Below are 113,543 nucleotides of genomic sequence, written 5' to 3'. Positions count from 1 at the left end.
TGTCGCGCGCAGTCATCATGCCGGCGACCAGATTGGACAGCGAGTCTCCCGTGCGAACGCGCGTTGCGCGTGGTCGCATTGCGGATTTCAGTTTCTCGAACATTCGTTAGTTCCAAGCGCTCCAGTCGGCTGTGTTCGCGAGCATGTCATTTGTCGCATCGATCATCGGATCGATCTGGTCGTCGTGCGCGTGCGTGTCGTCCGCTGTGAACGCGTTCAGTTCGTTCGTGAAGTCGAGTACCCATGGCGCATCGGCGGGGATCAAAGCGAGCCCCGCCGCCCAGTAGGACACGACATCCATCACGCGCCGCAGCTTGTCGGTGTCGCGCGGCATCGGGCACACGGGGATGCTCCCGTGCTTTTTGATGTCCTGTATCAGGCCCGTACCGCTCGCCTTGTCTTCGATCACCATCTCGCGCAGCGCGCCGCTCACGCGGTGGTCGTAGGGCTTGTGCTTCGCCCAGAAGTCGAGCGCGACCTGCCGCAGGTCCGGCGCTTCCCATTTGCCGCGGATCTGGTCAAGCAGATAGATGCGGCCGTCGTCGCCGGCTCCCCAGCACTGGAACACCGAGTAGTCGTTCCGTTCGGCCGTTTTCTGCGCCGTGTCAACAAAGAACTTCCGGTACAGGATGCGCGGCAACACCGTGTACCGCGGGAACCACGCGCTCTTGATGATTCCGCCGCCGAGCGGCGACGGACGCTGCATGTACTGTCCGGAGTGCACATACGGGGCGACGCGCTCCATATCGAGCTGGTCGGCCAATGGCTCCTTGTAAGGCCAGTAGCTGAACCGGCCGTCCTCGTCCTTTTCAGACGGCGCGATCAGCTTGCGGATGCGCTCCGGCAGCGCAGCTGCGTACTCGTCGGTGATCAGCGCGGGGATCTCGACGAATTCCCATTCGCCGGGCAGGTTGCCCTCGCGAATGAACCCGGTCGGGTCCTCCTCGGCCAGGCGCTGCATGATGACTATGATTGGCGTGTCAGGGTTCGCCTTCCGGCTCTTCACCGTCGAGAGCAGCTTCCGGTTTGCCTTGTCGCGGAACGTCTTGCTGTACGCGTCCTCGACCTTCAGCGGGTCGTCGATGATGATTGCGCCCTGCCACCCTTCGGCCATGTGGCCAGCACGAAAGCCGGTGATCTGCCCGCCAAGCGATACCGCGTAGACCCCGCCCGCCTTCTTCCCGTTGACGACGACGTTCCAGCGCTTCTTTGACTTCGCATCGTCAGCAATCGCAAGTGGCCACTTCTCCTGATACTCGTCGGACAGCACCACCTCGCGCGCCGTCTCGCTGTTCAACAGCGCCAGATCGTCCGAGTAGGAGATGTGCAGGAATCGCGCACGCGGGTTCAACGCGAGCCCGCGCGAGATCAGGTTGATCGTCGCCATCTCGGTCTTCGACGAGCCCGGCGGCACATTGATGACTACGTTCTTCGTCGCGCCATCGATCACGCGCTGGATCACGTCCGCGATCAGCACGTGGTGCCAATTGACGATGAACTTGATGCTCTGCCGATGCTTGAAGAAGTACCGCGTGAAGAACAGGTGGTCCGTCTCACACAGCTGCTTCGCGACCTCGCGCTCGACGGATGGATCGACGTGCTCAGTACTCTCGCTGGAGCTTGTCGAGCGCCGCTTTGACTTTCCGTTCATCCACGATTTGCGTCCTTTGTTCGACCGGGCCGCCATCGGGACCGGACAGCTCGACCGACTGCGGGGTTTCCTTCCACCCGCCGCGGGTCTTCAACCAGAAAATGATGCTCGCCACGTTGCCGGCTTTCGCCTTCTTGAACAGGGCTTGCGCAACCGCTGTATTGGCCTTGACCAATCCCTCGGTCAGCTCTTGGCGGAAGTGCTTCCGTAGCGTCGGCACCGAGATCGGCTTCCCGTTCGCGTCGAGGACAAGCATGACCATGTCCTCCTGCGGGATGCCGAACGCCGCAAGCTGCTCGACGAGCGTTCGCTGTGCAGTTGTGGCTTTGAAACTCTGTCGTGGCATTGCTCTAATCCAACCGCCGCGCTGCAGCGATCTCCTCGAATGATGTGCCGATCGTCTCGTGTGTGGCCGACAGCCCGGTGTATGCCTGCCAGCGCGCGACGATCACATCGCAGTAGACCGGGTCGAGCTCAAGCAGCCGCGCGCGCCGTCCGCACTTCTCGCACGCAATGAGCGTCGTTCCGGATCCGCCGAACGTGTCGAGCACAAGATCGCCGTCCCGACTGCTGTTCTGGATCGGGTACTCGACGACGGCCACCGGCTTCATCGTCGGGTGCAGATCGTTGCGTGCCGGTCGGTCGAACGACCAGACGGTTGACTGGCTGCGATCGGCATACCAGCGGTGCTTCCCGGTCGGCTTCCAGCCGTACAGCACAGGCTCGTGCTGCCAGTGGTAGTCCTGACGCCCGAGCACCAGCGACTGCTTGACCCACACGCAGCACTGCGCCAGCTTGAATCCCGCATCGAGCAGCGCACCGCGAAAAGCCAGGCCTTCGGTATCCGCGTGGAACACATAGATGCCAGCTCCGCCCTTTGCTGCCGCGAACATCGTCTGATGCGCAGTCAGCAGGAACCGACTGAACTCGCCGGCCTGCATTGCATCGTTCTGGATCGTCATGCGCTTGTCGGTCTTGCCGACGTACGCGACGTTGTACGGCGGATCGGTGATGATCAGATCGGCGAGATATCCGCCCATCAACGCCGAGACGTTCTCGGCCCGCAAACTGTCTCCGCACATCACGCGATGGCTGCCACAGATCCAAACATCACCAGCGACAGACACTGGCTCTTCCGGCGGTTCCGGTGCATCGTCCTCGTCCGTCAGGCCGACGCCGGGGTGGTCGAGCAGGTGGGCCAGATCGACCGGTTTGAACCCCAGCAGGTCCACGTCGAAGCCGTCGTCTCGCAACTCGGTCACTTCGAGCCGCAGCAGTTCCTCGTTCCACCCGGCCAGCAGCGCGAGCTGGTTGTCGGCGATGACGAACGCGCGGAATTGCGACTCGGTCCACCCGGACGCGTCGAGCACGGGCGCCTCGCCGTTAGGAAACGGCTCGGCGCCGCGCGAGCGCCCGGGCGGCGGATACAGACGCTTGCCGGCACCATAAAGAATGCGGATCGCCGCGAGCGTCCCATGACCCTTCGCGATCACGCCGTCGCGCACGACAATTGCGCCGACCATGCCGAATTCCTCGATGCTGGCGGCTATCTGCGCTATCTGGCTTTCCGAATGGGTGCGCGCGTTGCGCGCGTACGGAATGAGGCCGTCGATCGAGCGACTGGAAATTTGCACGGCGAGCCCTTTTTTATAGTCGAAAAAAACGGCCACAACAGCAAACTGCGAGGATCTTGACGCCAACGAAACGGCCCGCGCTGGCAAGGAAGCCAGACGCGGGCAAAGGACGTGAAAATGAAGACGCCCAGCGGCGAAAACCGGCTGGGCGTTGTTGGAAAACCGCGGTACCGCGGCGATAAATCAAACGGTGAAAGCCTGCGGCCCCTGTCCGCCGGCAAGCAAAACCGAGTCAACGGTGAACGGCGCGCGCTCGATTTTGGTCCGCCACTGCAGATCGAACCAGCAACACTCGAGCATGGGACCGCTTTGTGTTTCGATCACCGCGTCGACCGTCATCAGCGGGCCGCCAGTCTTTAGCCGCACGGTCTTTTGCAGGAACCGCTTCCGCAGTGCTTCAGTCGGCATCTTTACTCTCCGGCTTTCCCGCGCTGCGCCCGGCCATGATGCCGGCGGCCAACCTTGCTGCGATCAGCTCACTATTCTCGATCGGCTCTGGATGCGACCACTTTTTAATTTCCTCGTCCAATATGCCCCATACGAACAGGGCTTCGTTGGCCAACGCCTTTAGTTCTCTACGAGCTTTGGTTAGCTCTTCGCGGTCCTTGGTTTTCACTTCGCCTCCTTGACTGTTATCGGAATGCCAGTCTAAGGGAGGTTCAAAAACAGCCGTCGCAAAAAAGCCCGCTCGGTAGCGGGCTTTGGTTGGGCGCAACTGTGGCGCTGCAATACTGGCTATTTTCGTTGCCAAAACACGAAAGGTCAAGCAGCTTGCACTTCGCCTACGATTCCCGCGGCGCGCAGCAGCTCGTCGGCGCGTACGAGTGCCCGGTCCATTTCGCCGATGTGCGCGCGAGTCCCAACGAGCGCAGTCCGTATGACGCCGGCATGCTTGGCGACGGTCTGCGCGTGGACGCCGTACTGCTTGCCGAGTGCGGCATACTCGGACCGCTCGCCCGTCAGCGTCTCTCGAACGAGCTGTCTGTGCAGCCGCACGTTGCGCACACAGCCCGGCAGCAGCGCCGCGACGTGGTGCTCGGCGATCCAGTCGACGACCGCCTGCCATGCCTTGTTCGGGCGCTGCCGCGAACAGCAATCCGCGCCGCACGAACATGGGAAGCTGGTCGGCGCATACCGCACGAACAGAACGGCCTGCTGCACGAGCGGGATCTTCTCGATCTCCGCCAGCACGAAGCCAGCCTGCCCTGCACCGTCGATGCCACTCAGCCCACGGCCAGAACCCGGCGGCCCGTACATGCGCGCCATCAGCGACTTGCCGTACTGCTGCGAGTTGAACGAATACGCGTAGCGCAGCGCATGCACTGCATCGTTAAAGACCGCTTCCATGTTGAGCACTCCCGAAAATCCTCACCGCTGCCGCGCCAGCAGCTCGCGCACCGCTGCTATCGCGGAACCGTCCCGCACCATCTTTCCCGTCACGCGCACAACACTCCAGCCTGCGAGGGTCGCGGCGAGGTATTTGCGCGCGTCGGCCTCGAACCCGGCGCCGCGCGTGTGGCGGCCGCCGGAGTGAATCCCGCCCTCGACCTCGACCGCAAGGCGCCGATCGGTCCAGGCGAAGTCGAAGCGCCACTTACGCGCCGGGTCGAACTGGTACTCGCGCGCCGGCGCCGGCAGTTTGTCGGCCCGCACGTGCAGCGCGAACAGTTCCTCGATCGCGCTCGGCGCTGTCGTTACCTTCGCGCGCGGCGCGGAGACCATCGTCGAGAGTGCCGCGTCGAGCGGCGCAGGGGCGCGCGTGCGCAAGGCACTAGCGATTTCGTCGGCCACTCGTGACTTCATTTTCGGAGTCATCTGATATCTGCACCGGTGCGTGCTGCATACGATGGCCCCGTTGTACGCCGCTTCCCCGCAGCGTTGAGCCTCGCCCAGTGCGAGGCTTTTTTTTGCGCTTTGATATCCCTCTGATGGCTCGCTCTCACCGTCAAACCTCCAATCGTTAAAATTCATTATCAATCGCTATCCGCCGCCGCAGGCTCGGTGTCCCACCACGCGCCTTCAACCGGCGCCCGTCTCGGTACCGGCACAGGGCGTGCCTGCCGCGGGGTTGCTGATGCCACTGGCGCCACCTCGTGCCTCCCTTCCGGAAACTCCAACCCCAGCGCCTGATACGCGACGCGGTAGACGTTCGTCGGCTTCGTCGGCCGTTCGCCTACGTATTCGGCGACGAGCTTGCGTGCCCACTCCTTCGATCCGGGATTCCTCATGGCCGCACTCAAAACGGAGCTCGGTCGAAGTACTCGACGCGCTGCATTGCGAGCGCGCAGTACGACACCTCGGCGCCGAGCACGACAAACTCATGCCCTGGATTGGCCTGCGCGAGCCGCTCGGCTTCTACCGCGGCACTGCCGAAGCTCGGATGCCGATAGCTCGGCGGCTTTGCGCCTGTCGGCGACCACACGAGCCAGAACTTGTCCTCCTGCGTTTTCATGGCGCATTCCCTCCCCGTTGCTCGGTCCGTTTCGCTTCGATCCGCGCGATGCACTGATCGCGAAGCAGTCCGTGCGTGCTCACGCCCAATCGCTTTCCTTCCGCCTCGAGCTGCGCGTCGGTCATCCCGCGCAACGGCGGCTTCACGGCGCGCGGTGGCGCGAGCGCCTTGGCGACGAACGCATCGAGAAAGCCCGCATTGACCGCGGTCACATCGCGATCACTTTGGCGCTGCACGACCGCAGCCGTGTATGCGGCGCGCAGCTGCTCGGACGTAATGCCGCACCTGGTCCAGATCACGATCTGCTTCCCGTCGGGCGCGAACCGCGGGTTCTTGCCGCGCTCACACTCCCACTGCGTGAGCAACGCCGCAATTTCATCGGCAGACAGCGACGACGACGCTGCGGAGTTATCCACACCGCTACCACGTATCAAGTTCCCTACGTCGTCGTTAGAACCTTTGGGTTTACTCCCTTCCTTTTCCTCTTCCTTTTCCGTCAAGGAGTCCTCAGTGAGTGCTCCGTGAGCAGGCATTGAATTGCCAGATTCATCCGGTGGTGCATTCAGTGAACCGTCGCTGGGTAAGTTCGGAGCAGCATGTGAATTGGGGTCGTGCGCCCTAGCGGCTTGCTGCTCAGCGTCAGGCGGCGCAGGAGCGCCGCCGTCGCCCGTGAGCCACGGTGGTAACGGGATAGCCGATTTCGATTTGCGGTTGATCACCTGGTGTTTGGCGAAACAACGAATGTGCAAAAAGACTTCACCGCTCACGGAGTACTCCATGAGCATTCCGTGAGCGATCAATGATTGAACGAGCGGCTCGCAGTCGATCGCGTCGGCCGGGAAGATTTTCATCTTCAGGCTCTTGGCGGACCTGCGCAGATTGCCGTTGTCATCGGCGTGGTTCCACGTGCCGATGAAGAACAGGCGCGTCGCGAAATCCAGTTCGACGAGTTTGTCGTCGGTCCAAAAATCGGGTTTGATGGTGCGGATCCGGGCCATGCTAGCTCCCGATCCGCAGCGAGATGCGCGCGCCGAATGGCCGCCCCGAATTTACTGTCTGCGCTTCGCGAGCGCGATCAAAGCCTCTGCGACCTGCTCCGCACAGTCGAGCGGAAATACGACTTCGCCTCGGACGATCTTCTCCGAGTTCTCGTCCATACTGTTGACGATGATCTCGACCTTGCCGTCGTTCGTAGGTGCCACCATGATCTCTGGCCGCGCTTCGATGAGCAGTTCGAGTGGCGGCTGATTCGTGTTTTCGGTCATACCTGCATTCCTCTCCTGCCCGGTTGAAGTGTCGGGCAAGCGCGGCATGGCAGGCAAACGCCGCGCACCGGTGGCCACCGGCCGCCCGACTAGAAACGCGATCATAAGCGACGGCGATGTGCGGATCACAATCCAGTGGCGTCAGGAGTGTTGGTAGTTCTGTCATTCACATAGCCCGTATGCAGACGCGCAGGCCGTTGCCGGCTCCGCGTCAGCGAGTAAGTCGTATTGCCGGCCGCCGCGCGTAGTCTTGCTCCACTCGACAACCGCGTGGATAGTCGAGCCAGCGCCGGTATGCCCTTGCGTGCCCAGGTGAAAGAACGAAACCAACTCCTCCCACTTCGCAATGCGCTCGATGTGCTGAGGGAAACGCCGTGCGATCTCTCGGATCTCGACTTTGGCGGCATTGATGCAGGGCATGCAGCCGACCCGCGACATGCCCTGTCTATACAGCGGGTTCGGGCGAATGCCGGCGACCGCATGAGCGTCGAACACGTCCTCGACACGCCAGCGCAAAATCGGCCGATAGATGAACAGACCGCCGCCGGCCACCTCGAATGACCGCACACACGCGCCAGTGCCTTGCAGGCGATCGCGGCGCGAATCGCTTTCGTCAATGCGAACGCCCTGCCATGACCACGCAGCGGAATGCCCCTCCTCGAGGCGCGCAAGCGCGTATTCGGTCAATGGCCTGGTCTTCAGATATTCGGTGCAGTACTGGCGCTTGCGCGAGGGGAAGCCACCGCGCACGAGACAGAGGTCGAGAAACGGGACGCCAGTCGGGCGCAGCAGTTCGAGCGCGCGCGCCGCCGCCTCGGGCGTCCACGCATACATGAACTCGCGTGAGCCATAGACGGCTGATTCAGGCTCGCCCGCGGCGATCCGCGCGAGGTTCGCCCGCTTTGTCGCAAACTCGTCGGCGAAGTCAGCGCGCACTACGTCAACCGTAATGCCCAAGGCGCCCGGCAGATAGTCAAGCGCGTATTCGTACGTCACCTCGTGCTCGTTGCCGGTATCCGCGAACACGGCGCGCACGTTCTCGCGCCCGTGGAGCTCTAGCGCGACCAGCAGCGTCGCCGTGCTGTCTTTGCCGCCGGACAGCGACACGACGTGCAGGATCGGGCGCGCGTTCATACGACCGCCTTCATCGGGGTCGCAAAGATTTGCCTCGTCCCCTTAAAGTTATTGCCACTGGGCACCGATATACAGTTCGGGCTCACTTCACAGGGTTTCACCATGCGCATCATTTGCGCTCTTGCCGCTATCGCCACAGTTGGGGTCGCATTCTCGTGGCATGTGCACGAAAAAGCCGCAGCGGTAAAAGCCGTCAAGCACGACATGGACACCGGAGACGTAGCCTGCTCGGCGAACGACAGTAATAGGTGCGAGCGCGCCGCCCTGCAGTTCGCCCGGGATTTCATGAAACTCGAATAACGCATCACGCCACCTCCAGTGAAAAAGCTGTCTGGATCGGTGCATGCTCGCGCTGCCAGAAGATCGGCGATTGCTGCGATTCGATGCGCTCACGCAATACCTGCGCACGCGTGTCCTTGCTCGCCGGCGTGTACGGTCCGCGCCACTTCGAGTCGATGCCGACGTTGCGGCCGATATTCGTGCTGTCACCGCTCGCGAACGGGAAGCACCCAGAGATTCGCGGGTCAAGCATCCGCAGGCCGTGCAACTTGCAGACCGGCCGCCCCTCGCGGTCGCATATAACCTCCATCCCCTCCGCCATGCGCGTCCACCATTGCGGTGTGCCGATCGTCGCGAATTCGCCCGAACTGCCCAGGCATACACGCGGGAATTCGGCCGCAAGGCGCTCGAGGCGTTCGAGCGATTCGTGCAAATGCCACACTGGCGCACCAACCCATGGCGCGCGCTCGCGCCATGGCCACTCGGCGATCAGTGCGTCATTCGCCGCTTCGTCGCCGTCGATCACGTCGGGGATCACAGCGAAGTCGAATGGCGGATAGCGATGCAATTCCGCTACCCACTCGTAGTAGCGGGACCAATCAGTGATCGGCCGACCCGCGCACCAGGCGCTGAAAGTGCCGTTGTCCGTGGCAAAGGACTGCACTACCTCGAGCGCAAGGCCCAACTGCTCGGGGTACTCAAACGATACGAACGCGTGGCCGCCGGCCACCGCGCGCAGTGCGGCGCTGTTAGGTGTAATCGGGAGGCCGTGATAGTGGATCATGGCACACCGCCCATTTGCCGCCCCGAATCGGCCTCGTCTGAGGTCCCAACTTGTCCCAAAACGGGAAGCATCTTTCGCGCGTGCAGATGGCCGAACGCGCCGGCCCTCGTGCAGTAGCTCAGGTGATCGGGCAAGGAAACGCCCTGCGTGCGCGCCTGGGCATCAATTTCCTCCGCTTCTTCGTCCGTTAGCGTCACGGGTAGCTCGACGAAACCGTTTTTCATGCGCACTCCCGCGTCCCAGGTTGGGCCGAAATGGCACTGACACCGGCGAGCGCTGGCCGTACATTCCCAACCACGCCGAACAACGCCATGCGCATCAGACGAGCGGCGGCCGCCGAGTCGCTGTCGATGTAGTTGAGTTGCTTGAAGATCTGGACCGCGTCGTAGAGATCGTCTTCGACGCGGGTCTTTATCTCGTTACGGTGTTCGGCGCGTCGAGTCACAGCGCCTCCTGCTCGGTAGCCGTCGATGGGGACGTTGTGTGGTTGGGTACCGGCGGCGAGCCGGGGGCGCCGACGAGTTCGGGCCAGAGCTTGTGCCAGTTGTGCGGCTTCAAGTCCCATCGCGCCACTGCTCCCGCCGTTGCTTGCTCGATGAGAAAGCAACGCTCTTGTGAAATCGGCGATAGACCGCTAGCCATCTGTGAAAGGAAGGACTGCGACACCCCGATGGATGACGCGAGTTTCTTGGCCGTGCCGCGCTCACTGCTGCCGAAGTATGTTTTCAGGTCCATGCGGGGAGTTTAGTTGTAACTAAACCAATGGTCAAGTGAACGCTAATTTAGAAATGACTAAACTTGCAAAATGAACATCCAAGACATTCGGCGCGACAATCTACGGAAGTGGACGGAGAGCCACTCTGTACCACCCAAGGAAAAAAGCTATTTTTCCCAGTTACTTGGGGGGGCATCGTTCGGTGAGCGTGCGGCCCGACGCTTGGAGCGAGACTACGGCATGGGCGATGGTTACCTTGACCAAGCACCAGATAACGAATCGATCGACGCCGTCGCAGGGTTTGAGTTTGGCCCCGGAGTATCGAGATTGCTCCGTGTCGTAGAAGGGCGTGACGACCGGGAAATCATGCGCATTGCAACCGCGCTTGAGGTTCTTCTGAGTGCCTCCGCCCTATCTGGTGCTGTTGCGCCTGATGACGCCGAGGTAGTCATCCCTCCGCCGACGCCGCGCCGTCGGCGCAATAAAGCAGCTTGAAAAATCACAAACTTCGGATCAGTCTCATTTACAAAATCATTACATTTCTCATCATTGCTGAGCAGACTCGTCTGCCTAACAATCATGGAGAAAATGAGACATGTATAGATATAAGATGATTCAGGCTCCACCAACCATTGCTGTAACCAAAGAGAGCAATTCTTCTAGCGTCGCCGCCGATTATCTTGAAAGCGTTGTCAACAAGAATGCAACGGACGGGTGGGAATTCTATCGAGTAGATTTAATTGGTGTCAGCGAGGAGCCTGGATGTCTTGCCGGACTTGGCGGCCAGAAAGCCACGAATCAGCAATACTTTGTGGTCACATTTAGAAAGCCTCGCGATGCTCACATGGCTCAGTAGGGTCACCATACGAATCTATCAGGCAGTCGCTCCCACTCGTGTTCGTGCGTCATGCCGATTCACTCCGTCTTGCTCGGAATATGCTCTGCAAGCCATAGAGACTTACGGCGTCTGGCATGGGTGGACTCGGACAATTCACCGATTGCGGCGTTGTCGCCCACCCAATGGGGGGCATAATCCTGTATAAGGGGCCGTCCTCAAAATCTGTCGAGCCACGGAAGCATGGGTCTGGGGGCGGGCGCTACCGGACAATACCGGTTTGTCCTTCGCGCCGCCCCACCCTAGATCAGCAACTCGACCGACCGCATCATCCGCCGGGTTTCGGGACGATCTGAATTGCTGACGTCTCGGATCGTATCGATCAGGTATCCGATAAAGCATGTAGATGCCACGCTTTGCGGACGCCCCGCGAGCGTGACAATACCAATCGTCTGCTCCTCTATTTCTTCTTGGACTGGGATCACGCACAAGTTCTGGCGGCGCGAGCAGAGCTCAATGAGCGGCCATGGGAATATGCTCAATCTGTCGGAGTGCTGCAGCAGATAGATGACTGCCGCGAGGGAGTGCACATAATGCAATGCGCGAGGCGAAGGCAGGCCGTGCCGCGTAAAGATATTGGCCGGTAAATGGGCCTCGCGTCCCGGATCCCGCGACAACAGCCAGCCGTAATCGAGAAGATCGGCCAGCGAATGCTTGCCGGCGGCAGGGTGCCCCTGCCTGGCCACGACTCCGTTGCCGGCAACCAGGAGTGGCCGGAAGTTGAACTCGGCTCCCAAGTCCTCCGGAGTCGGTCGACCAATAAGAAAGTCGATGCTGCCATCGCGCAAGCGTGGCAGGCCAAGCACCAGGTAGCCGTCGAATGTCTCCAACGCAACGCCGGGAAGCGTCTGTTCGAAGCGCTTCATCGTATCCGGCAGGAAGGCCATCACCATCCAAGGGGGCAGCCCGAACGATAGTCGACCCCGCGGTTGCCCACGCAACGTGTCGATATCATCGAGCGCGCGAGATGTCTGTCCGACGATCAGACGCGCGTGCTGCAGCAGCATTCGACCGCCATCCGTCAGGACAATCCCGGCCGGCGTGTGCAGCACAAGCGGCATCCGAAGAGATTCCTGCAGCTGACGCAGGTTCTTCGCCACCGCCTGCGCGGTTACACCAAGGATTGCAGCGGCACTGCGGACGCTCCCGGTATCAGCGATAGCGACCAGCGCTACTAGTTGATGCAGCTTGATGCTTTCGCGCATCTGCATACTTTGTGCCATCCGCGTTTCAACTACCGGTTGTTGCGACAACCATTGCTTGATCGCCAAGGCATCTAAATAAGGATACGTTACACCTTCGTGCACTAGACAGACGCTCCATGAGCGAGAGCGTTCGAAGCCGAACAAAGGGGTTGTCGGTATGCTGGCTGGATCAAACCGGGCGATGGTCAACGCGATGACAGACGAGGTCCGCCCGGTTGCGGCCGTGTTGCCCTGCATGCCCACGGTGTAGATTTCCGGTGGGCGACTTATATTATTTCCCCGGATGCGAACCCCAGAAGCGGGCCAGCAGGCGGGCTGTCGCCAAATCTGCATCCGGTCGACCGAGTTCAGCTCACACGCTGGAGCCCGCGCCGGCCGCATCAGTCCCCTCCGACATCAGAAAGAAAATTTGCGGCGAAGTCGTCATCAAGGTCGCAGAAGATGGCCGCCTGTACTGTGACCGCAAGGGTCTCTGCAGGACGAACGATGCCGTGACTCGCTACGCGCTGGACCAGATTCTCTCCCACTTCATCAAACGAGATCCCGGGTTGCCGTGGTAAAGCATCCGCTCAACCTACGTTTAGTTTTTACTTGACTTCAGGTTTAGTATTAACTAACCTTGCCTCCATCGCCACCCACCCGATGGAGGACCGATGCTCCACTTTCCACCCCCTGCGCCGCTGGCGCGCGTCACCGCTTTTGGTGACTACTTCGAAGACGTCGAGCTCGAAGATTCGACGAATGAAACCCGCGACGTGCAATCGCGCGCCGATCTCGTCGCGAGCATCGCGGCCGACAAGCTGAAGGACAAGCTGCAATGGCTGACGGACATCGATCTGATCGGCGGTATTCAGTCCGCAGAACTGGCACAGGCAGCCGATGTGCGCCGCGCGTATCTGATCGGTGACGCTGCGCTCGGCGCGCTGGTGCGCAAGCTGATCGTTTCGTCGATGACCGCGGACGCGGACACCGAGGCCGAGGAAGTGGTCCGGCTAATCGAGCGCGACGCGTGCGAGGACCGCGAACTGCGCGAGGATCGCGCCCCGTCGCATCCCACGTTCCGCATTACCGGGGGCCTGTAATGTCAGCCCTCGCTTTCAGTCTGAAAACTTTGCAGGCACTGCCGGCGCCGCATGGCGCGCTGACTGATCACCTGCTGCACGCGATCGCTGCGCTGATCATTGCTGAAGGCGTCGTCGCTGCGCGGGGTGCCGCGTGAGCGCGCGTCTTCTTCTCGGCCGCGCGCCGGCCGATAACGCTCTGTTGGGCGCATGCCTGCGCGCGCGCCGTCGCCTTCGTGCCCTCGCGACCATGCTTGCTTTTGGCATCGTCTCCGGCGTGTTTCTGTGGCTTGTCGTCGCGTTGCGCGCAGGCGGTGCAGCATGAATTCGACACTCGGCTTCTTCGCTGGCTGGACGTTTGTCTCGCTTACGTGCGGCGCGCTCTGGATTTTCATGCGCAGTGACAGCGCCGTGCGTCGCCTCGATGCACTGAGCCGTCGTCATCCCTTCATCGTCTGGACCGTGATGCTGACGCTGCTTGTCGCCTCGGCCGTCGCCCTCGTTTTTCTCAACACTGAAGCGGCTCCGGCCGCACTGAGAGGAACCACCGCATGAATGCTCGAGAACAATGGCTCGCCGATCGACAAGCTGGTATCGGAGGATCGGATGTCGCCGCCGCGCTCGGCCTGAGCCGCTACAAGACCGCCTTTCAGCTGTGGGCGGAAAAGACTGGCCGCCTTGAGCCGGAAAACCTCGACGACGTCGAGCGCATCCGTTTCGGCAATCTGATGGAAGAAATCATTGCGCGGGAGTACGCCCGACGCAACGACGTGAAAGTTCAGCGTCGGAATTCCATCATCGCCCACCCGAAATACCCGTTCATGCGTGCGAACGTGGACCGAGTCGTCGTCGGCGCGCGCCGCGGACTCGAATGCAAGAACGTCGATGGCATGGCGTTCCGCTTTGGCGAGTGGGGCGAGCCCGGTACCGATCAGGTGCCCGACGAATATTTGCTGCAGTGCCATCACTACATGGTTGTCCTCGACTATCCCGAGTGGCATCTGGCCGCGTGCGTGGGCGGCAACAGTCTGCGGACCTACATCATCGAGCGCGACGCTGAAACCGAGGAAATGCTGATCGAGCAGGAGCACGCGTTCTGGCAGCACGTCGAGCGCGACGAGGCGCCGTCGCTCGACTACGAGCACGCCACGGCGGAGGCGATGCTCAAGCGCATGCATCCCGAAACGGACGGAGACGAGATTGCGCTGCCGCCTTCTATTGCGTGGTGGCACGCCGTCAAGCTCGACGCCGACGAACACATCAAACGATACGAGGCCATTAGCGACGGCGCGAAGAACCACATCCTCGAAGCGCTCGGCAATGCCGCGGCCGGCACGCTGCCCGACGGCGGAAAGTACACCCGCAAGCTGGTCAAGAAGAAGGAATTCACAGTTGAGGCCAGTTCCTACATCAAGCTCGGCTATACGAAGCCCAAGGCCGCAAAAGAATCCAACGAAGCCACGGAGGCAGTATGAACAGCAACGTCATGCCGCTCGGCGCCGAGCGCGGGCCGCTCGCGCCGTCACAGACCAGCGGCAACTCGCTCGACATGGTGCTCGACGTCGCCACGATTCAGGCGATCAACACCATCGCCGAAACGATGGCCGGCGGCAAAGTCGCGATCCCGGTCCATCTGCGCGGCAACAAGGCCGACTGCTTCGCCGTTGCAATGCAGGCGTTTCAGTGGCGCATGAATCCCTTCGCGGTTGCGCAGAAAACGCACATCAGCCAAGGTGGCCAGCTCGGCTACGAGGCGCAGCTCGTGAATGCCGTTGTCTCGAACCTCGCGCCAATCACGGGGCGCCCCGATTATCAGTTCCTGGGCGACTGGAACAAGGTTCTCGGGAAAGTTGAGGAGCGCAAGTCGGACAAGGGCGGCAAGTACTACGTCGCGACGTACACGAAGGGCGACGAGCAAGGGCTCGGCGTAATCGTGCGCGCGACGCTGCGCGGCGAGTCCGAACCGCGCGAAGTGACCGTGATGATGTCGCAAGCCTATCCGCGTTTCTCGACGCAATGGGCGACCGATCCGCAGCAGCAAATCTGCTATCTCGCAATCCGGAAGTGGGCGCGGCGCTTCACGCCTGACGTCCTGCTTGGCGTCTATACGCCCGACGAACTCAGCGCCGAACGGCCCGAGACGATCGACATGGGCCGTGCCGACGAGGTTCGCGCCGCCGCAACCACGCAAGCCCCCAGCAAGACCGACTCGTTGCGCTCGCGCATGGCGAGCAAGCGCACGGGCGCTACCGCGGCCGACACTCCAAACGCCGATGCCATGATCCGTGCGATCGAGAACGCGACCACCGGCCACGAACTGAAAGTCGCTATCGCCCGGATCGATGAAATCACGAATGACGTCGACCGCGAGCGCGTGCGGACCGCGTATCAGGAAAAGGTACGCACGGAAAAGGAACGGGGCCAACGCGAGACGGCCGCGCAGGCAGATCAGGCCCAGCAGCAGGACAACGGCGCACCGCCGCTCGCACCGTACGAGACCATGCTGTCTCGCATTCAGCAGTGCAATGACGTCGAGGTGCTGGCCGTCCTGGCCGACGAAGCGCGCGCCTATCCGGAAACGGAGCGCATCAAGCTCGATCAGGCCTATCAGGACCGCCGCGAAATTCTGCTCGGAGCCTGACGTGCGCCACCTCTCCACCACCGAAATGATTCAGCGGCTGGCCGGCCTGCTGGGCACGAACGACCTGACCGAATGGGAGCAGGGATTCGTGCGCCAGCTCGACGAGATCCGAAGCGCCGGCCGTGTCACGAGTCTGAGCGACAAGCAGGTCGACCGGCTCGACGAGTTGCACGCGAAACATTTCAACTGATCCCCGCGGCGCGCCGGTATGCCGCAGAGACATTGAAGCCTCGAAAGCCGGCACACGTCCTTTGAAATTTGCGGGCGGCTTACATAGCGCCCGGCTTTTTTAAGAGAGCTAAATGCATCCCTACAAAAAAACCCGCATACCGCGCAATCGGCTTGAACGGCGCGCCGCGGATCGGATACATAAAAAGGCGCTTCAGCGCGGGGGGAAAAGCCAGGCACAAGCAGCCGCCGCGGTGTCGCGGCTTCACGCCGACGGCTACGCCCTGATGTGGTACGCATGCTCGTGCGGCCACCGCGAGCGCATCTGGAACAGCCGCGACGGCGTGACGCCCTACGTCGTGCCTTGCCCTTCCTGCGGCGCCTCGTCGCTCACGCATGTGGACTGGCACGATGACCAGACCCGGCCGACCTACACGCCGCACGACGGTCAACGCGTGTTCGTCGATATGACGCGAGCGCAGGCCTCACAAATCGTCGCGCGCGCCTTCCAGCGCCTCGGTCTGGATCAGGCGCATCCGCGCTTCGAGCCGTCCGTCGACGAACTGCTCGGGCATACATCAGGAGGCTCGCCGCTCGTCGCCGTGGCCGGCGATGTCGCGTGGTATGCGCCGCATGTGGAGGTGACGACGTGAGCGACAACACCAAAATCGAATGGACTGACGCAACCTGGAATATCGTCACCGGCTGCGACGTCACCAGCCCCGGCTGCAAAAACTGTTATGCGATGAAGCTCGCCGGCACGCGCCTGCGCAACCATCCGAGCCGCGCCGGACTGACGCGGCCTACGGCGGCCGGTCCGGTCTGGACGGGCGAGGTTCGTTTCAACGACCAGTGGCTCGATCAGCCGTTTCGCTGGACTCAGCCGCGAATGATCTTCGTTTGCGCGCATGGTGACCTGTTCCACGAGTCGGTGCGCGACGAGTGGATCGACAAGGTGTTTGCGGTGATGGCCCGCGCCCGGCAGCACACGTATCAGGTTCTGACGAAGCGCGCCGACCGGATGCGCGAGTATTTGTCGCATCCGGTCCGACACGGCCGCATGCTCGCCGCGTCGCATGAAATCGGCTGGGCGGGAATGGAGTGGTGCCAGTGGCCGCTGCCAAACGTCTGGCTGGGGGTCAGCGTCGAGGATCAGAAGCGTGCCGACGAGCGCATACCGGCGTTGCTGAAATGTCCGGCCGCGGTCCGCTGGATTAGCGCCGAGCCGCTGCTAGGCCCGATCGATCTCACCTGCATCGAAATCGACGAGATGCTCACGCCGACTACGCGGGGCCGGATTAGTGCGCTCTCGACAGACGACGAAAATCGGTATTTTCAGGCTCCGCACGCTCTCGACTGGGTAGTCGTCGGCGGCGAAAGCGGATCGCGTGCAAGGCCGATGCATCCCGATTGGGCACGATCGCTGCGCGACCAGTGCGCCGAGGCTTGCGTCCCGTTCCTGTTCAAGCAATGGGGAGAGTGGGCGCCGGGTTCAAATTGGCCGGATGACATCGCAATACCCAGCGGTGAACTTTGCAACTTCGATAATCCATTGCTAGACGATGCCGGATCAGTTTGGCGCGTCGGCAAGAAAGCCGCCGGCCGCCTGCTCGACGGCCGCACGCACGACGAATTCCCGGAGATGGGGTGATGTCAGAGATCAGGAAAACCATCATTGATCGCCGTGCGAGCGCGCACTTCAGCGTCCCCCAGCGCATCCTGAAGCTCGTCGAACCACGCGCCGACTTCGAGCTGGTATTGGAGAAAATTCCTGTACACAGGCTTGCCGTCCAGCCTCGTAATTACGGCTCGGGCCGAAAAGCGGCCATTCGGATCCGCAGCGCCCGCAAGATACTCCCGGTCAGCGTTGATAACGATGTAATACGGATCGGCTTCAATTTCGCGATGTCGGTCGGACATATCCAGCTCCAGTATCTCGCCTCAGGAATCCTAGCATGAAGGCGCTTTCCATCCGTCAGCCGTGGGCGTGGCTGATCTTGCGCCCAGACCTCGCGGGCTCCGGTCGCGCCGCGGCGATCGCTGCAGGCATGCTGAAGGACATCGAGAACCGCAGCTGGCCGACGAAGGTCCGCGGGCGTGTGCTGATTCACGCGTCCACGAGCATGACGCGCGCCGAATACGAAGCCGCACAGGATCCGTTGTGGTCGGTCGGTGGTCCGACGATCGAACTGCCGCCCTTCGACCAATTGCAGCGCGGTGGAATCGTCGGCGTCGCGACGATCGACGAATGCGTCCACCCTGTCGATCGCGCATCGCGCTGGCATATGGACGGCGCTTTCGGCTTCCATCTGGTCGACGCAAAGCCGCTGCCGTTCGTTGCCTGCAAGGGTGCGCTCAACTTCTTTGACGTGCCGCCCGACGTCGCCGCGCAGTTGCGGCAGATGCACGAATTGGGGGCGATCTGATGCCCTGCACGCCTTTCAAGCTGCCCGGCGGGGGTTCCGGCTTCATCTGCACCCGCGGCCGGCGCACGCGCTGCGCCGCGGGGCCGTGCGCATCTTCAAGCAGCTACCAGTGCGACTACCCGGTGGGCCCGCGCAAGACTTGCGACCGGCACCTGTGCGCGAAGCACGCGCACGAGATCGCGCCCGACGTCCACTATTGCCCCGAGCATTGCTCGCTGTGGAAGCGCGCCGGCGCGCCGATGCAGTCGAGCTTCGATTTTGACCAGGAGAACCAAGAATCATGACGCTCCAAGCCGACCGGCCGCAATCGGTCAAGCTCCACCGGATCAAAAACGCCGCCCTGTTGTTGGGCGTGTCGAAGCCCACCATCTACAGGTTGGTTCGCGCTGGCGAACTGACGTTGGTGAAACTGGGACGGCGCGCCTCGGCGATAACAGACGACAGTCTGTGCGCCTTCATCGCCTCGCACACGCAGATTGTCGGCGAGGGTAGCTCGACTGGTAGCTGAAATCGCGTCTGCGGCAGAAATCGGCCGGAAAACCTTACTGGGCATAGCTCACTATAGATATGCGCCTTAACAGACCCTTAAGCATTCCCGCCGAACCTTCAACGCAGTTCCAGCCACATCGGCTGATGATCGGACGAGCGGCTGTGCGGATCGACCTCGCACGATGCAATGCGTGTGCCCAGGTCTTGGGTGACGAAAACGAAATCGCACGCGAACGGTCCGTCGGGCCATTGCTCGTGATCATACAGGCCGACCGTCGCGGCACGCGGCTCGCCGGGGTGCGCGCGGGCCCACGCATCGACGAACGTCGGTGCGTCGGCGATCGGTTCCAGCATCCGGCAAAACGCGGTGTCTTCGAATGCGCTGTTGAAGTCACCGCACACAACCGCGCTGAGCGGGCGCGCCGTATCGGCAAACGGGCTGTCCGGCTTTTCACCCCGCGCGGGAGAGCGCGCGTGATCGCACGCTTCCTGATGCAGCTCACGCAGTCTTGCCACTTGCGCGAGCCGCTGTTTCTCCGAATAAAACTCGAGGTGAGTGCTAATGACACGAAGCGGACCGACGTCGGTTTCGAGCACCGCTTCGAGCGCGACGCGCAGCATCGACGGCTTGGCGGGATCGGCGGGCCACGGCAGTGAATGGCGCAGCACCTGACGAACCGGTAAGCGGGTCACGATGGCATTGCCGAACTGCCGCCGATGACGGCTCGCGCCCAGCGAGGGAAGATCGGAGCCGATCGCATCGAGTACGGTCATTTCCGGCAGCAGAGCGGCAAGTTCGGCGAACTGATCGGACGATGGCGCGCCTTTCAGTCCGCCTGCCGCCGGTTCTTCGTTGAAGCCGCGCGTGACTTCCTGCAGACACAGCACGTCGAAGTCGCATAACGCGCGGGCTTCACGCACGATCCGGCCGAGGTCGACGCGGCCGTCGACGCCGCAGCCCCACTGAATATTCCAGTCGACCAGTCTCATGATGGCCTCCTTGAAAGATCCGACTATAGGTTATCGCTGCGCCTGGCGCTGGCACGGGAACAACTTACGATCCGGAAGCACTTTTCAACCACAAATTTCCCGTTGTGACGAACCGCCACCGAGTCACCGAAAGTTAGCGATGAAATTGCCCAGTAAAAATTGTCAGTGAAAGTAAGCGCCAAAAAATGCCGTGCACGCGATGAATTATGCTGACCCTCATCCGCGACCGGCTCATTTTCTTTAGAAAATAATGAATAGCTTCGATTTGTCCATCGAAACATATCTGTCCCACATACACTTCAGTCATTTCGCGACGCTAGCCATACAAGCCATCGACAACCTGTACACCTTCAAAGGTCTCGTACTCGTTCCGGTGCTGTGGTGGATGTGGTTTCAGCAAGACGAGTGCCGCGAATGGCGGCGAGAAATGGTTCTCGCGACGGTTGTCAGCGGCCTCGCGGCGCTCTTCGTCGGAAGACTGCTGACTCACTGGTTGCCGTTCAGGGTGCGGCCCGTCTATAACCCCGAACTGCATCTGAGCTTTGCCAGCGGCGATATCAAGGACGCAGTGCTGACCAACTGGAGTTCCTTCCCGAGCGATCACGCGATGCTATGGATGGCGGTCGCCACCGGCATTTTCCTCGTATGGCGGGGCATCGGTGTGCTGGCGCTTCTCTATACCGCGCTGTTCATTTGCCTTCCGCGCGCCTATCTCGGCTTTCACTATCCGACCGATTTGCTGGTGGGCGCCGCGGTGGGAATCACGATCACCTTGATCATGACGCGCGATGCGATCCGCACGCGCTACGCGACGCCGGTGCTGCAATGGATCGACCGCCACCCGGGGCCCGCGGCGGCGCTGGCCTTTATTCTGTGCCTCCAACTCGTCACGCAGTTCGACGAACTGCGCAGGCTGGCGAGCGGCGTATTGAAACATCTATGATGGAACGTAGCGCGCTTCGTTCAGGTCCGAGAGCAGCGTCGGACCTGTCGGTCGCCAGCCCAAACGCGCCTGCGTCTGCGCACTCGATGCCGGCATATCGAGCGCGGCGAACATCGCCATCCATCCGAAGTACGCCTGCGCTTCGTCGCGAGCGATCGAGACGACCGGCAACTTCAGGCCGCGCCCCAGCGCCTCGGCGATCTCTCGTGCACTAACACCTTCTTCGCCCACCGCGTGATAGCGCGCACCGCGTTCGCCCTTCTCGATCGCAAGCCGGTACAGCCGCACGACATCCGACAGATGTCCCGCCGGCCAGCGGTTACGTCCCTCTTCCACGTACGCGCACACGCCTTTGTCCCGAGCGATCTGGATGAGCGGCGTGATGAGGCCTTGCCTGTACGGGTTGTGCACTTGCGGCAAGCGCATCACCGATACGTTGACGCCGTCCTTCAGCAGCGCATTGCCGGCCAGCTCGGAGCCGATGCGCGGGTTCGGGTGGCTGGTGTTGAACACGTCCTCGGTCGCCGGCTGTCCGTTATCTCGGCTGCCGACGCCGGTGCCTGACGTGATCAGAAGCGGCCGATCCGTGCCCACCAGCGCCGAGCCGAGTGCAGCGATAGCACGCTTGTCCTTCTCGCAGTTCTCCACGAAGTGCGAGAAATCGTGGTCGAAAGCAAGGTGTATGACGGCGTCGGCCTTCGCGGCGCCGCGGCGCAAGCTGTCGGTGTCTTCGAGCGTACCGCGATATACCTCCGCACCCGCTGCGCTGAGGGCCTGCGCGCCCTGATCGGACCGGGTCATGCCGATCACCTGATGCCCGGCTTCGATAAGTTCGGGCACCAACGCCGAGCCGATAAACCCGGTTGCGCCCGTCAGAAAGATTCGCATGGTCAAGTCTCCAGGATAGCCACTGACGCACTATGCGATCATTCACTATGCTATTGAAGTAGTGAGCTTATCCCGGTAAAGCGACTAACAGGTTAATCATCCAGTGAACACCGCCCAATCCCTCGGAGACTTTCTGCGCAGTCGCCGCACGCGGCTCGATCCGGCCAGTTTCGGCTTCTCGGGCCGCAGGCGTACGCCAGGATTGCGCCGGGAAGAAGTGGCCCAGCGCGCGAATATCAGTTCGACGTGGTACACATGGCTCGAGCAGGGTCGCGGCGGCGCGCCGTCCGCCGCGGTGCTGGAGCGCATCTGCGCGGCGCTGATGCTGACGAATGCCGAGCGCGAACATCTGTTCATGCTGGCCTTGGGGCGCCCCCCGGAAGTGCGCTACCGGTCCACCGACGCAGTGGACCCGCGCTTGCAGCGCGTGCTCGATTCGCTCGATGCCAGCCCGTCGATCATCAAGACCGCGACGTGGGACGTCGTCGCGTGGAATCGCGCGGCAGCCGTCGTGTTGACCGACTACAGCGCGCTGCCGCCGGGCCAGCGCAACATCCTGCGCTTCCTGTTCGGCGATCCCGACGTCCGTGCAAAACAGCACGACTGGGAGAGCGTCGCGCGCTTCGTCGTGGGGACGTTCCGTGCGGACGTCGCACGCGCGGGGATCGCTTCGGAGGTCGGCGATCTGGTTGACGATCTGTGTCGCGCGAGCCCCGACTTCGAACGCATGTGGCGCGAAAATCAGGTGTTCGGCCACAGCGAAGGCCAGCACGTTAAGCGCCTGCTGCATCCTGCGTTCGGGACCATCGAAATGGAATATTCGCTGTTCGCCGTCGATGGCCGGCCAGACCTGAGCATGCTCGTCTACACCCCGCTCGACGCGCGAATCGCCACGCGCATCCGTAGCGCCGTGTCATCGATGGACCGCCGCCGCGCTGGCGGCGAGACGACGAAACGTCGCTTTGCTCCGTCCCTTGCTCATCTTTCATGACGAGTCAGGCGATCGAACTGGGCTTTCTGCCGCGCCTGCGGGTCGTCGAAACGTCCAGAGAGCAGCGCGGACAGGTCTATTCGCCCGCCGTCAACCTGATCCTGTTCGTGGCCGTACTGTTTCTCGTACTAGCCTTTCGAAGCTCGTCGAAGCTGACTTCGGCGTATGGCATCGCAGTCGCACTGACGATGCTGATCACCACGATCCAGATGATCAGCGTGTCGCGCAACGTCTGGCATTGGCCCCTCTATGGCGCGGCGCTCGTGAGCGCGCCGTTGCTCGTCGTCGACGTGACGCTGGTGTCCGCGAACGTGCCGAAAATCGCTTCAGGCGGCTAGTTTCCCGTCGCGTCGGGCTGATACTTTTCGTGCTGATGTCGACATGGAATCGCGGACGGGAGATTGCCGCGACCCATGCGAACCAAGCCGATGCGCTCGACGCATCCCTGCGCGACGCGCTAGCCGGTCCCGAACGTCCGGCGCGCGTGCCAGGCACGGCGGTTTTTCCGGGCAACGCATCGGGCAAGACACCGGCGACATTCAGGAGCAACATCCGCCACAACCGCGTGCTGCACGAGACGACGATTTTCTTCGCCAACATATCGGAGTCCGCGCCGCGTATCGATGACGAAACGCGCATCGACGTGCGAGACCTCGGCCACGGATGCTTCGAGATCATTGCGCATCACGGGTTCGTCGAGCGCCCCAACCTGCCGCGGCTGCTCGAATCGCTGGCGGGCCGGTTCGATGGCTGGCACTACGATCCCACGCACACCACGTTTTTCCTGCCATGCGATGAAGTCATCAAGGGGCGTTCGCACGGCAGCATGATGCGCTGGCGCGAGGCGCTGTTCGGACAGATGGCGTTTCATTCCACGCCCAGCGCGGAATACTATGGGCTGCGAGCGGAGGACGTGGTTGAACTGGGCATTCAGGTGGCGCTTTGAAGCAGCGAGTCACCTACCGTTCACGAGGGAGAGTCGACGATCACGATGACCGCCTCGCTGGCGGCAAGCAGATTGGCGCCCTGGACGAAGGCGTCACCGATGCGCGTGGTCACCGTCGATAGCAACACCATGCCGGCGTGCGACTGCACGGTGGCAGCGTCGGCGCCCATGTTCAGTGCGATGAAAAGGCATTGATTGCCATCGCGCCGCTCATAGGTCAGCACGTCGCCCTCGGCAACGACATTCTCGATCGTGCCCCGCACGAGCGCGGCGCTGCCGCGGCGCAGACTCAGCAGACGCCGATACAGCGACAACATGCTCGCCATGTCGCCGTCCTGTTCGCGCACGCTCGTCGCCGTCGCAATCGGCAACCAAGGTTTGCCGTCCGTAAAGCCCGCATTCGGCAGCGAGCCATCCCATTGCATAGGCGTGCGCTCGGGATCGCGTCCCTGGCAAATGCCCGGTTGCCGGAGCTCCGCCGGGTCCTGAATCTCATCGGACGCGATATAGCCGTCCGTCATGCCGATTTCATCGCCGTAGTAAAGCGTCGGCGTGCCTCGTAGCGTCAACAGCAGCACAGCGGCCACACGTGCCTGTGCCGCGCCGACGCGCGACGCGACGCGCGGATTGTCGTGGTTTCCCAGCACCCAGTTCGGCCACGCGTATTCGGGCAACGCAACGTCGTAATCGCGGATCATGCGAGCGATGCTCTCCGCATTCCATCTCGCGCTGAGCAACTGAAAATTGAACGGCATATGCGCTCCTTCGCCGTTCACGCCGTAATACTTCACCAGTTGCGGGACAGTCAGATAGATTTCGCCGATCAGCACGCGCTCGCCGTATTCGTCCAGCGTGGCTCGCATCGAGCGGACGAGTTCATGCACTTCCGGCTGATCCTCGGTGTAAGTTTGCAACAGCCGATGATGCTCCGGCTCGCCGGGCAGATAGCCGGGATTGGGCGGATTGTCGCGAAACTGCGCGTCCTTGATCAACAGCCACAGCACGTCCACGCGGAAGCCGTCCACGCCGAGATCGAGCCAGAAACGCAGCACCTGGTCCATCGCACGGCGCACTTGCGGGTTCCGCCAGTTCAGGTCGGGTTGCTCGCGCAGAAACGCGTGATAGTAGTACTGCCCCGTCACGTCGTCCCACTCCCACGCCGAGCCGCCCATGCGGCTCAACCAGTTGTTCGGCGGCCCGCCATCGGGCGAGGGATCGCGCCACAGATACCAGTCCCGTTTCGGATTGTCTCGCGACGAGCGGCTTTCCTCGAACCACCGATGCCGGTTCGACGAGTGATTCGGCACGAAATCGAGCAACACCTTGAGCCCGAGCCGATGTGCGTGGCCCATCAATTGCTTGAACCCGTCCAGAGTGCCGAACCTCGGATCGATGTTGCAGTAGTCCGCGACGTCATAGCCGAAGTCGGCCATGGGCGACGGGTAGATGGGCGAGATCCACACCGCATCGACGCCTAGCGCCGCGACATATTCGAGGCGCGCGCTGATGCCGGACAGATCGCCGATGCCATCGCCGTTACTGTCCTGAAACGAGCGCGGATAGATCTGATAGATCACACCGCGTTGCCACCAAGCCAGCTCCGACATTGCAATTCCTCTTCACGATCGATTGTTTGGGCGCTACGCGCGGACCCTATGCTAAATGACCTCTGGTACAAGAACACGATCATTTATTGCCTTTCGGTAGGCACCTTCATGGATGCGAACGGCGACGGCGTCGGCGACTTCCAGGGCCTGATGCGCAGGCTCGATTACCTGCAAGGGCTCGGCATGACGACGATCTGGCTGATGCCTTTCCACCCGTCGCCAGGACGCGATAACGGCTACGACGTTTGCGACTATTACAACGTCGATCCGAAGTACGGCACGCTCGGCGATTTCGCCGAGTTCACGCATGCGTGCGCCCAGCGGGGCTTACGCGTGATCATCGACCTCGTGGTCAATCACACGTCCGACCAGCATCCATGGTTCCTGGAAGCACGCAGCGATCCCGCTTCGAAATATCGCGACTGGTATGTCTGGTCGGACGACAAACCGCCCGACGCGCAACGCGGCGTGGCGTTTCCCGGCGTGCAGAAGTCGACCTGGAGTTTCGACAAGCGGGCAAGACGCTGGTACTTCCATCGTTTCTATGATTTTCAACCGGATCTGAATACCTCCAATCCGCATGTGCAGGCGGAGTTGCTGAAGATCATGGGCTTCTGGATCCAGCTCGGAGTGTCCGGATTCCGCATGGACGCGGTGCCCTTCGTCATCGCGACGAAGGGCCCGATGGTGCGCCGCCACGCCGAGCAATACGACATGTTGCGGACGTTTCGCGAGTTTCTGCAGTGGCGCGAAGGCGACGCGATCATTCTGGCCGAAGCCAACGTGCTGCCCAAATCGGATCTCCAGTACTTCGGAGACGAGGGCGAGCGCATGCCGATGATGTTCAACTTCCGCGTCAATCAAAACACGTTCTACACGCTCGCGACGGGCAACACGAAGCCATTGAAGGACGCGCTGCTTGCGACAAAGCCACGGCCGCCGACTGCGCAATGGGGTGTGTTTCTGCGCAATCACGACGAACTCGATCTGGGCCGGCTGACGCCCGCTCAGCGCGCGTCTGTGTTCGCCGCGTTCGCCCCGGACCCCGACATGCAACTGTATGGGCGCGGCATCCGCCGCAGACTCGCGCCGATGCTGTCGGGCGACAGACGCCGTCTTGAACTTGCCTACAGCCTGATGCTGAGTTTGCCGGGCACGCCCGTGTTCCGGTACGGCGATGAAATCGGCATGGGCGACGATCTGCGCCGGCCCGAGCGCCAGTGTGCGCGCACGCCGATGCAATGGTCGGGCGAGCCGCAAGGCGGTTTCACCAGCCATTCAAATCCGCCCGTCCCGGCGATCGCCGGCGGGGCGTATGGCTTCGAGCGGGTCAACGTGGCGAAGCAGCGACGCGATCCCGATTCGTTTCTCAACTGGACCGAGCGGATGGTCCGCATGCGCCGCGAAGTGCCGGAAATCAGCTGGGGGGACTTCGAAGTGCTGCCCACCTCGCGAAACGATGTGCTCGCCCTCTGTTATCACTGGCGTAACAACTCCGTGCTGTTTCTGCATAACTTCCGCGCCGAAGCGTGTACCGTCGAATTCCGCCTGAGCTCCAACGAACCAGGCCGGGATTCGCTGATCAATCTTCTGTCCGACGACCACAGCGACGCTGACGATGACGGCTGTCACACGGTGGTGCTCGAGCCGTTCGGATACCGATGGTATCGGGTAGGCGGCCTCGACTATCTGCTCAGGCGGACCGAGGTCTAGCGACGACGAGCCACGGTTAAACTGATACGATCGCAGGCTCCTGGTCGTTCGCGGATTCACGCGACTTGCCGACTTACGCGAATGCTCGGCCTGCTCGACTCATCGGATACGCAATCGGAAAAAGGGATGTCATGGCAAAGGATCAAATAGTCTGGGGTATTTTGGGCGCCGCAAAGATCAACGACAAGGTGGTCGTGCCCATGCACAACGCGCCGAAGTGTCGGGTGAAAGGCATCGCCTCACGCTCTCTGGAGAAGGCGCGGGAGGCCGCGGACAGATATGGTCTCGCTGTCGCATACGACGGTTACGAGGCGCTCCTCGCGGACCCGGAAATCGACGCGGTCTATATCCCTTTGCCGAATCATCTCCACGTCGAATGGACGATCAAGGCGGTCGAGGCGGGCAAGCACGTGCTGTGTGAGAAGCCGATCAGCCTGGACGCACAGCAGGTCGAACGACTGATCGCCGCGCGCGACAAGAGCGGCCGATACATCCAGGAAGCCTTCATGGTTCGCACGCATCCGCAATGGTTGAAGGTGCGGACCTTGATCAACGAAGGCGCGATCGGCGAATTGCGGGCAGTGACCGGCGGTTTCACCTATCACAACACGAACGAAGACAATATCCGCAACAAGAGCGAGCTAGGCGGCGGCGGCCTGCTCGATATCGGTTGCTATCCGATCACGACGTCGCGCTTCACTATCGGGCGTGAGCCGCGGCGCGTAGTTGCGCTGGTGGAGCAGGACCCTGCCTTCAAGGTGGACCGGCTCGGCTCGGTGCTGATGGACTTCGATGGCGTGCAGGCGAGTTTCTTTTACTCGACTCAAACCTATCCGTACCAGCGGATGCAATTCCACGGTACCAAAGGGCGAATCGAAGTCGAAATTCCATTCAATGCGCCAAACGATCGGCCGACGCGCCTGCTGATCAGTCAGCACAATGGCGACGGTGTCGCGACTGATCGTTGGCTGGAAGTTCCGGTGTGCGATCAATACGGCGTAGCCGCCACCGCGTTCGCAGAGGCGATCCTGAGTGGGGGCCCGCAGGCTATTCCGCTGGAAGATGCGCGCGCGAATATGCGGGTGATCGACGCCGTGTTCCGCTCGGCTCGGTCGGGCGCGTGGGAAAGCATCGCCCAACATTGAAGTGCAACGCGGCGCGACCTGCGCTGTTCAACGCGCGGGAAGCGCCCAGTTGTGTGATTCGCGACCCCGCAATGGTAAAGGCCGCTTTGGCGAAGCCATAGGCGATGGCGAGCGAAGGTGGCCTCTACTTGGCCGGCGCGGTGACATCGCAGTCGCCGCCATGCATGCCGCTGCCAGTGTTTTTCAGCGTAAGCACGAGTCTGCTGCCCCGGTTTGCCGTCATGATCTGACCATAGCTAACCGTCGGAATGAACTGGATATCCGGCGCAACCGCCACCGGCGGATTTCTCGCCCCGTCGACGGTGAGGTCTAGCTCCACGGTAATCGAGTCGATTGCGGCGCCCAGATCCTGCTTCCGCCCAGCCTGATCTTTGCGGAAATTGCACAGGCCCTGGAGAACCTGCTCGAGGGCAGTCGGGATATCGACCGGCTTGCCCGGTGCGATCGGAGGCGTGTTACAGCCGACGATCATGAACGGCAAGGTGCAAAGCGCTACGTATCGCCAGGCTCGCATCGGCTGCCCCGCTTGATCTGGTGGACGTGGTGTCTGCCTTCCCGTGCCGCCGCTGGTTCAGTACCGAGCAGGCGCACGCGGACGCAAACGCTCAATACTTGATATTCCTGGCCGCCTGACGGCCGCCCTGCTTGGTTTGCCGCTTGTCCTGCCGGCATTGCGAATTGCTCTTCTGATCCGCGGCTCTGCACTCCTGCTTCGTATGGCGGGCGCCTTGGCGTGTCTCCTGGCGAACGTCCCGTCCGGCGCGACGTTGCTGTGCCTGTTCGGTTGCCCAGGCGCTTCCCGCGCAAGCCATCGCTGACATAGCCATCACCGCTAGCGCGAACTGCCGGCTCCATGAAAACATGGCGGCCCCCCTGACAAGTTGACTGTGACTATTCCGGCTTTGTACAAGGGTGCCACGCGTGGATGCCGCGTCAATCGGACCAAGGTCCTAGGGCCGTCGCGATGGCTTTGTCAGGTGGGCGGAGCTCAGACGGGTGCGCAGATCGAGAGTTTCAGCGACGGCGAAATCCGCATTACAGGACAACGCTCACTCGTCCGCCAAAAAATTCGGATGACTCGTGCGAATCTGATCGATCTGACTCAGCGTCCCGGACAGATGCTTGCGTAGCGCCGCCTGCGCGGCATCGACGTCGCCTTTCTCGATCGCATCGACGATCTCCGCATGATCGCGCACGACCGCCATCGTCTTGCCCTCCACCGGCAGATTCAGGCGCCGCAGCCGGTCGATATGGCCGCTCAGCCTACGCACCAGATCCCACAGCTGCGGCACGCCCGCCGCCTCGTACATCTGCCGATGAAACGCCTGATCGAGCAGCGAGAACTCCTCGTAGTTCTTCAGGTCGAGCAATTCCGTTTGCCGCGCGATCGTGACGCGCAGTTCCGCGATCAGCGTGGCGTTGTGTTGCTCCGCGAGCGTGCGCACGACTTCGAGTTCGATCGAGCGGCGCAGAAAATGCGCCTGCAGCGCGGAGGTCACTTTGATCTGACTGACGACAGTCGCGTGCTGCGGATAAATGTCGACGAGACCTTCCTCGCCGAGCTTCATCAGCGCGTCGCGCACCGGCGTCTGGCTGAGCCCGTAGCGGTTCGCGAGCTCGGTGCGCGACAGCACCGTGCCCGGCGTCAATTCGAGCGAAAGGATCATTTCGCGCAGTCGTTCGAAGACTTGCGGCGCGGCGTGGCGGGAGCGGTCGAGCCGGGTGACCGTCGACGAGTGAGCGTGGTTTTTCATGTCAGAAATTGAAGCTTGGACGCAGGCCGACCGACGGGGCGGTCCGCTGAGGCACTAGTACTATAGCCGACGCCTGCCGCTTCCAGCGGGCTTGCAGGCGGAATTCGCCACAAAGTGGACATGAGAGTTTACCCCACTAACGCACTAATATATTAGTGCTTTACTATCCGTCCCATCAAACTCCACTTATGCCGATTGCCAACATGACTCGCGACATCACCATCACGCAGGTGCGCATCACCCCGATCGCCTTCCGCGACGGCCCGCTGCTCAACGCCGCCGGAATCCACGAACCTTGGGCGCTGCGCGCCATCGTCGAACTGGAGACGAGCGACGGCCGCGTCGGCATCTCCGAGACCTATGGCGACGAACCGATGCTGCGTGTGCTCGAACAGGCGAAGTCGCTGGTGATCGGCCTGTCGCCGTTCGACCTCAATCGCATGGAAGAACGCGTGCGGGGCACGATCAAGGCGACCCCCGGTGCGGTCGAATTCGAACTCGCGCCCGGCTCGCACGCGGCGAAGAACGCGCCGAAAGTCATCAGCACGCTCGAAGTCGCGATGCTCGACCTGCAAGGGCAAATCGTCGGCGCGCCGATCGTCGATCTGCTTGGCGGCAAGGTGCGCGACGCGGTGCCCTACAGCGCCTATCTATTCTTCAAGTACGCCGAGCACATCGACAAGCCCTATGCGCCCGATGCCTGGGGCGAAGGCCTGAGCCCCGAGCAGATCGTCGCGCAGGCGCGTCGGATGATCGAGCTGTATGGCTTCCAGAGCATCAAGCTGAAGGGCGGCGTGTTCGAGCCGGCACACGAAATCGCGTGCATGCGCGCGCTTCATCAGGCGTTCCCCGGCGTGCCGCTGCGCCTCGACCCGAACGCGAACTGGACGCTCGAAACGAGCATCGCCGCCGCCCCTGAACTCGACGAACTGCTCGAGTACTACGAGGACCCGTGCCCGAGTCTCGAAGGCATGGCCGAACTGGCGAAGCATACGCGCCTGCCGCTCGCGACCAACATGGTCATCACGACGATGGAAGACTTCCGCCGCGGCGCCGAGATGGGTTCGGTCAAGGTCCTGCTGTCGGATCACCACTACTGGGGCGGTCTGCGCGCGACCCAGACGCTCGCGCGCATGTGCAAGCTGTGGGATCTGGGCATGTCGATGCACTCGAATTCGCACCTCGGCATCAGCCTGATGGCGATGACGCACGTCGCGGCAAGCATCCCCAACCTGACCTACGCGTGCGACACGCACTACCCGTGGCAGGAGGAAGAAGTCATCAAGGTCGGCCGCGTGACGTTCGACAACGGCTCGGTGCGCGTGCCCACCACGCCGGGCCTCGGCGTCGAGCTCGACCGTGAGCGCCTCGCCGAACTGCATGCGCAGTATCTGTCGTGCGGCGTGCGCAATCGCGATGACCTCTCGCAGATGCGCAAGTACGAACCGGGCTTCACCGGCAAGAATCCGCGCTTTTAATTCTCGCTTCCCATCCGCGCCTACGAGGCCCGCGACGCGCAACGCGCGTCGCCATCGAAGGAGACAACCCCATGAGTAGCCCGATTGCCGACACGGCGCGGCCCGCGCTCGCCGGCGCGCTGGCGAGCGCGGTGCGCAAGATAAAATGGCGCGTGCTGCCGCTGTTTGTAGTGATGTTCATCGTCAACTACATCGACCGGGTGAACATCGGCTTCGTGCGCCAGCATCTGAGCGCCGATCTGGGCATCGGCGCGGCGGCCTATGGGCTCGGCGCGGGGCTCTTCTTCATCAGCTACGCGATCTTCGAAGTGCCATCGAACATCCTGTTGCAGCGCTACGGCGCGAAGCTGTGGCTCGCGCGTATCATGCTCACGTGGGGCCTGGCCGCGGCCGGCATGGCATTCGTGCGCGGCGAGACGTCGTTCTACGCGATGCGGCTGCTGCTCGGTGCAGCCGAAGCGGGCTTCTTTCCCGGCGTCATCTATTACTTCACGCAATGGCTGCCGAGCAACGAGCGCGGCAAGGCGATGGCGATCTTCCTGAGCGGCTCGGCGCTCGCGTCGGTGTTGTCCGGGCCGATCTCCGGCGGGTTGATGCTGATCGAAGGCGCGGGGCTGCGCGGCTGGCAGTGGATGTTCATCATCGAAGGCATGTTCTCGGTCGTGCTCGCCGGCTTCATCCTGCTGTGGCTCGACTCGAAGCCGCGCGACGCCGCGTGGCTCACCCGCGCCGAACAGGACGCGGTGCTGGATGCGGTCGACGAAGAGCAACGCCAGCGCGCCGCCGCGCACCCGGTCAAGCCGTCGCTCGGAACGCTGCTGCGCGATCCGCAAATTCTGATCTTTTGCCTGATCTACTTCGCGGTGTCGCTGACCATCTACGGCGCGACTTTCTGGCTGCCCAGCATCATCCACAAGATGGGCCATTTCAACGACTTCCAGGTCGGCCTGTTCAACTCGATTCCGTGGCTGATCTCGATCGCGGCGATGTATCTGTTCGCGATGCTCGCGGCGCGCTTCAAGTTCCAGCAGGCGTGGGTCGCGTGCGTGCTGCTGATCGCCGCGCTCGGCATGTATGCGGCCGGCCAGGGCGGCCCGATGTTCTCGTTCGTCGCGATCTGCTTTGCTGCGATCGGCTTCAAGGCGGCCTCGTCGCTGTTCTGGGTCATCCCGCAGGGCTATCTCGACGCGCGAATTTCCGCCGCGGTGCTCGCGCTGATCAACTCGATCGGCAACCTCGGCGGCTTCGTCGCGCCGGCGACCTTCGGCTTCCTCGAACAGAAGACCGGCTCGATCGAGGGCGGCCTCACTGGACTCGCGGTGATGTCGGTGATTGCCGCCGGGGTCGTGTTCTTCTCGCGCATGAGCCCGCGCGAAGGATTGCCCGCCTCAGCGCATTGACCTATCGAACAACCGTATAGACAACTTTTTCAGAAACCTTCAGGAGACACGATGAAAACATTAGAAGCTACGACGGCTGCCGCACGGACGGCCGTCGGACGATACCGATGGACCATCTGCGCGATGATCTTCGCGGCAACGACGATCAACTACATGGATCGTCAGATGCTCGGACTGCTCGCGCCGATGCTGCAAAAGGATATCGGCTGGAGCCAGGTGCAGTACGCGCAGACCGTGATGGTATTTACCGTCGCCTATGCGGTCGGTCTCGCGATCTTCGGCCGCATCGCGGACCGCGTCAGCACGAAGAAGGTTTACGGCGGCGCGATGGCGCTGTGGAGTCTGGCGGCGATGCTGCACGCGGTGGCATCGACCGTGCCGGGCTTCGCGGCCGTGCGCGGTCTGCTTGGCTTCGGCGAAGCGGCCAATTTCCCGGTTGCAATCCGCACTACCGCCACGTGGTTTCCGAAGAAGGAACGCGCGCTGGCGACGGGCTTCTGGAACATGGGCGCGACGATCGGCGGCATCGTGGCACCGGCCTTCGTGCCGATCGCCGCGGTGATGTGGGGTTGGCGCGCGACGTTCATCGCGGGCGGCGCGACCGGTTTCATCTGGCTGGCGGTGTGGTGGCTGGTTTATCGGCAGCCTTCGGAGCATCCGTCGGTGTCGAAGGAAGAACTCGACTACATCAATGCGGATCGCGAGGAAGTCGTCGAGCAGAAAGTCAGCTGGTTGTCGGTGCTCAAGTACCGCGAAACGTGGGCGTTTGTCTTCGGCAAGCTGCTGACCGATCCGGTGTGGTGGTTCTATCTGTTCTGGCTGCCGAAGTGGCTCAATGAGTCGCGCCATATCGACATCGGACACATGGGTCTGCCGCTGATCGCGATCTATACGATGTCATCGGTCGGCAGCGTGGCGGGTGGCTGGCTGTCGTCGCGCTTGATGGCGCGCACCAACAGGCCGAATTTCGCACGCAAGCTCACGATGCTCATCTGTGCATTGTGCGTTGTGCCGATCGCAACGTTGTCGGCATTCCAGAACCTGTGGTGGGCGGTGCTCGCCGTTGGTCTCGCGGCAGCGGCGCACCAGGGCTGGTCGGCGAATCTCGTCACGACTGTCGGCGACGTGTTCCCGAAGCGGATCGTCGGCACGGTGATCGGTATCGGCGGTGTGGCGGGGATGGTCGGTTCGTTCTTCTTTTCAGGCGTGATCGGCGAGACCTTGCAGCGTACCGGAAATTATTGGGTTCTGTTTACGGTCGGCGCATCGGCGTATCTGGTTGCGCTGGGCATCATTCATCTGTTGATGCCGCGAATGACGGCGGTGAAGTTGCGCGATTGATGTAACGTTTGTCGGTGACACATCGGAAAGGCGGGGGACGCATGATTGGCGTCCCCCGCCTTTTTTGTCAGGACGGGGATGCAGCGGAGTTGATCCAGTGAGTGATTAGCACTCGCGCTTACTGATTAATTGGCTTTGTCAGTTCATCACGCTCGGCGTTAAATGATGTGCCGGATGGCCCATTCTGCTGTGTCAGCGGCGGTTGAAGCGTCTTACGACGCAATAAAAGATCCACGGATGGATCTTGAGCATGGTCATAGTGATGGAAAGCTTCAAATGCCGATCGGCAAACAGGCCAAGCAGGTGCTTCACGCGCAGCTTCTCCGATACGCTTTGCAGAATAGGGCTCGCGAGGCGGTAGGTCGGCGCGGTGATGGCGGTCTGAAACGCGATCGCGCGGAATGCCCAGCTGTATTTGAGCCGGAAGAAGAGGCGCTTGTAGTCGGTAATCGGGAGGGACGCGGTATTTTTTTCCACGCGGTCCATAATGGCAAAAAGGTCGACGACCTGCGGGTTGAAGCGTCTCGAAATTCCCGATTCACGGATCATGTATGAATAGAGGTTGTCCGGAATGAGGCGCACCACTTTCGAGTTGGCGAGCGTTTGCACCGACACGCAAACGTCTTCGAAGATGAGACCGCACGGATGGTCGGCTGCGACGAAGATGGAGCGGCGCACAAGCTTGTTCCAGCAAAAGGCTTGCAGCTTGAGTTCGAGAATTTTCTGGACGGCTTCCACGCCAGTGATAATGCCGTCGCCGGAATCGATCCGAGCGTTGACGGCGCCATCGGGACTGATGCGCTCGGCGCCGAAAATGACGACATCGGCGTCGTGCTGGTCGGCTTCGCGCAGCACGGTGCAAATGAGATCGCGATGGACATGGTCGTCGCTGTCAACGCAAAGCACATAGTCGCCCCGCGCTTCCGATGCTGCGATTTTTCGCGTTTCAGCGAGCCCTTTGTTGTCGATGTTTCTGATTAACTTCCACGAAATTCGATCCTGTTGCGCGAGAACCCGGGCGGCGATTTCACCCGAGCGATCGGGGCTGCAGTCGTCGACGGCGATGATTTCGAAATCGGTGCAGGATTGTGACAGCAGCGAGTCGAGACAGTCCTCGATATAGTCCTCGACCTTGTAGATAGGCAGCAGAACGCTGATTCTCGGTGCGGACATAGACAATGCTCCTGGAGGTAAACGAGGCGTGAACTACCCGTTCTATATCGCAAAATCCTTGCTTCGCGAAGAAATCAACTAATCACGAATCATGTTGTGGGAGCAAATCGGGCCGACCTGAAGTGCCGGCAGTCTGGGTCTACCAGGATCGCCAGCGATCAAGCAAGCATATCGAAATCTTTTAATGAAATCGTTTTGCGATGATTAGACGAATATGCCAACAGATATCAAATTAAATCCGGTGTGAGAGCGGCGTGTCGTCAAATTTGCTGGATGACCCGCTCCCCAATGCTATTCGCATGAGTTTGCGAACGCCTTCATCGCGGCCGACTCTCTCTTCGGCGTTACTGACCAACCTCTGCATCACATCCGCGGGATAGATCTCGGCGAAAAGCTGATCGGATCCAGTACTGGCAAACACGTGATGCAGGAATGACCCCTCTGGCGGACAGACCCGTTTGAACACGCCAAGCTTAACCACACGATTATTCCAAAGTTTAAGCGTATATGCATTGGTGCAAAGCGCAGCGCATTCTTCGGAATAGTGGGGCAAAAAGACCTTATAATAGGAATCGGCATCCACCGGATAAAACACTCTTTCAGGCAAGCCGACCTTTGCACCATAGACTTCCGTCAAAATATGGGAGCCAGTAGCGCGCCATTTTATATCCGTGTTTTCCATCGCTTCTACCCGCTGAATTACATCATGCAGCCGTGGATTCCGCGGGTCGAGGCGCAGGAGTGCGGTGCAAAGCAGATCCGGCTTTCCCCGGCCGACCAGGTCGCCCGCAATGTTCAGGTCAAATCGTCTCAGGAGAAGAATATCTGTGTCCGCCCAGATTTCATCCGTTTTCGTAAACATTATTAACCGGAAGTAATCCGTGAAATGCACCATTGAAGGAACGCCATTAACGGGAAAAGCGTTCAGCGAGTCGGCAGGAAGGATCGACCGGGCATCCTTTTCGATCACGCCTTTTGGCAAATTGCTGATGGGTTCGTAACTATATACAGCGATTTCGCTGCCATTAGCCGTGAACGTATTCAAACAAGCGATTTCATAAGGAGATAATTCCGGATCATTCCAGAACGTTGCAAATTTTGCATCGCTCATAATTTACCTCCTCGATCTGCTTCGTTGAGAGCATCGCCGCGTTGCTGCATACCGTTGGAGATTAGGCACAGCGTGCCGTACGCGAGAAGGTGGTTGCAACGGACTGCGCGATACGAGAGTGTATACAGAACTAAATGCGATCTCTCGAGCATGTCTCTTTTCGCCCGACTAATGTCGCCAATGGTTGAGCGTGACTAATTAATCATTTAATCGAAAATCCCCCCGTCGCCAAGTCGATCCTGACGTTCATCACAACTGCCGACGGTATTCGCATCAATCACACGCATTATCATTCTCAACGGCTTGAGCGCCTTTCCGGAGCCCGATGTATTGGCCACGTTGTGCGCTTGATATGATGAAGCCACGGGAGATACTCTTTCAGCAGCCTCATAAAACTGACGATATCTTTCCGTCGCACCGGATTGCTGCCCTTTACCGCATGAATGAACAACATCGGATTGCCCAGTCGACCGCTCGCATATGATTTGCCTACATCGCTTGTTTTGCCACGAATGACCTTAATCGGAGTGTCCAGCATCCCGTACTGTGCGAGCGTCTGATTCAATTCAAAATTTGGGCTCGTACTCGAATCGTCTCCCATGCCGCTCCCAGCCGAACCGACCGGGCGTGTATGGAACACGGAAAAACGATCAATAATGCCAACCTTTCCAAAAGAAGCGACCCACTTGGGCCACAAGAAATCGAGGCCCCAGCCTGATTTGTTCATCCCGAAGCTGTGTTTTATCGCATCCAAAGCATTCGAAGATAAACATGGCACCATCAACTCCACGAAATTTGTTTCGCGAAATTCAAACTCCCTGTTTTGCAACGTCGTTTGGTGACCGAAATAGCTTCTCTCGTCGAGAGACGGTTGCGCGAGTGCGAAATTCTCTCGTTCTACATACTCGAAGAAGTCGTTCAGGGTTTGAACATCCGTCAGGATGTCGTCGTCCGGGAGCCAGATGTAACGATATTGCAGAATCAATTCGGCATTTCGCAACATGAAGTCGTTAAGACCTTCCCATTTTGATCCTTTGAATCTATGTATGGCTTTGGCAAAGATGTCTGCATAGTCTTCGTTCTTCCCGTAGTAACTCAGCATCAAATCAAAGTTTGGAACCTGTCCGCCGCTGAACCATTGCGGATGCAAGGAACTGTCTCCACACCTCAGAACGACCAGGTACTTGTTCATCTTTCAATTTCCCTATGCGTAGAAGCAGATTGCGCGGCACGTTAGGACACTCACTGGCGAAGAATTGCATTTGAGCGACGCCGACCGCGCGAAACCATGGAACCGTTACTACGGCGAGCCCGATGCGCACGCGAACGAAGAGACGTTCAAGTACACGCTCCAAATCTTTCAGGCAATCCAGGCAAGCTCTCGGCTGCCACCAGTCAGAGCATTCTTTACTACTGCTCCTTTACACGAGTCTTTCTACTGCTTTGAGCGCCGCACCAACGACCTGGTCCATGTTGTAATAGCGATACTGCGCCAGCCTGCCCACAAAAGTCACATCGGTAACTGTCTCCGCGAGCGCGCTGTAGCGCATGAACAATGCCTCGTTTTCCTTGCGTGGAATCGGGTAGTACGGCTCGCCTTCGGCTCGCGGATACTCCTTTACAATCGAAGTCCCCTGATGCCGTTGCCCGGTCAGGTGCTTGAACTCAGTAATCCTCGTATATTCGTGATCGTTCGGATAGTTGATGGTACCCGTCGTCTGAAAACGCTCCACGTCGTTCAGATGCTGGTGTTGAAAGTGGAGGCTGCGGTACGGAAGCTTGCCGAACCGATACCCGAAATACGCGTCGATCGGTCCAGTGTACACAACGTGTCCACATTCGATATTCGCTTTCACCTCGTCATAGTCGGTCGACAGACGCACGTCGATATCTGGACTGTCAAGCATCTTTTCGAACATCGCGGTGTAGCCGTGCGCCGGCATAAATTGAAAAGTATCGGTGAAGTACCGGTCGTCGTCGTTCGAACGCGTTGGTATTCGCGCAGCGACACCCGCAGACAATTCAGACAGATCGAGTCCCCATTGCTTGCGCGTGTAGCCACGGAAAAACTTGTCGCACAGATCCGGGCCAACGCTGCTCAGCACCACGTCCTCGCTGGTCGTATTGGCCTCTCGCGCTTCACGTACCGACTCAAGGAACGCTATCGTGTCCTGCTCGCTCAGATCGAGGCCATATAGCTTGTTGATCGTCGTGCGATTGATCGGTATCGGATACAGATCCCCGTTGACATAAGCCTTTACGCGATGCTCGTAGAAGCGCCAATCGGTAAAACCCGACAGGTATTCGAATATCCGCTTACTGTTCGTATGAAAGATGTGCGGACCATACGGATGGATCAGCACACCGTTCTCATCCTCACGGTCATATGCATTGCCGCCAATATGATTCCGCTTGTCTACGACTAGCACACGCTTGCCGCTTGCCGCCAGACGTTCGGCACAGACCGCGCCTGCAAAGCCGGCGCCTACGATAAGGAAGTCATACTTCATCTCTGCGCATCCTCGTATAAAAAGCCGGAATCTTGCATTTGATCAGGTGGAGAGCCATTAAGGCCGTAACCAGAAATTCGGTGGCAAGCACTGACATTGCCGCGCCCTGAGCGCCGTAAGCCGATGCAAGAGGCACGAGCAGGGCAAGGTTGATCAAGCCGCAGACGACCAGTATCTCGCTGACTCTCTTCTTCATGCCGAGCGGCAGCATCACCTGAACGCCCAGTACATTATTTAGACAGATGAGCAGCGGCAGGAGGGCCATCCACTTAAGGACGATGACCGCTGGTTCGTACCCAGGGCCCACGGCGATGCGAATGATCAAATCGGCCCCGGCCCAGAGCGCGACCGAAGCCAGCAACATGGTCGAGCCCCCCAGGTAGAGCATCTTGCGCACCAGCCCAAACGCCTTTTCGGAGTCTTCGGAAAAGAGCGCCGTCACGCGCGGGTAAATTGCGTTGGCGAACGGTACGAGCGGCGCCTGGGCGACGTTCCGAATCTTGTCGGCTACGCCAAAGTAGCCAACAGCGACGTCTCCCGCAATAAATCCAAGCAACACGCTATTAGTGGTTGTGTACAGACTGATCGCGGCCGTGGAAATGAACATGTGCCAGCCTTCACGAAGCGCTTCGATGACGTCCGCCATGCTCGGCATCAAGGGGATGATCAGTCGGTTTTTTGCGATCAGGATCGATGCGACGACTCCGGCAGCAATCACGCTCATCGAACTGATGAGCGACGCGATCCACGTGTCGGCCGGCGAGTGCACCAGGAAGAACGTTAGCGGAAGCAGTAGCACGCGCGCGCTCAACGTGGAGACCGCAGTAAACGTCATCTGCTCCAGGCCCTGGAAAAGCCACTGTGGAAACAGGACCGTTCCGATAACAACCGGATAGGTAGCGAGCAGAACCGGCAGCAGTTCGCGCAATCTTGCTACGAAGAAAGCCGCTATAAGCAGGATGGCGAGGCAGACCACAGCGATAAGCGCCTTTGCGCCTTGCGTCGCCCAAAAGATCTTCGATACCGCGTGCCGATCTTTTTGGACCCGTGCGACGTGAGCAGTCGCTGACCAGTTAAAACCGTAGTCCGTCAGCAGCACGAGATAACCAACTAAGGCTTGCGCGAAGACGTACGCACCAAAGTGTTCCGGACGCAGAACACGCAACAGGTAGGGAAATGTTGCAAGCGGCAGCAGCATGTTGGCTGCTTGCAGAACTGACAGCGCAACGATGTTGTGTCGGAGTGGACTCGTCATGAGTTAGCCGTTGTCAATACATCGATGAAGGATCGCTTGGAGACACATCTTTATATCCCCTGGGCAGAGTGCGAGTAAGGTCTCCGCGGAATCGAATACCTGATCAGGCCGACGCCGGTTGGGCCTTGCTACCGGCTCCCCGACTCTTCGTCCGAGGAAGCCATCGCCGCACGACTCGTTTACGGTGCGCCACGCATTTCATCCGAGTCGTACAACAGTGACGCATCGCCAGACCAGTGCGGACTTTCGCGGACCTCGACATCACTGTCATTAATAAGCACCTAAAATAGATTTCAAATTCCTGGCGAACTCCGGTATCAAGCAACCAGCTTGCCAGCCTGCTCTCGCGACCGCGCGGCTCGTCAGTAAACGCCACCTTTGTTGTCGATGCTCTGACGAGCTTCCAGGGAATGCGATTCTGTTGCGCAAGACCTCCGGCGGCGATTTCACCGGAGCGATCGGGGCTGCTGTCGTCGCCCTTGTTTCGCAAAAAACGTTGTGGGCCGACCTGAAATGCCGGTCGTCTGGGTCCACCAGAATCGCCAGGAACTGAAATAAGCAGACAATTGATCCGGTAAAACGGCTTAATGCCGTTGCGGCGCAATCACGGGAAAGGTCGACCAGGTGCGGCTAGGAAACGAAGTACTCTAGGAATTTGTACATGCTTCGCTGCACCAATGTCAGGGACCGGCACAAATTGGTGAGGTATTGGCGCATTCCGATAGTGGATCAGGCAAGTATGCCAATAAATATCTACAAACCGGTGTGAGAGCGTCGCCACGGCGATCCTGACGTTCTCACAACAGCCGGCCGTTAGACCCAATCGCCTGCATTCCTGCAAGAAGTTTTTATGCAACGATCTTAATCCGTGCAGCCTGACCCGGATGCCCTCGACGGAAGGTAACTGCCTGAGCCATGAACAAGCGCTGCGCGCACTCGATTCGATAGATAGCAGCGCATGCTCTGCGTTATGTGCCAGATGACGCATTTCCCAGGGTCAGCGGCAATGGAGGCTTCTCATGAAGCAATAGAAGACGTCATGGTGACGGAGAGCTCCGGCTGCTCGTCGCATCGCGCTTGCCAGTCACGACATACCATGCTCGGCGACCGTTTTGCCACAGCGTGCGCACTCGCCGATAGATCGCGCGACTGACACGCTTCGACGCTTCAAGCGTCCCCTTGGTGGCCTGCGGCGGGTGGTCTTCGAGCCAGCGCAACCGCGCTTCGATATCGCGTTCACGGTCCGCGTAGAGTGAAATCGGGAAGGGATGGCCAAGCCTCCCGTCGTAGAGCGCGCGAGCGGCATCGACGATGTCGCGGTTCTCCTCGCGCTGGGTGAAGTACGCCATGTGCACGAACGGCACGCTGCGCGCACAGACGATTCTCAGCCCGTTCCGCGCGCAATACATATGCATCATGTGCTCGTCATCTTGCCCACCGTCGTCGATCATGTCCCATAACCGCTTGCGAAAAAGAATGCAGCCGATCGAATAGCGCGATGCTGCGGGCACTTCGCAAGGTTCGAGGTCCCGAGTCGCAGCGATGAAAGCATCAGGTTGAAGCGTGGTCCGTTGATGTAGCCAGCGCGCGATGTGCGGATAGCCCCATATCGTGCCATTGGTGCCGATCTCGATCTGCTCCGCAGGGATGATTCGCAGCGGAAAGCGCTTGTCCCCGTCGGCCCCGACGAAATGCGGATGCGCCTGGCTCGTGAAGTATTCGCGCTCCAGGTTCATCACGCGCATCACCTCAGGGAAGCCCCAGTTGTTGTTGTTGATGAGGGGAGTGACGTAGGCAAGCTCGTTCGGGCTTTCATTTTCCGCCGCGTCGTAGGTGGCCAGCATCTTGTCGAGCCACCCGCCGGCGATCGGAAACGCGTCGTCGTCCACCTTGCAGATCAAGTCGATTTCGGCGAATGCCGGCTGCGAGAGTAGTTTTTTGATCGTGCGATAAGGTGGGCCAGGCGGAATGTCGTCGACGACCCGAACGATGCCCGGAAAAAGTCGTGCGTAGCGCCGCGCGACGGCAAGCGTGCGTTCCGCGTCATAGCCGCCCCGACAGTTCTGAAGCAGGATGAACTCGACGCCTGTCGGCCGGTACGCCATGTGGCTGGCGAGGGTTAGTTCGAGCGCTGCGTAGTCCCGACAGAGCAGGACCAGAATAGCGACTCGCCTCGATGCCGCGTTAGAACGGGATGCAGTCATGCTACTCCTTCGTAGGTGCCGACGAGCACGTTGCCTAAGGAACATACATGCGAGTATCGGGACACACTGAATCTGGCGTCGTCTACATCACGAATTTACGAACACCAACAGTGCCGATGCTAATAACCGCGGATCAGGTCGCAGCACCGATCGCGGCTACTAAAGAGACAAGACAGGGACACGCCGGTTCATCATAGTACAAGCAACGATGATGTGAAGTCGCATTCCATAGCGCGTCGCCCCACCTCTCGGCGGCGAACGGTTACTTCAAGTATTGAGGCAAACAACTGCCGGGAGGAAGTTCTATGAGTTATCGGACATTTCAGTGCGCTGAAATCCGCCACCATCATGGCGGAGGGCAGCAGTTGCCGGCTGCCGCCGGAAAGCGTCGCTACGTGCCACTCCCACCGCTCACGACCGCCTCCTACCCATGACGCTACCCACGCTTCGGGCCGACGACCGGTCATGATCTTGAGCATACAGCGCGCGAAGCGTTCTGTTCGAGCGCGAACGCCTGTAGCGCATCGGGCTCGACCCGCAATTCCGCGACAGTGATGGCGGTGGGCGCCATGGCTATCATGGTGCCCAGCTCGCGCTACGTTTAGAAGCTCGGGGAGCCTTTATTTGCGCGGGCGAGAGCAACGTCGACTCGCGCGCGTCACCGCGACGGCGCGATGCGGCGCGCGCGCCGGGATCTCTATGCCCTCCAGCCAGGCGTTGAGTCCGGCAAGCGTGAAGCCGCGTTGCGCGAGCGCCAGTGGTGACGGAAAGCGCCGCCGTTCGAGGCGCGTGTGCTAACGGGTTTAGCAGTCAGAGGCCATAGGCATGAACCACGTGATCGCCACCAGCGACGAAGACTTGCCCGTTCACGACCATCGGCGACGCGAAGTTACCCTCGCCGGTTTGAACTGGCGTGTATCTGTCGTGGAAGAGTATGGTCCCGTCCGCTGCATCCAATGCATAAAAGTCGTTGCCCAAACCGTCTGCGTAATACACCACACCATTTGCGGCGACGGGCGGGATAGCCGGGTTGAACGCGGATTGGTTCAAGCCGACTTGCGCCTGCCACACGGGTTTGGGGTTCACAGTACAGTTGCTGTCGATCGAGAATGCAATGACCCCGTGTTTGTATAAGTTGTTGCTCCCCGAACCGGCAGGGGACACGACGTAAAGCCGATTCAGCACCGGGTCGAATACAGGGAGGCCTATGTTGCTGCCCTCTTCTGAACTCTGGGAAATCGTCAACTTTTCGATGGGGCCCTGCTGCTGAATAGTGGCTCGGTTATAAATGAACAGGCTGCCGGACTTGTTGTAGGCCGCGAGCATCGTCGGGCAGGTGGGACGCTGGAAGAGCATTGCTGTAGCGCCGAAGTCGGAGTCCGTGCTGGGCGGATTAAGCGGCGAGTTCGACGCGGCTACCGCCAGGGTCGGCGTGAGCTTCACGAGGTGCTCCGCGAACGCGGCATTTTCCGGAATGGCGAATGCGTTGCCCGTGAGTGCATAGACGACCGTCCCATCAGGCGGAATCGATACGCCTCCCACACCCCATATACCGCCCCCATCTGGCCCGGTTGCGCCGTCTGGGTACCAGCGTTGCAGAATCGCAGCTGGATTGGTGGTGGACGCGCGGACGACCTGTCCATGGTACGGCTCCGTATCGCAGGGGTCGCCGGCTGTCGCCACGTATATCGACGAACCATCGGGACTGAGCGTCAAGCCGCCATAGACCATCGTTCTTGGAGTAGCGTTGTTTGCGTCGAGAAGTAGCAGGTTGAAGCCCGGGAGATCCGCGCCGGTCTGGAGGTTGTACGCATGCAGGTAGCCTCGCCCGCTCACAACGAAAATCCGGTTGTTGGCATGGTCGATGACGGGCGTGCCCTGCACCCCGATCTTGCCTTGGAACAGCCCGGTGCAGTTCTTCGTCAAGATAGCTTGAGGGATAGGAGCGCTTTTCCAAATGACGTTCCCTGTCGCGGCATTCAGCGCCCATGTAGTGTTCCCCTCTGTCGCAACATAGACGATATCGGTTGGCACCCCGTTGATCATTACCCCGGTAGCCAGTACCGGCTGAGTCAGGATGGCACCGTCCAGGACAGGTGACTTCCAGTGCTGTACCAACGTCGTCACGTTGGTCTGGGTGAGCACCGTCTCGACTGGGTTATACCCAGTCCGCTGCCTGTTCATACCAAATGTCGGCCAGTCGGTCGTCGTAAAGGTCGGCGCGGCGACGGCCCCTGGTGTCCGGCTCAATGTAGCGGCAGTCGCTGCTTCGGGAGCCTGGTACGGCGTATCCGCCGCCGGCCCGCGATCGTCGCGGAAATTATTCGGATTGATCTTGTCTCCGCCGTTCTGTTTGTCTACGTCCGATCCATCGAGGGCGGAGGCTGGCGGCACTTTCGGTCCGACGCCAGACGGGTGCGGGCCATGAGGGAATGGGTCCTGTGCGTTTGACGACGCCTGAGCGGCTACTGCAAGACCCGGTGCAGATGCCGCAGCCGGTGCCGCGTTCGAACTTTGCGCTTGTGCGCCCGAGCCCGCCATGCAGGCGAGGATCAAAGCTGCGACGAGCCGAGAAGCGTCGATAACCTTGTGTGCGCTTTTCATGTAGCCACCTCTTGCAAATATTGCTGTTAGCATCGGGCAGACGGCGCACCGCGACTTCTCGCCTCGATTTACTAATCCATACGCGCTTTGCTAACGTGATGTTAATCGTAGGCCATCTAAAATCAACCGCAAGAAATGTCCGCGATGGACTACCGTCTGGCGGACGGGGAATTGTCCCTTTTGAGTAATGCAAGGCTCACACACCGTTCGGCTGCTGAAAAGGCTGCGAACACATACCCCGGCAGCGTTAGGCTAACGAGACGTTTGCGTTAGCGATATGCAACATTTGCTCTTAGCTTCCACGTTTCAATCGACGTGCCATCCGTAGGAAATACGATGCCGTTGTGTCATGAGCATTGTCCAGCGGCAAATGAGCCTGAACGAAGGTTTTGAGGCAAATCCCGGACACGTTTCCAGCGGCAGATGAGCCTTAGACCCGCAGGGTTCGTATCGACGGTTTACCCATCAGCGACGAGTCCGTCGCAGCAACACCCTCGACCTGCAACCGAGTGATAAGCTCGACGTTGACGCCCCCACCGGCACGCCATCGCCTCGTCGCAAGCTGCTGGTACGCGCCGTGCGCGCGAATGGCACCATCCAACCGATCGATGCAACCGCGGCCGTGGAATGCGCCTCGAACACACGCTATTGCGTTCAGGCGACGTAATCCCGCTGACACTGCAAAAGCGTTCGGCGAGGCAGCAGGCTCGAAATCGCACCGCTGCTGCGCTGACGTTGCGGCCGAAGGCAACCCAAATGATCGATCGATCCATCGCCAGGCAGATCGTCGAGCTAATCGAGAGCGAAGGACTCGACGCCGGCGCGCACCTGCCCGCACAGATGCTCGCCGACCGTCTGCGCGTCTCACGTTCCCCTGTGAACGAAGCGCTGGCGTTGCTGCACGAGAAAGGCATCTTGACGCGGGAAAAGAATCGCGGCTTCTTCGTCGCGAAGCCGCTCTCCGAATCTCTTGCGGACGTGGTCGACGAACTGCATCTTGCCGAGGCCGACGTCGTCACGCGTGCCTATTTCCAGATCGCAGACGACCGCCTGAAAAACGAACTGCCCGATGAATTCTCCGAGCAGCTGATCCGCACCCGCTACGGACTGACCAGCGCGCAACTGACCGCCGTGCTCGGCCGCATCGCGCGGGAAGGATGGGCCGAACGCAAACCGGGCTACGGCTGGCAGTTCTCGCCGATGCTGACCACGCCCGACAGTCTCCTGAAGTCGTACCGGCTGCGGCTCGCGCTCGAACCGGCGGCGCTGCTGGAACCCGGCTACCGGCTCGAACGCAAGGTGCTGGAGCGGTGTCGCGAGGTCGAGAAGCATCTGCTCGCGGGCGGCATCGAAACGGATACCGCCGACCAGTTGCACGATCGCGGCGTGCGCTTTCACGAGTCGCTCGTCGAGGCTTCGGGCAACAGCTTTTTCATCGACACGATCCGGCGCGTGAACCGCGTGCGCCGTCTGCTGTCGTATCGCTCGATGCAGCATCGCGAGCGCTACGTCGAACACGCGAAGCAGCATTTGCATCTGCTCGAACTGCTGGAGCAGGAGCGCAACGAAGAAGCGTCCGAAGCGATGCGCGAGCATCTGCTGCATACGCTCGACGCGCTGTCGCGCATCAGCGAAATCCTTGAACCCTGAGACCGCTGTTCGCCCTGAAGGCGGTCGCCACGAGAACCTTTATGACCATCGACCCCTCCGTCTCCGCCGCCTTCACGCCCACAGGCAAGCTGCGCGCATCGATCAATCTCGGCAATCCGATCCTCGCCAATCGCCGTGACCAGTCTGGCGAGCCGTTCGGCGTATCGATCGATCTCGCGCGCGCGTTCGCCGCGAAACTAGACGTCGAACTGGAACTGGTGGTGTTCGATACGGCCGCCAAATCGGTGCAGGCCGTCAGCGAGGAACGCGCGGATTTCGGCTTCTTCGCGATCGATCCATCGCGCGGCGAAACGATTGAATTCACCGCGCCGTATGTACTGATCGAGGGCTTCTATCTGGTGCGCGACGACTCGCCGGTGCGGTCGAATCAAGACGTGGATCAGCCGCACAACCGGGTCGTCGTCGGCAAAGGCAGCGCGTACGATCTGTTCCTCACACGCGAGTTGAAAGCCGCGCAGATCGTGCGCGCGCCGAGTTCGCCGAGTGTCGTGCCGACATTTATCGAGCAGCAGCTGGAAGTGGCGGCGGGCGTGAAGCAGCAACTCGAAGCCGATGCGAAGCAAACGGCCGGGCTGCGGCTGCTCGACGAGCGCTTCATGGTGATCCGGCAGGCGATGGGCGTTCCGAAGAGCCGCGGCGAAGCGGCGGCTCAGGCGCTGCGTTCGTTTGTCGAAGAGGTGAAGGCGTCGGGCTTCGTGGCGGCATCGCTCGCCCGGCATGGGATCGCCGGAGCGTCGGTTGCGCCTGCGGCGTAGCGATCCGCGCTGCGCGAGGCTCACGGGCGCGGAACTCGATCGGCTCTGCGCGACCGCGTGGAAGGAAGCGGCGCGTAACAGAAAGGCGGGGCCGCGCCCGATGCTTCAGCGCGGCCCCGCCACAACTACCCCGACCGACGCTCAAACGAGCGTAGTCTGCACATCCACATTACCGCGCAACGCCTTCGAATACGGGCAGGTCTGATGCGCGCGCTCGATCAACGCGCACGCCACGTCACGCTCGACACCGGGAATACTGACGAACAGACGCGCCTGAAGGAAATAGGCGCCATCGGTGGTGCCGAGATCGATTTCGGCATCGACGCTCGTATCGGCAGGCAACGAAAGGTGCAGCGCGCGCGCCGCCAAACCGAGCGCACCGATGTAACACGCCGACCAGCCGGCGGCCAGCAACTGCTCCGGGTTCGTTCCAACGCCCGACGTGCCGGGCGACGACAGCTTGATGTCGAGACGGCCGTCCGAGCTGCGCGCGGCGCCTTCGCGGCCGCCGGTCGTGTGGGTTTTGCCGGTGTACAGCACGTTTTCGATGCGGGTCATGGTGGCTTACTCCTGTTGATCCAGTGATATTCAGGTCTGCAAATCCGGGGCGAACTTGCGTTGGACGTATTTGAACGCGCCGACGTATCCCGCATGTGTCTGGATCAGCGGGTTTGGTATGCGCACGTATCTGCGGGCGGCACGGATACATTGCGATACAAGGAGCGGCAAACGGGAGCCCAGCCGGAGCGCCGCGCGACAACCAAACGCACGCCATCGCGCCCGTCGCTTCATTCATCGACGCCGGTCGAAATACCGCCGCAACAGATAGTTCGCGGTCGACCCATGCAGCAGCACCGACAACACGATCGCATCGAGCACCGCGGGCAGCAGCGGCGTCATCGCGCCGCGCGCGTATTCGAGGCCGAACATCAGGTAGTAAAACGCGCCGACACCGCGAATCCCCATCCATGCCATCAGATACCGCTGGCTGTTGTCGATGCGGGCACCCATCATCGCGACGACGACGGACAGCGGCCGCGCGACGAAAAACAGAAACACCGCGGGCAACACTGCGCGCACGTCCAGCATCTCGCGCCAATGCGCGGACACGACGCAGCCGATGATCAGCATCAGCGACAACTCCGCGAGCCGCTCCATTTCGCGCGTGAAGCCCATCATCGACTCGGCGAGGATCGCATGCGCCTTTTCCGGATCTTTTGCGACATCGGCCTGTTCGCCGTGCTGCACTTCGTCGAGCACTTCGGACGGGTTCCTGTCGCCGGTCGAACGCAATTCCTCGTGACGCACGGTGACGCCCGCCGCGAATACCGCGACGAACGCGTACGCGTGCAGCAGCAGCGCCGCGCCGTACGACGTCGCCATCAGCCCTAGCGCGAGAAAGCCGTCGAGACCGATCGCTTCGCCGTAGCGGGTGCGCAGAAAAAAGATCGCGCGCGCGAACACGATCGCGAATACGCAGCCGATCACGAGCGCGCTGACGATTCCCCACAGTACCGAGCCGGCGAAATGCACGCCGCTGCCGGAGCCGAACAGCCTCGCGCCGGCAAGCGTCAGGCCCAGCACCGCAAACGGATAGGCGGCGCCGTCGTTGAGCCCGCCCTCACCCGACAACGCGAAGCGCACCGGTTCGTCGTCGCCGGCCTGCGTCACGCGCAGCTCGTTGGCGAGCACCGGGTCGGTCGGTGCGAGCGCTGCCGCGAGGAACAACGCCGCGCCGTCCGTGCGTCCGGTCAACAAAGCGGTGAAGCCGAACATCAAGGCGACGGTGACGATCATCGCGGGTCCGCCGAGCCGCAGCGGCAACCACCACAACGGATTGCGCAGCCGCACGCGCAGATGCATGCCGATCGAGAACAGCGAAACGACGAGCCCGACTTCGGCGAGCGTCGCGAGCAGCACGGTATTGCGGAGTAAATCGACACCGACGAGCCCGAACACGGCCGGCCCGACCGCCACGCCGACCAGCAGATAGATCATCGCGCCGGTCAGCGGCAAGCGGCGGATCGGCCCGCGCGCGACCGCCATGAACGTGAGCAGCGCGCCGATCAGCAGGAACCAGACCGGTTCGTCTCTCATGGTGGAATCGCGAGCACGAGCGGCGACGGCGGCAGCCGGGCCGCGTCGCCGCTAGCGCGCGCTGCTGGCACCGTGGGGCGCGCTCGCGCCCTGCTGACTGCGCGATCCGTGCTGAGCCGCCTGGTTCGCGCGCCCCGCCTGCTCGCGGTTCGCCTGGTCGCGGCTCAGCTCGCCGGGTGGCGTGCCCGACTGGGCTGCCGTGCCCGCCCCGCCTTCGGTGCCCGCGTCTTTGCCGGCCTGCGCGAATAGCAACGCTCGCGCGGCGACAGCCGGCTGAGTCCCAGCCCACTCGAACGCTTGCGCGCAGACGAAGTCACTCGCAACACTGAACATCGCGGCGACGGCAAAGCGCTGTATGACCTTCTTCATGAGCGGCTCCCCCGGTTCGGACAGGCTGGATATGCACTGTCCGCTCCGTTGCAAGCCGCGTTCCTCGCTCACACACCGAATGGAAAAGTCTCCGCCGCGTGGTATTTCTCGTCGGCGGAAACGGGCAGCGCGGTCACCGCACTGGTGCGATCGAACCACACGAACGCATCGAACTGCTCGGCCAGCGACGCTTCCGCGTAGTGGCTATCCCGCTCTGTCTCGGGACGATAAATGACGCCGATGAAGCGCTCCAGCAGCGGCGCGCGCAGCCGTTGGCGCAGCGCGTCGTGCACGCCGGGCCGCAAGTCGAGCAGGAAGCGCGCGAGGCCCGTGCCGTGCATGCTGAATTCGACGCTGCCATCGAGCGATGGCCGCACGGTCTTCACTTCCATCGGTCCGCCCCAGTCACTGGCCGCGGCAACCGTGCCGCTGTGCGTGCCGAATCCGATCAGCGCCGCCGCGTCGCCGAACTGCCCGCGACACAGCTGGCCCAGATTGATCTCATCCTGCACGCGGCCCATCTGCGTGGCGCTCGCGTCGCCGATATGCGAGTTATGCGCCCACACGACCACACGCGCCTGCGAGCCGCGACTGTCGAGCGCATGACGCAGCGTGTCGAACATGTGCGTGTCGCGCAGATTCCAGCTTTGCGGCCCACCGTAATACATCGCGCGATAGTAGTGTTCGGCGACAGCGACGAGCCGCGCGTTCTGCGCCGCGTCGAGGAAGCGTTCGCCGTCTTGCCGCGCATAGTCGAGCCGGCTTTTCAGCAGATCGCCGAGCTGGGCGATCACGTGCTCTTCGCACTGCGCGTAGCCGCCGCTCAACGCGGCGCGCCCATACACGGCCGGGTCCTTCTGCCACGGACTGAGGCATCCATAACGCTCGCGCGCGATGCACGCCGCTGCCGGGTCGACGCTGTCGAGATAGCGCAGCACAGCGTCGATCGATTCGGACAGGCTGTAAATGTCGAGCCCGTAAAAGCGCGTCTCGCCGTCGCGGTGCAGCGCATTGTGCGAGCGCAACCACGCGACGAAGCCCATGAAGTCGGTGTTGCGCCACATCCAGGTCGGAAAGCGGCGAAACGGTCGAGACCGCTCGCCGGGCATCGGCCGGTCGCGCACATGCCGGTCGATGATCGCGGCATCGGGCCAGTCGGCCTCGACCGCGATCATCGAAAAACCGTGCCGCTCGACGAGGCGGCGCGTGATCGCCGCCCGCGCGCGATAGAACTCCGACGTGCCGTGACTGGCCTCGCCGAGCAGCACGACCCGCCGCCCGGCGAATCGGTCGATAGACGCCGCGAATTCGGCCGAATCGATGTCGGGCAACGGTTCGGCCGCATCGCGAAGCGCGAGTTCGAGCGCGGCTGGCTGAGGCGCGGCCGCTTCAGGTGCGGCCGGCGTAAGTGCGGCTGGCTCGGGTGTGGCCGGCGTGGATGCGAGCGGCTCAGGCGTGGGTCGCGAATCCGCACGTGGCACGCCGCCTGGCGCCGGCCAGCCGTCGTCGCCGACGAGCGGCACGAAGCGCACGTCGGCGAATGCGTGTTCGTCGTAGTCGTGTTCGTCGCGCCGCACGATCTTCACGAGCCGCTGACGGCTCGGACTGCTGCCGACCGGCATCACGAGCCGTCCGCCGACCGCGAGTTGCACGCGCAGCGCCTGCGGCACCCGCGGCCCGCCCGCCGCCGCAATGATCGCGTTGTACGGTGCATGCGCGGCCAGACCCGCGGTGCCGTCGCCGACATGCACTTCGACGTTCTCGTAGCCGAGCCGCTGCAAGCGCTCGCGCGCGCCCTCGGCGAGGCTCGCGTCGCGCTCGATCGAATCCACCCGGCCCGCGATCTCCGCGGCGATCGCGGCCGCATAGCCGGAGCCCGTACCGATGTCGAGCACACGATCGCCGGGCTGCAATTCGGCGGCCGCAAGCATCTTCGCGACGATGTACGGCTGCGAGATCGACTGTTCGCCGCCGATCGGCAGCGGCGTATCGTCATACGCGAATTCCCGCAGATCGAACGGCACGAACGCTTCGCGTGGCACACGCCGCATCGCCTCGATGACGAAGTCGTCGCGCACGCCGCGTTGCACGATTTGCCGTTCGACCATCCATGCGCGCGCTTCGTCGAAATCGCCCATCGCCGCCTCCTCGCGAATGCGCAGCGCTGCGCGCGCCCCGCATCGCGGCGGGGCCGCGCGCGAGTCCGCTGCTCTTCCACGCTTCAGCAATGAGCATACCGCCGGCTTGAACCGATGGCGATGCGCGAAACGTGAAGCACGCGCGGACCGATCCTTGCTGAGCTTTTGCACCAACGAAACGCCGGTCCGAATCCGTCGCACAACAAAGGCTCAAATCATGAACATTCCCATGCAAGTCGTGTCTTTCCTCAGCTCGCGAGGTCTGAAGCTCGCAACCGCCGAATCCTGCACCGGCGGCCAGATTGCGTCGTATCTGGCTAGCGTGCCGGGTAGCGGCGCGTGTCTCGATGTCGGCTTCGTCAGCTACTCGCCATCCGGCAAAGCAGGCTTTCTTGGTGTGCGGGAAAGCACGATGAAGCAATACGGGCTCACCAGCGAAGCGGTCGCGCGCGAAATGGCCGAGGGTGCGCTAAGTCAGGAAGGCTGCTGCGCCGACATCGCGGTATCGAACACGGGGCTTGCCGATGGCGGCGCGCATGGCGGCTCCGCTGACGGCCCGCCACCAGGCACGCAATGCTTCGCATGGTCGTTCCGACGGCCCGGCGATCAGTTCGTCACGTTCGCCGAGACGCGGCGCTTTTCCGGCGATCGCAACGACGTGCGTTCGGCCGCCGCGCTGTATGCGCTGTCGCGCGTCGAGCATTACTTCGATCAACTCCCGCGCATCGAGCGGGACCACTGAAGAGAGACCGAACGATGAATCTGCACTCCTCCTTCGACACCCACGCGTGGCAGCAGGCAGTAATTGACGAACTCGGCGTCGAGCGCAATTTCGACGTCGACAGCGAGCGCGAGCGGCGTATTGCCTTCCTCGGCGACTACCTGGCGTCGCAAGGCTTGCACACCTATGTGCTTGGTATCAGCGGCGGCGTCGATTCGTCGACTGCCGGACGCCTCGCGCAGCTTGCCGTCGAACGTCTGCGCGCAACCGGCTACGAAGCGCACTTCGTCGCGGTGCGTCTACCGTACGGCAGCCAACGCGACGAAGAAGACGCCGCGGCCGCCCTCGCGTTCATCCGCCCCGACGAAACGCTGACGGTCAACATCAAGGAGCCCGCCGACGCGATGCTGTCTTCTCTGAAACGCGGCAACGTGCAGTACGTCGACGACTTTCATGAAGACTTCGTGCTCGGCAATATCAAGGCGCGGCAACGCATGATCGCGCAATACGCGATTGCGGGCGCGCGGGTCGGCGTGGTGATCGGCACCGACCACGCGGCCGAATCGCTGATGGGCTTTTTCACGAAGTTCGGCGACGGCGGCGCCGATATCTTGCCGCTCGCCGGTCTGACGAAGCGCCGCGTGCGTGCGCTCGCGCATGCGCTCGGCGCATCGGAGCGGCTCGTCGACAAAGTGCCGACCGCGGACCTCGAATCGCTGACGCCGCAGAAACCGGACGAGGACAGCTACGGCATCAGTTATCAGGACATCGACGACTTCCTCGAAGGCAAGCCGGTCAGCGACGAAGTATTGACGACGATTCGCCGCTTTTACATGGCAACGCGCCACAAACGCGCGCTGCCGGTGGCGCCGACGCGATCGTCGGCGCCGGTGTAGAGCGCGGGGCCCGCTTATCCAGCGCGCGGGCGTTTGGCTCGCTTCGAGGGTTCGATGTCGTCGCCCGGCATTTCCTGCAGTTGCTCTTCGGGCGCGATGCGCGAGCCGCGGTCGCGATCGGCGGACTGATCGGTCGGCTCCTGCGGCGCGGCTGCGCCTTCCGCCTCGATCTGCCGGCGCGCTTCCTCCCAATGGTCGTCGGCTCTCCCTTCCGGCGACGGATCGTTTTCCCAGATCTGATACGCCCGCGTGCGGATGCGGGCTTCGAGTTCCTTGTCCATATGCGTTTCTCCGAGAACGTAAGCGATGCCGCGGCACGGCGCCGCGCGCGCCGGGTCCGAGTGACGGCGAGCGACAGGCGAGCAAGGGTTGTTCCGCGCGGTGCGCGTTGGGTCGATAGCACCATCGCAAGAGAGCGGCGGGCGCACAACTCCACCGTGTGCCGGTGGTGAACCGGGACAAGCGTTTGATGGGGATGCCGTCGTCAGCGCGGTGGGGCGCCGCGCGCTAACCGGGCCGCGCGCTCACGCCTCCGGACAGGCAAGGTCGGCCGCAACGATCCGCGCGCCGTATTCTTCGGCGGCGAGCCGCGCTTCCTCGATGCTGTTGAACGGACCGACTTCGGGCGCGCCATCGAACGGGAACAGACGGCGGCCATCCAATTTACGGCTCACCAGCAGATCGGCATAGAATCGTCCATCGGCGCTGCGTCGCGCGGTGACGTAAATCGAAAAGTCATCGCGCGAGGCGACCGCTGCCGCCGGGTATTGCGTCAGTTTCAGCTTTCTCCTTGACATGGCTCTCCCTGCCTGCATCAGGCGATCCTGTTGTGCCCTCCTGAAATCGATGTTAATGGACACGTAAAAGGGTGCGTTCGTCCGTAAGCATCGACTTACGGACAGAGCTGTCGCAGCAACGCCTTTGGGCTCCAATCAGGTCTTGTCGCCGACCGCGCGACTGCCCGCCTGATCCAGCCTGGCTTGCAGCGTTTCCTTGCGGGCCGCGATCTTTTTGCCGAGCGCGGCGAGATCGCAGCCGGTGCGGCGTAAGGCCGGAAAGAGTTCGCCTTCCTCCTCCTCGACGTGATGCCGCACCAGTTCGGACATGACCTTGAAGGTCGCGTCGAAGCCCTTGTCGCCCGGCTTCAGCGTCGTGAACTTCGCGATTAGCGTCTTCACCAGAAAATGCTCGACGTAGGCTTCATCGACATCGAGCTTGTCGTCGTCGGGCAGTGCTTGCTGCGCGGCCGGATACAACAGTTCTTCCTCGATGATCGTGTGCATCGTCAGTTCTTCGCAGGCACGCTGCGCCAACGCGGCTTTGGCTTCGAGCGTGTCGCGCTCGTCACCGCGCGATTTGCCGAAGGCGTCGAACAGTTTTTCGACGGCACGGTGATCGGCTTCGAGCAGCGCGAGCGCGTCGGGTGTTCTCGCGTTTTCGCGTGGGGCGGTGGGCTTCGTGTCGTCCGAAGCGGATTGCGTTGCGCGGTCGTTCATGGCAGCCCCTTTGATCGGTCAAGTACCCGCATCGAGCAAACGCCATACCGCGTCACCGCTCGCGCGGCGGTACGTCGATTGCTGCTGGTGGTCCGGCGCGGCGTGTTGCGCGCCGACTTCCCTGTCCTCTTTTCAACGCCCGATGAGAATCGCCCAGATCGCCCCGCTTTACGAAAGCGTGCCGCCGTTCGCGTACGGCGCGACCGAACGCGTCGTGTCGTATCTGACCGAAGAACTGGTCGCCCGCGGCCACGACGTGACGCTCTATGCGAGCGCCGATTCGACGACCGCCGCGCGGCTGGTGTCGATCTGCCCGCGCGGACTTTGGCGCGACACGAACGTGTGGGACACGCAAACGCATCACGTCAGGCAACTCGCGCGCGTGATTCGCGACGCGGATCAATTCGATGTCGTTCATTTTCACGGCGAGCCATTGCATTTCGCGTGGTCAGAACTCATGCCATGCCGTACGCTGACGACGCTGCACGGCCGTCTGCTGCTGCACGATCACGGCCCGCTGTTTCGCGAATTCGCCCGCGTGCCGGTGGTGTCGATTTCCGCGAGTCAGCGCCGGCCCGTGCCGTGGGCGAACTGGCAAGGCACGGTCCATCACGGCCTGCCGCTCGCCGAGTTCGCGTTTCAACCGATGGCCGGTTCATACCTGTTATTTCTCGGCCGCATGATGCCGGAGAAACGTCCCGATCTCGCGATCGAAATTGCCCGGCGCAGCGGCTTGCCGTTGAAGATCGCCGCGAAGATCCATCCCGGCGAGCGCGACTATTTCCGCGAGCGCATCGATCCGCTGTTGCGCCGCTCGACAGCGTTCACCGAATACCTCGGCGAAGTCGGCGGCCTCGCGCGCCGGCGGTTGATCGAAAACGCCCGCGCGTTGCTGCTGCCGATCGAATGGGACGAGCCGTTCGGCATGGTGATGATCGAGGCGATGGCGTGCGGTACGCCGGTGATCGCGTTTCGCCGCGGCGCGGTGCCAGAGTTGATCGACGACGGCGTGAGCGGTCTGCTCGTCGATAACGTGGACGAGGCCGTGCGAGCGGTTGCGCGCATCGACAGCATCGAGCGTGGCGCGTGCCGGCATGCGTTCGAGCGCCGCTTCACGGCCGCGCGCATGACCGACGACTACCTGACGATCTACGACGCGCTGCTCGCGCCCGACACGCGAGACCATCCGCCCGCGACGGGCAGTCAGCCCGCGCCGGTGTAATCGCCGTTCAGGTGCGGTCGGGCGCCTTGTTGCGATCGTCATGATCGTCGGATTCCGTCGTATAGCGACGCGATTGGCCGAGTTGCCGACGCAATTCGTTAACCTCGTTCTTCAGATCGATCATGCGCAGTTCGCGGCCGATCGCCACCCTGTTGAACCGCTCGAGTTCCTCGTTGCGCGCGCGCAGGTCTTCCTCGGCCCGCGCACGTCCGACCGCCGCCCACGTGCGCTCGGCCATCAGCTCGAGAAACATCAGTTCGTCGGGCGCCCACGTGTGCGCGGTGTCGAAGTGCATCGTCAGCGCGCCGAGCACGCGGCCCGACTGCACGAACGGCATGTTGGCCCACGAGCCGATGCCGAGCGCGCGGCACGCGCGCCGCTCGGCCGCGCTTGCGGCGGGATCGGCCATCACGTCGTTGCTCCAGCCGCTGCGGCCGGTGAACAGCGCGGCGGTAAGCGCGGGCCCGGCGTCGTTGATCGCGCAGCGGCGGCCCAGCATATCGGCCGTGCCCGCCAGCGCGTCGGTCGCGACGATTTCAAGTTCATCGGGGCCACGCGCTTCCGAGTAGTTGACGCGCGCGGCGCCGAACTGCTGACGCAGCATCCGGATCGCCGTCGATCGGGTATTGCGGTAACCGGTCAGCCCGCGCAGCGCGTTGGCGAAGCGCACCATGAAATCGTGCATCGCGCTTTCGCGCAGCACTCTTTCCGCGTGCTTCAGGTCGGAGATGTCGGTGACCGTGACGGCCACGCCGGTCGTGCCGGTCTGCGACAGAAACGGGCGAATGCGCCGCAGGAACCATCCACCGCTGGCATTGCGCACCTCGGCTTCGCGCGGTGTCCGGTTCTGCATCACCGCGAGCACGTCGCGCAGGAAATTCACGTCGTCGACCTTCGGCGAAATATCGGCGATGCCGCGTCCGACGTCGCCCGTTTTCAGCGGAAATATCTCGCAGATCGAAGGCGTGAACCACCGCACGCGCAACGCCTCGTCGAGAAACATCGCCATCACCGCACCGGCGCTCAGTACGGCGCTTTGCATCTCCAGTTCCGCTATCTTGCCGGTGAGCCGCGCATTGGCCTGGTTCAGGTCGTCGTTGACGAGATTGAGTTGCTCGTTCGCGGCTTTCAGTTCCTCGTTGAGCACCTGCAACTCTTCGCGCGACGCCTCCAGTTCCTCGCGCGAGATGCGGATCGCTTCGCTCCACTCGCTGGAAGCCGCGACGTCCGCATCGCGGCTCGGCAGTGCAACCGGTTCGGTGGCGCCGGGGCGAATCTCGCGCGCCCGGGAAATGAACGATGCGAGCAACCTCGGCGCGGCGCCGTTTTGCGCGCTTCGAATCGGCGTGAGCCGGATCTGGAACGAGTGCGTGACGTTACCTTCGTCACGCAGGCCGTTGACGATCGTCGGCTGACCGTCTTCGAGCGCCATCTTCGCGGCCGCCTTCAGGCTCGACGCCAGTTCGCGCTGCGTCAGTTCGAGCAGGTTGTCGGTTGGCTGGCCGGCCGGGACACGCAGGAATTTTTCCGTATCGCCATACACACGCAGCACGCGGAACTCGTCGTCGATCAACACCGACGGGAAATCCCGCTGCGCATGCGCGCTCGAATGACCGATGAAAGGCACGGCGCTCGCGCGCAAGCTTGTCGCGACACGCAACGGGAAGCGGACTTCGACGTCACTCGCGGGGCCCGTCTTGCGGTAAATATGCCAACGGCTCGACACGAAGTTGAAACCTTGCCGCGATAACAGCGGCTCGCCCTTGCCGAGGAACAGATAGCCGCCCACCTTCAGCGAGCTGTGCAGCAGGAATACGACGCGCTTGACCGCTTCGGGGTCGAGATAAATCAGCAGGTTGCGACAAGTGACCAGATCGAGGTCCTTGAACGGGGGATCGAGCAGCAGGTCCTGCGGCGCGAATACCATCTTTTCGCGCAAGTGGCGTTTGACGCGCCAGTTGCCGTCGGTGGAATAGAAGAACTTCTGCTGGCGTGCCGTGGAGACGTTCTTCAGCGCGTCGCCCGAAAACGCGCCGCGGCTCGCGCGCGCGACGATCTCCGGCGACGCATCGGTCGCGAACACCCGGAAATCGAAGGGACGGCCGGTGTTGTCCGCATGCTCTTGCAGAAGCATCGCAACCGAATACGCCTCTTCGCCGGTCGCGCAGGCTGGCGTCCAGGCCCGCACGACATCGCCCGCGTGGCGCTCGCTCAGCATCGGTTCGATGACCTCATGCCGCAACACGTCCCAGGCCGGCGCATCGCGGAAGAACTCGGTCACGTGAATCGGAATGCCGCGAATCAGCGCTTCGAGCTCGGCCGGGTCGTCGCGCAACAGCGACTCGTAGTCGCCGAACGATTCGGCACGCCGTCGATCCATGCGCTGCTGGATGCGCCACAGCAGCGGGGCCGCCTTGTATCCACCCAGATCGAAGCCCGCCTGCTTGCGGATCAGCCCGACGATCTCATCGAGCGTTCGCGTGATCTCGCCGGTCCATGCAACTTCATTGGCCGGCCGCACATAGGCGGGTGACGCGCAGCGCAGCAGCTGTTTCGCGATCTCGCCGACCGGCAGGATGTAGTCGGCGGCGCCGCGCGAAATCACCGCTCTCGGCATGCTGTCGTTCATCGTGGTGACCGGGTCCTGCACGAGCACCACGCCGCCGGCCCGCTTCACGCAGATCGCGCCGGCCGCGCCATCGGTGCCGGTGCCGCACAGGATCGCGGCGAGCGCGTGCGAGCCGCGATCTTGCGCGAGGCTTTCAAGGAATGCGTCGATGGTGTCGATGCCGGGACGGCGGCTGCCGCCGTCGACCGGCCGCGTGCGAAAGAGGCCGCCTTCGAGAGTCAGCACGTCGTCGGAACCCGCGACGTAGACGTGGTTCGGCTCGGGACGCTCACCGTGGTTCGCGGCCCGGACCGGCAGCAACGTCCACTTGCTGACCAGATTCACGAGCTCGTTCGATCCACCCGGCAGCTGGTGTTGCACGACGACGAGCGCAAGCGCAGGTTCGGCGGGCAAAGCCTGAAGCAGGCAATGCATCGCTTCGATGCCGCCGGCGGATGCACCAATGCCAACGACGTGGCAGCTTTCCGCTGGCACGGAAGCTTGAATCGGAGTCGCCATGACTGTGAGTTTGCGCAGGAACGTCGTATCGTGCCGGCCATCTCCGGCACGCCCGTCCTACATGTTCATCATATGCCTCTGCGTGGTTCGCGCGACGCTTTCGGCCCGTTTGGCTGATTGTGGCGGAGGCTGAAAACCGGAGCCAGCGCAAGGGCGTTTTCACCGACGACGGCGCAATAAAAATGCCCCGACGGCATATCGCTTGCTCATTAAGTTGACTGATATGAAAGGGCCGTTCTTCCGTCCCGCCTCCACCTCCCGGAGTCCACTTGACCCACCGTGATTTCATCGTAATCGGCACGTCCTCGGGAGGGGTCGACGCGCTGCGTGCGCTTGCGTCGCAGCTCCCCGTCGATATGCCCGCCAGCATCGCCGTCGTACTGCACATCGGCGCGCATGGCAGCATGCTCCCCACGCTTCTGAACCAGGCCGGCCCGCTGCCCGCCAAGCACGCGCAGGATGGCGAACATTACGCGCCCGGCAGAATTTACGTGGCGCCGCCCGATCGGCACCTCGTGGTCGATGATGGCCAGTTGCGGCTCCTGCATGGCGCGAAGGAAAACTTCGCGCGCCCCGCGATCGACCCGCTGTTTCGCAGCGCGGCCGCGCAGATGGGACCACGCGCGATCGGCGTGATCCTGACCGGCCTGCTCGACGATGGCGCCGCAGGCCTCGAAGCGATCCAGGCGTGCGGCGGCACGACGGTCGTGCAGGACCCCGACGACGCGTTCGCGAGCGAGATGCCACGGCACGCAACGCCCTTCGCCGACCACGTGCTGCCGCTCCAGCAACTGGGCCCATGCCTGGTAAAACTGACCGGCGGCATTGCCAATCCCCCGGTAAATCTCGGCCCGGCGCAGCGCGAGGCCTCCGACCGCGTCGCCCTCGAACAGCGCGCGTGGCTGTCCGGCGCCGCGCCGTTCGACGCCATCAAGGGACTGGCAACGCCGTCGACCTTCACATGCCCCGAATGTAACGGCACGCTGTGGCGCATCACCGGTTCGCGCGTAATGCGTTATCGCTGCCATACCGGCCATGCGTATTCGGCCGCGTCGCTCGACGACGGCCGCATGATCGATGCGGAGACGTCGCTGCGCAATGCGCTGCGGGCGCTGCGCGAGCGCGAAATGTTCAGCCGCGAGCTCGGCGAACACTTCGCGGCGATGGGAGACACCGCCGCACAACAACGCGAGGAGGACAACGCCCGGCGCGCGGGGCACGCGGCCGAACTGTTGCAGTCGATGCTGCTGGAAAAATGAAGGCGATGCGGGATAATAACGATCCGGGGTGAGCGAGAAATGGGCTCGCTGCCCTATAAAAATCCACCGCTGGACACTATCCTTTTCCAAGAAGGGACACGCAGCCATGTCAAAGAAGCGAGGGCAAACTCTGCCTAGCCAGGCACTCTATCCGATCGTCGGTATCGGCGCATCGGCGGGGGGGCTTAACGCGCTGACGGAATTCTTCGAGGCGCTGCCCGCGCGCACGTCGATGGCCTTCGTCGTGGTGGTTCACCTGTCGCCGGACCACGAAAGCAATCTGGCCTCGCTGCTGCAGAAGGTCACCAGCATGCCGGTGCTGCAGGTCACTAGCCCCACGCAGATCGAGTCCGACCACGTCTATCTGGTCGCGCCCTCGTACGAGATGATCATGGTCGACGGCTACCTGCGCGTCACGCGCAAGCCGCCCGAGGAAGGACGCCGCGCGAGCATCGATCTGTTCTTCCGCACGCTGGCCGAGGCGCACCGCGAACGCGCGATCGGCATCGTGATGTCGGGTGCGGGCTCGGACGGCTCGGTCGGCCTGTCGCGCATCAAGGAAATGGGCGGCATCACTCTCGTGCAGGACCCTTCCGAAGCGGAATACGACAGCATGCCGCGTAGCGCGATCGCGACCGGCATGGCCGACTTCGTGATGACCGCGGCCGAGATGCCGCAGCGGCTGCTCGATCTGTGGTCCACCGCGCGGGAAATCCATCTGCCGGCCGTGCAGCCGGACGAGCCCGAGGAAGACACGGTCAACGAGTCGGCCGAGCGCGCGCTGCGCGAGATCATGGTGATCTTGCGCACCCGCACCGCGCACGACTTCCGGCATTACAAACGGGCTACGGTTCTGCGCCGTATCGAACGTCGGCTGCAGGTCAACGGCATTACGGATCTGCAGGCGTATCGCGATTATCTGCATCTGCACCCTGAAGAAACGCAGGCGCTGCTGCAGGACATGCTGATCAGCGTCACCAATTTCTTCCGCGACAAGGAAGCGTTCGACGTACTCGAGCGCGAGGTGTTGCCGGCGCTCTTCGAAAACCGCGGCGAACCGGACCGCATCCGCGTCTGGTCGGTGGGCTGCGCGACCGGCGAGGAAGCGTATTCGCTCGCGATGCTGCTGCAGGAGCGCTCGCTGAAGTCGCCCGAGGGCGTGTCGTTCCAGGTATTCGCGACCGACATCGACGAGCGCGCCATTTCATTCGCGCGCATCGGCCTGTACCCGGACTCGATCTCGGCCGACCTGACGCCGGCGCGCATCCGCCAGTTCTTCACGAAGGACGCCGCGCACTTCCGGATCAAGAAGGAACTGCGCGAACACATGCTGTTCGCGCACCATAACGTGCTCAGCGACCCGCCGTTCTCGCGGCTCGACATGATCTGCTGCCGAAATCTGCTGATCTATCTGGACCGCGAAGCGCAGATCGAAATTCTGAAGATGTTCCACTTCGCGCTGCGGCCCGGCGGCGTGCTGTTCCTCGGCAGCTCGGAGTCGGCCGACAGCGTGAGCTCGATGTTCACCGTGGTCGACAAGCGCAACCGCATCTATCGCGCGAACATGGCCGTGCGCGGCGACACGCCGGTGCCGATCGCGATTTCGGGCACGATGAGTTCGCGCCCTCTCGTTACCACGGTGCAGCCGCCGGGGCGCCGGCGCTTTTCGTTCGGCGATCTGCATCAGCGGCTCGTCGAGCAATATGCGCCGCCCAGCGTGCTGGTGAGCCGCGAATCCGAAATCGTTCATCTGTCCGACCGCGCCGGGCGTTTTCTGCAGTATTCGGGCGGCGAGCCTTCGCATAACATCGTGGCCGTCGTGCGTCCCGAACTGCGGCTCGAACTGCGCACCGCGATCTATCAGGCCTTGCACACGAACCGCAGCGTCGAAGCGCGCCGGGTGCGCATCGAGCGCGACGGCCGTTCGTACTTCGTCAACATGACCGCGCGGCCGGTGCACGACCCGGAGGCGAACGCGGACTTCGTGCTGGTGCTGTTCGACGAGGTCGAAGACAGTATGGCCAACGCGGAAACAGCGTCGGTCGACGTGCAGAAAGACCCGATCATCAGCCAGCTCGAACGCGAGCTGCAACGCACGAAGGAGCAGCTGCAGTCCACCATCGAGCAGTCGGAGACCTCGACCGAGGAGCTGAAGGCGTCGAACGAGGAATTGCAAGCGATCAACGAGGAACTGCGCTCGGCGACCGAGGAGCTCGAAACCAGCAAGGAAGAGCTGCAATCGATCAACGAAGAGCTGACCACGGTCAACGCGGAACTGAAGTCGAAGGTCGAGGAAACCGGCAAGATCAACGACGACCTGCACAACCTGATCGCCGCGAACGACATCGGCACGATCTTCGTCGACCGCAACATTTGCATCAAGCGCTATACGCCGCGCGCCACCGACGTCTTCAGCATCATTCCGTCGGACATCGGCCGCTCGCTGCTCGACATCACGCACCGCCTCGAATACGACAAGCTCGCCGACGACGCGGCCGAAGCATTCGACTCGCTGCGCCTGATCGAACGCGAGCTGAAGAGCAATGACGGGCGGTGGTATCTCGCGCGCTTCGTGCCCTACCGCACGACAGAAGACCGCATCGACGGCGCGGTGCTGTCGTTCATCGACATCACCGGCCGGCGTCAGGCGGAAGACCGGCTGCGCGAAGGCGAGCGGCGCATGCGCATCGTCGCCGAGGGCACCAAGGACTACGCGATCATCACGTTCGACGAAAACGGCGTGATCAACAGCTGGAATGCGGGCGCGGAACGGATTTTCGGCTATTCGGAAGCCGAAATGATCGGCCAGTCCGCCGACATCCTGTACACCGACGAAGACCGCGCCGCGAACGTCGCTAAACGCGAGTTCGCCGAAGCGCGTCTGAACGGGCGCGCCGAAGAGGAACGTTGGCATCTGCGCAAGGACGGTACGCGCTTTTTCGCGAGCGGCGTGTTGTCCCGTCTCGACGAGCCGGGCATCAGCGGTTTTGCGAAGATCACGCGCGATCTCGGCGAGTTCGCCAGCGACGCGACCTCGGGACGCGGCACCCACGTCGAAACGCTGCGCGCGGCGAGCGAGCGCGAAGCACAGCGACGCCGCGATGAATTTCTCGCGGTCGTGTCGCACGAGCTCAAGCATCCGCTCAACCTGATTTCAGCGAGCGCCGAACTGATCGCGCGCGCGCCGGAAACGCGCCAGAACCTCAACGTGTCGCGCGCGACCGATACGATCCGCCGCACCGTGATCGGCCAGGCGCAAATCATCGACGATCTGCTCGATATTTCGCGCGTGCGCACCGGCAAGCTGTCGGTCGTGCGCACGGTGGTCGACATGCGCGAGATCGTGCAGCGCGTGTGCAGCGCGGTGCAGGATGATGCCGCGCAGCGTGGCATCACATTGAGCGTCGAAGTGACCGATGCGCCCGTGATCATTCATGCGGATCTGACGCGTATCGAGCAGATCGTGTGGAATCTGATCAGTAATGCGCTCAAGTTCACGCAGCGCGGGTCGATCCAGGTGTCGTTGCAGGTCAATGACCACGCCGAGGCCGTGCTGCGCGTCAGCGATACCGGCACCGGCATCGAGGCGTCGCTGCTGCCGCATATCTTCGAGATGTTCCAGCAGAGCCGCGATCCGGGCTCGCGCCGCGGGGGCCTCGGTATCGGCCTCGCGCTGGTGCGCGATCTGGTCAACCTGCACGGCGGCGCGGTGCGCGCGGAGTCGGACGGCGTCGGCCGCGGCGCAACGTTCACGGTGACGCTGCCTACCCACCGGCTCGCCACCCGTACGAGCGCGGGAATCGAAATCACCGGCGAGCCGCTGAAAGGCACGCGCATCCTGATGGTCGACGACGACGCCGCGACCGTCGAAACCTTCAAGCTGCTGCTGGAAAGCGAGGGCGCCGAAGTGCGCACCGCGACGAGCGGCGAGGAAGCGCTGACGATCATCAACGGTAACGCGCCCGATATCATCCTGTCCGACATCGGCATGCCGGGCATGGACGGTATGGAGTTCGTCGGCAAGCTGCGCGGCATGCCGGCGATGAAGTCCGTGATCTGTATCGCGGTCAGCGGCTTCGGCCAGCAGGCGGACGTCAGCGCGGCCGAAGATGCGGGCTTCGACGCGCACCTGAAAAAACCGGTGGTTCTCGAAGACCTGCTGAGTATTTTCGCGCGGCTACGCAGTTGAAGCCGCCGCCCGGCGGCGCGCAGCGCGTCTAGCCGTTGCCTTGCGACGGCGATGCGTTGCGCGAGCCGACCCTCGCAACCGCCGCGTTGACCTTGATCGGCGGCTGCTTGTCGCCGAACGGCGGCTCGATGACGAAGCGCTCTATCACGCCCGGCTCGAACACCAGGCAGCAGGTCGATCCGCCGTACTGGAAAAAACCCAACTCGTCGCCCTTTCTGACGCGCTGACCCGGCAACGCCTCGATGATGCAAGACGACACGTCCGCCATGCCGACGAACACGCACGCCACCTGCCCCACCGCCACATCGTCGCATTCGATCACGATCACCGCGCGAGCCGCGAGCGCCGTGATGTAACCCTGCGAATCGTTGAGCCCGCTCGGGTCTTCGCCTTCGCTATCGGCTGTCGAATAGTAGCTGCCGTCCGCCGCGTACGCGCGCGATATCACGCCACTGACCGGCGCATGCCAGCGGTGATAGTTGAACGCGCTCAAAAACGCCTGATACACCGAGCCGCCCTCGAAGCATCGCGCCAGTTCGCGCTCGCGCGAGCTCAGCATGTCTTCGAGCGAATACGGCTGCGACTTGATCCAGAACGTGTCGCGCAGCTTCACGCCGTGCCGCACGTTGTAAGGCGTCGCCTCGCATGCGCTGACGATCAGCTTGTCGTTGTCCGGCTCCTCGACGGGTCGCATGCCGGGACGGAAGCGCCGCGTGAAGAAATCGTTCCACGATGTAAAGCCCCAATACGGTTGCCCGGGATCGCAAACGAATTGCGCAAGGCCGATCCGTTTGTCGGCCTCGGGGCTGAACCATCCGTCGGGCGACGACGTATTTAAATGTTCGCGTGAATGCGGACCACTCAGAAAGCCGCACCAGCAGTTCAGCACATGCTTGAGCTGCTCGTTGAGCGCCGGGTCGCGAAACAGCGCATAGCCGGACGGCATGCACATCGGCCAGTCGAGTACCGCGTTCAGCGGACAATGAATCAGATCAGACTCGCTGAACGGCGGCGCGTAGGTCATCAGGTAATCGACGACCGTCATCAGCTCGTCGATCGTTGCATAGCCGAGCACGTAGCCCGCTTGCTGTGCCTGCATGATGGCCCGCGTCATATCCATGCGCAGCACCGGATCGCCTTCGATCAGCGCCGCGAGTTCCGCAACGGCGCGCGTGCGTGGCGCTGTGCGCGCACGTTCGCGCGCTTTCGCGGCCAGCGCGGTCCGGTAGCGCGCGAGATGCGCTTCGTCACGCGGCAGCCATCCTCCGAGCCGGCGCCGTTGCGTGCGCGGGCTCGCCACTTCGTCGTTCGTCATGCTTCGCCTTTCTTATGTGACTTGAAAATCATTTGGCGCGCGGCGTGCCGAGGGCGTCGTCCGGCTCCTTGCGGCCGCCACGGATCTGCTCGACGCAGTTCGCGACGGCCTCCGCCACGTTGGCCACTTCCTGCTGCATGTCCTCGTCGCGATCGAGCGCTTCATGGCTGGTCGCATAAGGCTCGTAATAGCCGATAAAACGATCGAGACGCGACTTCGCGCCCGCTTCGACAAAGCCCATCCAGTCGAGCCAGTCGGCGAGCGCCCGCCGCGAGTCCTCGATGCCGGCGACGTCGCCATGCACGACGACGCCATAGGCCCGGCCCGCCAGATGTTTCGGGTAATCCCAGCCGGCCAGTTCGAGACGCTTCGCTTCGTCCGCTTTCTTGCCGTGCGTCGAGGTGGGATCGGGATTGCCGCCGTCGGCGCAAACGAGGCGATCCATCATCAGCTTCAGCGGCGCGGACACCTGATACCAGTAGACCGGCGTCACGATCAGCACGCCGTGGCAGGCGGCAAAGCGCTCGTAGATTTCGTTCATCCAGTCGTTGACGAGCCCGAGCGAGTGATTCGGATAACAGCTGCATGGCCAGTGACACAGCGGCATCGCGGTCGACACACAGCCTTTGCACGGATGAATATGCAAGTCGCGATCGGAGTTCAGGTGCGACAAGTCGAGGAAATCGACGTCGCAGGTCCGGCGTTCGAGCGCCTGCTGCGCGATCTTCGCGAGCCGGAAGCTCTTCGACATCTCGCCGGGGCACGTGTAGTCGTTGCGCGAGGACGCGTTGATCACGAGCACGCGCGAGCGCGTCGCCGGATCGCGTTGCCGCGCCTGCGCCGCCTTCACGCGTTCGCTCGCTGCGCGCCATTCGACCGACAGATCGTAGTCCGGGTCGGCGAATCCCGGGCCGGCCTTTTCGGTGACCGGCGCCTTGCGGCCCTGTGAGTAGGCATCCCACGCGATCGCTTCGAGCCGCGCGAGCGATGCGTCTTCCGCACGAAACGCCGGATCGTAGAAGCGGGCCATGAAGCGCTCGCGAAACGCGTCGCGGGACATTGACCCGGTTACCTGACCTTTGCGGACTTCGACGGTTCGGACGTGATCGGGCGGTTTTGCAGGGGGGCTCATGGCTGACGTGGTAAGCGGTAGTAGAACCGCAAGTCAGCAAGGGTTATTCCAGCGTCGCCCCGTCGCGCGCCGCGACGGCGGAACGCAGCTTGCTAAGCGCCGGTATGGAATCGAACCAGCGCCTGCTCGTCATCTCACCGCATCTCGACGATGCGGTCCTCAGTTGCGGACTTCTGCTCGCCGCGCATCCCGGCACGGTCGTTTGCACGGTTTTCACCGCGCCGCCCGCCGAGAACATCACGACCGATTGGGACCGCGCGGCCGGTTTCGCCGACGCGTTCGAAGCGATGCGGACGCGTCAGGCGGAAGACCGGGAGGCGCTGGGGCTGCTGTCGGCGCTGCCCGTGCATTTGCTGTTCCGCGACGCGCAATACCATGCGTCGCCCGGTGCGGACGAGCTGATGACGGCGCTGAGCCAGATTGTTGCTCATGCGAAACCCACGCGCGTCCTGATGCCGTTGGGCCTGTTCCATTCGGATCACGTCATGGTGGCCAATGCGTGTCTCGCACTGATGCGGCGTCAGCCAGCCACGCGCTTCATCGCCTATGAAGACGTGCCCTACCGGCGCATGTCCGGCGTCGTGCAAGAGCGCCTATGCGACCTGGCGAAACGCGGCTATGCCGCTGACGCGCCGCACGCGTTGGACGTGCCCGGCACGACGCAACACGAGCGCATGAAGCGCGCGGCGCTCGACGCCTATCGCAGCCAATTGCGCGCGTTCGGTCCCGAAGGACAGGCGAGCCTCTTTTCGCCGGAACGCTATTGGCAGCTCGGCCGCGATGAATCGAGTCGGCATCCGCAAAGCGCGTGACCCACGGCACGATGTTTGCTGCGTCGTCGCGGTCCAACCGTCGAAGCGATTGCTTAGCATGCGAACAAAAACCGCCCACCCCCGCATTTCGGTCGTCGTTCTCACCCATAACCGTGCGGGCGAATTGCTCACCACCTTGGAACGTCTGCTCGCGTTACCCGAAAACCCGCCAATCATCGTCGCCGACAACGGCTCCACCGACAACACGGCCGCACTCGTCGAAGCACGCTATCCGAGCGTTCGCGTCGTCGAATGCGACGGCAATCTCGGCGCGGCGGGCCGCAACCACGCGGTCGCGTGCGTCGAGACCGACTATGTCGCGTTCTGCGATGACGACACCTGGTGGGAGCCCGGCTCGCTCGAACGCGCGGTGCAATTGCTCGACGCATGGCCCCGCGTTGGCGTGCTGAATGCGCGCGTGGCCGTCGGCGCGGACAACACGACGGACCCCACCTGTACGTTGATGCGCGCAAGCCCGCTGGGACGTGTCGGTCTGCCCGGGCCTTCCTTGATCGGCTATATGGCGGGCGCGTGCGTGTTTCGTACCGCGCTGTTCCGCGAGGTAGGCGGCTATGAGCCGCGACTGTTCATCGGCGGAGAGGAAACACTCGTTTCACTCGACCTCCTCGCGTCGGGACATGCGATTGCGTACTGCGAGCAGTTGACGCTCCAGCATCGTCCGTCGCCGGTGCGCAACAGCGCGCTGCGGCGTCGCATGCTCGCGCGCAATGCCGCGTGGGTGGCATGGCTGCGTCTGCCGTTGGGCGAAGCGTTGGGCGCGACGTTGCGCGCCCTCGACGTATTCGCGCGCGAAGGCACGCTGGTGCGCGACGGCATCGAATTACTTGGCGGACTCGCATGGTGCACCCGACAACGCAGGGTGGTCCCGCAGTCGATCCTCGCGATGCGCGACCGCGTGCGCGCGGCCGAGCGCAACCTCGACGCGTCCGCAACGACGACCGTGAGCGGTAAGTTCGACGCGCCGACCTGAGACCGGAATCACGCCCTTTCCTTATCCTGGCAACGTCGAGTCCGCACTCGACGGCGCAGGCGCGAGCCGCCGGATCGCGGCGAGCAGTTCTTCAGGCGGCACGGGCTTGTTCAAATGCGCGTCGAAGTCCGCGCTGCGCGGGTGCTGTGCGTCGAGTACGTCCGCGTAGCCGGTCAATGCGATCGCCGGCAGTGGCCTGCCCTGTAACGACGGCCGCTCGCCTTCCAGTTCTCGCAAGCGGTGCAGCACGTCGTAGCCCTCTTCGCCGGCCAGCATCAGATCGCAGAGCAGCACGTGCGGCCATTGCGCCAAGTCCGTCGCGCGCAGCCAATCCAGCGCTTCGCGGCCCGATGCGAACAGCCGCACGCGTGCGCCGCTCGTGCTCAGTACCGCTTCGAGCGCGTCACGTGCTTCTTCCTGATCGTCGATCGCGAGCACGAAGAGGCCGTCGAGCGAAGCGGGCTCGGCCGAATCCGGTGCCGTGGACTCCGACGCCAATCGCGGCTGTGCATCCGCGACCGGCCGCAACGGCAGCATCGCCACATAGGCGAGCCGGCCGTTCAGCGGCGTCAGCGTGAAGCTGCCGCCCGCGGCCGCCAGCGCGCTTTCCATATGCCGCGCCGTCGCCTGCGATAGCTCGGCCGGCTTGTCGCCCATGCCGAGCACGCTGAACCACACATGATTGCCGTGACGCTCCGCGCGCAAGGCGATGCGCTGCCCCGGGCTCGCCTGCGCGATCTCGTTGCGGCACAACTCGGCGATCAGCGGCTGCAGCACGCTCGGATCGCCGGTCACGCGCAGCGCGCTGTCGGTCGGCTCCGCGTAGACGACCACGCGCTGCCCGGCGATCTCGTCGTGCAACGCATCGATCGCACCCGCCGTCAATGCGCTGACGCTGACCGATCGAGCGGTCAGCCGGCGCTGCGCGTGTTCGAGTTCGCCCTGCTGCCATTGCAGCGACCACATCTTCGCGTACACAGCGTCGCGCGCGAGCAGCTCACGATGCGTGCCCTGCTCGACCACCTGGCCGTGTTCCATCACCAGAATCCAGTCCGCGTCGACGACGGTAGAAAGCCGATGCGCGATCACGATCGACGTACGGCCTTGCGCGAGACGCGTCAGCTCGGTCTGGATCGCGCGCTCGGAGCGCGTGTCGAGTGCCGAGGTCGCTTCGTCGAACACGATGATGCGCGGGTCCTTCAGGATCGCGCGCGCGATTGCGATACGCTGCCGCTCGCCGCCCGACAGCCGCACGCCGCGCTCGCCGACGCGCGTGTCGTAGTGGTCGGGCAAGCGCTCGATGAACTCGTCGAGCTGCGCGGCACGCGCGGCCCGCACAACGTCCGCGCGAGTCGCCGACGGACGTCCATACGCAATGTTGTAGGCGATCGTTTCATTGAACAGCACGGTGTCCTGCGGCACGATGCCGATCGCCTCGCGCAGACTGCGCTGCGTGACCTGGCTGATGTCTTGCCCGTCGATGCGAATCATGCCGCGCTCGGGCCGATACAGCCGGAACAGCAGCTTGACGAGCGTCGATTTGCCCGAGCCGCTGCCGCCGACCACCGCGAGCGTCTTGCCCGGATACGCATGGAAGTCGACATCGCGCAGCACCTGACGCGCGGTGTCGTACCCAAAATCGACGTGCTCGAACTCGATCAGCCCCGCGCCGACCTTCAGCGGCTGCGCGTCGCGCGCATCGATATCCTCGCCGACGCGGCCGTGCGCCGCCAGAATCACGAACATGCGCTCGACGTTGACGAGCGCGTCGTTGGTCTCGCGAAACACGAAGCCGAGCGTGTTCAATGGCATGCAGACCTGAATCAGGTAGGCGTTGACCAGAATCAGATCGCCGACGCTCATGCTGCCGGCCACCACATGCTGCGCGGCGAGCAGCATGACCCCCGCCACCCCGAGCGCGATCACCGCGCTCTGTCCCACGTGCAACGCGGTCAACGCGTTCTGGTTCGCGATGCGCGCGTGGACCCACTTTTCCAGCACGTCGCCGAGCCGTCGAGTTTCGCTGTCTTCGGCCGCGAAGTACTTGACCGTGTCGTAGTTCAGCAGACTATCGACGAGCCGGCCGTCCGATTGCGCTTCGAGCAGATTGACCGCGCGCTGGAACGCGACGCGCCGCCGCGTGAATACGAGCGTATAGCCCGCATACAGCACGAAGGTCGCGACGATCACGAGCATGAATTCCCGCGCGTAGGCGTGCACCATGATCGCGACGATCACGGCGATCTCGAAAAAGGTCGGCACGATCGTAAACAGCGCGGTGCCGAGCAGAAAACCGATACCGTCGGCGCCTTTCTGCACGTCGCGCACGATCGCGCCAGTCTCGCGCCGGGCATGAAAACGCGCGCTCAATCGATGCAGATGCGCGAAGGTCCGCTCGGTCAGCGCCGCGACCGTGCGCTGCACCACGATGCTGAACACGACGTCGCGCGCCTCGTTCAGCGCGTCGCCGAGAAAGCGCAGCAGCGCATAGGCGAGCACGAGGAATACCGGAAACGTCACATGCGCGAGCGGATGGCCGAGCTCATCGACGATGTGCTTCAGCGTGAGCGGCATCAGCACGGTCGCGAGCCGGGCCGTGATCATCAACGCGAGCGCCGCGCTCGTCTGCCAGCGATAACGCCATACCGCATGCGCGAGATCGCCGACGATTCGGCGCGTCAGTTCGGAGCGAGGCGGCGGGACGGAATTCGGCATGGGTTCCTGGTCGGGGCGCGCCCGGATAAAACGTCGCACAAATGTGGCGTCGAGCAAGTGGTGCGCCCGGCGATCCTCCGCCCATCCTAGTACCAGCGCGCCATCAGCGGTGCGAAGTTACATGACCGTATGTAGAAACAGGGAACGCCACAGCGCTTCTCCGTCTGCACGAAATAGGGCACGCCACAGCGCTTCGTCCATGCGGACCAACGTCTGCCGTCGATTCCCGGAGCCGCAACATACGAATGGCACAGCGAATGCTCGGGGCCGGTGAAACGATTCCTCAACATCGAAGAACGCGCATCTCAGGAAGGAGTGCACATGAAGATCGCCCTGATCAGTGAACATGCGTCGCCGCTTGCCGTCGCCGGTGGCGTCGATAGCGGCGGCCAGAACATCTACGTCGCGAACGTCGCGCGTCAGCTGGTGGAAATGGGCCATCAGGTCGACGTGTTCACGCGCCGCGATCGCGCACTGGTGCCCGAGCGCGTCGAGATGGACGGCGTGCGCGTGATTCATGTTCCCGCTGGACCGCCGCGGCAACTGCCGAAGGAACAGTTACTGCCGTTCATGGACGAGTTCGCGACATTCCTGATCGCGTTCTTTCGTCGCGAACCGCAGCCCTACGACGTAATGCACGCGAACTTCTTCATGTCCGGCCTCGCCGCGCTGAAGGTGAAGGCTGCGCTCGGCGTGCCGCTGGTCACGACCTTCCATGCGCTCGGTCGCGTGCGGCGTATCCATCAAGGAGCGGATGACGGCTTCCCCGACGAGCGCTTCGCGATCGAGGACGAACTGGTCGCACGCTCGGACGTCGTCGTCGCCGAATGTCCGCAGGACCAGGCCGATCTACTCGAACACTATCGCGCCGATCCCGCGCGCATCCGGATCGTGCCGTGCGGTTTCGACGATGAGGAGTTCCGGCCCGTCGAGCGCGAAGCCGCCCGCAATGCGCTCGGCTGGAGCCCGCACGACTTCATCGTGCTGCAGCTAGGCCGGCTCGTGCAGCGCAAAGGCATTGACAACGCGGTACGCGGCGTCGGCGTGCTGAAGCAAACCTTCAACACGGCGGCGCGACTGTACGTGGTCGGTGGCAATTCGGACGCGCCCAACGAAATCGCGACGCCGGAGATCGCGCGCCTGCGCAAGATCGCACGCGAATGCGGTGTCGCGGACGAGACGTGCTTCGTCGGCCGGCGTGGTCGCGCGCGGCTGCGCTATTTCTACAGCGCCGCCGACGTGTTCGTGACGACGCCCTGGTACGAGCCGTTCGGCATCACGCCGGTGGAGGCGATGGCATGCGCGACGCCGGTGATCGGCGCCGATGTCGGCGGCATTCGCTATTCGGTCCTCGATGGCGTGACCGGCTTTCTGGTGCCGCCGCGCGATCCGCACACGCTCGCCGCGCGTCTCGACCGCTTGCGGCGCGACCCCGCGCTCGCGCGCCGGATGGGCGAAGCGGGCCTCGAGCGGGCGCGGACCAGCTTTACCTGGCGCGGCGTCAGCGAAGCGCTCGCGCAAGTCTATGCACGCGCGGCAAGGCTCGCGCCGAGTAAAACATCGCTCGACACCGGGTCCGTACCGGCACAGCTACCGCGGCGAGCAGCAGCCGGAGCGTCGTTCCGTTGACGACGGCGCACGCCGCGCGAACCCGCACGGCGTGCGCAATTGGAACGCGCCGCGGCCGGTCCAGCGGCTACGGCGCGCCTTTTTCCGACTTTCGACCCACGCTCGCAAATACCACCAACCATCATGACGGTACCCGCTGTATTCATCGACAAGGACGGCACGCTGCTTGAAGACGTGCCCTACAACGCCGATCCCGCGCTGATGCGTTTCGCGCCGGGCGCGCGCGAGGCGCTCGCGCTGCTCGCCGCCTACCCGTACGCGCTGTTCACGATCAGCAATCAGTCCGGCATCGCGCTCGGCAAGTTCGAAGACAAAGCGCTGTTCGACGTCGAACGCCGGCTGCGGCAGATGTTCGCCGAGTGCGGCGCCACGCTCGCAGGCTCGTACTGGTGTCCGCATCATCCCGAGGGCAGCGTCGAGCGTTACGCGATCGTCTGCGACTGCCGCAAGCCCGCGCCCGGCATGCTGCTGCGCGCGACCGTAGAGCATCAACTCGATCTCGCCAACAGCTGGTTCGTCGGCGACATTCTCGACGACGTCGAAGCAGGCAATCGCGCCGGCTGTCGCACGATCCTGCTCGACAACGGCCACGAGACCGAATGGCGGACCGGCCCGCAGCGCACGCCGAGTGCGCGCGCGGCCGATCTGCACGAGGCCGCGCAACGCGTCGTGTTGAACGGCTTTCCTCCGGGCCCCGCGGCACGCCGCAAGGAGGCGCCGCGGTGAACGCACCTCTGCCAATTGCACCGCCCACGCTCGCTCATGCGCGTGTGCCCGATACGTCGCAACCGGTGTGCTGGGGCGACGACGTCAAACGCATTCTGTGCGTGCGTCTCGACAATCTCGGCGACGTGCTGATGACGACGCCCGCGCTGCACGCGCTGCGCGAGTCCGCCGGAGATCGCCATCTCACGCTGCTCGCGTCGCGCAGCGGGGTCGCTCTCGCGCCGTTTCTCGACGACGTCGACGACGTGATCGAATACGACGCGCCGTGGGTCGCGCCCGCGTCGAACGTGACGCGCGATCTGCTCGACGATCATCGGATGCAGCAGCGGCTGAAGCGCGGCTGCTTCGACGCGGCGGTGATTTTCACCGTATACAGCCAGAGCCCGTTGCCGGCCGCGATGCTGTGCTATCTCGCGGGGATTCCGCGCCGCCTCGCGCATTGCCGCGAGAATCCGTACGCGCTGCTGACCGACTGGCTGCGCGAACCCGAGCCGCAGCAACGCACGCGGCACGAGGTACAACGCCAGCTCGATCTGGTGCTCCACGTCGGCGCGCAGACGAGCGACACCGCGATGCGTTTTCGCGTGCCGCCCGCCGCGCGCCGGTCGCTCGACGCGAAACTGACGACGCTCGGCATCTGCCGCCACACGGAGTGCATCGTGCTGCATCCAGGCGCGACCGCCGCATCGCGCCGCTATCCGCCCGAGCGCTTCGGTGGAGTCGCGACACGGCTCGCGCGCGAAACCGGCGCCCCCGTGCTGTTGACCGGCGGCGCGAGCGAGCGAGCGCTCGTCGAGGCCGTGATCCGCGCGGCCGCACCCGGCGTGCGCGCGCAGCTATACGACCTGAGCGGCGCACTGACGCTCGCCGAGCTTGCCGCGCTGCTCGAACGCGCGAGCGTGCTCGTCTCCAACAACAGCGGCCCCGTGCATGTCGCTTCCGCGCTCGGCACGCCGGTCGTCGATCTTTACGCGCTGACCAACCCGCAGCACACGCCGTGGCAAACGCCGCAACGCGTGCTGTATCGCGACGTCGAATGCCGCTGGTGCTATCGCAGCGTGTGCCCGCATGGGCATCACGCTTGCCTGCTCGGTGTTCCGATCGACGAGGTGGTCAACGCGGCACTCGAATTGCGGCACGCACACGCGCATGCGCCGCGTCGTGGTGCAGCTGAGCGCGCCGGCCGCGCCGATGACACGAGCACGCCGTCGCCGACGGATCAGCCAGCCATCCCCTGAACCCACTCTCATTGCCAACGCCATGTACACACTCGGAATCAATGCGGTCTATCACGACAGCGCGGCCGCGCTGCTGCGTGACGGCGTGGTGCTCGCCGCCGCCGAAGACGAACGCTTCACGCACGTCAAGCACGCGAAACGTCCGGTGCCGTTCTCGACCTGGCAGCTGCCGTTCGACGCGATCGACTACTGCCTGAAAGCCGCCGGCATCACGCTCGCCGACATCGATCACGTCGCTTACTCGTACGACCCCGCGCTGTTCGGCGGCATGCCGACGAAGCCGGGCGCGACGATCGAGCTGCCGTTCGATCCGGCCGGCACGCGTCCGGACAATCCGTCCGCGTCGCCGTGGGACCCGCTGTTTCTCAGCTATATCGCGAACGCGAAGGGCCAGTTGCTCGACGGCGCGCCGCATCATCTGCGCAAGCGCTTCCAGGGTGTGGATCGCGAGCACGGCTTCGCATGGCACTTCGTCGAGCACCATCTCGCGCACGAGGCGAGCGCGTTTCTCGCCGCGCCGTTCGACGACACCGCCGTGCTGACGATGGATGGCCGCGGCGAAGGCGTGACGACCAGCATGGGGCAATTCGTCGGCGGCGAGTACACGCGCCTGAAACAGGTCGAACTGCCGCACTCGCTCGGACTGCTCTATGAAGCGGTGACCGACTGGCTCGGCTTCCTGCATTCATCGGACGAGTACAAGGTGATGGCTCTTGCGTCGTATGGCAAACCGGCCTATGTCGACGTGTTCCGCGAAATCGTCAAGTACCGCCAGGACGGCAGCTATACCGTCGATGCGCCGCGTCTGACCGAGCGCTTCGGTCCGGCGCGCGAACGCGGCGGTCCGCTCGAGCAACGCCACTTCGATATCGCCAATTCGTTGCAGCGCGTGCTCGAGGAGACCGTGCTGGAACTCGCGCACTGGCTGCATCGGCAGACCGGCTTGAGCCGCCTGTGCATGGCGGGCGGCGTCGCGCTGAACTGCGTGATGAATTCGAAGGTGCGCGACGCCGGGCCGTTCAGCGAAGTGTGGGTGCAACCGGCGGCCGGCGACGCGGGCACCGCGCTCGGCGCGGCGCTGTGGACCGACTACCGCGAACGTGCCGCGCGCGGCGACCGCGAGCGTCGCTGGAAAATGGATCACGCGTACCTCGGGCCCGAATACAGCGAAGCGGAAATCGAGCAGTTTCTGCGCTGGTCGAAAGTGCCGTACCGGCGCCTCGCCGATATCGCGGGCGAGAGCGCCGATCTGCTCGCGCAAGGCAAGGTGATCGGCTGGTATCAAGGCCGCACCGAATTCGGGCCGCGCGCGCTCGGGGCGCGCTCGATCCTCGCGTCGCCCGTCGATCCGCACATGCAGGCGAAGCTCAACGAGATCAAGGATCGCGAAGACTTCCGCCCGGTCGCTCCGGTCGTGATGGAAGAGGAAGCAAACGAATGGTTCGTAAACGGCCAAACCGCGCCGTTCATGCTGTTCATTTTCGATGTGCGCGCCGATAAGGCCACGCGTATTCCGGCCGTGCGGCATGTGGACGGAACCGCGCGCGTGCAGACCATCAACCGCGCGCAGCACCCGCTGTACTACGACCTGCTGGCCGCGTTCAAGCAGCGCACCGGCGTGCCGATCCTCGTCAATACGTCGTTCAACACGCGCGGCGAGCCGATGGTGAATTCGCCGCGCGACGCTGTCGAGTCGTTCTGGACTTCGCCGCTCGACGCGCTCGTGATCGGTCCGTTCCTCGTCGACAAGGCGGGGGGGCGCGTATGAACGCGTCGGTCATGTGTCCGGCGCCGCTGCATGGCGGCGTGGCCGCGCGCTACAGCAGTGAGGATGCCGAGGAAACCGGCCGCACGCTGCGCATGGGGTCGTGGCCCGACGTGTCGGTGGTGGTGCCCACCTATCGCCGTCCCCAGATGCTCGCGAACTGCCTCAACGCGCTGTGCGCGCAACAGTTCGCGCCGCATCGCTATGAGATCGTGGTCTGCGACGACGGTCCCGACGACGCCACGCGCGCCTGCGTCGAACGGTTCGCGCGCGAGCAGGCGCCGCATGGATTGGAGGTGCACTACCTGCCGGTCACGCGCACCCAGGGTCCGGCGGGGGCGCGCAACGCGGGGTGGCAGTATGCGCGCGCGTCGCTGATCGCCTTTACCGACGACGACACACTGCCCGATCCGCATTGGCTGACGGCCGGCGTCGCGGCGCTCGCATCCGGTGCCACGGCGGCCGCCGGCAGGATCGTCGTGCCGCTGCCCGAGCTACCCGAACTACCGACCGATTATGAAGCGGACGCGAGCGGCCTCGCGCGCGCCGAGTTCGCGACCGCGAACGTGTTCGTCACGCGCGCGGCGCTCGTCGCGACCGGCGGCTTCGACGAACGGTTCACGTCGGCGTGGCGCGAAGATTCGGACCTGCAATTCACGCTCCTTACCGCCGGCGGCCAGATCGTGCGCGCCCGCGACGCGGTGGTCGTGCATCCGGTGCGGCCGGCGCGTTGGGGCGTCAGCATCGCGCAGCAGAAAAAGAGCCAATTCGACGCGCTGCTTTACCGCAAGCATCCCGAGCTGTTTCGCACCCGCATCGGCTCGCGGCCGCCGCTGCTGTATTACGCGATCCTCGCTGCCGCGTTGCTTGCGATCGGCGGTGGGTTCGCGGACCTGCCGATTCTCGCGGGCGCGGGTGTGATCGCGTGGTGCTGGTTGACCGGCTATTTCTGCGCGCGTCGGCTGCGCGGGCGCAATCACGGCTGGCGCCACGTCGCCGAAATGATCTGGACGTCCATTCTGATTCCGTTCCTGTCGATCTACTGGCGGCTCTATGGCGCCATCCGTTTCAAGGTGTTCTTTCCATGACCGTACCCTCGCTACTGACGGCGCTCGCGCCGCGCCGTATCGTCGTGTTTCGCGCGCTGCAGCTCGGCGACATGCTGTGCGCGGTGCCCGCGCTGCGCGCGCTGCGCGCCGCCGTCCCCACTGCGCATATCGCACTGATCGGACTGCCGTGGGCGCGCGCGTTCGTCGAGCGCTATGCGGCGCTCGTCGACGAGCTGATCGTGTTTCCGGGCGCCGTCGGTTTTCCCGAGCAACCGGAAACGAACGATGGCTTGCCCGCGTTCTTCGCGCGGATGCGCGACCGGCGTTTCGATCTGGCGCTCCAGCTGCACGGCAGCGGCGGCGTCGCCAACGATCTGCTGCATCGACTCGGCGCGCGCGCCGATGCCGGCTTCGTGCAACCCGATGAGGTCACGCGCGAAGGCTGCTTCATCGATTGGCCGGATGCGCTGCCGGAGCCCGAGCGGTATCTCGCGCTGATGAGCGCACTCGGCGCGCCGGCGCACGACCGGCGCCTCGCGTTCCCGCTGGCCGCGCCCGACCTCGACGAGTACGCCGCGCTGCGCGCCTGTCACGGCATCGAAGACGAGCGGCTCGTGCTGGTTCACCCCGGCTCGCAATTGCCGTCGCGACGCTGGCCCGCCGAGCGCTTCGCGGCCGTCGCCGACCACCTCGCCGCCGACGGCTGGCAGATCGCGATCACCGGCACGGCCGCCGAAGCGCCGCTGACCTGCGCGGTGCTCGGCGCGATGAGCGCGCCCGCGCTGCATCTGGCCGGCGCGACGTCGCTCGGCGGACTCGCGGCGCTGGTCGCACATGCGCGGCTCGTGGTCTGCAACGACACCGGCATCTCGCACATCGCCGCGGCGATGGCGACCGCGTCGGTCGTGATCGCGTGCGGCAGCGACACACGACGCTGGGCGCCGCTCGATCATGCGCGGCATCGCGTGCTGGCCGACTATCCGGCGTGCCGGCCGTGCATGTTCCGCGACTGCCCGTACGGCCATCCATGCGCGCTGAACGTAGGCGTCGAACAGGTGGTCGAGACCGCCCGCGAGCAGCTTGCGCGCGCACCCGGCGCGCAGCCAGGCGCGCCCGGCAGCCTGCATGAGGAAACCGTTTCGCTGTTTTACGAGGATCTGCACCATGCTGCGTAATTGCCGCCGACTGCGCGTGCTGACCTGGCACGTCCACGGCAACTACATGTATTACCTGAGCCAGACGCCGCACGATTTCCATCTGGTGACGAAACCGGGTCATCCGCCCGGTTATGCCGGAAAGGTCGGCGTCTTGCCGTGGGGCGACAACGTGCACGAGATCGCGATCGACGACGTCGCCAATCACGAGTTCGACGTGGTGCTGTACCAGCATCGCACGCACTGGGAATATGACCGCGAGCACGTGCTGAGCGCCGCGCAGCGACTTCTGCCGCGAGTCTACGTCGAGCACGACCCGCCGCAGGAAAACCCGTTCGCGCAATGGCATTGGGTCGACGATCCCGGCACGCTGCTAATTCACGTCACGCATTTCAACCGGCTGATGTGGGACAGCGGCGTCACGCCAACGCGCGTGATCGAACACGGCGTCGTGGTGCCCGACGGCGTGCGTTACAGCGGCGAACTGCAGCGCGGCATCGTGGTCGTCAATCATCTCGCGCAGCGCGGCCGGCGGCTCGGCGCGGACGTCTTCAGCGAAACGCGCACGCGCGTGCCGCTCGATCTCGTCGGCATGGACGCGCAGCGGCTCGACGGCATCGGCGAAATCGGCAATCTCGATCTGGCCGCGTTCAGCGCGCGCTACCGCTTCTTTTTCAATCCGATCCGCTGGACCAGCCTCGGCCTCGCGATCGTCGAGGCGATGACGATCGGCATGCCGATCGTCGGTCTCGCGACCACCGAGCTCGCCACCGTGATCCGCAACGGCGAAAACGGCTTCGTGCATACCGACGTCGATGCGCTCGTCGACGCGATGCTCGGACTGTTGCGCGATCCCGACGAAGCGCGGCGGCTCGGCGAAGGCGCGCGGAGCACGGCGTTGGAGCGTTTTCATATCGACCGTTTCGCGCAGGACTGGCACGACGCGCTGCTGCACGTCACGGCATGACGCCATGCTGATTTTCGACGCTCATGCGGTCCAACCACAGGATCACGCACCATGAAAGAACTCACCCGCAAGCGCATTCTGGTCACCGGCGGCGCCGGTTTTCTCGGCTCGCATCTGTGCGAACGGCTCGTCACGCAGGGACACGACGTGCTGTGCGTCGACAACTTTTACACCGGAACGAAGGACAATATCGCGCATCTGCTCGACTGTCCGAACTTCGAGCTGATGCGTCACGACGTGACGTTTCCGCTGTATGTGGAGGTCGACGAAATCTATAACCTCGCGTGCCCTGCGTCGCCGATTCACTACCAGTACGATCCGGTGCAGACGACGAAGACCAGCGTGCATGGCGCGATCAATATGCTCGGGCTCGCCAAGCGCGTTAAGGCGCGGATTTTCCAGGCATCGACGAGCGAAGTGTATGGCGACGCGCTCGTGCATCCGCAGAAGGAAAACTACTGGGGCCACGTGAATCCGATCGGTCCACGCTCGTGCTACGACGAAGGCAAGCGCTGCGCGGAGACGCTGTTCATGGACTATCGCCGCCAGCATGGTCTGTCGATCCGCATCGCGCGCATCTTCAACACCTACGGCCCGCGCATGCATCCGTCCGACGGCCGCGTGGTGTCGAACTTCATGATGCAGGCGCTGCGAGGCGAGCCGCTGACCGTCTATGGCGACGGTACGCAGACGCGCTCGTTCTGCTATGTCGACGACATGATCGATGCCTTCATCCTGCTGATGAACAGCACCGACGATCCGGGCGGCCCTGTCAATCTCGGCAATCCGCACGAAGTGTCGATGCGCGAGATCGCGCAGCGCATCGTCGCGGTGACCGGCTCAGCTTCGCCGCTCGAAGCGCAGCCGCTGCCGGCCGACGATCCGTGGCATCGGCAGCCGGACATCTCGCTGGCGATAAAGCTGCTCGGCTGGCGGCCGGGCATGTCGCTCGATGAAGGGCTGCTGCGCACCGCGCATTATTTCCGCGCGCGCATCGAGGCGAGTCAGCAGACGCCGCCGCAGCAAGTGAGCGGGCGAATCTCGTGATGCGCAAAAGAGAAGCGACCACAGGGGTCGCTTGGGGAGCAGTGCCACGGAGGCCGCTCAAAGGCCATGCCGCGAAGGGCGAGCGGACTATGGCATAGGGTTCATGAGGAACGGATGGTCGATTCCGCGTCGCTCGTCAGCACCGTCATCGGTCCCGCGCTCAACGCGGCCGAGATGATCGCGAGGCGTTCGGCGGGGCAATCGACCAGATCGACGCTCAGTGACTCGCGTCCGCCTGCGTTGTTCACGTGCGCGGACCAGCCGCATACTTGCGCACGATGTTCGATCAGGCTTTTCCAGACTGCGACGACTCGCAGTGATCCCGGGTTTGCATAAACAGTCAGACGTTTCACGTTCATGGCTTTCACACGGTATCGCGCCGCGCCTCGGGTTCGGATCTCAACGTTTGATAATGTGGTTGTAGGTTGAGGTTAGACGTGTGAACTTTCAAAGCAAAGCACATGCCCCTGTCCGTAACTGGTCTGTTACGGACAGGGCATATGGAAGCTTGCGTGGCGCGTTTCACGCAACCGCCCACGCGAAACGCGCCTCGCGGGATGCCCGAACGGCGATGCGGTAAGAACGATACGAAAGAAACCGGCGGGTATTTTCTACATGGCTGGGGTGTCCGCGCGAATGCGCATCACGGTCTGGCGCGAAGTGCCGAAGCGTCGCGCCACTTCGCTGACCGACTGTCCTCTGCCGAGGGATTGCAGCACGCGTTGGCGCTGCTGCTCGGACAGCGAAGGCGGTCTGCCGGTGTGCTTGCCGCTCGCGCGCACGGCGGCGAGACTGTCGCGGCTACGCAGGCTGCGGCACGCGGCATCGAGCCGCACCAGCGCGCGCAGCGCCTTCACCGCCGATGGCTCCGGACGTCCGGCCAGATCCGTATGGCCGACTTCGACGCACCGCAGCGCCGCGCCGGCCTTCCGGCACTGCATCACGGTGGCGAGAATGTCGCGCGCATTGCAGCCGAGCGCGGCGAGCTCGAGTACGACGAGCGTATCGTGCGGCGCGATGCGCCGGATCAGACTTTGCAGCTCGGGGCGTTCACGTCCCTGTGTGTAGGTCGGCAGATCCTCGACCACGAGCCGCGGGAGCGTGACCATGTAGCCCGCCTTGTCGAGCCGGATCAGCGCCTGCTCGTGCCGAACCGCATCGTGTGCGCCGAACAGATAGATGTGTAGTTTTTCCACGTCGCCTTCGTAGTCACGATCCGCCATTCGCGGCGCTATTTCGCTAGAAATTCCGTGGGTCCGAGCGACGGCGCTTGCACACGCGCCGTCACTCATCGGGCTCAGGGCTGCCGCTGGCCGCCCTGATGCGTCGGAGGAGTCTGGTTCTGTTGCTGCTGTCCGCTGTCTCGGCCGGGTTGCGCCGGGTTCGACGGCTGTCGATTCGAATTCTTGTCCGAGGTCATGAGGTTCTCCTATGTGAGATTGCGGGGTGACCGTGGCTAAGCGCGGCCATCGTGATTACCTCGCAATCAGCGTTCCCGGTCGCTGCGCCGCCGCCGCGCGAGACTGCCTCGGCGCGGGATGGAGGTGCCGGCATGCCGCTTCTGCTGACGATGCAGCCAACTGGTGGAGGAATTTTGAAAGTGTATCAATCAGGTTGAACGTCCAATACGGTTGGCGTGGGTATTGGCGCGATTGAACTGTGATTGCGTGTGCTACGGACGCGCGGCATGTAACACCGCGGCATCTGTCTGGCGGAAAGGAATGTAGCGCCCTGCTCAAAGCTCGGCGCCGAGAGGCAAACCGATCCGGATACGAGCCGCCGCGAAGAAAGCGACGGCTCGCTCGCCGTTTTACTAGACCTGGCTGCGCAGCGTCTTCGCGGCGGCAACCATGTTCGTCAGCGCGGGAATCACTTCAGCCCACTGACGCGTCTTCAGACCGCAGTCCGGGTTCACCCACAGACGTTGTGCCGGAATGCGCTCCGCCGCCTTTTGCATCAATTGAACGATGTGCTGCTGCGTCGGGATGTTCGGCGAGTGAATGTCATAGACGCCGGGGCCGATCTCGTTCGGATAGTTGAAGTCGTCGAACGCGTCGAGCAGCTCCATGTCCGAGCGCGAGGTCTCGATCGTGATGACGTCCGCATCCATGCCGGCGATCGACGCGATGATGTCGTTGAACTCCGAATAGCACATATGCGTGTGGATCTGCGTTTCGTCACGCACGCCGTTCGCGGTGATCCGGAACGACTCGACCGCCCAGCGCAGATACTCGCCCCACTGCGCGCGACGCAGCGGCAGGCCTTCGCGAAGCGCGGCTTCGTCGATCTGCACCACGCGCACGCCGGCTTTTTCCAGGTCGAGCACTTCTTCGCGGATCGCCAGCGCGAGCTGGTAGCACGACACCGAACGCGGCTGGTCGTCGCGCACGAACGACCAGTTCAGGATCGTCACGGGGCCTGTCAGCATCCCCTTCATCGGCTTGTTCGTCAGCGACTGCGCGTAGCTGATCCATTCGACCGTCATCGCTCGCGGACGGCTGATGTCGCCGAACAGGATAGGCGGCTTCACGCAGCGCGAGCCATACGACTGCACCCAGCCGAACTGGCTGAACGCATAGCCGTCGAGTTGCTCGCCGAAGTATTCGACCATGTCGTTGCGTTCGGCTTCGCCGTGCACGAGCACGTCGAGACCCAGCGCTTCCTGTTCGCGCACGCTGCGCTCGATTTCCCGCCGCATCGCGGCCCGATAGCCTGGCTGGTCGAGCGCGCCGCTTTTGAATTGGCTGCGTGCATGGCGGATTTCCGCCGTCTGCGGGAACGAGCCGATCGTCGTGGTCGGGTACGCGGGTAGTTCGAGCAGCGCGGCCTGCTTCGCCGCGCGCTCGGCATAGGCGTGCTGGCGATTGCCGAGCTTCGCGTCGATGCGCGCCAGCGCCGCCTTCACCGCCGGGTTGTTCACACGCGGCGACTCGCGGCGCACGGCAATCGCGGCCGCATTGGCGGAGAGCTGGTTCGCGACTTTGTCGCGGCCGCCGTTCAGTGCGGTGGCGAGCACCTTCAGTTCGTCGAGTTTTTGCAGCGCGAACGCGAGCCACGACCGGATTTCCGCGTCGAGCTTGTCTTCGCTCGCGAGATCGACCGGCACGTGCAGCAGCGAGCACGACGGCGCGAGCCACAAGCGATCGCCGAGTTTGCGCGCGAGCGGCGTCAGCCATTCGAGCGCGGCGTTCAGATCGGTCTTCCAGATGTTGCGGCCGTTGATCGCGCCGACCGACAGCACGCTGTGCGCGGGCAGCTTGCGCGCGGCCAGCGCGATTTCTTCGCGTGCGTTGATCGCGTCGATATGCAGACCGTCGACGGGCAAGCCGCACGCAAGTTCGAGGTTCTCTTTCAGCTGGCCGAAGTAGGTAGCGAGCAGCAGCTTGACGCCGCGTTCCTCGAAGCCTTGATATGCGGTCACGAACGCGTCGCGCCATGCCGGATCGAGTTCGGTGACGAGCACCGGCTCGTCGATCTGCACCCACTCGACGTCCATCACCTTGAAATAGTCGAGCAGCGCGCGATAGACGGGCATGATGCGAGCCAACAGCGCGAGTTTGTCGGAGTCGTCCTTCGCCTTGCCGAGCCATAGATACGTGATCGGGCCGATGATCACCGGCTTCGCCTTCACGCCCTGCTCGCGCGCTTCACGCAGCTGTTCGAGGAAGCCGGACGTATCGAGGTTAAACGTCGTATCGGCCGTGAACTCGGGGACGATGTAGTGGTAGTTGGTATCGAACCACTTCGTCATTTCGCCGGCCGCGACGCCGCCGCAGCATGCGGCATGCTCTTCGGCATCCTGCGCCGAGCGGCCGCGCGCGACGCGGAAGTAGTTGTCGAGCTTGTCGCCATGAAAGCCCTGCACGCGTGCGGGCAGATTGCCGAGCGTGAAGCTCATGTCGAGCACCTGGTCGTAGAACGCGAAATCGCCGACCGGTGCGAGATCGAGTTCACGCTGGTCATTCCAGTGACGCGCGCGCAGTTGCGCGCCGAGCGCCTTCAGTTCCTCGCGCGACGATTCGCCCTTCCAGTAGCGTTCGAGGCCGAACTTCAGTTCGCGTTTTGCGCCGATGCGCGGGAAGCCGAGATTATGTGTCGTGACCATGGAGGCTGCCTTCCGATGAAAAATTGCAAGGAACGATGCAAGGATTGGCAGCCATGATAGGGTCTTCGTTCCATGAAGAAAAATGGCATTATTTCATTTGTCCATTAGTTTTGTTCATTCGATGTGTCGGGCGCTTCGCTAACGAAATACCTGCCGGATTCCCAGCGCAATCATGAGCCCTCCACATGTGAGGTCGATCCATGCCTTCGCGCGACGATAGGCCGTCGCAATCACCGTGTGCGATAAAACGAGCGCGACTGCTCCGTACCAGCACGTCGCTGATGCACCGACAGTAGCAAGCATCGCGATGAACGTCGGCATGGAAACGTGGGTGGGCACCGCTGAGGAAAAGACCGCCGCGTAAAAGGCGATGGACTTCGGGTTCGCGATATTTGTCGCGATACCTTGTAGGAACGCGGCACGAGATAGAGGCGCCTTCGTCGGGTGACGTGCTCCTGAGGGGGTTGCCCGTGCCGACACAACGAGCCGCAGCCCGAACCAGATCAGATAGGCCGCGCCAGCAAGCTTAACGCCGACAGCGAGGGCCGCCTCTTGGGCGGTCCTCCTGTCGACCTTCAAAGCGCACGGTACGGGCCGAGCGCCTGTCGCAACTCATTAAACGGCCCGTCAGTTCGACGAGTTGCGAATTGCCTTCAGCGGTCGTCGCCGTCGCGGCCCGCAGACGCCGGCCTCGGCGGGCTTACGCTTATGGCAGCGCCAGTCAGTACCCACGCCCGTTGGCTGGGCGCGAACCTCGGCGCCAGGTAGCCGTCATTGATTTCGCGCGTCACGGCAAAGCGACGGAACGAAGTCGCTGGCAAGAACAGGCGGGAATTGTCCGGGAACCCATCGCTGGGAGTATCCACGTCTCCCTCGCGTGCCGAAATGACGCCGTCGCCATTGGTATCGACCCGTTTGACTTCGGCCACATAGGCGTCGTACAAGCGCTGCGGGAATGGCGTGCCCTGCTCGAACGACGCCAGTCGCACGTAGGTGTCCAGGTAGATTTCGTGCGCCAGTCCGCTTGGGATGAAGCGCTGGCGGTATTCACGCTGGTTATCGACTTCGGCATCGAATCGGTCGGGGTCGCGCGGACCTGCACCACCCAGTGGGGCCGTATTGTTCGGATCGTCACCATAGTCGATCGCACTGTTCTTCGCACCTGCCGGTCCAGCGCCGGGGATCAGTGACGACAGCTCGCCAACTTTGCCGGCTTCAAAGCTACCGGGAATACCTCCGGTAAAAGGCAACTCGTAGAGTGGATGGATCCAGTTGGTCGTGTAGTTGAATTCCCAGTAGCCGTGACAATCAGTCTGCTGCATGCAGTTGAGCGCCCCCATGCTTAACTGGATCGGCACGATATTGGTCTGGCGGTCGGGGAAGTGGTCCGAAGCATCGGGCAAATGCGGTGACTTGCCATCCATTGTGAAGAGCTGGCCCGGCACGTTGTGGTGCGTACCCATTGCCCGCAAAGCGGCTGCGTCTGCGACTGTCATTGTGCCGAACTGGGCGTGCCCGTCGGGACGGGGCGGTGCGACATTCGGGACTTGCAGATCGTGGATCATCCAGCCCTCATACCAGCCGCTTTCGTTGTTGATCACAAACAGATTGGAAAGGTCGGTAAATACATCGATGAAGGCGCGAACGTTAGCGGGATCAGTGGGCAGTCCGGGCTTCGGTTCGACCACCAGGCGCACCGCACCGATGGTGGGCAAGCCGCAGTTGCCGCCAGTTGCCGTCAGCATCGCCTGGTCGTTGATGCCCGGGAATCGTGTCGTGAAGGTATTGGGTTCGAATCCTACTGTGGACAGCAGGAAATACTGGAACAGCTGGCTCGGTTTGTCGGCCTCGGCATAGGCCTGAATTGGCAAATAGCTATGGGGCCGTTCGGCCATCCTTTGGAGGAGATCTTGCAGCGGATCCGGCAGGTGCGCGATGTCGCCGCGCTGACGCACCAGCGCGCTGTCAGCTGCCGCGTTCGGATTCGGATGGCAAGGCGGCGGCGGCTGTTCCGCGCGTGCTTGGCCTGCGGCCAACGCGCCGATGAAGACGGCAGCGGACAGGCTGGCAGCGCCAGAACCCAGTGGTCTGAAGCTGCGGGGCTTGAATAGCGATTTCATGATGGCTCCTGAGGTTGACCCGCGTCTACGGAAACATCTTCGGTTAGGTATTGATGTGTGGCTTAACCTCCATTGAAAGTCGAGTCGCGTGTTATCCATGGCCGGGCAGCGGGTCACCTGTCAGGAGCATGACGATGCCTCGCGGTTGGCAACCTGCGATGAGATGTGGCGGGGTGAAATCGGCAAATCGGATGCCGAAGAGAGGTGTTGAGTAAACGGGGAGGAGAAAAAGATATTCCGAGCGCGGCTAAAGTCTGCAGCGGCAGTCATGCCTGTCGGAGTCCATTGCGCACCGGGGGAATTTCGACGCCGGCAACTGGCGGTAACCATGCTGCTTAAGCCCAGCAAGCAAACACGTATGAAGCGCTTCGCTTTTGTCTATCGCCATCGGCTGTCCACAGGTATTTCGTAGACGCGCCAAAAGATGTCGCCACACAACAAGTGGCCCGAACTGCACAGACGACAAGGCGCAAAACGCAGAGATATCGGCATGCATGCGCGGGGCCGGGAGCTATTCTTCAGACGCTGCGACCAATGTATCTGCGCTCCACTCTGCGGGTCGTCGGCAGCCATTTTGCGTGGACTCGGGAGAGGGTATGTCACGACCGAACCTACCTCGGAATGTGCTACGCGCACAGCGTCGGCAACATTCAAATGCAGGCTCCCTGCTGGCCATCGGCATTTCGCTGACTGGACTGTCCCTGACACCCGTGGCGCTCGCGGCGGGCGTCCTTCCACAAGGCGGCCGTTACGTCGCCGGCGCGGGCACGATAGCCGCCCAGGGCAACGAGCTTGTGGTCACACAGCCGGGCTCAACGCGCGGCGTGATCGACTGGAATCGCTTCTCTATTGGCAAGGGCAACACGGTCATCTTCAACAACGGCGACGGCGCGACGCTGAACCGCGTGACAGGCGGTTCGCCGTCAATGCTGCTCGGCAAGCTGAACGCGACGGGCAGCGTCTACCTGATCAATCCGCAAGGCGTGCTGATCGGGCCGCAAGGTGTCGTCACGACGGGCGGCCGCTTCGTCGCCTCCACGCTCGACACCGACAACGCGTCGTTCATGAACGGCTCCGCGCTGACGTTTTCCGGCGGGTCGGATCATCGCGTGGTCAATCTCGGCAATATCGGCTCGACGAACGGTGACGTACTGCTGATAGCCGCGAAGGAAGTGGACAACTACGGCAACGTCAGCGCGCCGAATGGCACCGCCGAAGTCGGTGTCGGGACCAAGGTGCTGTTGCAGGACTCCTCCAGCTCGCGGCAGATATTCGTGCAGACAGCGAGCGGCGGCGCGATCGTCAACACGGGCGCGGTCGAAGCGGCGCAGGTCAGCCTGCAAGCCGTTGACGGCAACATCTATGCCCTCGCTGGCAACGCCGACGTCCTGCGTGCGACCGGCACCGCCGTGCGCGACGGGCATGTGTGGCTCGTCACGGGCCCCGGTGGACAGGTGATTCTCGCGGGCAACATCGCCGCGAAGAACGCGGACGGCAAAGGCGGCACGGTCGATATGGACACGGGGCTCTTCACGTTCTGGGGGGACTTCGCGAAGGTCGTCGCGGGTCAATGGAACGTCACGCTGCCCGCCTACACGTTCGATAACGGCGCGGCGCGCTCATTCGCGCGCAGCATGAACGACGGTACGTCGATCTCAATGACGACCACCGGTGCAGCAGGCCGGAGCGGCGACATCGACGCGGATCAAAGCATTCAGTGGACAGGCGGCGCATCGCTCGCGCTGAACGCGGCGCATAGCGTATCGGTCGGCCCGGGCGTCACCTTCAGCAACCAGGGCGGCGGCGCGCTGACGCTTCGCGCCGACGCGGCCGGCGTGAACAACGGCGGCAGCGTCACGAACAACGGAATGATCGACTGGTCGCAAAGCACCGGCACGGTAAGCGCGTTCTATGACATGACCGGCGGCTTCACGCCAGGCACCATACTCGCGAACGGTGGGTGGGCCGCGCCAGACTATAGCGGGCTGCTCTCGCAGATCACCGGCTACAAGCTCGTCAATACGGCGCAGGATCTGCAGAACATCGAGAACGATATGAGCGGCAACTATGCGCTGGGCCGCGACATTGACGCGGGCGGCTACGCGTTCAAGACGCTCGGATTCGCCAGCAAGCTGTCGTTCACCGGTCAATTTGACGGCATGTGGCACAGCGTGTCCAACATCAGGCCCGACACGGACGCTGTGTTTAGCGATATTGCCGCGAACGGCGCGGTCAGGGACGTGAACATCCTGAACGCGCAGTCGGGCACCTATGCGCCGTCTTACAGGTCCGACGGCATTCTCGCCATGAGCAATCACGGGCTGATCATCAATACGTTCACCTCGGGTTACATCGCGCCGGCATCCAATGCCGCCGGCGCGACGCTTGGTGGTCTCGTCGGCACCAACTATGGAACGATCGCGCGCTCCGGCAGCGGCGCCAACGTCACGGCGGACTCCGGCGGCGGCGGCCTCGTTTATAGCAATCTGGGCACGATCACCCAGTCCTACGCGACCGGCAACGTTGCCGCTAACGAGTCACGCGGCTCGTCCGGCGGCCTCGTCAACCGCAACACCGGGACGATCACGGAGTCGTTCGCGTCGGGCAAGGTCTCAGCGTTCAATCTTGTGACGGTGGGCGGGGTCTGCGAATTCTGCACAGGACTCGGCAGCGACGTCTACTGGGATACCGAAACGACGGGACAAGCAAAAAGCGGCGGCAATCTGCCGGCTTCGAACGGCTTGACCACCGCGCAGATGAGCGATCCGAGGAGTTTCGTCGGCTGGAACTTCGGCAGCAATGGCGCATGGGTGATGCCGACGGGCGCGACACATCCGGTGCTGCGCTGGCAGGTCGAGCACTGAAGGCGGATGCCCGCTCTCGCGGGGGGTGGCCGGTCACGACGTGCGGCGTCGCGGCTGGCAGACCCTGCAATGCCAGGGGCTGAAGCTGCAGGTGTGGGCAGTGCGGCCGAGGTCACCGGGTCGAAATGTTCGTCGTTCCTACTTAAAAAGACCCATCGCACGCGCCGGTCCCGAAACTCGCCGGAACGAGATGCGAAGCCGCATGGACAAGTTGGGCTACCACGCCGATGATAGCGTTGGATAGGGATTCCAGAGATCCAGCAATGACCGACGATCTGACGACATGGTTAGCGCAGATTGGCCTCGGCGCCCATACTGCGAAGTTCGCCTCACAAGGAATCGACTGGGATGTGCTCGGCGATCTTTCCGACGATGACCTGAAGGAACTCGGCCTTACGCTTGGTGACCGCAAGCGGCTCGCAAAGGGACTTGCCGCGCTGAGCGAATTCCACGTGCATTCGCCTGGCCGGGTGGCGGAACGCGCGGACGCACCGTCGCCTGCATCTGAAGCCATCGAGGCCGAGAGGCGGCAAATCACAGTGATGTTCGTCGACCTGATCGATTCGACAGCGCTAGCGGAGCGATTCGATCCAGAGGATATGCGACGTCTGCTAGGCGTCTACCATCAAGCCTGTGCGCGGGCAATCGAAGCCCATGATGGTCGCATCGCGCTTTATATCGGCGACGGCCTGCTCGTCTATTTCGGCTATCCGAGTGCGCACGAAGACGATGCCATACGCGCGGTACTCGCCGCGCTCGCTGCCATAGCGGCGCTTCGCGAGGCCAACGATCTCATCGAAACGGAGTACGGCGTGCGCCTGCATGTCCGGATCGGGATCGAAACGGGACTTGTCGTCGCCGGCGCGATTGGCGCCGGATCTTCGCTGGATCACCAGGCCATCGTCGGGGAGGCGCCAATCATAGCCGCAAGGCTGCAGTCGCTCGCTCCGCCCGACGCGATCGTCGTGGGGCCGGCCACGCAGCATCTGATCGAAGGGTCGTTCAAGCTTGAAGACCTTGGCTGGCGAGAACTGAAAGGTGTCACCGGTCCGGTTCGGGTCCAACGAGTACTGGCGCAAGCGGACACGATCGACCGCTTCGAAATCAGAGCGGTCCACGGGATGACACCGCTCGTGGGCCGGGCTGCAGAACTCGACATGATGCGGCGGCGGTGGAGGCAGAGCGTCGATAGCGAAATGCGCTGCGTTCTGTTGACCGGCGAGCCGGGAATCGGAAAATCCCGCGTGCTGCGGGCGCTCTGCGACAGCATCAGTGAAGACACGCATGCAATCGTTTCGCTTCAATGTTCCGCGTACTATCGCAACAGCCCTTTTTGGCCGGTACAACGCTGGCTACAGCGCACTTTTGGCATCGGCCCGGACGCGTCAGATGCATCGAATATGGAGCGGCTAGAGGCCGGGATCGCAAGACTCGGACTCGATGTCGACGAGACACTTCTGGTGCTTACGAATCTGCTTGGTATTCCGACAGGCGCGCCACATCCGGCAGTCGACACTTCTTCTCCTTCCTTCAAGCGCCGGACGCTGGACGCGCTGGTGGCCATGCTCGAAATGTCGACGTGTGTTCAGCCGGTGCTTTTCGTTGTCGAAGACGCGCACTGGATCGATCCGTCATCCCTCGAGTTCGTCCGGCTCGTGGTTGAACGGCTGACGTCCGCCCGGCTGATGGTACTTGTCACGGCGCGGCCCGAGTTCGACCCGGGATGGACTTACCCTCATCTCGTACACCTCAATCTCGATCGGCTATCGCGCCGTGATTGCGTTGCAATGATCGAGCGGCTGACGGGCGGCAAGCGGCTGCCGGATCTCATACTCGACCAGATCGTCTCCAAGACGGACGGTGTGCCGCTCTTTGTCGAAGAACTGACCAAGGCCGTTCTCCAGGGCGACCAGTTGGAGGAGACCGGGGCCGGCTACGAGTTGAAAGGCACGCGGCAGACAATCGCGATTCCGGACACGCTGCAGGGTTCGCTGCTGTCGAGGCTCGACCGGCTGGAGCCAATCGTCAAGGAAACCGCGCAGGTCGCGGCCACAGTGGGACGTGAGTTCGGCAGGAAGCTGCTTGGTCTGATTGCGTCCAGGTCAGAGAAAGAACTGCAGGAATCACTCGACCGGCTGATTGCGGCCGAAATCATTGTTCCTGCTGCGGGGAAACTCGCCGAAGAAGACGCCTTCCTGTTCCGGCATGCACTGATCCAGGAGATTGCATACCAATCCCTGCTGCTTGCGCGCCGCCGGAACTACCACGCGCTGATCGCCGGTGCTCTTGAAGAACATTATCCGGACGTCGTCGAGCGGCAACCCGAAGTGATCGCTCAGAACTTCGCTGCGGCCGACCTGCCGGATCGCGCGATCGGCTATTGGCAGCGCGCCGGGGAACGGGCGCTGGCGGGCGCCGCCTACGATGAAGCTATCGCCCATGTGCAACGCGGACTTGAACTGGTCAACCGATGCTTCCACAGCGAGCCGGATCGTGCCACTCACCTGCTGCCTTTGCTGCTGACAAGAGGCAGGGCAGAGCTCAGACTGGCCCAACGCGAGGCGATCGCGACCTTCCGCGAGGCCGTCCGGATTGCCCGTGAATGGAAGCTCACGTCGTATCTCGTGCAGGCAGCGTTGGAGTTCGATACTGCCGAGACCTTCCTAGAAGGTTCCGGCGATGCATCGCTTTCGCTGCTGGAAGAGGCCCTCGCCCTGATCGGCACCGAGGAATCGGTGGAGCGTTGCCGCCTGTTGTGCCGCCTCGTCCGCACCGTGCATATGACAGGTGCACGCGAACAAAGTAGTGAATTTGCCGAGGAGGCCGTCGCCCTCGCCAGACGCCTGAACGATCTGCCGAGCCTGTTCGATGCATTGGCGTGCGAGTTGATGCATGTCGGGGCTCTCCCGTTACCTGCGAACAGGTTTGCGGAGCGTGAAAGCGTGCTGCTGGAGTTGAGGCAGATGGCGGAGGATCTCGGCGATGCGCATACCATCGGGCATGCATGCGCCCGATGTCTTGCCGGCTACCTGGAGATCGGCGAGGTGGACCGTTTCGAAAGCGCGCTGGAACGGTATCGGCAGATCGCCGCCAGCGGACAGCACTTCGTCGACAAGTGGTGCGTGACGGGGGCGCAGGCGATGCGGGCCATACTCGTCGGTGACTTCGCCGAGGCGGAGCACAAGGCGCGCGACTCGTTGCAGATGGCGCAGAACGCTGACGCGAATTTCGCTACCGGTGTCTACGGCATGCAAATGTTCGCGATACGTCGCGAACAGGGCCGGCTCGCTGAGGTCGCGCCGATCTTCAAGCGGTTTGTCGACGAGCATTCCGAGGACACTACGTGGCGGCCAGGATTCATGTTGATCTGCAGTGATCTCGGCTTCGACGCGCAGGCCCGCGACAATCTCGTTCGGCTTGCGGAATCGGAATCCAGCATCCCCGTGGACAGCAAGCGGCTTGTCACGTTGACATATCTGGCGGAGGTTGCCGCCCGCCTGCGGGACGTCGAACATGCCGAACGGATTTATGCCCTTCTCCTGCCGTTCCGGGATCAGGTCGTCACCGTTCCCGTCTTTACGCTTTGCTGTGGATCTGCGGCACGGTTCCTTGGCATGCTGGCCCATGCTCTCGGCGACTGGTCAGCGGCCGAACAGCATTTCGAATACGCGCTGAGCATGGATGAGCGCTTGCGAGCCTGGCCCTGGCTCGCACATGGCCGCCACGAATACGCGCTCATGCTGGTGGCACGCAATGGCATCGGAGATAGAGCACGTGCGCGGGATCTGCTGTCGATGGCGGCCGCAGCAGCCAAAAAACTCGAGATGTTCGCACTCGTCGAGCGCATTGGTGGCGCGCAGGCAATAGCAGGGAACAGAAATTAACACAGTCGATCGTACAGTTTGAGATGCAATGTGCGGTCGCTACTCAAGGAGAATCGTATGCCGCGGTTTATGATTGAACGTAATTTTGCAGAACAACTCGAGGTCACAGACGAAAGTGCTGCAACTGTGAAGAGAATCAACGACGAAGAAGGTGTCGAGTGGCTCTTTTCGTTTCTCAGCGCGGACAAGAAGAAGACTTATTGCCTTTATGAGGCGCCTAGCGCCGATGCCATCCGCGCCGCAGCACGCCGGGCCAATCTGCCGGCCGATGTGATCATCGAGGTAAGCGACTTGCGGCCGGAAATGTTCAACTAGAGAGCGGGGAACCGACGCCTTGTTTAATGGGTGAGAGTATGCAACGAAAGGATTGTCGCCAATCTCATCGGGCTGCGGCGATGACCAGGAATACGCGCGTTCGAGGCTGACGCGCCCGGCCTGCCGTTCGTACTTCGGCAGTTCTTCTCGCCAGAAACCGTGTGCACGTGAACGACGAGGAATTGGATCTGCTCGGAGGTCGACTGCGAAATGGCCTTTTCTGGTTCCTAAGGTCACGCCTTTTCTAGCTAAGGGTTGCAAAGATCTTTACGCTGTCCACTTTGCGCCGCGACGCGTTGCATCGACGCGTCTCCTCCCCCGCAAGCGGCCCCATTTTTCCACGGCGGGCGAGAATCCGCGTACGCTTGAGCGCTGTCGACCGCGTTTTTCGGACAGGCTATGAAAACCGCCGAGGCACAGGGACTGCTAGCGAAACTCTCAAAACATGCATGACGGCGATCGCGACGATCGGCGGTGCCCATGGGTACCACTCAGGCCAGAAGTTTGCTGCATTCGTGGGGCCGGTGCATGGCGCTGGCTCAAAAGATTGAGTGCATCATCGGCGCTAATGGCTCATGGTCGAACGTATCAACCCGGTTATGCGGTCTACGCCGCGTAGAAGACCCACTTACTATGGAGATTGGTCGCACCTGGCAAACGGGAAGGCGTCCATATAAATCAGAATGACCGACGTATCGTGGCAGGTGACGCATCGGGAGTGGATGATTCGTTCGTTACCGGAGAAGAGAGGCTTTCACTACCACGCTCGCATAGAGGTTGAGCGCCGCCCTCAGGACTACGCGGACAATCGCCAGGTCTTTCGCTTCACCGACATCGGCTATTTCGACACCGAGGCTTCCGCAAATGAGCGCGGTGTGGCTTGGGCGAAGGTATGGCTCGACGTCAACTTCTAAACGTTGGCAATTCCCCTCACATTACGCAAGCTTCGCCCTCTTGACACCTCCCCCGCCCAAAAAGCCCCGGTGGTTTCTGTGCACTCGCCGCTGACTTCGCCGTTGCTTCCGTAATCAGGAACCTGCTGGGGTCTTTGGCATTAGCGATCCAGGCCGGCGCTCGGCCGTGCCCGGTGCAGGGAGAGTGCCGCATTCCCCGTCCATCGCGGACATCGAAGCCACCTGTCCGAAGACATATTGGAAGCCCAGCTAACGTCGCTTCGATGAGAACCGTTCACGATCCATTTCCGGCCGCAGGTCTGGATGCGCGTCGGTCGGTCTCAGGCATACTCGTTGCGCCGCTGAGGGCTCTGAACAACCTTTTAGGAGCCCCCAAATGTCACAGCGAAAGACGGTCGATGATTTGTTCGTGCACATGCTTTCCGATATCTATAGTGCGGAAAAGCAACTGACGCGGGCACTGGCGAAACTCTCCCGCGCCGCTTCCGACCCGGCACTGAGCGACGCATTCAAGACTCATCTTGAAGAAACGCAAGGACAGGTCGAACGGATCGACAAGGTGGTGGAAACCTGCGACATCCGCCTGAAGAGAATGAAGTGCATCGCGATGGAGGGATTGATAGAAGAAGGTCAGGAACTGATCGACGAGATTGAAAAAGGTGCCGTCCTCGATGCGGGCCTCGTGGCTGCCGCGCAGAAGGTCGAACACTACGAGATCGCCACCTACGGTAGTCTGTGCGCCATTGGCAAGCAACTGGGTTTCACTGAAGCCGTGAAGCTGCTGAAAGAGACGCTAGAGGAAGAAAAGGCCACGGATCTCAAGCTGACCGAGTTTGCGGAAAGGGCCGGCAACCAGAAGGCTAAGCAACAGTAAGCTACGACCGGCACAGCGCGGGATTGCCCGTCGAATGGGCTTCCGGCGCTCGCCGCTTATTCCATTGCCGCGGGTTCAGCGTCGATACGAGATAACCCGAAAGACGAATTTTCGATGGATAACGCTCCGTGCAGTTGAGCGCCGGATCGACGCGCGGTGCAAGACCGGATGCGTCGAAGCAGGCGTCGGCTGAATCGCTTCGCGGCTTTTCGAACAGCTGGGCTTCGGATCACCAGGGCGGGGCGAACGAAGGTTCAAGCTTTCAGATCGCCCTTGCTGCGTGGGCGTGCCAAGTCTTTCGCGGGTTCCAGGTCGGGCTCGAGATGGCCGTGTTCGGGCGCGTAGGGGCCTTGTTCGGGATCGTTCTTGCCCTTCGCCAACAGCCTTTCGTCCGCCCGCTCGGGTTTCGTGGCATCGAACCAGGTAGTGGTGTAGGGCTGTAACGCATCCGGCGCCCGCATGTCGCGCGGCATGTGGAAATCGGCAAGCGCCGCGCCGCGCATCTGTTCGGGGCTGCGTGGAAAACCGGTGCGTCCGCTGTAATCTTGACGTACCGCGCGACCAGAGCTCGCAAGCGTCCGAGTATCACGACACGCTCGCGTCGCGTAAAGGTCTAGTGCCGTAATGCCCGCGATGTTAATGGCCGCGCCGAGGGAACGGCGTTTGTCGCGCGGGCTCAGCTTGTACGATGCGGCGGCGACGCTGCCCATGTCGGCGACGTCGCCGGCCACGCGTGCCGCGAGGAATGGCTGTGGGTCGCGCGCGGCAAGCAGGCCGATTCCGCAAGCGATCTCCCGCAGGCCGTAGGCACGAACAAGCGCGGTGCGGGCCTCGACACCTGCCGCTCTCGACACTACTCGCGGCGCCACGAGTTCGGCAACACCAAGCGCGATGCTGAACCACCCGAGTCCGCGTACGAGCGTCGTGCCCCGCGACGAATTCTGCATGCGTGTTTCCATTACGCTACCTTTTCCTTGTATCCGTTCGTCTGTTTCATCTGGGTTTCCGCTAGAAGCGCCGATGCGTTCGCCTCTCGACGCAACCGGCGGACCGGTGCGCGCGACACGCATAAATGATTCGCGCGCGCCGGCCGCGGCGTGGGCCAATTCCGCTCTTTCGTCTCATCCGACTGCCGCGGTTAGGTAAGTGTGGCCGCGCGTATTGCTCTACGTCGTGCCTGCACTACTTTGACGCGCTTTGTCCGTCTGCCCTACCGCGCCGTCGCGCAGGAGTCTCGTCCTCCGGTTGCGAGATAATCTGCGCCGTTTCCTCCATGCTCTGTGTCGCGGGCCCCGGGTCTCCCATGAGAATCGAGGACCCGAGCCCGACGCTCGCATCTTCCATCGCACCTGTCATCACGAGGAAGCCCCGGTTCACGCGATGCTCGGCGTCACTCACGGCATCCGCAAACGAGTCCAGCAGGATTTCGCTCGCATGACGCCAGTAGGCAACCGCCTTTGCCGATCCGGCAAGGACATAGCTCGCCTGCAGCCGCCACGCGCCCAGCGGCGACCTTTCTTCAAGCGCCTTCAATGCGACTACACATTGCTCATCAATTGAAGTCTTTACTGCCGTGCGGTTCAGTTCAAACAACCTTTCAGTCGCATCGAAAAAATGATTGACTTCCGTGCGTCTGTCGGCGCTGCCCACCGCAGCCCGTTCGGTCTCGTCTCCGTTATCTGGAAGTACCAGAAGCGTTTCGCTCGTCATAACCGTTTCCTCGAATGGGGTGATCTGCAGGTACCGGCCGCAAAGGGCCGGCGCGAAAGTGATGCAGCCTGGCCCGCCGCAACGAGCATTCCCGACTACCCGCTGCTGCCTAACGCCAGTCCCGCGACAGCATCAACTGGAATGAGCAGGGGTTATTCCCGGAATCGCACCAGCAATTCTCCGTAAGCCCTCGCTTCACGTCTCCGGATGAGCACCAATGCATCCAGGTAAAGGATCAGAATGAGGTATGCCCTTGCGTCTCGCCTTGGCATGACGGATGCGCGATCGCCCTGGCAATCGTCGGCATTCAAAGAGTCGCCATTAATGCGCAGGCATGTCGCCGATTTTTGACCGGGTGAACACGAGAAGATCGACCGGTCGATGGCGCCGGGAGGACTCCCATTTTCGGTGGCAACGGAACGGGTGAAAAGATGCTGATCCAGATGTCGATTCGTCTCGCGGACAAGTCGGGCCTCCTGCTTCTATACCGGGTGTTGCTCGACAGCGATGCGCAACTTGCGGGCGACGTCAGGCAGTTCGACGACCAGACCGTCGAAGTCTCCATCGTCGCCACGCGCGCGTCAGACGTATCGTGGCTATGCAGAGAACTCGTCAGCAGACAGCTTGCGGAAAACGTGCTGGTGCGACGACTCGACATCGTCGAGCAAAGCGGACTGGGGCTCGGAACCGGAGATGGAGAAGTCCGATAAGCGCAAACAGCAGCCGCTTAGCGAACACCTCCATCGCACACGATTTTTCACGACACTCCGACGGAACATCGTTTTCGTGTGCAAAGCGATGGTCCTCTTCGCGATCCGCCTCGTTGGGGGGCCTACTCGCACGTGCGCGCAAAGCTGGTCTCGAGACCGCTAGCCCGTTAGCGCCTACCGACTTGCTTTAGGCGAGCCAAAGCGTGCAAGCAGAACGACCGAAGCCTCCGACGCTCCGGATGCCACCAAAGGAAGTTAACCGCGACTTGTCTGCCCCGACTAGCTGCCGGAGCGAGATATCACGCCGCTCGTCGCCCCTGTCTCGCCCTGCCGCCCGCGCGGGGCGCCGCACGTCGCTCCAATGTCCGCTCACGTCAGGTGTGCGGGAACGCGGCATGCGCAGACAGACTCGCGCCGTCCACATGCGACCGTCAGGTTTGCGAGCAGATTCTGCCCCAGGAAGTCGAAATGGCGAAGTGGCTCCTCGAGCACCTGCCGGAGACGGTCACGCAATTCCCTGGCCGCTCTGCTGCGGACCGCGACGAAGCAAAAAGGTAGACGCACCCCGAACTCGAGACGCGGCATCGCGGCCGAGTGCGCACGTTGGCCTTTGCGACGAGATCCGCATCCGACAGCAGCGTGGTTTCGACGTCGGCGTTATCTGCGACTTCCCGAATGCGCCGCCAGCTCATCGACGGCGGGCGCGCCGTACGGGGCAACCGCGGCGAACAACCTGGAGCATTGCGAATGGCAAGCCAGCCCAAAACACACGACGAGCACCCCGCAGGACATGCGTCGCCACACCTCGATGACGAGGAGCGCGACCAGGCCTCCGCACATAGTTCCCCTCGCGCGCTGGTCATCCACGAAATCATCCGGGAGGAAGGCGAGACGGCGCTCGAGCGCAAGCCACTCGCGTTGCTGTGGTCCGCGCTGGCCGCTGGACTATCGATGGGCTTTTCGTTTCTGACGGAGGCGGTGCTTCAGAGCAAGACGTCGTTCGACCGCGACGGGACCTCGCTGACCGGCGCGGCGGGCTACTGCGTCGGCTTCATCATCGTCGTGCTCGGACGCCAGCAACTGTTCACCGAAAGCACGTTGACCGTGCTGCTGCCGGTCCTGACGAGGCGCAGCCTGCGGGTTGCCGCCATCGCGCTGCGGCTATGGGTGATCGTGCTGGCAGCGAACCTTGCGGGAACGTGGATCTTCGCCGGAATCCTTACGATGCCGACGTCCTTCGCGCAGAAGCTCGCGCCGGTTCTCGACCAGTTGTCGCAAGCGCCGTACAGTTCGACCTTCGCTTCTACGACCATGAAGGCGGTTCTCGCGGGCTGGCTGATCGCACTGATGGTTTGGCTGCTGCCGAGCGCGAGATCCGCCGCCGTGCTGATCGTCGCGGTCCTCACGTACGTCGTTGCAGTGTGCGATCTGGCCCACGTGATCGCGGGCTCAGTGGAAGCGGCATACGCGGTGCTGCGCGGCCATGCCGCTGTGCCGGACTACCTGCTGCGATTTTTCGCGCCGACGCTGCTAGGTAACGTGGTCGGTGGTGTCGCGCTCGTCGGGCTGCTGAACCATGCGTCGATCGCACCCGAGATGACAGGCCGCGACGGCTGATTTCGGCCCCTGCAACGATGCTGCTCGAGGGCATGAGAAATGCTACGGAGATGGGTAGAGAGGTTCCAAGCGCGCGCTTCACAAATGGAGATCGTCATGAAGCTGATAGTGGCAGGAGTGAGCGTTATTTCAATAATTGCTAGCGCTTGCGCGTTTGCACAACAACCCAATACCGGCAACGTGCAGCCGAAGCAGGATGCTCAAAGCACCCAGCCGGGTACCGCTGGGCAGAGCATGGGCCGTGCTGCGGACGCCGGCACCGGCAAACCGGCGAGTGGCACATTGATGCAAAAGCGCGAAAGTGGCATGTCGCCCCAAGGCGCGTCCGACTCTAACGCGACCGGTCCGATCAAGCAGTGACGACAAGTCGAGGCACAGTTCCTTCGTGAGTGGGACCACGCAATTCGGACGGAGGCTGGCGCGAAAGGACATGCCGAATGCTGGTCGGTCCATGCGAGCGCGGCAACCATTGCGATGTTGCCGACGGATCGCGTTGGCCCGCAATATCGAGGCATGAGTAGTGCTCGTCCGAAAATGCGTTTCAACAAACTTTTCCATCATGATGTATTTGCATGTCAATGAATTGCGGCCGACTCAAATGACAATCGGCGCGCGTTACGTCAGCGCTAAAGCGCTTCTGACCGACCGTCATTCCAACGACACCAACGCGTTCATGGAGCGGCATGCGGTCCGGGTAGCGTTGGGACCAGGACACTCTTTTTTTGTTGTCGACCATCACCACTGGGCGTGCGCCTGGCGGGCCATGGGAATCGACAGCGTTCCGGTGACAGTTGTCGCTGATTTCGCTGCTTGCGACAGCGACGCCTTTTGGGAACGCATGAGGCAAAGGCATTGGCTACATCCGTTCGATGATCGTGGCGTGCGACGCGCGATCGGAGAAATGCCGATGTGGCTTTCCGCAATGATGGACGACCCCTATCAAAGTCTTGCAGCCTTTGCGCGACGTGCTGGCGCCTATCGCAAACCGAAGCGTGCGTACGAGTCGTTTCTGTGGGCAAGCTTCTTTAGGGCGCATGTACCGATCCACGACACCAGCGAAGCCGCGTTCGCGCTGGCGCTTACGCAAGCCGTTCGCTTCGCACGCGCTCGCGAGGCCGCATCATTGCCGGGGTTTGTGGGCAACCGGTGATCTGCGCGTTTCTGCGGCAGTGATAGCCGGCACGACGGGTTCAAGTGGACAACGAGGCTACCCGAAGACGGACGGCAGGCCAGATTCTTCCTGCTCAACGTGATATCGCTTTCTGCTATTAGGCGACAACAAGAGAACTCACGTGTGCAGAAAAGCGTACGCACTCGAGGTGACAGTCGGTCGGCAACTGCTGACGCGAGACGGCTTATCACTAGGCCGCATCGAGGCGATCAAGGCCGTTCGCGACCACAACGCCTGGATGACCAGCGAATTTCGCATCGGGATGAAGATATGGGCCGGAGGTCGGAACGCGGCACACAGCGTGCTTCCTGCTTAAGCGATAGAAAAGGACGGGGTCGCCAAAATGGCCGAGTATCTGAGCGCAATCTTTCGCTCGTATCGCGATGCTTCTGACGCACGCCAATCTCTCGCTGAGTCCGGTTTATGTGAGTTGGACCTGTTCCTTTTCTCACTCGCGGCTTCCCCCGGCTCGCCGAAATCGGTGTTCCCGATTCACGAGATGGATCATGCCGAATACGCGGCTCACGGGGAGTGGGGGTTAATTGCCCTCAACCGGTTCATCGAGCCGCAAGCCGATTGTTTCGTGGCGAGCATAAGCGAGGACAGCCGTGCCGCCCACGCATTGCTGGTCGCGGCCGATCCGCCGCCAGCACTCCTGGTACAGATTTGCGCAAGGCTGAAGGATTGCGGGGCGTTCGCCCTGCGGCCGCCTGGGTCCCGCTGGCGACTTTGCAACTCGCACTGAAGCCGATTGCGCTGCAGACGCCTCCCGTCTCCTGCGCCGTAGCACCACCCGCTGCGCGGAAGGCTGGCAGTAATCGCGTGGCCGGTGAAACGGCTCGGAAGTTCTACGGTTTCATCACCACCTTGATGCAGCCGTCTTCCTTCTCCCGAAACACGCGGTACATGTTGGGCCCTTGTTCGAGCGGCACCGTATGGGTGATCACGAACGACGGATCGATATGCCCATCCTGGATCCGCCTGAGCAGATCGTCGGTCCAGCGATTCACGTGCGTCTGCCCCATGCGAAACGTCAGGCCCTTGTTCATCGCGGCGCCGAACGGGATCTTGTCGATCAGCCCGCCGTACACGCCCGGAATCGACAGCACGCCCGCCGGCCGGCACACGTAGATCATTTCGCGCAGCACATGCGGACGGTCCGTTTCGAGCATCACCGCCTGCTTTGCGCGGTCGTAAAGCGCATCGAACGAGCGCGTCGCATGCGACTCCATGCCGACCGCGTCGATGCATTTTTCGGGGCCCTTGCCGTGCGTGAGTTCCTTTAACCGATCGAGCACGCTCTCGTCCTCGAAGTTGATCGTGATAGCGCCGACGGCGCGCGCCATGTCGAGGCGCTCGGGAACGCGGTCGATCACGATCACCTGCTTTGCGCCAAGTAGGATCGCACTGCGGATCGCGAACTGGCCAACCGGGCCCGCGCCCCAGATCGCGACAGTGTCGGTCGGCTGTATTTCGCATTGCACCGCGGCCTGCCAGCCGGTCGGCAAGATGTCGCCAAGAAACAGCACCTGCTCGTCGGTCAGGCCGTCGGGAATCTTGACCGGCGTGACGTCCGCGAACGGCACGCGCACGTATTCGGCCTGCCCGCCCGGATAGCCGCCCGTCAAATGCGAGTAACCGAACAGGCCAGCGGTGGTGTGGCCAAACACCTTGTCAGCCATTTCCTTGTTGCGATTCGAACGCTCACACACCGAAAAGAAACCCCGCCGGCACTGATCGCACTCGCCGCACGCGATCGTAAACGGCACGACTACGCGCTCGCCTACTTTCAGCCTGGAGTTGCCGGAGCCGACTTCGACGACCTCCCCCATGAACTCGTGACCGAGGATGTCGCCCGACTTCATCGACGGCATAAAGCCATCGAACAGATGCAGATCCGAGCCGCAGATCGCGCAACTGGACACCTTGATGATCGCATCGCGCGGATGCTCGATGACCGGGTCCGGGACGTTGTCGACGCGGACGTCTTTCTTGCCGTGCCAGCAAAGGGCTTTCATGTCGTGCCTCGTAGTCGATGGGCCCGTCGCGCGGGCCAGCAGGGTCGGGATTCGCGGATGCGCGTGCGACGACGCGGCGTGTCGATCGCGCCGACGCCATCGCAAGCGGCGACCGTCTTGCGAGCAACGCACGTGCCATCGTCAACCCGCCTGTCCGAACCCAACGCACAACCACGGCGCAAATCATGAACGTTCCCATGTCTCGACGCGGGCTTCGTCAACTATGTTTTTCGGCTAGTCGTCGAGCGCGTGCACGCCGGCCGCAAGCGACGCCGCCGCGAAACCCTTGATCGCTTCGACGAGGGGCAGGAAATCGGTGTGGACGAACAGCACTTCGGCGCCAGCGTGATTGATCGTGTACGCGATCTCGGCCTGCGACAGGCGCACGTTGACCGTCTGAAGCACGGCGCCCATCATCGGGACCGCAAAATACGATTCCAGATAGCGGTTGCTGTCCCAGTCCATCACCGCTACCGTGGTTCCGTGCGTGACGCCCAGCATCCGAAGGCCGTTGGCGAGCCGCGCGATTCGTTCGCGCAGCGTCGTATAGGTCATCCGCAACTGGCCGCGGTAGACGATTTCCTGGTCCGGCGCCTGGACGAACGGCGTATGCAGCAGATGCTTGATCAGCAGCGGATAGGCATAGGGGAAAAGCGTCGGCTCGTGCGCGGCGTCCTGCATCGAGATCTCCTGAAAGTCGAAAATGGGATCGGGATGGCGCAGGTCCGTCGTTGCAGTCGGCACACGGTGGCTTCCCGAGTGACGACATCTTCGGATGGTTCGCGGGGGAGAAACATCCCCTGAAAAGGCGAGCGCCGGGGGAAGGTGGTAACAGCCACCGACGCGACCGGGTCTTCGCCATCGCTGCCGGTGCGTACGGCGCTCTCAAGCATGAAAGGCTTTGCTCGGCTGAAAGCCCGCTGCGACCTGCCAACCTCTTTCGCCTCGATCAGAATATCGCGCCCTTCCCGAGACCTGTCTCTGCGTGATTTTCCAGCTCTCCGCTTCACCTTAACGATCGATGCTCGAAATCGCTATTGGAGCCACGCAATGGCGAGCGGCTGCTGGCCGTTGGACCGCCAACAGCGCCCGCTGACCGTTCGTGCAAAGCCGCCAGCTCCCATGCCTGCCGTCGCTCAAGCGATTCGACTCCGACGCGCCAAGCAATGCGAGCATCCGCCACTTGAATGGGTCGATTTTTCCGGTCAATTTGCATGCAAGAAAGGACATAATCCCATTAGTCGACGACTATGACTGATTTGGCTAATCAGTGCGCCTCAGAATGATTCACAAATAAAAATAGATTATCCTTCGAAAATACTTGAAATTGATTTCAAACCCTCTACCTTTATTTACGTGCGAAGTATCAACCTATCCAAAGGCCTTTATCGCACCCTCAAGTTTTTTTGCAAACGCTGTCTGTTTGGAGAATGGACGACCAGCCGTCATATATCGGAACCATCGCTTAAAAACCCTGCACCTTTATTATTAACGGAATCGTTCACAGTTCCCAATGCGCGACCCCTCGGCACAGTGTTGGCGGGCTTCGTGTCTGAAGATAAGTCGGCCGCACTAGTAACGCTCGTTCATCGTTACGAATTACCAAAATCCGGACTGGTAAATTAGCGTTAGGCGTACGTTATTAAAAAATGAACCTATCAGTTGCCGGACCTGGTGTCTCCCCTCGTGTCATTCCCGTCGCTTAGTCTCACCAAGGAGGAAATCATGTGCAATCGCATCGAACATCACCGCGTTCCCTCGATCTATTGCATTCTGCCACCGCACATGCTTAAAGAAATAGCAAAGAACGGTACGCCTCACCAGCGCTCGGTCGCCATCGACACATTGGGAGCAGATCACACGTTCCGCCAGATTCGTTCGGTTCAGGCGGCACTGCTTGCGCCTAAACGCGGTGGCGCTGTAGCACCGGTTCCCGCCGTGCCGTCCGCGCACCGAAGTATTTACACGGCAAATGGGAGCGAGACGCTGCCCGGTACGTTGGTGAGAGCCGAAGGCACGCCAAAATCGAACGATGAAAGCGTCGACGAAGCGTACGACGGTCTCGGTGCGACCTTCGAGTTTTATCTGGAGATCTTCCACCGCAATTCAATCGACGACGCCGGCATGCATTTGACGGGGACGGTGCACTATGGCCAGCAGTATGACAACGCCTTCTGGAACTCTCAGCAGATGGTATTCGGCGATGGTGACGGCACATTGTTCAACCGCTTCACGATCGCACTCGACGTAATCGGCCATGAACTGACGCACGGGGTAACCGAGCATACCGCCGGCCTCCTCTACTCCGGCCAGCCTGGCGCGCTCAATGAATCTGTGTCGGACGTGTTCGGCTCACTCATCAAACAGTACGCCCTGAAGCAGACGGCAGACAAGGCGGACTGGCTCATCGGAGCGGGACTGCTCGCGAGCGGCGTCAAAGGCGTCGGGCTGCGGTCCATGAAGGAGCCGGGAACCGCTTACGATGATCCGGTGCTCGGCAAGGACCCGCAGCCGGCCGATATGAGCCACTATGTAAACACCTCGCAGGATAATCACGGCGTTCACATCAACTCGGGGATTCCGAACCGTGCGTTCTGTCTGGCTGCGCTCGATATCGGCGGATATGCGTGGGAAAAAGCCGGACGCGTCTGGTACGAGACGCTAAACGACTCGCACCTCAAGCCGGGCACCAACTTCAAAACCTTCGCGAGACTCACGGTATCCAATGCCAATCGCCTTTATGGTGCCAGTAGTTCCGAAGCAAAGGCTGTCAACAAAGCCTGGGACACGGTTGGTGTACTGTGAGTCGCCTGACAGGCACATGGGGCCGCCTGCTTGTCGGTCCTGTGTGCGTCTGTTCGATAGTGGCAGGCTGCATGACCAATGGCGCCCAAAAGGAGTTGCCGATGCAAGCAGAATTGTTCATCGACGGAGGCGTTGGCTTCTTTCCCGGTCTTGCGCGGCCGATCGTGCTCGATGAGAAAGACTTATCGGCTGAAGAGCGCGAGCAGCTTTCGCAGCTCGTGTCGGCCGCCCGCGCGGAGCCGGCCGCCGCGAAAGGAGCGGCGATAAAAACCGTGCCCGACGGGCGGACATATCGCATCCACATCACCGCCGAGAACGGAACGACCGTCTTGAGCTGCGCCGATCCTTCCGTCCCACCAGCCTTTGCGGCGTTGATGGCGTTCATCAGACAGCGCGGAAATCGTTGAGCGCAGTGACGGACGCAGACGATCCGCGCCTTCGCGCTTTTCACACGCTGTGTAGACAGCTCGCGCGGTCGCGTGCTCGTAGACCCGCTGGCATGATCCCGATCGGCGCGAAAAAATGACTGACGCAACGCAACCGGTGATGCCGCGCGCCAAGCGGTTGCGTGGCGAGACATGCTGTTCGTGCTCTTGCCAAACTCTGTCTTTCCGTTATCGAAACAAGGGTGAGTTCGAGGTTCCAAAAACCTTGTCCGCAGCATGACGCCGCCAACAACAGCAATCCGTCACATCGCTGACGTAGAACCCAGCCCGCCCCAATGGCGTCCACGCATATTGTCTCCACACGACCATGCTATGGTCGTAAAGCATTTCTGCGATCAGATTGCCGTTGCAGCAAGCATTGGACGCCCCCTGCATGATCCACGATGATCCGTTCGAGCCATTCCCGCAAAAGCGCCGCCGCGCGTGGCCGCTGATTCTGCTATGCATCGTAGTCATCGCTTTGGCCGCGTTGGTAGTGGCAGCCGGGTTGTCTCTGCGGGCGAGCCTGCCGCAACTCGACGGCACGCGCGACGCGCCGGTATCCGCAACGGTGACGATCGCGCGCGACGCGCTCGGTGTGCCGACGGTACAAGGCAGCACGCGTGACGACGTCGCGTATGCGACCGGTTTCGTTCACGCACAGGACCGCTTCTTTCAGATGGATTTGCTGCGCCGGGTCGCCGCCGGCGAGATGGCCGCGCTCATTGGTCCGGCTGCGCTGACACTGGACCGGCGCGACCGGCCCATGCGTTTTCGCGAACACGCGCGGGCGGCGCTCGCCGCGTTGCCCGCAGAGCAGCGGCAACTGATCGAACGCTATGCGGCGGGCGTCAACGACGGCCTGCGCTCGCTTCGCGCGCGGCCGTTCGAGTACTGGCTGCTGCGCACGCAACCGGTCCCGTGGCGCGCTGAGGATACGTTGCTCGCCGTCTATGCCATGTACATCGACCTGCAGTACGGCCAGGTCACTCACGTGCTGTCACGCGCGGCGCTGCGCGAGCGAGTGCCTGCGGACCTGCTTGCGTCCCTGCTGCCCGCAACGAGCCGCTGGGATGCCCCGCTCGACGGCATGCGCGCATTCGCGCCGTCGCCCACCGCCCCCCCCGCTGCACCGCCGCCGTGGCTGCCCGCAACACGGTCCGCCGCGGACTCCGACACGGAGGCCACCGCGTTGTTGAGCGGCGTGCCCGGATTCATCGACGCTGGAGGCCCCGTCAGTTCGATGGTCGGCAGCAATGGGTTCGCGGTCGACGGTGCGCACGGTGTGGACGGGCGCGCGCTGCTCGCGAGCGACATGCACCTCGGCTTGTCGCTGCCGAACATCTGGTACCGGTTATCGCTGAGCTATCGCGCGGCAGATGGCGGCGCGCGGCGCATCACGGGGGTGAGCCTGCCAGGAACGCCGCTCGTGGTGGCCGGCAGCAACGGCCATATTGCCTGGGGGTTCACGAACAGCTACGGGCGGTTCATCGATCTGGTCGAACTGCTGCGCGCCCCGGACGATCCGCTGCGCTATCGCGTGCCCGACGGCGGCTGGCAGACGGCGCAGGTGATCCATGAGCGCCTCGACGTGAAAGGCGGCGCGAGCGTCGATCTTCCGGTCGCGCAAACTCGCTGGGGGCCCCAGATCGTTGTTGGCCCGAATGCGTATGCCTTGCGTTGGGTTGCGCAAGATCTGCAGGCGATCAACCTGAACCTCGTGCAACTCGAAAGCGTGTCGAACGTCGCCGACGCGTTGCACGCTGCGCAGACCTTCGGCCTGCCAACGCAGAACTTCGTGGCGGCCGATGCACAGGGCCATATCGGCTGGACGCTCGCCGGTCCCCTGCCGCGCTTTGCCGATGCGGAAGCGAATGCCACGGCGCTCGCCAGCTTTCCGTTCCGCTCCGACACCTATAGTGGTTGGCAGGGGTATCTGCCGCCCGATGCGTATCCGTTGCGCATCGATCCGCCGGCGGGCCGCATCTGGACTGCGAACAATCGGACTCTGCCGCCGGACGAGGCAGCACGCATCGGCGATGCTGGCGCCGATCTCGGCGCACGTGCGACGCAGATTCGCGACGATCTGCTCGCATTGCCGCATGCGACCGAGCGCGACATGCTGGCGGTGCAGACCGACGACCGGGCTTTCTGGATCGAACACTGGCGACGCACTGCACTCGACGCGCTCGACCCGACCGCTCTCAACGGCCATCCCGAACGCGCGGCATTCCGCCGGCTCGTCGAAAGCTGGGATGGTCACGCGGATGTGACTGCGGTCGGCTACCGGCTGGTACGGGCGTTCCACTACTCGTTGTACGACGCCTGGTTCGGTGCGCTCGACAAGCAAATGACTGCGATCGCACCCGGACTCAGCTATCGCGCGGCGAACTCGCGTTACGAGGCGACAATGGAGACACTCGCCGACCAGCACGCGTGGATACCCGAGGGCTTCGCCGACTGGCGCGCGTTCATACTGGATCGGATCGACCACTCGATCGCGCAATTGCCGAAGGGCACGAAGCTTGAAGACGCACGCTGGGGCGAGCGCAACCGCTCGGCAATCGCGCATCCGTTTGCCCGGATCGTGCCGTCGTGGCTGCCGTGGGTGCGCAGCTGGCTCAGCACGCCGGCCGATCCGCTGCCGGGCGACATCAATATGCCGCGCGTGCAGTCACCTGTGTTCGGCGCATCCGAGCGTTTTGCGGTGTCGCCAGGGCACGAGCAGGACGGCATCTTCGAGATGCCCGGTGGACAGTCGGGCAATCCACTGTCGCCGTATTTCCTCGCGGGACATGACACGTGGGTGCGCGGCGATGCGACGCCGTTCCTGCCTGGCCCAGCCGTGCATACCCTCAAGCTCAACGCGGCTGATACGCATCAGGCATCCGTTATGGGCGGGCCTTTGATCATTCAGATTTTCTACATCGCGTTGCAGCAATTCGAGTAGCAGTTCCAGCTCGCTGCTGAAGTTTGAATCGAAGGCGCCACGCGTGTAACCGGCCGCCTCGGCGAGGTGTTCCACACTCGTCGCGGCCACGCCCCGCTCGATGAACGAACGGCGCGCTGCGTCGAGCAGGCGCTCTCGCGTCCGCTCTTTTTTGCATGCGCGTGTCAGGCGTACCGGTTTCATGGATGGATACACAGCGCCGGCCTCAGTCGACCTCAACCGCGCTCGTCGACTGCACGAGGCCGATCTCGCCGACATACACGCTCTCGCCCAATACGCATTCGCGCGACGCATTGCCCAAGGCATGACGAATCTCGATCCGATAATGGCCGCTGTCTTTGATGAGCCGCGAGAACTGGAAGTCGCCGAACGCGTCGGTGACGGTTTCGGCCACCTTCCGATTGCACCAGTACAACGCAACGGCCGCATCAGCGACACACTCGACGACCTGCCCCACCTGCGCACTGACACTGCCGCCGATAAAGCAGGTTTCCCAACGATCGAGGCCGCTGTACCAGACGCGGGGACCGGTTTTTAACCTCGGTTCAAGAACTTTGAGCCCCTCCCGTCTTGCCTTCTCTGCCATTGCGGCGTCATCGAGCCTGACGGTTTCGAAAACGCCCGTTGGGCAGGACTGTTCGCATCGCGGCTGTTGCCAACCCTGGTCGAGCAGATGGGCATCGAAGATCCATGTCTGCGGCAGCTGCAATGCCTCGTTCCATACGATCGCCTTGTATGGACAGGCCTTGACGATGTCCTTTCTGCCCCGCGCCTTGTCCGGATCGATGATGACGATGCCATCGGCGCGCTTACGGATGGCGTCGCCGCCTGCACGCATGCACGGTGCGTCGTCGCAGTGATTGCACATGACCGGCAAGTACGTCGTCTCCGCCATGTGTGAATCGCCTTGCACCCGGCGCATGATGCGAATGGTGCTTTCGGCATCGGCCGAAGCGGGTGCGGAGTAACCGGGAAAGTCGTTGCCAACGTGCTCGTCGCGCGCGGCGATCACGCAGTTCTGGCAGTTCTCGCAGCGCCCGACCTTGATAACCAGATTCCACTTGCTCATGGCGATTCTCCTCACGCTGCGCGACCGAGCAGGAACGCATCGGCGCCTTGCCATTTTTCAACCTGCACGAGACATGAATTCGGGCTCATGCTGCTCGTGCCCGCCGTTTGCGACCGGTCAGGAGTGAGCATGTTCATGCAGCCGCCGATCTCGACACGTTCGCCGTCCACTTCGATCATCTGGAATTCCGCGCTTGCCTCATACGACTTGACGACACCAGGGGCTAACAAAGCCGACACATCAGCCGCACAGATCACCGCACCCCGGTCGTTGTAGACCTTGACGAGATCGCGATGAGCAATGCCCCGCGCGGCCGCGTCTGCGAACCCGAGCCTCAGCAGCCAGAAGCGGTGACCGCCGACCAGCGCACGATGATCCTCGACGCTGTTGACTGACGAATTCTTGCCGTCGCAATGGGTATGAAAACTGTAGCGGCTGTGAGTTGCTATCAGTTGCAGGGGATAGCGCTGGGCCAATTCACTGCGCAAGCCCTCCCACGACGGGATATACCGGTTCAGTGCGGGCCGCTCGGGATTATCGGCGGTGTGCCGCTTCAGCAACTCGGGTACGAACTCGAGCTTGCCGCTCGGCGTCTGCAGGCCCATGCCGAACTTTTCCGCATACTGTGACGGCATCGGATGCGGCTCCCGTAGATCCTTGCGACGACCTTCCGCGAACCAGCGCATGTCGACGGGATGGCGCAATTCGGGCTTTTCGGGCGGTACGACGAAATATCCCTTACGGCAGAATTCGCGCCACGAAACGTGATCGGGAAGATCCGACGATTCGAATACCCGCTTGACCCAATCGAGTTCGCCGCAGCCCTCGGTGAAGACACCGCCAAGCCCAAGACGGGTCAGAATAGCGGCGAAGATATCGTAGTCCGAGCGGGATTCGCCCAGTGGCTCGATGCATTTGTGCTGCATCGTTACCATTCGATGATTGACGGTGTTGAAGCCATGATGCGCGTAGCCGCCCGAATTCGACCACTCGCCGATGTCCCATCGCTCTAGCGATGTGCAAGCCGGCAGAATGATGTCGGCGAACTGCGCGTCCCCTTCCATCCAGATCGACTGGTTCACCACGAACTCGATGCTGGAATGTTGATAGGCATCGGCCCAGCGTCCAGACTTCGTGACGGTGCTGAAGGAAGATCCGCCATAGCGATAGATCATGTGGATCGGCGAATAGCCCGGCATCGGGTAGCTGAACGGCGCGAACTGCGCTTCCTGAGACATACCGTCCCACAGGTATCCTGTCGCATGGCCGTTGATGATGGCATCGGGTAGCTGCTGCCGCGGGACCATCTGTTTGACGGGATTCATCGTCAGGATGTGCGGCATGCGCTGATAGTTGTTCACGGCATTGGCGGTCCATGCGAGGTCGCCGGACATCCCGCCGTCGGCATAGCCCGGAAAATAAAAGTGAAGGTCGTGCGGAGCACCCAGCTGCAGACACCCAAAATTTACGCCCGGCTTACCCCACCCCTGCATCGCCATCATCATGATCATGCAGCGCGCCCATTGCGCCCCGGTGGCGCCGCGTGCTGCCCCGCCGAAGCCCGCGCCTGTCATGCCGACAGAGAGATAGACCTTCTTTTTTCCCCACAGGCGAGCGAGCGCCCGCACATCCTTCGCGGGCACGCCGGTCTCGGACTGTTGCCATTCAGGCGTCTTCGGCACGCCGTCCGTATCGCCCAGCAGATAGGCGCGCCATTCAGCGAAGCCGGTCGTGCGGTTAGCGACAAAATCCTGGTCGTATAAGCCCTCCACGGCCCAAACGTACATGATCGCGGTCGCGAGAGCCGCATCGGTTTGCGGTCGAACGGGAATCCAACGCCCGCCCAGCAACTGCGCGGTCGGATTGCAGTGTGGGTCGATGTGAACGAACTCGATGCCCAGTTCTTTCGCCCACAGGCGCCGCGGCGTACCCTCGAATCCCGCATACGCGCCGTTAGTGCTTTCCGGATCGGAAGACCAGAAGACGATCATTTCCGCCTCCTTCAGGCAGTCTTCGATGCCGCCATAGCCTGACGGCACACCGACGCGCATCGAGTTGCCGAAGTGATGCATCGCACCCCAGTACCAGCCTTCCCAACTGTCCGGATTCGCGGCAACCCGGGTGAAGCCGATCAGATTGGCGAAGCGGGTGAGCGCGCTGAGGTAGTAGCCGATGTTCCCCCACTGATGATGCGACGACATGGGAAACGTAATCGAGCCGGGACCGTGAACGCGCTTTTGCCGGTTGATCTCTTTCGCAACGATGTCAAGCGCCTCGTCCCAGCTGATCGGGAGGTAGCCCGACTTGCCGCGGTTTTGCGGATTGCGCTCGCCATCCGGGTCGAAATCAACGCGCTTCAACGGATGAAGAATCCGTTTGTCGGAATAGACAAGCGACTTGATCGCCAATGCGTGCGGCGCGACCAGACCTCGCCGTGGTGGACTGAAGCGGCGCCCGCGCGCCTCGATCTCCCAACTGGCAGCGTCCTTGCCGTCCAGATCGATAGGCGTCACCCGAATGATGCGATCATCCTTCACGTAAACGAACAAAGGGCCGCCGTTCGTGCAGGTCGTGTATCGGCGCGTGCCGTCCCGCATTGGTGTGCCCATCGGCAGGCTGATGGTTTGCATCATACTGAGCGTTTGCATGAACCACACCAG

At 62.5% G+C, this 113,543-nt stretch carries 106 protein-coding genes and 3 pseudogenes (2 of these 109 cut by a window edge); 53 read left to right on the top strand and 56 right to left on the bottom strand.

Translation table 11 applies throughout. The annotated features are described in order from the left end of the window. The 17 genes from BC1002_RS32260 to BC1002_RS32175 form a co-directional block, all read right to left on the bottom strand. Positions 1–79, bottom strand: the 5' portion of a protein-coding gene (locus BC1002_RS32260; protein ID WP_049870316.1) for a DUF1073 domain-containing protein. 1,313 nt of this gene lie to the left of the window's left edge; the window shows 79 of its 1,392 coding nt (coding positions 1–79); the start codon lies at positions 77–79; its stop codon lies off the left edge, out of view. 27 nt (positions 80–106) lie between these two features. Further along, positions 107–1,651: a phage terminase large subunit gene (gene terL / locus BC1002_RS32255; protein WP_013094170.1), complete on the bottom strand. Its 1,545-nt coding sequence runs from the start codon at positions 1,649–1,651 to the stop codon at positions 107–109. After that, positions 1,602–1,997 (bottom strand): hypothetical protein, encoded by a 396-nt coding sequence (locus BC1002_RS32250; RefSeq protein ID WP_013094169.1) that lies wholly within the window; start codon positions 1,995–1,997, stop codon positions 1,602–1,604. The genes terL and BC1002_RS32250 overlap by 50 nt, the downstream gene beginning before the upstream one ends. A 4-nt stretch (positions 1,998–2,001) precedes the next feature. Then, entirely contained in the window at positions 2,002–3,372 is a 1,371-nt protein-coding gene (locus tag BC1002_RS32245) for a site-specific DNA-methyltransferase (RefSeq protein ID WP_238538041.1), read from the bottom strand. Between the two features lie 96 nt (positions 3,373–3,468). Then, a complete protein-coding gene (locus BC1002_RS32240) occupies positions 3,469–3,693 on the bottom strand; it encodes a DUF2158 domain-containing protein (RefSeq protein ID WP_013094167.1) in 225 nt (74 codons plus the stop codon). Further along, a complete protein-coding gene (locus BC1002_RS38110; RefSeq protein ID WP_157874834.1) occupies positions 3,683–4,051 on the bottom strand; it encodes a hypothetical protein in 369 nt (122 codons plus the stop codon). Before BC1002_RS38110 ends, BC1002_RS32240 begins: the two co-directional genes overlap by 11 nt. Next, positions 4,048–4,632 (bottom strand): hypothetical protein, encoded by a 585-nt coding sequence (locus BC1002_RS32230; RefSeq protein ID WP_013094165.1) that lies wholly within the window; start codon positions 4,630–4,632, stop codon positions 4,048–4,050. The genes BC1002_RS38110 and BC1002_RS32230 overlap by 4 nt, the downstream gene beginning before the upstream one ends. Before the next feature lie 21 nt (positions 4,633–4,653). Continuing rightward, positions 4,654–5,076: an endonuclease domain-containing protein gene (locus BC1002_RS32225; protein WP_238538040.1), complete on the bottom strand. Its 423-nt coding sequence runs from the start codon at positions 5,074–5,076 to the stop codon at positions 4,654–4,656. 182 nt (positions 5,077–5,258) lie between these two features. After that, the gene (locus BC1002_RS32220) at positions 5,259–5,513 is read right to left on the bottom strand and encodes a hypothetical protein (protein ID WP_013094163.1); all 255 of its coding nucleotides are present in this window, start codon (positions 5,511–5,513) and stop codon (positions 5,259–5,261) included. Between the two features lie 8 nt (positions 5,514–5,521). Next, on the bottom strand, positions 5,522–5,737 hold the full coding sequence (locus BC1002_RS32215; RefSeq protein ID WP_013094162.1) for a hypothetical protein: 216 nt from the start codon (positions 5,735–5,737) through the stop codon (positions 5,522–5,524). Further along, entirely contained in the window at positions 5,734–6,735 is a 1,002-nt protein-coding gene (locus BC1002_RS35800) for a hypothetical protein (protein ID WP_013094161.1), read from the bottom strand. The genes BC1002_RS32215 and BC1002_RS35800 overlap by 4 nt, the downstream gene beginning before the upstream one ends. 51 nt (positions 6,736–6,786) lie before the next feature. Next, on the bottom strand, positions 6,787–7,002 hold the full coding sequence (locus BC1002_RS32205) for a hypothetical protein (protein WP_013094160.1): 216 nt from the start codon (positions 7,000–7,002) through the stop codon (positions 6,787–6,789). A gap of 162 nt (positions 7,003–7,164) precedes the next feature. Further along, a complete protein-coding gene (locus BC1002_RS32200) occupies positions 7,165–8,136 on the bottom strand; it encodes a phosphoadenosine phosphosulfate reductase domain-containing protein (RefSeq protein ID WP_013094159.1) in 972 nt (323 codons plus the stop codon). Between the two features lie 304 nt (positions 8,137–8,440). Next, complete coding sequence (locus BC1002_RS32190) at positions 8,441–9,199, bottom strand: hypothetical protein (RefSeq protein ID WP_013094157.1); 759 nt, start codon at positions 9,197–9,199, stop codon at positions 8,441–8,443. Next, a complete protein-coding gene (locus BC1002_RS32185) occupies positions 9,196–9,423 on the bottom strand; it encodes a hypothetical protein (protein ID WP_013094156.1) in 228 nt (75 codons plus the stop codon). The genes BC1002_RS32190 and BC1002_RS32185 overlap by 4 nt, the downstream gene beginning before the upstream one ends. Then, on the bottom strand, positions 9,420–9,644 hold the full coding sequence (locus BC1002_RS32180) for a hypothetical protein (protein WP_013094155.1): 225 nt from the start codon (positions 9,642–9,644) through the stop codon (positions 9,420–9,422). The genes BC1002_RS32185 and BC1002_RS32180 overlap by 4 nt, the downstream gene beginning before the upstream one ends. Then, a complete protein-coding gene (locus BC1002_RS32175; RefSeq protein ID WP_013094154.1) occupies positions 9,641–9,934 on the bottom strand; it encodes a transcriptional regulator in 294 nt (97 codons plus the stop codon). The genes BC1002_RS32180 and BC1002_RS32175 overlap by 4 nt, the downstream gene beginning before the upstream one ends. A gap of 70 nt (positions 9,935–10,004) precedes the next feature. Between BC1002_RS32175 and BC1002_RS38105 the strand changes: the two genes are divergently transcribed. The 3 genes from BC1002_RS38105 to yidD all read left to right on the top strand — a co-directional run bounded on the left by BC1002_RS38105 (position 10,005) and on the right by yidD (position 10,957). After that, a complete protein-coding gene (locus tag BC1002_RS38105; protein WP_157874833.1) occupies positions 10,005–10,409 on the top strand; it encodes a hypothetical protein in 405 nt (134 codons plus the stop codon). A 100-nt stretch (positions 10,410–10,509) separates the two neighbouring features. Further along, the gene (locus BC1002_RS37000; RefSeq protein ID WP_013094153.1) at positions 10,510–10,770 is read left to right on the top strand and encodes a hypothetical protein; all 261 of its coding nucleotides are present in this window, start codon (positions 10,510–10,512) and stop codon (positions 10,768–10,770) included. Beyond that, positions 10,751–10,957: a membrane protein insertion efficiency factor YidD gene (gene yidD, locus BC1002_RS39880; RefSeq protein WP_013094152.1), complete on the top strand. Its 207-nt coding sequence runs from the start codon at positions 10,751–10,753 to the stop codon at positions 10,955–10,957. The genes BC1002_RS37000 and yidD overlap by 20 nt, the downstream gene beginning before the upstream one ends. Before the next feature lie 94 nt (positions 10,958–11,051). Here yidD and BC1002_RS32170 read toward each other — a convergent pair whose 3' ends face one another. Beyond that, positions 11,052–12,251 carry a LysR substrate-binding domain-containing protein gene (locus tag BC1002_RS32170; RefSeq protein ID WP_049870315.1) on the bottom strand — a complete coding sequence of 400 codons (1,200 nt, stop codon included), beginning with the start codon at positions 12,249–12,251 and terminating at the stop codon, positions 11,052–11,054. A 416-nt stretch (positions 12,252–12,667) separates the two neighbouring features. On the opposite strand from BC1002_RS32170, the gene BC1002_RS32165 reads away from it, so the two are divergent. From BC1002_RS32165 to BC1002_RS32135, 8 genes are all read left to right on the top strand, one after another. Next, complete coding sequence (locus tag BC1002_RS32165; RefSeq protein WP_013094150.1) at positions 12,668–13,096, top strand: hypothetical protein; 429 nt, start codon at positions 12,668–12,670, stop codon at positions 13,094–13,096. After that, a complete protein-coding gene (locus BC1002_RS38100) occupies positions 13,096–13,233 on the top strand; it encodes a hypothetical protein (protein WP_013094149.1) in 138 nt (45 codons plus the stop codon). Before BC1002_RS32165 ends, BC1002_RS38100 begins: the two co-directional genes overlap by 1 nt. 163 nt (positions 13,234–13,396) lie before the next feature. Further along, a complete protein-coding gene (locus BC1002_RS32160) occupies positions 13,397–13,630 on the top strand; it encodes a hypothetical protein (protein ID WP_013094148.1) in 234 nt (77 codons plus the stop codon). Beyond that, positions 13,627–14,550, top strand: a complete 924-nt coding sequence (locus tag BC1002_RS32155) for a YqaJ viral recombinase family nuclease (RefSeq protein WP_013094147.1) — start codon at positions 13,627–13,629, stop codon at positions 14,548–14,550. The genes BC1002_RS32160 and BC1002_RS32155 overlap by 4 nt, the downstream gene beginning before the upstream one ends. Continuing rightward, positions 14,547–15,716 carry a RecT family recombinase gene (locus BC1002_RS35795; protein ID WP_013094146.1) on the top strand — a complete coding sequence of 390 codons (1,170 nt, stop codon included), beginning with the start codon at positions 14,547–14,549 and terminating at the stop codon, positions 15,714–15,716. The genes BC1002_RS32155 and BC1002_RS35795 overlap by 4 nt, the downstream gene beginning before the upstream one ends. A 1-nt stretch (position 15,717) precedes the next feature. After that, a complete protein-coding gene (locus BC1002_RS32145) occupies positions 15,718–15,906 on the top strand; it encodes a hypothetical protein (protein WP_013094145.1) in 189 nt (62 codons plus the stop codon). A gap of 232 nt (positions 15,907–16,138) precedes the next feature. After that, on the top strand, positions 16,139–16,537 hold the full coding sequence (locus BC1002_RS32140) for a hypothetical protein (protein ID WP_157874832.1): 399 nt from the start codon (positions 16,139–16,141) through the stop codon (positions 16,535–16,537). Continuing rightward, positions 16,534–17,535 (top strand): phage Gp37/Gp68 family protein, encoded by a 1,002-nt coding sequence (locus BC1002_RS32135; protein WP_013094143.1) that lies wholly within the window; start codon positions 16,534–16,536, stop codon positions 17,533–17,535. The genes BC1002_RS32140 and BC1002_RS32135 overlap by 4 nt, the downstream gene beginning before the upstream one ends. A gap of 2 nt (positions 17,536–17,537) precedes the next feature. On the opposite strand, the gene BC1002_RS38095 is transcribed toward BC1002_RS32135, so the two are convergent. After that, complete coding sequence (locus BC1002_RS38095; protein WP_157874831.1) at positions 17,538–17,804, bottom strand: hypothetical protein; 267 nt, start codon at positions 17,802–17,804, stop codon at positions 17,538–17,540. 35 nt (positions 17,805–17,839) lie between these two features. Between BC1002_RS38095 and BC1002_RS32125 the strand changes: the two genes are divergently transcribed. Genes BC1002_RS32125 through BC1002_RS32115 form a run of 3 tightly spaced genes read left to right on the top strand, consistent with a single transcriptional unit; the run spans position 17,840 to position 18,818 of the window. Then, positions 17,840–18,310, top strand: a complete 471-nt coding sequence (locus BC1002_RS32125) for an ASCH domain-containing protein (protein ID WP_013094141.1) — start codon at positions 17,840–17,842, stop codon at positions 18,308–18,310. After that, entirely contained in the window at positions 18,310–18,594 is a 285-nt protein-coding gene (locus tag BC1002_RS32120) for a hypothetical protein (RefSeq protein ID WP_013094140.1), read from the top strand. Before BC1002_RS32125 ends, BC1002_RS32120 begins: the two co-directional genes overlap by 1 nt. Then, entirely contained in the window at positions 18,591–18,818 is a 228-nt protein-coding gene (locus BC1002_RS32115; protein ID WP_013094139.1) for a helix-turn-helix transcriptional regulator, read from the top strand. Before BC1002_RS32120 ends, BC1002_RS32115 begins: the two co-directional genes overlap by 4 nt. A gap of 98 nt (positions 18,819–18,916) precedes the next feature. On the opposite strand, the gene BC1002_RS32110 is transcribed toward BC1002_RS32115, so the two are convergent. Further along, the gene (locus BC1002_RS32110) at positions 18,917–19,789 is read right to left on the bottom strand and encodes an endonuclease/exonuclease/phosphatase family protein (RefSeq protein WP_013094138.1); all 873 of its coding nucleotides are present in this window, start codon (positions 19,787–19,789) and stop codon (positions 18,917–18,919) included. Between the two features lie 250 nt (positions 19,790–20,039). Here BC1002_RS32110 and BC1002_RS32105 point away from each other — a divergent pair, with 250 nt between their 5' ends. Next, positions 20,040–20,732: a phosphatase PAP2 family protein gene (locus tag BC1002_RS32105; RefSeq protein WP_013094137.1), complete on the top strand. Its 693-nt coding sequence runs from the start codon at positions 20,040–20,042 to the stop codon at positions 20,730–20,732. Here the strand turns inward: BC1002_RS32105 and BC1002_RS32100 are convergent. Further along, the gene (locus BC1002_RS32100) at positions 20,727–21,620 is read right to left on the bottom strand and encodes an SDR family oxidoreductase (protein WP_013094136.1); all 894 of its coding nucleotides are present in this window, start codon (positions 21,618–21,620) and stop codon (positions 20,727–20,729) included. The genes BC1002_RS32105 and BC1002_RS32100 overlap by 6 nt on opposite strands. 103 nt (positions 21,621–21,723) lie before the next feature. Between BC1002_RS32100 and BC1002_RS32095 the strand changes: the two genes are divergently transcribed. From BC1002_RS32095 to BC1002_RS39470, 3 genes are read left to right on the top strand one after another with little or no spacing between them, the layout of a single operon-like run. Continuing rightward, positions 21,724–22,611 carry a helix-turn-helix transcriptional regulator gene (locus BC1002_RS32095; protein WP_013094135.1) on the top strand — a complete coding sequence of 296 codons (888 nt, stop codon included), beginning with the start codon at positions 21,724–21,726 and terminating at the stop codon, positions 22,609–22,611. Further along, the gene (locus BC1002_RS39475) at positions 22,608–22,949 is read left to right on the top strand and encodes a KUP/HAK/KT family potassium transporter (RefSeq protein ID WP_049870314.1); all 342 of its coding nucleotides are present in this window, start codon (positions 22,608–22,610) and stop codon (positions 22,947–22,949) included. Before BC1002_RS32095 ends, BC1002_RS39475 begins: the two co-directional genes overlap by 4 nt. A gap of 35 nt (positions 22,950–22,984) precedes the next feature. Further along, on the top strand, positions 22,985–23,557 hold the full coding sequence (locus BC1002_RS39470; RefSeq protein ID WP_260326951.1) for a KUP/HAK/KT family potassium transporter: 573 nt from the start codon (positions 22,985–22,987) through the stop codon (positions 23,555–23,557). A gap of 20 nt (positions 23,558–23,577) precedes the next feature. On the opposite strand, the gene BC1002_RS32085 is transcribed toward BC1002_RS39470, so the two are convergent. Continuing rightward, complete coding sequence (locus tag BC1002_RS32085; protein WP_013094134.1) at positions 23,578–25,164, bottom strand: alpha-amylase family glycosyl hydrolase; 1,587 nt, start codon at positions 25,162–25,164, stop codon at positions 23,578–23,580. A gap of 48 nt (positions 25,165–25,212) precedes the next feature. Between BC1002_RS32085 and BC1002_RS32080 the strand changes: the two genes are divergently transcribed. Then, positions 25,213–26,877 (top strand): alpha-amylase family protein, encoded by a 1,665-nt coding sequence (locus BC1002_RS32080; RefSeq protein WP_013094133.1) that lies wholly within the window; start codon positions 25,213–25,215, stop codon positions 26,875–26,877. A gap of 131 nt (positions 26,878–27,008) precedes the next feature. Next, positions 27,009–28,022 (top strand): Gfo/Idh/MocA family protein, encoded by a 1,014-nt coding sequence (locus tag BC1002_RS32075; protein ID WP_013094132.1) that lies wholly within the window; start codon positions 27,009–27,011, stop codon positions 28,020–28,022. A 124-nt stretch (positions 28,023–28,146) separates the two neighbouring features. Here BC1002_RS32075 and BC1002_RS32070 read toward each other — a convergent pair whose 3' ends face one another. The 3 genes from BC1002_RS32070 to BC1002_RS32060 all read right to left on the bottom strand — a co-directional run bounded on the left by BC1002_RS32070 (position 28,147) and on the right by BC1002_RS32060 (position 29,776). Continuing rightward, a complete protein-coding gene (locus BC1002_RS32070; protein ID WP_013094131.1) occupies positions 28,147–28,494 on the bottom strand; it encodes a hypothetical protein in 348 nt (115 codons plus the stop codon). A 133-nt stretch (positions 28,495–28,627) separates the two neighbouring features. Continuing rightward, on the bottom strand, positions 28,628–28,885 hold the full coding sequence (locus BC1002_RS39195; protein WP_013094130.1) for a hypothetical protein: 258 nt from the start codon (positions 28,883–28,885) through the stop codon (positions 28,628–28,630). A 186-nt stretch (positions 28,886–29,071) separates the two neighbouring features. Beyond that, positions 29,072–29,776, bottom strand: coding sequence for a GntR family transcriptional regulator (locus BC1002_RS32060; RefSeq protein ID WP_013094129.1), 705 nt, complete (start codon positions 29,774–29,776; stop codon positions 29,072–29,074). A gap of 203 nt (positions 29,777–29,979) precedes the next feature. Between BC1002_RS32060 and BC1002_RS32055 the strand changes: the two genes are divergently transcribed. The 3 genes from BC1002_RS32055 to BC1002_RS32045 all read left to right on the top strand — a co-directional run bounded on the left by BC1002_RS32055 (position 29,980) and on the right by BC1002_RS32045 (position 33,995). Then, positions 29,980–31,254 (top strand): glucarate dehydratase family protein, encoded by a 1,275-nt coding sequence (locus BC1002_RS32055; protein ID WP_041735998.1) that lies wholly within the window; start codon positions 29,980–29,982, stop codon positions 31,252–31,254. A 71-nt stretch (positions 31,255–31,325) separates the two neighbouring features. After that, positions 31,326–32,654 (top strand): MFS transporter, encoded by a 1,329-nt coding sequence (locus BC1002_RS32050; RefSeq protein ID WP_013094127.1) that lies wholly within the window; start codon positions 31,326–31,328, stop codon positions 32,652–32,654. 51 nt (positions 32,655–32,705) lie between these two features. Next, the gene (locus BC1002_RS32045; protein ID WP_013094126.1) at positions 32,706–33,995 is read left to right on the top strand and encodes an MFS transporter; all 1,290 of its coding nucleotides are present in this window, start codon (positions 32,706–32,708) and stop codon (positions 33,993–33,995) included. A 192-nt stretch (positions 33,996–34,187) separates the two neighbouring features. Here the strand turns inward: BC1002_RS32045 and BC1002_RS32040 are convergent, their stop codons facing one another. The 7 genes from BC1002_RS32040 to BC1002_RS32010 form a co-directional block, all read right to left on the bottom strand. Beyond that, positions 34,188–35,168: a glycosyltransferase family 2 protein gene (locus tag BC1002_RS32040; protein ID WP_013094125.1), complete on the bottom strand. Its 981-nt coding sequence runs from the start codon at positions 35,166–35,168 to the stop codon at positions 34,188–34,190. A 232-nt stretch (positions 35,169–35,400) separates the two neighbouring features. Next, positions 35,401–36,279, bottom strand: a complete 879-nt coding sequence (locus BC1002_RS32035) for a hypothetical protein (RefSeq protein WP_013094124.1) — start codon at positions 36,277–36,279, stop codon at positions 35,401–35,403. A gap of 295 nt (positions 36,280–36,574) precedes the next feature. Beyond that, positions 36,575–37,471, bottom strand: coding sequence for a DUF707 domain-containing protein (locus BC1002_RS32030; RefSeq protein ID WP_013094123.1), 897 nt, complete (start codon positions 37,469–37,471; stop codon positions 36,575–36,577). A 229-nt stretch (positions 37,472–37,700) separates the two neighbouring features. Continuing rightward, positions 37,701–38,789, bottom strand: coding sequence for a UDP-galactopyranose mutase (glf, locus tag BC1002_RS32025; RefSeq protein WP_013094122.1), 1,089 nt, complete (start codon positions 38,787–38,789; stop codon positions 37,701–37,703). Next, the gene (locus tag BC1002_RS32020; protein ID WP_013094121.1) at positions 38,779–40,044 is read right to left on the bottom strand and encodes a flippase; all 1,266 of its coding nucleotides are present in this window, start codon (positions 40,042–40,044) and stop codon (positions 38,779–38,781) included. The genes glf and BC1002_RS32020 overlap by 11 nt, the downstream gene beginning before the upstream one ends. Before the next feature lie 1,037 nt (positions 40,045–41,081). Further along, entirely contained in the window at positions 41,082–42,248 is a 1,167-nt protein-coding gene (locus BC1002_RS32015; RefSeq protein ID WP_013094120.1) for a hypothetical protein, read from the bottom strand. A gap of 810 nt (positions 42,249–43,058) precedes the next feature. Further along, a complete protein-coding gene (locus tag BC1002_RS32010) occupies positions 43,059–44,852 on the bottom strand; it encodes an outer membrane protein assembly factor BamB family protein (protein WP_013094118.1) in 1,794 nt (597 codons plus the stop codon). A 756-nt stretch (positions 44,853–45,608) separates the two neighbouring features. Between BC1002_RS32010 and BC1002_RS32005 the strand changes: the two genes are divergently transcribed. After that, positions 45,609–46,502 carry a GntR family transcriptional regulator gene (locus BC1002_RS32005; protein ID WP_013094117.1) on the top strand — a complete coding sequence of 298 codons (894 nt, stop codon included), beginning with the start codon at positions 45,609–45,611 and terminating at the stop codon, positions 46,500–46,502. Between the two features lie 41 nt (positions 46,503–46,543). After that, positions 46,544–47,278: an ABC transporter substrate-binding protein gene (locus tag BC1002_RS32000; RefSeq protein ID WP_013094116.1), complete on the top strand. Its 735-nt coding sequence runs from the start codon at positions 46,544–46,546 to the stop codon at positions 47,276–47,278. Positions 47,279–47,419: 141 nt separating this feature from the next. On the opposite strand, the gene BC1002_RS31995 is transcribed toward BC1002_RS32000, so the two are convergent. The 4 genes from BC1002_RS31995 to BC1002_RS31980 form a co-directional block, all read right to left on the bottom strand. Next, positions 47,420–47,836 carry an organic hydroperoxide resistance protein gene (locus tag BC1002_RS31995; RefSeq protein ID WP_013094115.1) on the bottom strand — a complete coding sequence of 139 codons (417 nt, stop codon included), beginning with the start codon at positions 47,834–47,836 and terminating at the stop codon, positions 47,420–47,422. A gap of 234 nt (positions 47,837–48,070) precedes the next feature. Then, the gene (locus BC1002_RS31990; protein WP_013094114.1) at positions 48,071–49,375 is read right to left on the bottom strand and encodes a cation:proton antiporter domain-containing protein; all 1,305 of its coding nucleotides are present in this window, start codon (positions 49,373–49,375) and stop codon (positions 48,071–48,073) included. Between the two features lie 51 nt (positions 49,376–49,426). Further along, on the bottom strand, positions 49,427–49,744 hold the full coding sequence (locus BC1002_RS31985) for a hypothetical protein (RefSeq protein ID WP_013094113.1): 318 nt from the start codon (positions 49,742–49,744) through the stop codon (positions 49,427–49,429). 68 nt (positions 49,745–49,812) lie between these two features. Beyond that, positions 49,813–51,882 (bottom strand): protein-L-isoaspartate(D-aspartate) O-methyltransferase, encoded by a 2,070-nt coding sequence (locus tag BC1002_RS31980; RefSeq protein ID WP_013094112.1) that lies wholly within the window; start codon positions 51,880–51,882, stop codon positions 49,813–49,815. Positions 51,883–52,099: 217 nt separating this feature from the next. Between BC1002_RS31980 and BC1002_RS31975 the strand changes: the two genes are divergently transcribed. Continuing rightward, on the top strand, positions 52,100–52,624 hold the full coding sequence (locus tag BC1002_RS31975; protein WP_013094111.1) for a CinA family protein: 525 nt from the start codon (positions 52,100–52,102) through the stop codon (positions 52,622–52,624). A 14-nt stretch (positions 52,625–52,638) separates the two neighbouring features. After that, positions 52,639–53,499, top strand: coding sequence for an ammonia-dependent NAD(+) synthetase (gene nadE, locus BC1002_RS31970; RefSeq protein ID WP_013094110.1), 861 nt, complete (start codon positions 52,639–52,641; stop codon positions 53,497–53,499). 14 nt (positions 53,500–53,513) lie between these two features. On the opposite strand, the gene BC1002_RS31965 is transcribed toward nadE, so the two are convergent. The 3 genes from BC1002_RS31965 to BC1002_RS31955 form a co-directional block, all read right to left on the bottom strand. Continuing rightward, positions 53,514–53,780 (bottom strand): DUF2934 domain-containing protein, encoded by a 267-nt coding sequence (locus BC1002_RS31965; RefSeq protein WP_013094109.1) that lies wholly within the window; start codon positions 53,778–53,780, stop codon positions 53,514–53,516. A gap of 243 nt (positions 53,781–54,023) precedes the next feature. Next, complete coding sequence (locus BC1002_RS31960; protein ID WP_041735745.1) at positions 54,024–54,296, bottom strand: DUF6723 family protein; 273 nt, start codon at positions 54,294–54,296, stop codon at positions 54,024–54,026. A 135-nt stretch (positions 54,297–54,431) separates the two neighbouring features. Further along, positions 54,432–54,995 (bottom strand): hemerythrin domain-containing protein, encoded by a 564-nt coding sequence (locus BC1002_RS31955; protein ID WP_013094107.1) that lies wholly within the window; start codon positions 54,993–54,995, stop codon positions 54,432–54,434. 142 nt (positions 54,996–55,137) lie between these two features. Here BC1002_RS31955 and BC1002_RS31950 point away from each other — a divergent pair, with 142 nt between their 5' ends. Beyond that, positions 55,138–56,217, top strand: coding sequence for a glycosyltransferase family 4 protein (locus BC1002_RS31950; protein ID WP_013094106.1), 1,080 nt, complete (start codon positions 55,138–55,140; stop codon positions 56,215–56,217). A 7-nt stretch (positions 56,218–56,224) separates the two neighbouring features. Here the strand turns inward: BC1002_RS31950 and BC1002_RS31945 are convergent, their stop codons facing one another. Further along, positions 56,225–59,344 (bottom strand): CheR family methyltransferase, encoded by a 3,120-nt coding sequence (locus BC1002_RS31945; RefSeq protein WP_013094105.1) that lies wholly within the window; start codon positions 59,342–59,344, stop codon positions 56,225–56,227. Positions 59,345–59,613: 269 nt separating this feature from the next. On the opposite strand from BC1002_RS31945, the gene BC1002_RS31940 reads away from it, so the two are divergent. Together BC1002_RS31940 and BC1002_RS31935 are read left to right on the top strand one after the other, a co-directional pair. Then, positions 59,614–60,603, top strand: a complete 990-nt coding sequence (locus BC1002_RS31940) for a chemotaxis protein CheB (RefSeq protein ID WP_013094104.1) — start codon at positions 59,614–59,616, stop codon at positions 60,601–60,603. A gap of 106 nt (positions 60,604–60,709) precedes the next feature. Then, the gene (locus BC1002_RS31935; protein ID WP_013094103.1) at positions 60,710–64,792 is read left to right on the top strand and encodes a CheR family methyltransferase; all 4,083 of its coding nucleotides are present in this window, start codon (positions 60,710–60,712) and stop codon (positions 64,790–64,792) included. Between the two features lie 28 nt (positions 64,793–64,820). On the opposite strand, the gene BC1002_RS31930 is transcribed toward BC1002_RS31935, so the two are convergent. Both BC1002_RS31930 and BC1002_RS31925 read right to left on the bottom strand, forming a co-directional pair. Continuing rightward, positions 64,821–66,107, bottom strand: coding sequence for a phosphatidylserine decarboxylase family protein (locus BC1002_RS31930; RefSeq protein WP_013094102.1), 1,287 nt, complete (start codon positions 66,105–66,107; stop codon positions 64,821–64,823). Between the two features lie 28 nt (positions 66,108–66,135). After that, positions 66,136–67,167: a flavodoxin family protein gene (locus tag BC1002_RS31925; protein WP_013094101.1), complete on the bottom strand. Its 1,032-nt coding sequence runs from the start codon at positions 67,165–67,167 to the stop codon at positions 66,136–66,138. Between the two features lie 176 nt (positions 67,168–67,343). Here BC1002_RS31925 and BC1002_RS31920 point away from each other — a divergent pair, with 176 nt between their 5' ends. Together BC1002_RS31920 and BC1002_RS31915 are read left to right on the top strand one after the other, a co-directional pair. Then, positions 67,344–68,051 (top strand): PIG-L deacetylase family protein, encoded by a 708-nt coding sequence (locus tag BC1002_RS31920; protein ID WP_013094100.1) that lies wholly within the window; start codon positions 67,344–67,346, stop codon positions 68,049–68,051. Positions 68,052–68,109: 58 nt separating this feature from the next. Continuing rightward, positions 68,110–69,042, top strand: coding sequence for a glycosyltransferase family 2 protein (locus tag BC1002_RS31915; RefSeq protein WP_013094099.1), 933 nt, complete (start codon positions 68,110–68,112; stop codon positions 69,040–69,042). Positions 69,043–69,063: 21 nt separating this feature from the next. Here the strand turns inward: BC1002_RS31915 and BC1002_RS31910 are convergent, their stop codons facing one another. Continuing rightward, complete coding sequence (locus BC1002_RS31910; RefSeq protein ID WP_013094098.1) at positions 69,064–71,757, bottom strand: ATP-binding cassette domain-containing protein; 2,694 nt, start codon at positions 71,755–71,757, stop codon at positions 69,064–69,066. Between the two features lie 321 nt (positions 71,758–72,078). Between BC1002_RS31910 and BC1002_RS31905 the strand changes: the two genes are divergently transcribed. The 8 genes from BC1002_RS31905 (at position 72,079) to BC1002_RS31870 (ending at position 81,332) form a co-directional block, all read left to right on the top strand. Continuing rightward, a complete protein-coding gene (locus tag BC1002_RS31905; protein ID WP_013094097.1) occupies positions 72,079–73,386 on the top strand; it encodes a glycosyltransferase family 4 protein in 1,308 nt (435 codons plus the stop codon). A 123-nt stretch (positions 73,387–73,509) separates the two neighbouring features. After that, positions 73,510–74,112, top strand: a complete 603-nt coding sequence (locus BC1002_RS31900; RefSeq protein WP_013094096.1) for a D-glycero-alpha-D-manno-heptose-1,7-bisphosphate 7-phosphatase — start codon at positions 73,510–73,512, stop codon at positions 74,110–74,112. After that, a complete protein-coding gene (waaF, locus tag BC1002_RS31895; protein WP_013094095.1) occupies positions 74,109–75,350 on the top strand; it encodes a lipopolysaccharide heptosyltransferase II in 1,242 nt (413 codons plus the stop codon). The genes BC1002_RS31900 and waaF overlap by 4 nt, the downstream gene beginning before the upstream one ends. A 22-nt stretch (positions 75,351–75,372) precedes the next feature. Continuing rightward, positions 75,373–77,118 carry a carbamoyltransferase family protein gene (locus BC1002_RS31890; RefSeq protein ID WP_013094094.1) on the top strand — a complete coding sequence of 582 codons (1,746 nt, stop codon included), beginning with the start codon at positions 75,373–75,375 and terminating at the stop codon, positions 77,116–77,118. Then, positions 77,115–78,203, top strand: a complete 1,089-nt coding sequence (locus tag BC1002_RS31885) for a glycosyltransferase family 2 protein (protein WP_013094093.1) — start codon at positions 77,115–77,117, stop codon at positions 78,201–78,203. The genes BC1002_RS31890 and BC1002_RS31885 overlap by 4 nt, the downstream gene beginning before the upstream one ends. After that, positions 78,200–79,339 carry a glycosyltransferase family 9 protein gene (locus tag BC1002_RS31880; protein WP_013094092.1) on the top strand — a complete coding sequence of 380 codons (1,140 nt, stop codon included), beginning with the start codon at positions 78,200–78,202 and terminating at the stop codon, positions 79,337–79,339. The genes BC1002_RS31885 and BC1002_RS31880 overlap by 4 nt, the downstream gene beginning before the upstream one ends. After that, complete coding sequence (locus BC1002_RS31875; RefSeq protein WP_013094091.1) at positions 79,329–80,285, top strand: glycosyltransferase family 4 protein; 957 nt, start codon at positions 79,329–79,331, stop codon at positions 80,283–80,285. Before BC1002_RS31880 ends, BC1002_RS31875 begins: the two co-directional genes overlap by 11 nt. 51 nt (positions 80,286–80,336) lie before the next feature. Then, positions 80,337–81,332: a UDP-glucuronic acid decarboxylase family protein gene (locus BC1002_RS31870; protein ID WP_013094090.1), complete on the top strand. Its 996-nt coding sequence runs from the start codon at positions 80,337–80,339 to the stop codon at positions 81,330–81,332. A 101-nt stretch (positions 81,333–81,433) separates the two neighbouring features. Here the strand turns inward: BC1002_RS31870 and BC1002_RS31865 are convergent, their stop codons facing one another. The 6 genes and pseudogenes from BC1002_RS31865 to BC1002_RS31845 form a co-directional block, all read right to left on the bottom strand. Then, entirely contained in the window at positions 81,434–81,691 is a 258-nt protein-coding gene (locus BC1002_RS31865) for a hypothetical protein (RefSeq protein ID WP_013094089.1), read from the bottom strand. A gap of 252 nt (positions 81,692–81,943) precedes the next feature. Continuing rightward, entirely contained in the window at positions 81,944–82,555 is a 612-nt protein-coding gene (locus tag BC1002_RS31860; protein WP_013094088.1) for a recombinase family protein, read from the bottom strand. Positions 82,556–82,629: 74 nt separating this feature from the next. After that, positions 82,630–82,752, bottom strand: a complete 123-nt coding sequence (locus tag BC1002_RS39465; RefSeq protein ID WP_013094087.1) for a hypothetical protein — start codon at positions 82,750–82,752, stop codon at positions 82,630–82,632. A gap of 393 nt (positions 82,753–83,145) precedes the next feature. Then, complete coding sequence (metE, locus tag BC1002_RS31855) at positions 83,146–85,437, bottom strand: 5-methyltetrahydropteroyltriglutamate--homocysteine S-methyltransferase (protein WP_013094086.1); 2,292 nt, start codon at positions 85,435–85,437, stop codon at positions 83,146–83,148. A 138-nt stretch (positions 85,438–85,575) separates the two neighbouring features. After that, positions 85,576–85,980, bottom strand: a pseudogene (locus BC1002_RS31850) (LysE family translocator); the annotation flags it as partial. Between the two features lie 110 nt (positions 85,981–86,090). Further along, entirely contained in the window at positions 86,091–87,557 is a 1,467-nt protein-coding gene (locus BC1002_RS31845; RefSeq protein ID WP_013094085.1) for a hypothetical protein, read from the bottom strand. A gap of 596 nt (positions 87,558–88,153) precedes the next feature. Between BC1002_RS31845 and BC1002_RS31840 the strand changes: the two genes are divergently transcribed. The 5 genes from BC1002_RS31840 to BC1002_RS31820 all read left to right on the top strand — a co-directional run bounded on the left by BC1002_RS31840 (position 88,154) and on the right by BC1002_RS31820 (position 96,408). Further along, positions 88,154–90,421 carry a two-partner secretion domain-containing protein gene (locus BC1002_RS31840; protein ID WP_013094084.1) on the top strand — a complete coding sequence of 756 codons (2,268 nt, stop codon included), beginning with the start codon at positions 88,154–88,156 and terminating at the stop codon, positions 90,419–90,421. Positions 90,422–90,684: 263 nt separating this feature from the next. Then, the gene (locus tag BC1002_RS31835) at positions 90,685–94,305 is read left to right on the top strand and encodes an AAA family ATPase (RefSeq protein WP_013094083.1); all 3,621 of its coding nucleotides are present in this window, start codon (positions 90,685–90,687) and stop codon (positions 94,303–94,305) included. A 57-nt stretch (positions 94,306–94,362) separates the two neighbouring features. Continuing rightward, positions 94,363–94,620: a DUF4242 domain-containing protein gene (locus tag BC1002_RS31830; protein ID WP_013094082.1), complete on the top strand. Its 258-nt coding sequence runs from the start codon at positions 94,363–94,365 to the stop codon at positions 94,618–94,620. Between the two features lie 683 nt (positions 94,621–95,303). After that, a complete protein-coding gene (locus tag BC1002_RS31825; protein ID WP_013094081.1) occupies positions 95,304–95,534 on the top strand; it encodes a hypothetical protein in 231 nt (76 codons plus the stop codon). Positions 95,535–95,910: 376 nt separating this feature from the next. After that, positions 95,911–96,408, top strand: coding sequence for a YciE/YciF ferroxidase family protein (locus BC1002_RS31820; protein ID WP_013094080.1), 498 nt, complete (start codon positions 95,911–95,913; stop codon positions 96,406–96,408). Positions 96,409–96,662: 254 nt separating this feature from the next. Here the strand turns inward: BC1002_RS31820 and BC1002_RS31815 are convergent, their stop codons facing one another. Both BC1002_RS31815 and phaP read right to left on the bottom strand, forming a co-directional pair. Continuing rightward, positions 96,663–97,355: a hypothetical protein gene (locus tag BC1002_RS31815; protein ID WP_238538036.1), complete on the bottom strand. Its 693-nt coding sequence runs from the start codon at positions 97,353–97,355 to the stop codon at positions 96,663–96,665. Between the two features lie 235 nt (positions 97,356–97,590). Continuing rightward, positions 97,591–98,118 carry a TIGR01841 family phasin gene (gene phaP / locus BC1002_RS31810; protein WP_013094078.1) on the bottom strand — a complete coding sequence of 176 codons (528 nt, stop codon included), beginning with the start codon at positions 98,116–98,118 and terminating at the stop codon, positions 97,591–97,593. A gap of 431 nt (positions 98,119–98,549) precedes the next feature. On the opposite strand from phaP, the gene BC1002_RS31805 reads away from it, so the two are divergent. From BC1002_RS31805 to BC1002_RS31780, 5 genes are all read left to right on the top strand, one after another. After that, positions 98,550–98,828, top strand: coding sequence for a hypothetical protein (locus BC1002_RS31805; RefSeq protein ID WP_013094077.1), 279 nt, complete (start codon positions 98,550–98,552; stop codon positions 98,826–98,828). A gap of 747 nt (positions 98,829–99,575) precedes the next feature. Next, positions 99,576–100,445: a formate/nitrite transporter family protein gene (locus BC1002_RS31800; protein WP_013094076.1), complete on the top strand. Its 870-nt coding sequence runs from the start codon at positions 99,576–99,578 to the stop codon at positions 100,443–100,445. Between the two features lie 96 nt (positions 100,446–100,541). Next, entirely contained in the window at positions 100,542–100,805 is a 264-nt protein-coding gene (locus tag BC1002_RS31795; RefSeq protein WP_041735991.1) for a hypothetical protein, read from the top strand. A 160-nt stretch (positions 100,806–100,965) separates the two neighbouring features. Beyond that, positions 100,966–101,595, top strand: coding sequence for a ParB/Srx family N-terminal domain-containing protein (locus BC1002_RS31790; protein WP_013094074.1), 630 nt, complete (start codon positions 100,966–100,968; stop codon positions 101,593–101,595). A 364-nt stretch (positions 101,596–101,959) separates the two neighbouring features. Further along, the gene (locus BC1002_RS31780) at positions 101,960–102,361 is read left to right on the top strand and encodes a hypothetical protein (protein ID WP_013094073.1); all 402 of its coding nucleotides are present in this window, start codon (positions 101,960–101,962) and stop codon (positions 102,359–102,361) included. A 103-nt stretch (positions 102,362–102,464) separates the two neighbouring features. Here BC1002_RS31780 and BC1002_RS31775 read toward each other — a convergent pair whose 3' ends face one another. Both BC1002_RS31775 and BC1002_RS31770 read right to left on the bottom strand, forming a co-directional pair. Then, positions 102,465–103,634 carry a zinc-dependent alcohol dehydrogenase gene (locus BC1002_RS31775; protein WP_013094072.1) on the bottom strand — a complete coding sequence of 390 codons (1,170 nt, stop codon included), beginning with the start codon at positions 103,632–103,634 and terminating at the stop codon, positions 102,465–102,467. 282 nt (positions 103,635–103,916) lie between these two features. Beyond that, positions 103,917–104,315 (bottom strand): annotated as a pseudogene (locus tag BC1002_RS31770) (AMP-binding protein); the annotation flags it as partial. A 1,044-nt stretch (positions 104,316–105,359) separates the two neighbouring features. On the opposite strand from BC1002_RS31770, the gene BC1002_RS31765 reads away from it, so the two are divergent. The 3 genes from BC1002_RS31765 to BC1002_RS31755 all read left to right on the top strand — a co-directional run bounded on the left by BC1002_RS31765 (position 105,360) and on the right by BC1002_RS31755 (position 109,814). Further along, positions 105,360–106,439, top strand: coding sequence for a M4 family metallopeptidase (locus BC1002_RS31765; RefSeq protein ID WP_013094070.1), 1,080 nt, complete (start codon positions 105,360–105,362; stop codon positions 106,437–106,439). 101 nt (positions 106,440–106,540) lie between these two features. After that, a complete protein-coding gene (locus BC1002_RS31760; RefSeq protein WP_013094069.1) occupies positions 106,541–106,846 on the top strand; it encodes a protealysin inhibitor emfourin in 306 nt (101 codons plus the stop codon). 412 nt (positions 106,847–107,258) lie between these two features. Further along, a complete protein-coding gene (locus BC1002_RS31755; RefSeq protein WP_013094068.1) occupies positions 107,259–109,814 on the top strand; it encodes a penicillin acylase family protein in 2,556 nt (851 codons plus the stop codon). Here the strand turns inward: BC1002_RS31755 and BC1002_RS36985 are convergent. From BC1002_RS36985 to BC1002_RS31745, 3 genes and pseudogenes are all read right to left on the bottom strand, one after another. Beyond that, a pseudogene (locus tag BC1002_RS36985) lies at positions 109,785–109,997 on the bottom strand (TetR family transcriptional regulator); the annotation flags it as partial. The gene BC1002_RS31755 and the pseudogene BC1002_RS36985 overlap by 30 nt on opposite strands. A 22-nt stretch (positions 109,998–110,019) precedes the next feature. Beyond that, on the bottom strand, positions 110,020–110,883 hold the full coding sequence (locus BC1002_RS31750) for a 4Fe-4S dicluster domain-containing protein (protein WP_013094067.1): 864 nt from the start codon (positions 110,881–110,883) through the stop codon (positions 110,020–110,022). A gap of 11 nt (positions 110,884–110,894) precedes the next feature. Beyond that, a protein-coding gene (locus BC1002_RS31745; protein ID WP_013094066.1) for a molybdopterin-dependent oxidoreductase crosses the window boundary here: on the bottom strand, positions 110,895–113,543 show its 3' portion. 330 nt of this gene lie beyond the right edge of the window; the window shows 2,649 of its 2,979 coding nt (coding positions 331–2,979); its start codon lies beyond the right edge, outside the window; its stop codon occupies positions 110,895–110,897.

Source organism: Paraburkholderia atlantica, from assembly GCF_000092885.1.
Classification (GTDB): Bacteria; Pseudomonadota; Gammaproteobacteria; order Burkholderiales; family Burkholderiaceae; genus Paraburkholderia; species Paraburkholderia atlantica.
The sequence above is the reverse complement of the archived record's forward strand: the minus strand, read 5'-3'. Positions and strand labels throughout refer to the sequence as shown.

Excerpts from the sequence above, each read along its gene's own strand:
- BC1002_RS32100 (WP_013094136.1), bottom strand. The coding sequence starts at position 21,620 with ATGCGAATCTTTCTGACGGGCGCAACCGGGTTTATCGGCTCGGCGTTG.
- BC1002_RS32055 (WP_041735998.1), top strand. The coding sequence starts at position 29,980 with ATGACTCGCGACATCACCATCACGCAGGTGCGCATCACCCCGATCGCC.
- BC1002_RS31755 (WP_013094068.1), top strand. The coding sequence starts at position 107,259 with ATGATCCACGATGATCCGTTCGAGCCATTCCCGCAAAAGCGCCGCCGC.
- BC1002_RS31775 (WP_013094072.1), bottom strand. The coding sequence starts at position 103,634 with ATGAAAGCCCTTTGCTGGCACGGCAAGAAAGACGTCCGCGTCGACAAC.
- BC1002_RS32045 (WP_013094126.1), top strand. The coding sequence starts at position 32,706 with ATGAAAACATTAGAAGCTACGACGGCTGCCGCACGGACGGCCGTCGGA.
- BC1002_RS31795 (WP_041735991.1), top strand. The coding sequence starts at position 100,542 with ATGAAGCTGATAGTGGCAGGAGTGAGCGTTATTTCAATAATTGCTAGC.
- BC1002_RS31760 (WP_013094069.1), top strand. The coding sequence starts at position 106,541 with ATGCAAGCAGAATTGTTCATCGACGGAGGCGTTGGCTTCTTTCCCGGT.
- BC1002_RS31995 (WP_013094115.1), bottom strand. The coding sequence starts at position 47,836 with ATGACCCGCATCGAAAACGTGCTGTACACCGGCAAAACCCACACGACC.
- BC1002_RS32070 (WP_013094131.1), bottom strand. The coding sequence starts at position 28,494 with ATGATCGTCGGCTGTAACACGCCTCCGATCGCACCGGGCAAGCCGGTC.
- BC1002_RS31830 (WP_013094082.1), top strand. The coding sequence starts at position 94,363 with ATGCCGCGGTTTATGATTGAACGTAATTTTGCAGAACAACTCGAGGTC.
- BC1002_RS37000 (WP_013094153.1), top strand. The coding sequence starts at position 10,510 with ATGTATAGATATAAGATGATTCAGGCTCCACCAACCATTGCTGTAACC.
- BC1002_RS31820 (WP_013094080.1), top strand. The coding sequence starts at position 95,911 with ATGTCACAGCGAAAGACGGTCGATGATTTGTTCGTGCACATGCTTTCC.
- BC1002_RS35795 (WP_013094146.1), top strand. The coding sequence starts at position 14,547 with ATGAACAGCAACGTCATGCCGCTCGGCGCCGAGCGCGGGCCGCTCGCG.
- BC1002_RS31800 (WP_013094076.1), top strand. The coding sequence starts at position 99,576 with ATGGCAAGCCAGCCCAAAACACACGACGAGCACCCCGCAGGACATGCG.
- BC1002_RS32020 (WP_013094121.1), bottom strand. The coding sequence starts at position 40,044 with ATGACGAGTCCACTCCGACACAACATCGTTGCGCTGTCAGTTCTGCAA.
- BC1002_RS32115 (WP_013094139.1), top strand. The coding sequence starts at position 18,591 with ATGACGCTCCAAGCCGACCGGCCGCAATCGGTCAAGCTCCACCGGATC.
- BC1002_RS31750 (WP_013094067.1), bottom strand. The coding sequence starts at position 110,883 with ATGAGCAAGTGGAATCTGGTTATCAAGGTCGGGCGCTGCGAGAACTGC.
- BC1002_RS32205 (WP_013094160.1), bottom strand. The coding sequence starts at position 7,002 with ATGACCGAAAACACGAATCAGCCGCCACTCGAACTGCTCATCGAAGCG.
- BC1002_RS31930 (WP_013094102.1), bottom strand. The coding sequence starts at position 66,107 with ATGACGAACGACGAAGTGGCGAGCCCGCGCACGCAACGGCGCCGGCTC.
- BC1002_RS32040 (WP_013094125.1), bottom strand. The coding sequence starts at position 35,168 with ATGTCCGCACCGAGAATCAGCGTTCTGCTGCCTATCTACAAGGTCGAG.
- terL (WP_013094170.1), bottom strand. The coding sequence starts at position 1,651 with ATGAACGGAAAGTCAAAGCGGCGCTCGACAAGCTCCAGCGAGAGTACT.
- BC1002_RS31980 (WP_013094112.1), bottom strand. The coding sequence starts at position 51,882 with ATGGGCGATTTCGACGAAGCGCGCGCATGGATGGTCGAACGGCAAATC.
- BC1002_RS32250 (WP_013094169.1), bottom strand. The coding sequence starts at position 1,997 with ATGCCACGACAGAGTTTCAAAGCCACAACTGCACAGCGAACGCTCGTC.
- BC1002_RS32155 (WP_013094147.1), top strand. The coding sequence starts at position 13,627 with ATGAATGCTCGAGAACAATGGCTCGCCGATCGACAAGCTGGTATCGGA.
- BC1002_RS32125 (WP_013094141.1), top strand. The coding sequence starts at position 17,840 with ATGAAGGCGCTTTCCATCCGTCAGCCGTGGGCGTGGCTGATCTTGCGC.
- BC1002_RS38100 (WP_013094149.1), top strand. The coding sequence starts at position 13,096 with ATGTCAGCCCTCGCTTTCAGTCTGAAAACTTTGCAGGCACTGCCGGCG.
- BC1002_RS32050 (WP_013094127.1), top strand. The coding sequence starts at position 31,326 with ATGAGTAGCCCGATTGCCGACACGGCGCGGCCCGCGCTCGCCGGCGCG.
- BC1002_RS31915 (WP_013094099.1), top strand. The coding sequence starts at position 68,110 with ATGCGAACAAAAACCGCCCACCCCCGCATTTCGGTCGTCGTTCTCACC.
- BC1002_RS32185 (WP_013094156.1), bottom strand. The coding sequence starts at position 9,423 with ATGAAAAACGGTTTCGTCGAGCTACCCGTGACGCTAACGGACGAAGAA.
- BC1002_RS31950 (WP_013094106.1), top strand. The coding sequence starts at position 55,138 with ATGAGAATCGCCCAGATCGCCCCGCTTTACGAAAGCGTGCCGCCGTTC.
- BC1002_RS32240 (WP_013094167.1), bottom strand. The coding sequence starts at position 3,693 with ATGCCGACTGAAGCACTGCGGAAGCGGTTCCTGCAAAAGACCGTGCGG.
- BC1002_RS31870 (WP_013094090.1), top strand. The coding sequence starts at position 80,337 with ATGAAAGAACTCACCCGCAAGCGCATTCTGGTCACCGGCGGCGCCGGT.
- BC1002_RS31880 (WP_013094092.1), top strand. The coding sequence starts at position 78,200 with ATGACCGTACCCTCGCTACTGACGGCGCTCGCGCCGCGCCGTATCGTC.
- yidD (WP_013094152.1), top strand. The coding sequence starts at position 10,751 with ATGCTCACATGGCTCAGTAGGGTCACCATACGAATCTATCAGGCAGTC.
- BC1002_RS31865 (WP_013094089.1), bottom strand. The coding sequence starts at position 81,691 with ATGAACGTGAAACGTCTGACTGTTTATGCAAACCCGGGATCACTGCGA.
- BC1002_RS32215 (WP_013094162.1), bottom strand. The coding sequence starts at position 5,737 with ATGAAAACGCAGGAGGACAAGTTCTGGCTCGTGTGGTCGCCGACAGGC.
- BC1002_RS31935 (WP_013094103.1), top strand. The coding sequence starts at position 60,710 with ATGTCAAAGAAGCGAGGGCAAACTCTGCCTAGCCAGGCACTCTATCCG.
- BC1002_RS39465 (WP_013094087.1), bottom strand. The coding sequence starts at position 82,752 with ATGACCTCGGACAAGAATTCGAATCGACAGCCGTCGAACCCGGCGCAA.
- BC1002_RS31910 (WP_013094098.1), bottom strand. The coding sequence starts at position 71,757 with ATGCCGAATTCCGTCCCGCCGCCTCGCTCCGAACTGACGCGCCGAATC.
- BC1002_RS39195 (WP_013094130.1), bottom strand. The coding sequence starts at position 28,885 with ATGTTTTCATGGAGCCGGCAGTTCGCGCTAGCGGTGATGGCTATGTCA.
- BC1002_RS32030 (WP_013094123.1), bottom strand. The coding sequence starts at position 37,471 with ATGAACAAGTACCTGGTCGTTCTGAGGTGTGGAGACAGTTCCTTGCAT.
- BC1002_RS32060 (WP_013094129.1), bottom strand. The coding sequence starts at position 29,776 with ATGAAAAACCACGCTCACTCGTCGACGGTCACCCGGCTCGACCGCTCC.
- BC1002_RS32165 (WP_013094150.1), top strand. The coding sequence starts at position 12,668 with ATGCTCCACTTTCCACCCCCTGCGCCGCTGGCGCGCGTCACCGCTTTT.
- BC1002_RS32105 (WP_013094137.1), top strand. The coding sequence starts at position 20,040 with ATGAATAGCTTCGATTTGTCCATCGAAACATATCTGTCCCACATACAC.
- BC1002_RS32120 (WP_013094140.1), top strand. The coding sequence starts at position 18,310 with ATGCCCTGCACGCCTTTCAAGCTGCCCGGCGGGGGTTCCGGCTTCATC.
- BC1002_RS32170 (WP_049870315.1), bottom strand. The coding sequence starts at position 12,251 with ATGCAGGGCAACACGGCCGCAACCGGGCGGACCTCGTCTGTCATCGCG.
- BC1002_RS32075 (WP_013094132.1), top strand. The coding sequence starts at position 27,009 with ATGGCAAAGGATCAAATAGTCTGGGGTATTTTGGGCGCCGCAAAGATC.
- BC1002_RS31900 (WP_013094096.1), top strand. The coding sequence starts at position 73,510 with ATGACGGTACCCGCTGTATTCATCGACAAGGACGGCACGCTGCTTGAA.
- BC1002_RS32000 (WP_013094116.1), top strand. The coding sequence starts at position 46,544 with ATGACCATCGACCCCTCCGTCTCCGCCGCCTTCACGCCCACAGGCAAG.
- BC1002_RS39475 (WP_049870314.1), top strand. The coding sequence starts at position 22,608 with ATGACGAGTCAGGCGATCGAACTGGGCTTTCTGCCGCGCCTGCGGGTC.
- BC1002_RS31960 (WP_041735745.1), bottom strand. The coding sequence starts at position 54,296 with ATGTCAAGGAGAAAGCTGAAACTGACGCAATACCCGGCGGCAGCGGTC.
- BC1002_RS32015 (WP_013094120.1), bottom strand. The coding sequence starts at position 42,248 with ATGACTGCATCCCGTTCTAACGCGGCATCGAGGCGAGTCGCTATTCTG.
- BC1002_RS31845 (WP_013094085.1), bottom strand. The coding sequence starts at position 87,557 with ATGAAATCGCTATTCAAGCCCCGCAGCTTCAGACCACTGGGTTCTGGC.
- BC1002_RS35800 (WP_013094161.1), bottom strand. The coding sequence starts at position 6,735 with ATGGCCCGGATCCGCACCATCAAACCCGATTTTTGGACCGACGACAAA.
- BC1002_RS32160 (WP_013094148.1), top strand. The coding sequence starts at position 13,397 with ATGAATTCGACACTCGGCTTCTTCGCTGGCTGGACGTTTGTCTCGCTT.
- BC1002_RS38095 (WP_157874831.1), bottom strand. The coding sequence starts at position 17,804 with ATGTCCGACCGACATCGCGAAATTGAAGCCGATCCGTATTACATCGTT.
- BC1002_RS32110 (WP_013094138.1), bottom strand. The coding sequence starts at position 19,789 with ATGAGACTGGTCGACTGGAATATTCAGTGGGGCTGCGGCGTCGACGGC.
- BC1002_RS32230 (WP_013094165.1), bottom strand. The coding sequence starts at position 4,632 with ATGGAAGCGGTCTTTAACGATGCAGTGCATGCGCTGCGCTACGCGTAT.
- BC1002_RS31840 (WP_013094084.1), top strand. The coding sequence starts at position 88,154 with ATGTCACGACCGAACCTACCTCGGAATGTGCTACGCGCACAGCGTCGG.
- BC1002_RS32085 (WP_013094134.1), bottom strand. The coding sequence starts at position 25,164 with ATGTCGGAGCTGGCTTGGTGGCAACGCGGTGTGATCTATCAGATCTAT.
- BC1002_RS31875 (WP_013094091.1), top strand. The coding sequence starts at position 79,329 with ATGCTGCGTAATTGCCGCCGACTGCGCGTGCTGACCTGGCACGTCCAC.
- BC1002_RS32035 (WP_013094124.1), bottom strand. The coding sequence starts at position 36,279 with ATGAGCGATGCAAAATTTGCAACGTTCTGGAATGATCCGGAATTATCT.
- BC1002_RS31965 (WP_013094109.1), bottom strand. The coding sequence starts at position 53,780 with ATGGACAAGGAACTCGAAGCCCGCATCCGCACGCGGGCGTATCAGATC.
- BC1002_RS31825 (WP_013094081.1), top strand. The coding sequence starts at position 95,304 with ATGACCGACGTATCGTGGCAGGTGACGCATCGGGAGTGGATGATTCGT.
- BC1002_RS31945 (WP_013094105.1), bottom strand. The coding sequence starts at position 59,344 with ATGGCGACTCCGATTCAAGCTTCCGTGCCAGCGGAAAGCTGCCACGTC.
- BC1002_RS32175 (WP_013094154.1), bottom strand. The coding sequence starts at position 9,934 with ATGGACCTGAAAACATACTTCGGCAGCAGTGAGCGCGGCACGGCCAAG.
- BC1002_RS31885 (WP_013094093.1), top strand. The coding sequence starts at position 77,115 with ATGAACGCGTCGGTCATGTGTCCGGCGCCGCTGCATGGCGGCGTGGCC.
- BC1002_RS31955 (WP_013094107.1), bottom strand. The coding sequence starts at position 54,995 with ATGAACGACCGCGCAACGCAATCCGCTTCGGACGACACGAAGCCCACC.
- BC1002_RS31860 (WP_013094088.1), bottom strand. The coding sequence starts at position 82,555 with ATGGCGGATCGTGACTACGAAGGCGACGTGGAAAAACTACACATCTAT.
- BC1002_RS31985 (WP_013094113.1), bottom strand. The coding sequence starts at position 49,744 with ATGAAGAAGGTCATACAGCGCTTTGCCGTCGCCGCGATGTTCAGTGTT.
- BC1002_RS31835 (WP_013094083.1), top strand. The coding sequence starts at position 90,685 with ATGACCGACGATCTGACGACATGGTTAGCGCAGATTGGCCTCGGCGCC.
- BC1002_RS31815 (WP_238538036.1), bottom strand. The coding sequence starts at position 97,355 with ATGCAGAATTCGTCGCGGGGCACGACGCTCGTACGCGGACTCGGGTGG.
- BC1002_RS32190 (WP_013094157.1), bottom strand. The coding sequence starts at position 9,199 with ATGATCCACTATCACGGCCTCCCGATTACACCTAACAGCGCCGCACTG.
- BC1002_RS31905 (WP_013094097.1), top strand. The coding sequence starts at position 72,079 with ATGAAGATCGCCCTGATCAGTGAACATGCGTCGCCGCTTGCCGTCGCC.
- BC1002_RS31805 (WP_013094077.1), top strand. The coding sequence starts at position 98,550 with ATGCTGATCCAGATGTCGATTCGTCTCGCGGACAAGTCGGGCCTCCTG.
- metE (WP_013094086.1), bottom strand. The coding sequence starts at position 85,437 with ATGGTCACGACACATAATCTCGGCTTCCCGCGCATCGGCGCAAAACGC.
- BC1002_RS31975 (WP_013094111.1), top strand. The coding sequence starts at position 52,100 with ATGAACATTCCCATGCAAGTCGTGTCTTTCCTCAGCTCGCGAGGTCTG.
- glf (WP_013094122.1), bottom strand. The coding sequence starts at position 38,789 with ATGAAGTATGACTTCCTTATCGTAGGCGCCGGCTTTGCAGGCGCGGTC.
- BC1002_RS32220 (WP_013094163.1), bottom strand. The coding sequence starts at position 5,513 with ATGAGGAATCCCGGATCGAAGGAGTGGGCACGCAAGCTCGTCGCCGAA.
- BC1002_RS32080 (WP_013094133.1), top strand. The coding sequence starts at position 25,213 with ATGCTAAATGACCTCTGGTACAAGAACACGATCATTTATTGCCTTTCG.
- BC1002_RS31765 (WP_013094070.1), top strand. The coding sequence starts at position 105,360 with ATGTGCAATCGCATCGAACATCACCGCGTTCCCTCGATCTATTGCATT.
- BC1002_RS31925 (WP_013094101.1), bottom strand. The coding sequence starts at position 67,167 with ATGTCCCGCGACGCGTTTCGCGAGCGCTTCATGGCCCGCTTCTACGAT.
- BC1002_RS31780 (WP_013094073.1), top strand. The coding sequence starts at position 101,960 with ATGGCCGAGTATCTGAGCGCAATCTTTCGCTCGTATCGCGATGCTTCT.
- BC1002_RS32005 (WP_013094117.1), top strand. The coding sequence starts at position 45,609 with ATGATCGATCGATCCATCGCCAGGCAGATCGTCGAGCTAATCGAGAGC.
- BC1002_RS31890 (WP_013094094.1), top strand. The coding sequence starts at position 75,373 with ATGTACACACTCGGAATCAATGCGGTCTATCACGACAGCGCGGCCGCG.
- BC1002_RS31920 (WP_013094100.1), top strand. The coding sequence starts at position 67,344 with ATGGAATCGAACCAGCGCCTGCTCGTCATCTCACCGCATCTCGACGAT.
- BC1002_RS38105 (WP_157874833.1), top strand. The coding sequence starts at position 10,005 with ATGAACATCCAAGACATTCGGCGCGACAATCTACGGAAGTGGACGGAG.
- BC1002_RS31990 (WP_013094114.1), bottom strand. The coding sequence starts at position 49,375 with ATGAGAGACGAACCGGTCTGGTTCCTGCTGATCGGCGCGCTGCTCACG.
- phaP (WP_013094078.1), bottom strand. The coding sequence starts at position 98,118 with ATGACGAGCGAAACGCTTCTGGTACTTCCAGATAACGGAGACGAGACC.
- nadE (WP_013094110.1), top strand. The coding sequence starts at position 52,639 with ATGAATCTGCACTCCTCCTTCGACACCCACGCGTGGCAGCAGGCAGTA.
- BC1002_RS32200 (WP_013094159.1), bottom strand. The coding sequence starts at position 8,136 with ATGAACGCGCGCCCGATCCTGCACGTCGTGTCGCTGTCCGGCGGCAAA.
- BC1002_RS39470 (WP_260326951.1), top strand. The coding sequence starts at position 22,985 with ATGTCGACATGGAATCGCGGACGGGAGATTGCCGCGACCCATGCGAAC.
- BC1002_RS32010 (WP_013094118.1), bottom strand. The coding sequence starts at position 44,852 with ATGAAAAGCGCACACAAGGTTATCGACGCTTCTCGGCTCGTCGCAGCT.